The organism is Micromonospora sp. WMMD730 (assembly GCF_049178955.1).
GTDB classification, from domain to species: Bacteria; Actinomycetota; Actinomycetes; order Mycobacteriales; family Micromonosporaceae; genus Micromonospora; species Micromonospora wenchangensis.
Window position 1 is genome coordinate 6585762 of the sequence record NZ_JBMHML010000002.1, and the last position, 115343, is coordinate 6701104.

The 115343-nt window shown below is 73.1% G+C and carries 102 protein-coding genes, 1 tRNA gene and 1 riboswitch (2 of these 104 cut by a window edge); of the genes, 40 read left to right on the top strand and 63 right to left on the bottom strand.

The window, feature by feature from the left end:
* From ACN265_RS28030 to ACN265_RS28040, 3 genes are all read left to right on the top strand, one after another.
* Positions 1-84: the end of a hypothetical protein gene (locus ACN265_RS28030; protein WP_421410584.1), read on the top strand. Its footprint begins 1362 nt before the window's first position; only the last 84 of its 1446 coding nucleotides appear in the window; the start codon falls outside the window, past its left edge; its stop codon occupies positions 82-84.
* Positions 85-341: 257 nt separating this feature from the next.
* A complete protein-coding gene (locus ACN265_RS28035; RefSeq protein WP_421410585.1) occupies positions 342-2189 on the top strand; it encodes a 2-oxoacid:acceptor oxidoreductase subunit alpha in 1848 nt (615 codons plus the stop codon).
* A complete protein-coding gene (locus tag ACN265_RS28040; protein ID WP_421410586.1) occupies positions 2182-3216 on the top strand; it encodes a 2-oxoacid:ferredoxin oxidoreductase subunit beta in 1035 nt (344 codons plus the stop codon). The genes ACN265_RS28035 and ACN265_RS28040 overlap by 8 nt, the downstream gene beginning before the upstream one ends.
* A gap of 109 nt (positions 3217-3325) precedes the next feature.
* On the opposite strand, the gene ACN265_RS28045 is transcribed toward ACN265_RS28040, so the two are convergent.
* The gene (locus ACN265_RS28045; protein ID WP_357933894.1) at positions 3326-4342 is read right to left on the bottom strand and encodes a potassium channel family protein; all 1017 of its coding nucleotides are present in this window, start codon (positions 4340-4342) and stop codon (positions 3326-3328) included.
* Between the two features lie 185 nt (positions 4343-4527).
* Here ACN265_RS28045 and ACN265_RS28050 point away from each other — a divergent pair, with 185 nt between their 5' ends.
* The gene (locus ACN265_RS28050; RefSeq protein WP_421410587.1) at positions 4528-5055 is read left to right on the top strand and encodes a helix-turn-helix domain-containing protein; all 528 of its coding nucleotides are present in this window, start codon (positions 4528-4530) and stop codon (positions 5053-5055) included.
* A 141-nt stretch (positions 5056-5196) separates the two neighbouring features.
* Entirely contained in the window at positions 5197-5793 is a 597-nt protein-coding gene (locus ACN265_RS28055) for an ATP-dependent Clp protease proteolytic subunit (RefSeq protein WP_204928582.1), read from the top strand.
* A 370-nt stretch (positions 5794-6163) separates the two neighbouring features.
* Here the strand turns inward: ACN265_RS28055 and ACN265_RS28060 are convergent, their stop codons facing one another.
* Positions 6164-6259, bottom strand: a complete 96-nt coding sequence (locus ACN265_RS28060; RefSeq protein WP_377681880.1) for a zinc-binding dehydrogenase — start codon at positions 6257-6259, stop codon at positions 6164-6166.
* Between the two features lie 330 nt (positions 6260-6589).
* Here ACN265_RS28060 and ACN265_RS28065 point away from each other — a divergent pair, with 330 nt between their 5' ends.
* The 3 genes from ACN265_RS28065 to ACN265_RS28075 all read left to right on the top strand — a co-directional run bounded on the left by ACN265_RS28065 (position 6590) and on the right by ACN265_RS28075 (position 11421).
* Positions 6590-8773: a hypothetical protein gene (locus ACN265_RS28065; RefSeq protein ID WP_421410588.1), complete on the top strand. Its 2184-nt coding sequence runs from the start codon at positions 6590-6592 to the stop codon at positions 8771-8773.
* A gap of 306 nt (positions 8774-9079) precedes the next feature.
* Complete coding sequence (locus tag ACN265_RS28070; RefSeq protein ID WP_421410589.1) at positions 9080-10837, top strand: glycoside hydrolase family 3 protein; 1758 nt, start codon at positions 9080-9082, stop codon at positions 10835-10837.
* 113 nt (positions 10838-10950) lie between these two features.
* Complete coding sequence (locus tag ACN265_RS28075) at positions 10951-11421, top strand: hypothetical protein (RefSeq protein ID WP_421410590.1); 471 nt, start codon at positions 10951-10953, stop codon at positions 11419-11421.
* Here ACN265_RS28075 and ACN265_RS28080 read toward each other — a convergent pair.
* Together ACN265_RS28080 and ACN265_RS28085 are read right to left on the bottom strand one after the other, a co-directional pair.
* A complete protein-coding gene (locus ACN265_RS28080) occupies positions 11396-11887 on the bottom strand; it encodes an EVE domain-containing protein (RefSeq protein ID WP_421410591.1) in 492 nt (163 codons plus the stop codon). The genes ACN265_RS28075 and ACN265_RS28080 overlap by 26 nt on opposite strands.
* Positions 11888-11904: 17 nt before the next feature.
* Positions 11905-12531: a helix-turn-helix transcriptional regulator gene (locus ACN265_RS28085; protein ID WP_377681884.1), complete on the bottom strand. Its 627-nt coding sequence runs from the start codon at positions 12529-12531 to the stop codon at positions 11905-11907.
* Between the two features lie 480 nt (positions 12532-13011).
* On the opposite strand from ACN265_RS28085, the gene ACN265_RS28090 reads away from it, so the two are divergent.
* Positions 13012-16545 (top strand): BTAD domain-containing putative transcriptional regulator, encoded by a 3534-nt coding sequence (locus ACN265_RS28090; protein ID WP_421410592.1) that lies wholly within the window; start codon positions 13012-13014, stop codon positions 16543-16545.
* On the opposite strand, the gene ACN265_RS28095 is transcribed toward ACN265_RS28090, so the two are convergent.
* The 15 genes from ACN265_RS28095 to ACN265_RS28165 form a co-directional block, all read right to left on the bottom strand.
* Positions 16535-17959: a hypothetical protein gene (locus tag ACN265_RS28095; RefSeq protein WP_421410593.1), complete on the bottom strand. Its 1425-nt coding sequence runs from the start codon at positions 17957-17959 to the stop codon at positions 16535-16537. The genes ACN265_RS28090 and ACN265_RS28095 overlap by 11 nt on opposite strands.
* A gap of 12 nt (positions 17960-17971) precedes the next feature.
* The gene (locus ACN265_RS28100; RefSeq protein WP_421410594.1) at positions 17972-19297 is read right to left on the bottom strand and encodes a hypothetical protein; all 1326 of its coding nucleotides are present in this window, start codon (positions 19295-19297) and stop codon (positions 17972-17974) included.
* 126 nt (positions 19298-19423) lie between these two features.
* Positions 19424-20167: a hypothetical protein gene (locus ACN265_RS28105; RefSeq protein WP_421410595.1), complete on the bottom strand. Its 744-nt coding sequence runs from the start codon at positions 20165-20167 to the stop codon at positions 19424-19426.
* A gap of 14 nt (positions 20168-20181) precedes the next feature.
* Entirely contained in the window at positions 20182-21603 is a 1422-nt protein-coding gene (locus tag ACN265_RS28110) for a hypothetical protein (protein WP_204928574.1), read from the bottom strand.
* Between the two features lie 112 nt (positions 21604-21715).
* Positions 21716-23002, bottom strand: a complete 1287-nt coding sequence (locus ACN265_RS28115) for an NADase-type glycan-binding domain-containing protein (protein ID WP_421410596.1) — start codon at positions 23000-23002, stop codon at positions 21716-21718.
* Between the two features lie 613 nt (positions 23003-23615).
* A complete protein-coding gene (locus tag ACN265_RS28120) occupies positions 23616-24164 on the bottom strand; it encodes a phage tail protein (RefSeq protein WP_357933870.1) in 549 nt (182 codons plus the stop codon).
* Positions 24164-26104, bottom strand: a complete 1941-nt coding sequence (locus ACN265_RS28125; RefSeq protein WP_421410597.1) for a putative baseplate assembly protein — start codon at positions 26102-26104, stop codon at positions 24164-24166. The genes ACN265_RS28120 and ACN265_RS28125 overlap by 1 nt, the downstream gene beginning before the upstream one ends.
* A complete protein-coding gene (locus ACN265_RS28130; RefSeq protein ID WP_357933864.1) occupies positions 26104-26532 on the bottom strand; it encodes a GPW/gp25 family protein in 429 nt (142 codons plus the stop codon). Before ACN265_RS28130 ends, ACN265_RS28125 begins: the two co-directional genes overlap by 1 nt.
* Before the next feature lie 8 nt (positions 26533-26540).
* Entirely contained in the window at positions 26541-28466 is a 1926-nt protein-coding gene (locus ACN265_RS28135; protein WP_421410598.1) for a phage baseplate assembly protein V, read from the bottom strand.
* 13 nt (positions 28467-28479) lie between these two features.
* Positions 28480-29610: a phage tail protein gene (locus ACN265_RS28140; protein ID WP_204928569.1), complete on the bottom strand. Its 1131-nt coding sequence runs from the start codon at positions 29608-29610 to the stop codon at positions 28480-28482.
* Positions 29610-30095, bottom strand: coding sequence for a phage tail protein (locus ACN265_RS28145; RefSeq protein WP_088643770.1), 486 nt, complete (start codon positions 30093-30095; stop codon positions 29610-29612). The genes ACN265_RS28140 and ACN265_RS28145 overlap by 1 nt, the downstream gene beginning before the upstream one ends.
* 90 nt (positions 30096-30185) lie before the next feature.
* Positions 30186-32672 (bottom strand): eCIS core domain-containing protein, encoded by a 2487-nt coding sequence (locus ACN265_RS28150; protein ID WP_421410599.1) that lies wholly within the window; start codon positions 32670-32672, stop codon positions 30186-30188.
* 735 nt (positions 32673-33407) lie between these two features.
* On the bottom strand, positions 33408-33809 hold the full coding sequence (locus tag ACN265_RS28155) for a hypothetical protein (protein ID WP_357933854.1): 402 nt from the start codon (positions 33807-33809) through the stop codon (positions 33408-33410).
* Positions 33796-34278 carry a phage tail protein gene (locus tag ACN265_RS28160; protein WP_421410600.1) on the bottom strand — a complete coding sequence of 161 codons (483 nt, stop codon included), beginning with the start codon at positions 34276-34278 and terminating at the stop codon, positions 33796-33798. Before ACN265_RS28160 ends, ACN265_RS28155 begins: the two co-directional genes overlap by 14 nt.
* Before the next feature lie 56 nt (positions 34279-34334).
* Positions 34335-35900: a phage tail sheath family protein gene (locus ACN265_RS28165; RefSeq protein ID WP_421410601.1), complete on the bottom strand. Its 1566-nt coding sequence runs from the start codon at positions 35898-35900 to the stop codon at positions 34335-34337.
* A 179-nt stretch (positions 35901-36079) separates the two neighbouring features.
* Here ACN265_RS28165 and ACN265_RS28170 point away from each other — a divergent pair, with 179 nt between their 5' ends.
* The 4 genes from ACN265_RS28170 (at position 36080) to ACN265_RS28185 (ending at position 39316) form a co-directional block, all read left to right on the top strand.
* Positions 36080-36697 carry a Pvc16 family protein gene (locus tag ACN265_RS28170; protein ID WP_204928564.1) on the top strand — a complete coding sequence of 206 codons (618 nt, stop codon included), beginning with the start codon at positions 36080-36082 and terminating at the stop codon, positions 36695-36697.
* A gap of 112 nt (positions 36698-36809) precedes the next feature.
* A complete protein-coding gene (locus ACN265_RS28175) occupies positions 36810-38162 on the top strand; it encodes a hypothetical protein (protein ID WP_204928563.1) in 1353 nt (450 codons plus the stop codon).
* Entirely contained in the window at positions 38159-38890 is a 732-nt protein-coding gene (locus ACN265_RS28180; protein ID WP_421410602.1) for a helix-turn-helix transcriptional regulator, read from the top strand. Before ACN265_RS28175 ends, ACN265_RS28180 begins: the two co-directional genes overlap by 4 nt.
* Positions 38891-38923: 33 nt before the next feature.
* Positions 38924-39316: a PAAR domain-containing protein gene (locus tag ACN265_RS28185; protein WP_357933843.1), complete on the top strand. Its 393-nt coding sequence runs from the start codon at positions 38924-38926 to the stop codon at positions 39314-39316.
* A 96-nt stretch (positions 39317-39412) separates the two neighbouring features.
* Here the strand turns inward: ACN265_RS28185 and ACN265_RS28190 are convergent, their stop codons facing one another.
* Positions 39413-41104, bottom strand: coding sequence for a choice-of-anchor D domain-containing protein (locus tag ACN265_RS28190; RefSeq protein ID WP_421410603.1), 1692 nt, complete (start codon positions 41102-41104; stop codon positions 39413-39415).
* Positions 41105-41216: 112 nt separating this feature from the next.
* Positions 41217-42452: a hypothetical protein gene (locus tag ACN265_RS28195; protein WP_204928559.1), complete on the bottom strand. Its 1236-nt coding sequence runs from the start codon at positions 42450-42452 to the stop codon at positions 41217-41219.
* Between the two features lie 252 nt (positions 42453-42704).
* On the opposite strand from ACN265_RS28195, the gene ACN265_RS28200 reads away from it, so the two are divergent.
* On the top strand, positions 42705-43283 hold the full coding sequence (locus tag ACN265_RS28200; RefSeq protein WP_357933837.1) for a hypothetical protein: 579 nt from the start codon (positions 42705-42707) through the stop codon (positions 43281-43283).
* 41 nt (positions 43284-43324) lie between these two features.
* Here ACN265_RS28200 and ACN265_RS28205 read toward each other — a convergent pair whose 3' ends face one another.
* Genes ACN265_RS28205 through ACN265_RS28215 form a run of 3 tightly spaced genes read right to left on the bottom strand, consistent with a single transcriptional unit; the run spans position 43325 to position 45569 of the window.
* On the bottom strand, positions 43325-44287 hold the full coding sequence (locus ACN265_RS28205; protein ID WP_421410604.1) for a transporter: 963 nt from the start codon (positions 44285-44287) through the stop codon (positions 43325-43327).
* Positions 44284-45174: an ABC transporter ATP-binding protein gene (locus ACN265_RS28210; RefSeq protein WP_204928556.1), complete on the bottom strand. Its 891-nt coding sequence runs from the start codon at positions 45172-45174 to the stop codon at positions 44284-44286. Before ACN265_RS28210 ends, ACN265_RS28205 begins: the two co-directional genes overlap by 4 nt.
* Complete coding sequence (locus ACN265_RS28215; protein ID WP_421411671.1) at positions 45171-45569, bottom strand: GntR family transcriptional regulator; 399 nt, start codon at positions 45567-45569, stop codon at positions 45171-45173. Before ACN265_RS28215 ends, ACN265_RS28210 begins: the two co-directional genes overlap by 4 nt.
* Before the next feature lie 245 nt (positions 45570-45814).
* Here ACN265_RS28215 and ACN265_RS28220 point away from each other — a divergent pair, with 245 nt between their 5' ends.
* The 3 genes from ACN265_RS28220 to ACN265_RS28230 all read left to right on the top strand — a co-directional run bounded on the left by ACN265_RS28220 (position 45815) and on the right by ACN265_RS28230 (position 48364).
* Positions 45815-46816: an NAD-dependent epimerase/dehydratase family protein gene (locus ACN265_RS28220; protein ID WP_421410605.1), complete on the top strand. Its 1002-nt coding sequence runs from the start codon at positions 45815-45817 to the stop codon at positions 46814-46816.
* Positions 46817-46856: 40 nt separating this feature from the next.
* Positions 46857-47681: an enoyl-CoA hydratase/isomerase family protein gene (locus ACN265_RS28225; RefSeq protein WP_421410606.1), complete on the top strand. Its 825-nt coding sequence runs from the start codon at positions 46857-46859 to the stop codon at positions 47679-47681.
* A gap of 77 nt (positions 47682-47758) precedes the next feature.
* Complete coding sequence (locus ACN265_RS28230) at positions 47759-48364, top strand: TetR/AcrR family transcriptional regulator (protein WP_204928553.1); 606 nt, start codon at positions 47759-47761, stop codon at positions 48362-48364.
* 339 nt (positions 48365-48703) lie between these two features.
* Here ACN265_RS28230 and ACN265_RS28235 read toward each other — a convergent pair whose 3' ends face one another.
* Entirely contained in the window at positions 48704-49966 is a 1263-nt protein-coding gene (locus ACN265_RS28235) for an ATP-binding protein (protein ID WP_204928552.1), read from the bottom strand.
* A 707-nt stretch (positions 49967-50673) separates the two neighbouring features.
* Between ACN265_RS28235 and ACN265_RS28240 the strand changes: the two genes are divergently transcribed.
* Positions 50674-50749: transfer RNA gene (locus ACN265_RS28240), tRNA-Arg, on the top strand.
* A gap of 491 nt (positions 50750-51240) precedes the next feature.
* Here the strand turns inward: ACN265_RS28240 and ACN265_RS28245 are convergent.
* From ACN265_RS28245 to ACN265_RS28255, 3 genes are all read right to left on the bottom strand, one after another.
* The gene (locus ACN265_RS28245; protein WP_421410607.1) at positions 51241-51582 is read right to left on the bottom strand and encodes a hypothetical protein; all 342 of its coding nucleotides are present in this window, start codon (positions 51580-51582) and stop codon (positions 51241-51243) included.
* A 749-nt stretch (positions 51583-52331) separates the two neighbouring features.
* On the bottom strand, positions 52332-53177 hold the full coding sequence (locus ACN265_RS28250; RefSeq protein WP_421410608.1) for a hypothetical protein: 846 nt from the start codon (positions 53175-53177) through the stop codon (positions 52332-52334).
* The gene (locus ACN265_RS28255; RefSeq protein ID WP_421410609.1) at positions 53174-53755 is read right to left on the bottom strand and encodes an RNA polymerase sigma factor; all 582 of its coding nucleotides are present in this window, start codon (positions 53753-53755) and stop codon (positions 53174-53176) included. Before ACN265_RS28255 ends, ACN265_RS28250 begins: the two co-directional genes overlap by 4 nt.
* A 175-nt stretch (positions 53756-53930) precedes the next feature.
* On the opposite strand from ACN265_RS28255, the gene ACN265_RS28260 reads away from it, so the two are divergent.
* Genes ACN265_RS28260 through ACN265_RS28275 form a run of 4 tightly spaced genes read left to right on the top strand, consistent with a single transcriptional unit; the run spans position 53931 to position 57497 of the window.
* On the top strand, positions 53931-54656 hold the full coding sequence (locus tag ACN265_RS28260; protein WP_421410610.1) for an ABC transporter ATP-binding protein: 726 nt from the start codon (positions 53931-53933) through the stop codon (positions 54654-54656).
* Entirely contained in the window at positions 54653-55423 is a 771-nt protein-coding gene (locus ACN265_RS28265) for an ABC transporter permease (RefSeq protein WP_421410611.1), read from the top strand. Before ACN265_RS28260 ends, ACN265_RS28265 begins: the two co-directional genes overlap by 4 nt.
* A complete protein-coding gene (locus ACN265_RS28270) occupies positions 55416-56837 on the top strand; it encodes a sensor domain-containing protein (RefSeq protein ID WP_421410612.1) in 1422 nt (473 codons plus the stop codon). Before ACN265_RS28265 ends, ACN265_RS28270 begins: the two co-directional genes overlap by 8 nt.
* 15 nt (positions 56838-56852) lie before the next feature.
* Positions 56853-57497 carry a response regulator gene (locus tag ACN265_RS28275; protein ID WP_420116998.1) on the top strand — a complete coding sequence of 215 codons (645 nt, stop codon included), beginning with the start codon at positions 56853-56855 and terminating at the stop codon, positions 57495-57497.
* A gap of 108 nt (positions 57498-57605) precedes the next feature.
* On the opposite strand, the gene ACN265_RS28280 is transcribed toward ACN265_RS28275, so the two are convergent.
* Positions 57606-58913, bottom strand: a complete 1308-nt coding sequence (locus tag ACN265_RS28280) for an alpha/beta hydrolase family protein (protein WP_421410613.1) — start codon at positions 58911-58913, stop codon at positions 57606-57608.
* A 169-nt stretch (positions 58914-59082) separates the two neighbouring features.
* On the opposite strand from ACN265_RS28280, the gene ACN265_RS28285 reads away from it, so the two are divergent.
* Together ACN265_RS28285 and ACN265_RS28290 are read left to right on the top strand one after the other, a co-directional pair.
* Entirely contained in the window at positions 59083-59937 is an 855-nt protein-coding gene (locus tag ACN265_RS28285; protein ID WP_420116996.1) for a helix-turn-helix domain-containing protein, read from the top strand.
* A gap of 180 nt (positions 59938-60117) precedes the next feature.
* Positions 60118-61062: an NADP-dependent oxidoreductase gene (locus ACN265_RS28290; RefSeq protein WP_204925931.1), complete on the top strand. Its 945-nt coding sequence runs from the start codon at positions 60118-60120 to the stop codon at positions 61060-61062.
* 100 nt (positions 61063-61162) lie between these two features.
* On the opposite strand, the gene ACN265_RS28295 is transcribed toward ACN265_RS28290, so the two are convergent.
* From ACN265_RS28295 to ACN265_RS28315, 5 genes are all read right to left on the bottom strand, one after another.
* The gene (locus ACN265_RS28295; RefSeq protein ID WP_421410614.1) at positions 61163-61312 is read right to left on the bottom strand and encodes a hypothetical protein; all 150 of its coding nucleotides are present in this window, start codon (positions 61310-61312) and stop codon (positions 61163-61165) included.
* Between the two features lie 100 nt (positions 61313-61412).
* A complete protein-coding gene (locus ACN265_RS28300) occupies positions 61413-62759 on the bottom strand; it encodes a glycoside hydrolase family 6 protein (protein ID WP_307826221.1) in 1347 nt (448 codons plus the stop codon).
* A 233-nt stretch (positions 62760-62992) separates the two neighbouring features.
* On the bottom strand, positions 62993-63223 hold the full coding sequence (locus ACN265_RS28305; protein WP_421410615.1) for a hypothetical protein: 231 nt from the start codon (positions 63221-63223) through the stop codon (positions 62993-62995).
* A 98-nt stretch (positions 63224-63321) separates the two neighbouring features.
* A complete protein-coding gene (locus ACN265_RS28310) occupies positions 63322-64563 on the bottom strand; it encodes a hypothetical protein (RefSeq protein ID WP_421410616.1) in 1242 nt (413 codons plus the stop codon).
* The gene (locus ACN265_RS28315; RefSeq protein ID WP_357933955.1) at positions 64550-65083 is read right to left on the bottom strand and encodes a SigE family RNA polymerase sigma factor; all 534 of its coding nucleotides are present in this window, start codon (positions 65081-65083) and stop codon (positions 64550-64552) included. The genes ACN265_RS28310 and ACN265_RS28315 overlap by 14 nt, the downstream gene beginning before the upstream one ends.
* A gap of 192 nt (positions 65084-65275) precedes the next feature.
* On the opposite strand from ACN265_RS28315, the gene ACN265_RS28320 reads away from it, so the two are divergent.
* The gene (locus tag ACN265_RS28320) at positions 65276-66565 is read left to right on the top strand and encodes a sensor histidine kinase (RefSeq protein ID WP_421410617.1); all 1290 of its coding nucleotides are present in this window, start codon (positions 65276-65278) and stop codon (positions 66563-66565) included.
* On the top strand, positions 66553-67218 hold the full coding sequence (locus ACN265_RS28325; protein WP_420116168.1) for a response regulator: 666 nt from the start codon (positions 66553-66555) through the stop codon (positions 67216-67218). The genes ACN265_RS28320 and ACN265_RS28325 overlap by 13 nt, the downstream gene beginning before the upstream one ends.
* A gap of 25 nt (positions 67219-67243) precedes the next feature.
* Here ACN265_RS28325 and ACN265_RS28330 read toward each other — a convergent pair whose 3' ends face one another.
* From ACN265_RS28330 to ACN265_RS28370, 9 genes are all read right to left on the bottom strand, one after another.
* On the bottom strand, positions 67244-67957 hold the full coding sequence (locus ACN265_RS28330) for an ABC transporter ATP-binding protein (RefSeq protein ID WP_421410618.1): 714 nt from the start codon (positions 67955-67957) through the stop codon (positions 67244-67246).
* Entirely contained in the window at positions 67954-68961 is a 1008-nt protein-coding gene (locus ACN265_RS28335) for an ABC transporter ATP-binding protein (protein WP_421410619.1), read from the bottom strand. The genes ACN265_RS28330 and ACN265_RS28335 overlap by 4 nt, the downstream gene beginning before the upstream one ends.
* Positions 68958-69857, bottom strand: coding sequence for an ABC transporter permease (locus ACN265_RS28340; RefSeq protein WP_421410620.1), 900 nt, complete (start codon positions 69855-69857; stop codon positions 68958-68960). The genes ACN265_RS28335 and ACN265_RS28340 overlap by 4 nt, the downstream gene beginning before the upstream one ends.
* On the bottom strand, positions 69850-70863 hold the full coding sequence (locus ACN265_RS28345; protein WP_421410621.1) for an ABC transporter permease: 1014 nt from the start codon (positions 70861-70863) through the stop codon (positions 69850-69852). The genes ACN265_RS28340 and ACN265_RS28345 overlap by 8 nt, the downstream gene beginning before the upstream one ends.
* Positions 70860-72491: an ABC transporter substrate-binding protein gene (locus ACN265_RS28350; protein ID WP_421410622.1), complete on the bottom strand. Its 1632-nt coding sequence runs from the start codon at positions 72489-72491 to the stop codon at positions 70860-70862. The genes ACN265_RS28345 and ACN265_RS28350 overlap by 4 nt, the downstream gene beginning before the upstream one ends.
* Before the next feature lie 215 nt (positions 72492-72706).
* Positions 72707-74026 carry a cellulose binding domain-containing protein gene (locus ACN265_RS28355; RefSeq protein ID WP_357933976.1) on the bottom strand — a complete coding sequence of 440 codons (1320 nt, stop codon included), beginning with the start codon at positions 74024-74026 and terminating at the stop codon, positions 72707-72709.
* A 625-nt stretch (positions 74027-74651) separates the two neighbouring features.
* Complete coding sequence (locus ACN265_RS28360) at positions 74652-75911, bottom strand: ABC transporter permease (RefSeq protein WP_420116173.1); 1260 nt, start codon at positions 75909-75911, stop codon at positions 74652-74654.
* Positions 75908-76564 carry an ABC transporter ATP-binding protein gene (locus ACN265_RS28365; protein ID WP_088643779.1) on the bottom strand — a complete coding sequence of 219 codons (657 nt, stop codon included), beginning with the start codon at positions 76562-76564 and terminating at the stop codon, positions 75908-75910. The genes ACN265_RS28360 and ACN265_RS28365 overlap by 4 nt, the downstream gene beginning before the upstream one ends.
* Positions 76565-76590: 26 nt before the next feature.
* Complete coding sequence (locus tag ACN265_RS28370; RefSeq protein ID WP_421410623.1) at positions 76591-77838, bottom strand: hypothetical protein; 1248 nt, start codon at positions 77836-77838, stop codon at positions 76591-76593.
* Between the two features lie 88 nt (positions 77839-77926).
* Here ACN265_RS28370 and ACN265_RS28375 point away from each other — a divergent pair, with 88 nt between their 5' ends.
* From ACN265_RS28375 to ACN265_RS28390, 4 genes are all read left to right on the top strand, one after another.
* On the top strand, positions 77927-78490 hold the full coding sequence (locus ACN265_RS28375; protein WP_421410624.1) for a hypothetical protein: 564 nt from the start codon (positions 77927-77929) through the stop codon (positions 78488-78490).
* A 211-nt stretch (positions 78491-78701) separates the two neighbouring features.
* Positions 78702-79478, top strand: coding sequence for a SigB/SigF/SigG family RNA polymerase sigma factor (locus ACN265_RS28380; RefSeq protein WP_421410625.1), 777 nt, complete (start codon positions 78702-78704; stop codon positions 79476-79478).
* Between the two features lie 31 nt (positions 79479-79509).
* The gene (locus tag ACN265_RS28385; protein WP_421410626.1) at positions 79510-80061 is read left to right on the top strand and encodes a hypothetical protein; all 552 of its coding nucleotides are present in this window, start codon (positions 79510-79512) and stop codon (positions 80059-80061) included.
* A gap of 137 nt (positions 80062-80198) precedes the next feature.
* Positions 80199-81449 (top strand): PP2C family protein-serine/threonine phosphatase, encoded by a 1251-nt coding sequence (locus ACN265_RS28390; RefSeq protein ID WP_421410627.1) that lies wholly within the window; start codon positions 80199-80201, stop codon positions 81447-81449.
* 6 nt (positions 81450-81455) lie between these two features.
* Here ACN265_RS28390 and ACN265_RS28395 read toward each other — a convergent pair whose 3' ends face one another.
* Entirely contained in the window at positions 81456-81803 is a 348-nt protein-coding gene (locus ACN265_RS28395; RefSeq protein WP_421410628.1) for an STAS domain-containing protein, read from the bottom strand.
* A gap of 334 nt (positions 81804-82137) precedes the next feature.
* Between ACN265_RS28395 and ACN265_RS28400 the strand changes: the two genes are divergently transcribed.
* Positions 82138-84687 carry an FIMAH domain-containing protein gene (locus ACN265_RS28400; RefSeq protein WP_421410629.1) on the top strand — a complete coding sequence of 850 codons (2550 nt, stop codon included), beginning with the start codon at positions 82138-82140 and terminating at the stop codon, positions 84685-84687.
* Between the two features lie 179 nt (positions 84688-84866).
* Here the strand turns inward: ACN265_RS28400 and ACN265_RS28405 are convergent, their stop codons facing one another.
* Positions 84867-85538 (bottom strand): DUF305 domain-containing protein, encoded by a 672-nt coding sequence (locus tag ACN265_RS28405; RefSeq protein ID WP_421410630.1) that lies wholly within the window; start codon positions 85536-85538, stop codon positions 84867-84869.
* Positions 85539-85799: 261 nt separating this feature from the next.
* Here ACN265_RS28405 and ACN265_RS28410 point away from each other — a divergent pair, with 261 nt between their 5' ends.
* Complete coding sequence (locus tag ACN265_RS28410) at positions 85800-88793, top strand: family 16 glycoside hydrolase (RefSeq protein WP_421410631.1); 2994 nt, start codon at positions 85800-85802, stop codon at positions 88791-88793.
* A 254-nt stretch (positions 88794-89047) separates the two neighbouring features.
* Positions 89048-90187, top strand: a complete 1140-nt coding sequence (locus ACN265_RS28415; RefSeq protein WP_421410632.1) for a hypothetical protein — start codon at positions 89048-89050, stop codon at positions 90185-90187.
* Between the two features lie 51 nt (positions 90188-90238).
* Here ACN265_RS28415 and ACN265_RS28420 read toward each other — a convergent pair whose 3' ends face one another.
* On the bottom strand, positions 90239-91453 hold the full coding sequence (locus tag ACN265_RS28420) for a PP2C family protein-serine/threonine phosphatase (protein WP_421410633.1): 1215 nt from the start codon (positions 91451-91453) through the stop codon (positions 90239-90241).
* A 136-nt stretch (positions 91454-91589) separates the two neighbouring features.
* Between ACN265_RS28420 and ACN265_RS28425 the strand changes: the two genes are divergently transcribed.
* Positions 91590-91979 carry a DUF1304 domain-containing protein gene (locus ACN265_RS28425; protein ID WP_421410634.1) on the top strand — a complete coding sequence of 130 codons (390 nt, stop codon included), beginning with the start codon at positions 91590-91592 and terminating at the stop codon, positions 91977-91979.
* Positions 91980-92059: 80 nt separating this feature from the next.
* On the opposite strand, the gene ACN265_RS28430 is transcribed toward ACN265_RS28425, so the two are convergent.
* The 7 genes from ACN265_RS28430 to ACN265_RS28460 form a co-directional block, all read right to left on the bottom strand.
* A complete protein-coding gene (locus ACN265_RS28430) occupies positions 92060-92743 on the bottom strand; it encodes a response regulator (RefSeq protein ID WP_357934015.1) in 684 nt (227 codons plus the stop codon).
* Positions 92740-95280 (bottom strand): DUF4118 domain-containing protein, encoded by a 2541-nt coding sequence (locus ACN265_RS28435; protein ID WP_421410635.1) that lies wholly within the window; start codon positions 95278-95280, stop codon positions 92740-92742. Before ACN265_RS28435 ends, ACN265_RS28430 begins: the two co-directional genes overlap by 4 nt.
* A gap of 84 nt (positions 95281-95364) precedes the next feature.
* Positions 95365-96246, bottom strand: a complete 882-nt coding sequence (locus ACN265_RS28440) for a potassium-transporting ATPase subunit C (RefSeq protein WP_421410636.1) — start codon at positions 96244-96246, stop codon at positions 95365-95367.
* Positions 96246-98435: a potassium-transporting ATPase subunit KdpB gene (gene kdpB / locus ACN265_RS28445; RefSeq protein WP_421410637.1), complete on the bottom strand. Its 2190-nt coding sequence runs from the start codon at positions 98433-98435 to the stop codon at positions 96246-96248. Before kdpB ends, ACN265_RS28440 begins: the two co-directional genes overlap by 1 nt.
* A 20-nt stretch (positions 98436-98455) precedes the next feature.
* Positions 98456-100111 carry a potassium-transporting ATPase subunit KdpA gene (gene kdpA, locus ACN265_RS28450; protein ID WP_421410638.1) on the bottom strand — a complete coding sequence of 552 codons (1656 nt, stop codon included), beginning with the start codon at positions 100109-100111 and terminating at the stop codon, positions 98456-98458.
* Positions 100111-100200 (bottom strand): K(+)-transporting ATPase subunit F, encoded by a 90-nt coding sequence (kdpF, locus tag ACN265_RS28455; RefSeq protein ID WP_421410639.1) that lies wholly within the window; start codon positions 100198-100200, stop codon positions 100111-100113. Before kdpF ends, kdpA begins: the two co-directional genes overlap by 1 nt.
* Positions 100201-100488: 288 nt before the next feature.
* Positions 100489-102024: a glycosyltransferase gene (locus tag ACN265_RS28460; protein ID WP_420115234.1), complete on the bottom strand. Its 1536-nt coding sequence runs from the start codon at positions 102022-102024 to the stop codon at positions 100489-100491.
* Positions 102025-102361: 337 nt separating this feature from the next.
* Between ACN265_RS28460 and ACN265_RS28465 the strand changes: the two genes are divergently transcribed.
* Positions 102362-102790 carry an ATP-binding protein gene (locus ACN265_RS28465; protein WP_421410640.1) on the top strand — a complete coding sequence of 143 codons (429 nt, stop codon included), beginning with the start codon at positions 102362-102364 and terminating at the stop codon, positions 102788-102790.
* 168 nt (positions 102791-102958) lie between these two features.
* Here ACN265_RS28465 and ACN265_RS28470 read toward each other — a convergent pair whose 3' ends face one another.
* Positions 102959-103849, bottom strand: coding sequence for a DUF3152 domain-containing protein (locus ACN265_RS28470; protein ID WP_421410641.1), 891 nt, complete (start codon positions 103847-103849; stop codon positions 102959-102961).
* 169 nt (positions 103850-104018) lie between these two features.
* On the opposite strand from ACN265_RS28470, the gene ACN265_RS28475 reads away from it, so the two are divergent.
* Entirely contained in the window at positions 104019-105287 is a 1269-nt protein-coding gene (locus ACN265_RS28475) for a DUF2786 domain-containing protein (RefSeq protein ID WP_421410642.1), read from the top strand.
* Positions 105288-105360: 73 nt separating this feature from the next.
* Here ACN265_RS28475 and ACN265_RS28480 read toward each other — a convergent pair whose 3' ends face one another.
* The 5 genes from ACN265_RS28480 to ACN265_RS28500 form a co-directional block, all read right to left on the bottom strand.
* Positions 105361-105870: a hypothetical protein gene (locus tag ACN265_RS28480; RefSeq protein WP_421410643.1), complete on the bottom strand. Its 510-nt coding sequence runs from the start codon at positions 105868-105870 to the stop codon at positions 105361-105363.
* A 143-nt stretch (positions 105871-106013) separates the two neighbouring features.
* Positions 106014-106187, bottom strand: coding sequence for a CsbD family protein (locus tag ACN265_RS28485; protein ID WP_088643694.1), 174 nt, complete (start codon positions 106185-106187; stop codon positions 106014-106016).
* 146 nt (positions 106188-106333) lie between these two features.
* A complete protein-coding gene (locus ACN265_RS28490) occupies positions 106334-108610 on the bottom strand; it encodes a heavy metal translocating P-type ATPase (protein ID WP_421410644.1) in 2277 nt (758 codons plus the stop codon).
* 14 nt (positions 108611-108624) lie between these two features.
* On the bottom strand, positions 108625-108858 hold the full coding sequence (locus ACN265_RS28495; RefSeq protein ID WP_421410645.1) for a hypothetical protein: 234 nt from the start codon (positions 108856-108858) through the stop codon (positions 108625-108627).
* A gap of 16 nt (positions 108859-108874) precedes the next feature.
* Complete coding sequence (locus ACN265_RS28500; RefSeq protein ID WP_420116861.1) at positions 108875-109081, bottom strand: heavy-metal-associated domain-containing protein; 207 nt, start codon at positions 109079-109081, stop codon at positions 108875-108877.
* Positions 109082-109175: 94 nt separating this feature from the next.
* On the opposite strand from ACN265_RS28500, the gene ACN265_RS28505 reads away from it, so the two are divergent.
* A complete protein-coding gene (locus tag ACN265_RS28505; protein ID WP_091244878.1) occupies positions 109176-109475 on the top strand; it encodes a metal-sensitive transcriptional regulator in 300 nt (99 codons plus the stop codon).
* Positions 109476-109600: 125 nt separating this feature from the next.
* On the opposite strand, the gene ACN265_RS28510 is transcribed toward ACN265_RS28505, so the two are convergent.
* Together ACN265_RS28510 and ACN265_RS28515 are read right to left on the bottom strand one after the other, a co-directional pair.
* The gene (locus ACN265_RS28510) at positions 109601-110230 is read right to left on the bottom strand and encodes a DUF305 domain-containing protein (RefSeq protein WP_421410646.1); all 630 of its coding nucleotides are present in this window, start codon (positions 110228-110230) and stop codon (positions 109601-109603) included.
* Positions 110231-110292: 62 nt separating this feature from the next.
* Positions 110293-110823: a hypothetical protein gene (locus ACN265_RS28515; RefSeq protein WP_421410647.1), complete on the bottom strand. Its 531-nt coding sequence runs from the start codon at positions 110821-110823 to the stop codon at positions 110293-110295.
* A gap of 262 nt (positions 110824-111085) precedes the next feature.
* Here ACN265_RS28515 and ACN265_RS28520 point away from each other — a divergent pair, with 262 nt between their 5' ends.
* Positions 111086-112429 (top strand): YibE/F family protein, encoded by a 1344-nt coding sequence (locus tag ACN265_RS28520; RefSeq protein WP_421410648.1) that lies wholly within the window; start codon positions 111086-111088, stop codon positions 112427-112429.
* A gap of 166 nt (positions 112430-112595) precedes the next feature.
* Positions 112596-112727, top strand: a riboswitch (cyclic di-AMP (ydaO/yuaA leader).
* A 3-nt stretch (positions 112728-112730) separates the two neighbouring features.
* On the top strand, positions 112731-113756 hold the full coding sequence (locus ACN265_RS28525) for a coiled-coil domain-containing protein (RefSeq protein ID WP_204925897.1): 1026 nt from the start codon (positions 112731-112733) through the stop codon (positions 113754-113756).
* 105 nt (positions 113757-113861) lie between these two features.
* On the opposite strand, the gene ACN265_RS28530 is transcribed toward ACN265_RS28525, so the two are convergent.
* On the bottom strand, positions 113862-114575 hold the full coding sequence (locus tag ACN265_RS28530) for a carbonic anhydrase (protein WP_421410649.1): 714 nt from the start codon (positions 114573-114575) through the stop codon (positions 113862-113864).
* Between the two features lie 233 nt (positions 114576-114808).
* Here ACN265_RS28530 and ACN265_RS28535 point away from each other — a divergent pair, with 233 nt between their 5' ends.
* Positions 114809-115135, top strand: a complete 327-nt coding sequence (locus ACN265_RS28535; protein WP_420118800.1) for a helix-turn-helix transcriptional regulator — start codon at positions 114809-114811, stop codon at positions 115133-115135.
* A 63-nt stretch (positions 115136-115198) separates the two neighbouring features.
* Here the strand turns inward: ACN265_RS28535 and ACN265_RS28540 are convergent, their stop codons facing one another.
* On the bottom strand, positions 115199-115343 hold the final stretch of the coding sequence (locus ACN265_RS28540) for a lipocalin family protein (protein WP_420118799.1). It continues 458 nt past the right edge of the window; only the last 145 of its 603 coding nucleotides appear in the window; the start codon falls outside the window, past its right edge; it ends in the stop codon at positions 115199-115201.

Here is a 115343-nt window from a genome sequence, read left to right on the forward strand (position 1 = left end):
GCGGGGGACCTGCCGCCGACGGGGCGGCCGACCCGACCGGCCGGGGGTCGGGGCAGGAGGGGGCCGTCCGGGGGGTCGCGGTGATATCGATTACGGCGTGCACCGCAAATCGCCGCATAGCCGTACAGATTTCGCCGACCTGGTTCCCAGGTGTCGGACCTCCACCAAGGATGCCCTAAGCCCTGGACGTAGGCTCGGAGGCGAGAGATGACAGCGGTCCGGCCCGCCACGGGCGGACCGGGCGCAGCGGCGCATCAGGGAGGTCGCGTGGCCGGGCAAGGCGAGGTCACCATCATGTGCAGCCGCACGCGCGGCGGGGCCGAGCGAAGCGAGGTGCAGGCGTGACCAAGCAGATCCGTCAGTTGGACCGGGTGGTGATCCGGTTTGCTGGTGACTCGGGTGACGGGATGCAGTTGACGGGGGACAGGTTCACCTCGGAGACGGCGCAGTTGGGTAATGATATTTCGACGTTGCCGAATTTCCCGGCGGAGATTCGGGCGCCTGCGGGAACTTTGCCGGGGGTGTCGAGTTTCCAGGTGCATTTCGCCGATTATGACATTCTGACGCCGGGGGACGCGCCGAATGTGTTGGTGGCGATGAATCCGGCGGCGTTGAAGGCGAATCTGGGTGATCTGCGTCGGGGTGCGGACATCATCGTGAACACCGACGAGTTCACCCGCCGGAACCTGGTGAAGGTCGGCTATGCGGTGTCGCCGTTGGAGGATGACACGCTGGATGGGTTCGTGGTGCATCCGGTGGCGTTGACGTCGATGACCGTGGGGGCGTTGGCGGAGTTGTCGGTGTCGAAGAAGGACGCCGAGCGGGCGAAGAACATGTTCGCGTTGGGTTTGTTGTCGTGGATGTACTCGCGTCCGTACGAGTCGACGTTGCGGTTCCTGGAGCGGAAGTTCGCCAAGCGGCCGGATCTGGTCGCGGCGAACATCGCGGCGTTCAAGGCGGGTTGGAACTACGGCGAGACCACCGATTCGTTCTCGGTGCGGTACGAGGTGAAACCCGCGAAGATGGTGCCGGGCACCTACCGCAACATCACCGGTAACGCCGCCCTGTCGTTGGGGTTGGTCGCGGCGGGGGTGCGGTCGGGTCTGCCGGTGTTCCTCGGCGCGTATCCGATCACCCCGGCGTCGGACATCCTGCACGAGTTGTCGAAACACAAACGGCTCGGTGTGGTCACCATGCAGGCCGAAGACGAGATCGCCGCGGTCGGCGCCGCGCTCGGCGCGTCCTACGGCGGTGCCCTGGGAGTGACCACGACCAGCGGCCCGGGTGTCGCCCTGAAGTCCGAGACGATCTCCCTGGCCGTGGCCCTGGAGTTGCCGCTGGTCGTGGTGGACGTGCAACGCGCCGGCCCGTCGACGGGTCTGCCCACGAAAACCGAACAGGCCGACCTGAACATGGCGTTGCACGGCCGTCACGGTGAAGCCCCCGTCGCGGTGATCGCCGCGAAGTCACCGTCGGACTGTTTCCACGCCGCACTCGAAGCCGCCCGTATCGCCCTGACCTACCGCACCCCGGTGATCCTGCTGTCGGACAACTACGTCGCCAACGGCTCCGAACCCTGGCTGCTACCCGACGTCGACGCCCTGCCCGACCTACGCGTCGAGTTCACCACCGCCCCCAACGGCGACGACGGCGTCACGTTCCTGCCCTACCTACGTGACCCGGCCACCCTGGCCCGCCCCTGGGCCGTCCCGGGCACCCCCGGCCTGGAACACCGCATCGGTGGCCTGGAGAAAGCCGACAAGACCGGCGACATCTCCTACGACCCGGCCAACCACGACTACATGGTCCGCACCCGCGCCGCCCGCATCGAGGCCATCGACGTGCCCGACCTCGACGTCGACGACCCCGACGGCACCGCCCGGACCCTCGTCCTCGGCTGGGGCTCCACCTACGGCCCGATCGGCGCCGCCTGCCGCACCCTGCGCCACCGCGGCCAACCCATCGCCCAGGCCCACCTACGCCACCTCAACCCCCTCCCCGGCAACCTCGGCGACATCCTCGCCGCCTACGACCGGGTCGTCATCCCCGAGATGAACCTCGGCCAACTCGCCCAGGTCATCCGCGCCCGATACCTGATCGACGCGATCACCTACAACCAGGTCCGCGGCCTACCCTTCACCGCCGCCGAACTGGAGACGATGCTGGAAGAGGTTGTGAAGAATGCCTGAACCCGTCGCCGTGAAACTCACCACCAAAGACTTCAAATCCGACCAGGAAGTCCGCTGGTGCCCCGGCTGCGGCGACTACGCCATCCTCGCCGCCGTCCAACAATTCATGCCCGAGTTGAACATCCCCCGCGCCAACACCGTCTTCATCTCCGGCATCGGCTGCTCATCCCGCTTCCCCTACTACATGAACACCTACGGGATGCACTCCATCCACGGCCGCGCCCCCGCCATCGCCACCGGACTGTCCGTCACCCGCCCCGACCTGTCCGTCTGGGTCGTCACCGGCGACGGCGACGCCCTGTCCATCGGCGGCAACCACCTCATCCACGCCCTACGCCGCAACGTCAACCTCAAGATCCTGCTGTTCAACAACCGCATCTACGGCCTCACCAAAGGCCAGTACTCCCCCACCAGCGAAACCGGCAAAATCACCAAATCCACCCCCGCCGGATCCGCCGACTCCCCCTTCAACCCCCTCTCCCTCGCCCTCGGAGCCGAAGCCACCTTCGTCGCCCGCACCATCGACTCCGACCGCAAACACCTCCAAACCGTCCTCCGCGCCGCCGCCGAACACCACGGCACCGCCTTCGTCGAGATCTACCAAAACTGCAACATCTTCAACGACGGCGCCTTCGACCAACTCAAACAACCCGACACCCGCGACGACTATTTGATCCGCCTCGAACACGGCCAACCCATCACCTTCGGCCACAACCAACAACACTGCGTCGTACACCCACCCCACGGCTTCGGCCTCGAAATCCGCGACACCGCCACCACCCCACCCGAAGACATCGTCATCCACGACACCACCATCACCGACCCCGCCTACGCCTTCGCCCTGACCCGCCTCCCCCAACACGACCTCCGCAACACCCCCATCGGCGTCCTCCGCCAAACCCAACGCCCCACCTACGACACCCTCGTCCAACACCAAATCACCACCGCCCGAAACACCACCACCGACACCCCCGAACAACAACTCACCACCCTCCTCCACACAGGCGACACCTGGACCATCAGCTAGTCGACCGAGCAGTGCGACGTGGCCGTGCCCCGGGGTCGGGGCACGGCCACGTCGGCGTCGGCGGACCGCCGGGGGCGGTGTGCAGGCCCAGGAAGGCGGTACGGGCCGGTCAGGAGGGGGTGGTGGTGGCGGTGGGGCGGTCGTCGCGGACGTGCACCAGCATGTCGCCGGTCTCGATCACCGCGCCGGCCCGGTCCGCCAGGGTGACCACCTTGCCCCGCCGTACCAGGGCGATGACCAGGGACTCCAACTCGCGGGGGGACTTGCCGACCTCGTGCCGCTCGGCGGAACGCATCGCCAGCGCCATGCCCTGCCCGGGGGTGAGCAGGTCCTCCACCACGTCGATCAGGGGCGGCGCGGAGGTCGAGAGGCCGAGCAGCCGACCCGCGGTCGCCGAGGACACGATCACGTGGTGCGCGCCGCTCTGCCGCAGCAGCGGGGCGTTCTCGGCCTCCCGTACGGCGGCGATGATGCGTACCTGGCCGGCGGTGAGCTGCCGGGTGGTCAGCGCCACCAGCACCGAGGCGTCGTCGCTGTCGGTGGCGATGATGACCGCCTTGGCGTTGCGGACGTGCGCCTCCTCCAGCACCGACGAGCGGGTGGCGGAACCCTCGATGGCGACCAGTCCGGCCGAGGTGGCCTGCCGCAACGCCGTCCCGTTGCGCTCCACCACCACGATCCGGGACTTGTCCAACCCGTTCTCCAGCAGGGCGGAGACCGCGCTGCGACCCTTGGTGCCGTAGCCGCAGATGATGACGTGGTCCTTCACGGTTCTCCTCCACCGCCCCAGCCGACGGCCGGTCCGGTACTGCTCGGTCAGGACTTCCAGGGTGGTGCCGACCAGGATGATCAGGAAGATCACCCGGGCCGGGGTGATGAACAGGACGTTCACCAACCGGGCGGACTGGTCGTACGGGGTGATGTCGCCGTACCCGGTGGTGGAGAGGGTGACCACCGCGTAGTAGAAGCAGTCGAGCAGGGTCAGCCCGTTCTCGTCCACGTCGCGGTAGCCGCCACGGTCCAGATAGACCACGGCGACGGTGAGCAGGACCAGGCCCAGGGCGGCGGCCAGGCGGAGACTCAACGCGCTGAGCGGACCCCGCCGCTGCGCCGGGAAATGGATCACCGTCGGTCCTGCTCTCCCCGGGTCGCCTGCACGAGCACAACATAGCGGTTGACAGGCGGACCGACCGGGCGGGTCGCCGACCCTACCTGTGGTGAACGCCCTCTCACCCTCGCGGCGGGCGGTGCCGGGCCCGGGAAACCGGCATGATGGGAGGGTCCCGGGACACCGGCCACGAGGAGGCCCGCATGTCGCTGCTGCGTCGGGTGATCGGTGGCGTGCTACGCCGGGTACGACTGCGTCAGGGCCGTACCCTGCGCGAGGTGGCCGCCGCGGCCGGGGTGTCCCTGCCCTACCTCTCCGAGGTCGAGCGCGGGCGCAAGGAAGCCTCCTCCGAGGTGCTGGCGGCGATCTGCCGGGCGCTCGGGATCAACCTGTCCGACCTGCTCGAAGAGGCCCGTGACGAGCTGCGCCGGGTCGAGCGTCGGGTGCCCGTGCCGCCGGGCGGCAGCCTGGCCCGGCTGGACCGGGTGCCGACCGCCCGCCGCGACGGCACCGCCGCCCACCTGTCGGTCGGTCGGCCCATCGTCGGGTTCGGCCCTCCGGGCGGCGGCGTGTCGTCGAGGGTCGGGGGTGCCGGGTTCCCGGTGACGAGGGTCGCCACGGCCGTCCGGGTGGTCGCCGTGGCGTCGGCCGCCCGCCCCGCTGCGCGTACCCCCAGGGTGCCGGCGCGGCGGTGGGCCCGGACGGGCCGGCGGCGGCTGCGGGTCGGGTAGGCCGGCCGGATTCTGCCGACGGCGGATCTGCCGGCGGCAGAAAGGCTGCGGCGGTGACCGCCCGGCGGCGCAGGCTGGACCCGCCGGTTCCCGGGGCGGGGTGAGGTCGCCCGCCCGCCGGCGACGCGGAGGGTGGTCACCATGATCGGGTACGACGTGCGCATGCTGGACGGCGGGCAGCCGGCCTTCGGCGACCAGGTCTTCGAACGGCTGCTGCGCGAACGCATCATCTTCCTGGGCACCGAGGTCACCGACGCCTCGGCCAACCAGATCTGCGCGCAGATCCTGCTGCTCGCCGCCGAGGACAGCGAGCGGGACATCTACCTCTACATCAACTCGCCTGGTGGTTCGGTCAGCGCCGGCATGGCCGTCTACGACACCATGCGGTACGTCCGCAACGACGTGGCCACCCTGGCGTTGGGGCTGGCCGGCTCGATGGGGCAGTTCCTGCTCTGCGCGGGGGCCGCCGGGAAGCGGTTCGCCCTGCCGCACGCGCGGATCATGATGCACCAGCCGTCCGGGGGGATGGGCGGCACCGCCGCCGACATCACCATCCAGGCGGAGAACATGCTGCACGTGAAGCGGACGATGCAGGAGCTGATCGCCCGGCACAGCGGGCGCACCCTCGACGAGATCCAGGCCGACTGGGACCGGGACCGGTGGTTCACCGCCGAGCAGGCCCGGGAGTACGGCCTGATCGACGAGGTGCTCACCCGGGTCGACCAGCTTCCCGGCTGAGCGGCGCCGGTCCGGGTATCGCGTGCCGACGGCCGGTGGCGGGTGCCGCCGGCCGTCGTCCGCGCGTCGGGTCGGGGTCCCGGCGGAGGTCCGCCGGGACCCCGCGCGCTGCCGGTGGCCCGCCGGGGCGGGTGGCCGTGAGCCGACCGTGTCCACAGCCGTCGGGCCCGCCCCCTCGCTCGGGTCCGACACCCGCCGGTCGCACCGCGGCGGACGCTCGTCGATGCGGCAGAGCGTCAGCGGTACGAGACTTCCCGCACGGGCCAATACAGCAGGGCGCATTTCCCACAAATATCGTGGCATCGATGCGGCTCATCGGCCACCGCTGCCGGGAGGCAGGCCCGCGACGGCCCGGAACCACGGGAGGGGTTCAGCCGTCGACGGTCAGCACCACCTTGCCCAGAGCCCGCCGCCCCTCCAGGTCGGCGTGCGCGACGGCCGCCTGCGCCAGCGGGTACGTCGACACCAGGTTCCGAGGTGGTCTCGTAGAACGCGGTGTAGGCGCCGCAGTGGTAGCTGGGGTCGCCGGGGCACTCGCTGAAGGTGGACTTGCCGACGAGGTTGGCCGGTCCACCAACAAGCCGTACCACCTCGGACGGCGCGCACCACGCATTCCACGGCACAGACAATCAGCCTTGACAGAGTGCCCTCACCACCGAGACCGGAGCAGAGACGCCGATAGCGTCGGTCGCGAGAAACAATCGCGTCGACAATCTGCGTGCGAAAGGCGCGAAGAACCGGGCGCGGCACCGCGCACCCGAATTGACGGTCGACGCCTCCCGAACAGGAGACGACCATGGCGGACCAGGCTATCGCGCAGATCTACGACAAGCTGGTGCAGGTCCTCGGCGGGACCAACGACAACCAGTTCTTCACCATGATGATGCCCGGCTCGATGCTCAACCAGAGCGACTTCATGTACGACCCGACCGGCCCCAAGCCGGCGGCGGTCGCCGAGGCCGAGTCCCGGCTCGCCGACCAGATGTTCGACATCGTCAAGGTCGCCGGGGGAAGCAACGGTCAACGGGTGTCCTCCCAGTACCTGCAGGCGCTCAGCGTCCTCGTGCCGAGGTTCAACTCGACGATGCCGATCATGAAGAGCCGGCTGAGGGCGCTCCTGGCCACGCCGGCCCACCCGGACGCCAAGGTCGACGGCAGGCCGTTCACCGGATCACTCCAGGAGTGGTACTTCGCCCTCTACGAGTCGTGGCTGGCGAAGAAGGCCGCCTGGGACAAGCAGGTCGTCGACAACAGGCAGCGGTTGTCGAAGGAGAAGTTCCTGGAGTGGTACGAGGAGGTCGCCGAGGGGCAACTCGCCCTGATCGACGCCGCCGAGGGCCGACTCGTCTCGGTGTTCTCCCCGGCCGACATGGACGCGATCATCGGGGCGCTCAACGCCGGCCCCGGCGGCGAACTCCAGGAGGCGCGCGACCAGGTCCTCGACGCGCGGGTCCCGGCCCCCGGCGGGGGCTTCACCTACCCCGTCGAGCTGACCCCCAGCGACTGGTTCCTCGAACTGACCAGCGACCAGGACCCGGTCGACCTGCTCGACGAGCCGCAGTTCGTCGCCCTGACCCTGGCTGGCCGGCGGCGCGCCCTGCTGACGACGATCAGCCAGGTCCAGGCGCAGCTCGGTCAGATGCCGACCGGGGGCACGCTCGCCGGTGCCGCGGCGGCCCTGAGCAAGGCGGAGGCCGCACACGTGGCGGCGCAGAACGACCTCGCGAACGTGTACGCCGAGAACACCGTCACCGCCGTCGAGATGTACCTGGCGGCCGAGAGTGGTGGCCTCACCGAACTCGACGGCGACAAGCTCAACGGGCTGGTCCACAAGGCCAGCACGGCCCTGGGCGAGAATCCGGTGCAGGACAAGGCGACCAAGCGGGGCAACGGCGGCGCCCTGAACTCCGAGGATCTCGGCAAGCTCCTCGATGGGCAGAAGAAGCTGGTGGCCGCCCAGTCGAACCTGCTCACCAGCGCCACGACGCTGGCCACCGCCGGCCGGGAACTGGCGGCGGACCAGGCCCGGTCCTTCGGTGACCTGCCGGCGGTCCTCGCCCGCCTCCAGTCCCAACTCGATGAACTGACCGCCCTGCAGTCCCAGTTCGCGCTCGTCGCCCGGCGGCAGCCCGCGAGCCGGAGCGCCGGAGCACCGCCCGGGCAGACCGGTGCGACCGCCGCCCCCTCGCCCGCCGCCGACCGGTGGATGGACCTGCGGTTCTCGTTCAGCCACGACGACATGCTCTCGTCGTCGAGCCAGACGAGCAGTTCCGCCCAGGCGAGTGTGCAGGTCCACCCCTTCCTGTGGTCCGCGGGCGGCACCGCGTCGTCGTCGGGCTCGGACTACACCAGTAGCGCGCTGAGCGAGAAGGCCCACGTCGAGGTGGGGCTGAAGGCGTCCAGGGTGGAGATCTCCCGGGGCTGGTTCGACCCGGGGGTGTTCCGACTCTCCAAAGGCATGCACCGGCTGACCGACGCCCCGGTCTCGACCGGCCGCAACGACCTGGCCCAGCTCGCCGACCGGGCGAACGAGGCGATCCTGCCGTGCTTCCCGGTGGCGTTCGTGGTCGTCAAGGACGTCTCCATCCGCTTCGAGGCGGCCGAGGAGCACCTGTCGGCCGTCAAGTCGGTGATGGACAGCCGGGCCGCCGTGGGCGGCGGCAACCTCTGCTTCAGCGCGTCGGCGTCGGCCGCGGTCAAGAAGGAATCCTCGTCGCTGAGCACCAGGACCGAGGGGAACACCGTGACGATCAACATGCCGGGCGCGCAGATCCTCGGCTGGTTCTGTGAATTCGTCCCGGAGGACCGCAGCACCACCATGTCCTCTCCGCAGGAGCCGGCGGGAAACGGCATGGACATCGTCCAGTTCGCCGAAGCGCTGCTGCAACTGGAGCAGGGCACCCCGTTGCCGGTGCCACCGGCAACGGTGCCGCACCACACGGGCGGACAGGCCACCGGACCGGCCCTGCGGCGATCCTGACCGAATGCCGGGTACGCCGACCGGAGCCTTTTCCCGCCGACCGTCAGGCTTTCTTGACAGAAGCGCTTCTCCGCCGGTCGAAACAGCGCGGACGCCGATACTTTTCGGCTTCCAGCAAGGCGTCCGTCATCGATGCCGGCACCTGTCGGATGCCGCGTGTCCGGAACAGAAAGAACTGCGACAATGCGACCACACACCCATCGTCGTCCGTACCCGTCCCGGCGGGGCAGGGGGGCCGTCCGTCGGACCATCCTTCTGCTCGCCGTCACCGCTGCCGTGTTCCTCTCCGTCGGCGGGATCGTCGGCGTGGGCACCCGGTCCCACCTGCCCAGCTACCCGACCGCCGACGACACCACCGCGCACGGGACCGTCGCCCGACGGGTCGACGAGGTCATGGCACGGATGAGCCTGGCGGAGCGGGTCGGTCAGCTGTTCGTCCTCCAGGTGCACGGCGAGACCGCCACCACCACGAATCCCGCCGACGTCGCGGCCAACCAGGCCCTCTACGGCAGCGACGTGCGCAACGGCGCGGAGCTGCTGGCGAAGTTCCACCCGGGCGGCATCATCTACTTCACCAACACCAACAACATGAACAATCCGCAGCAGGTCGCCGAACTCTCCAACGGGCTGCAGCGTGCGGCGACGGCCGGCAGGGGCGGGGTGCCCGTGCAGCTCAGCACCGACCAGGAGGGCGGCTTCGTCAGCCGGGTCCCGCCACCGGCGGCGGTGACCCCGAGTGGCATGGCGGTCGGTGCGACGTTCGACCGCGACCTGGCGTACTCCACGGCGGCCTCGACCGCCCGTCAACTCCGGGCGATGGGCATCACCATGGACCACGCGCCGGTGGTAGACGTCATCACCAACCCCGACAACACCGCCGACGGCACGCGCGCGTTCAGCGACCGGGCCGACGTGGTCTCCTCGTTCGGGGCGGCGGCCGTCGCCGGTTACCAGGACAACCGGGTCGCAGCCACGGCCAAGCACTTTCCCGGCCTGGGTGCCGCCGAGGCGAACCCCGACACCGGCGTCGCCGTGGTCGACGAGAGCCGGGCGGAGATCATGCGTACCCATCTGGAGCCGTTCCGGGCGGCGATCACCGCCGGGGTCGAGTCGATCATGCCCACGGCGGTGATCGTCCCGGCGCTGGACCCCTCCCGCACGCCTGCGGTCCTCTCCGCGCCCATCGTCACCGGTCTGCTCCGCCACACCCTGGGGTACGACGGAGTCGTCGTCACCGACGCGTTGCGCGCGGACGCGCTGGCGGCCATCCCGCCGGAGCGGGTGATCCTCGACGCCGTCCGGGCCGGCAACGACGAGTTGACGCTGCCGGCCGACCCGCCCGCCGCCATCGCCACGGTGCTCGGCGCGGTACGCGACGGCACCCTCACCGAGGACCGCATCGACCAGTCGGTACGCCGGATCCTCCGCCTGAAAGCCACCCTGGGCCTCTTCGACAACCCGTACACCAGCAGCAGGGCTGTCGACTCGCTGGTCGGCACCGCCGCGGACCAGGAGACGATGGCGGAGGTCGCCCGCCGATCGGTCACCCTGCTGCGCCACGAGGCCGGTGTGCTGCCGGTGCCGTCCGGGTCCCACCGCCACGTGCTGGTCACCGGCTGGGGGGCCACCGCGGTACCGTCGCTGGCCGGCCAGCTGAGGGGCCGGGGGCTGGTCCCGACGCCGATGTACACCGGGTCGCCGGACCGGGGCACCGTCGCGCAGGTGGTGGCGGCGGCCACCAGGAGCGACGTCACAGTGGTCCTCACCAACAACGTCGGGAACGACGAGCGCCAGCGGAATCTGGTCGAGGCGCTGCTGGCGACACACCTACCGGTGGTGGTGGTCGCCGTCGGCGCCCCGTACGACATCGCCCACCTCCGGTCGGTCCGCACCTACCTGGCGACGTACGGCTACCGGGACGTCTCGCTGGCCGCGCTGGCGGACACCCTGGTCGGTGCGCAACCGACCGGCCGCCTCCCGGTCACCATCCGCACCCCCGACGGCACGCGGGTCCGGTATCCGTTCGGGTCCGGGCAGCGGCTGCCGGCCCCACGGGAGGGCTGATCCGGCGCGACGGTGGCCGGGCACTCGCCGACGCACCGAGGCGCAGCGGCGAACCCAACTTCCTCTACGACCCTGATCTGCTGATCAACCAGTCCGAACGGTCGCACGCGACGGTGCACCGGGTCGCCACCCGGGCGATGAACCACGAGCGGGTCGCCGCCCACCTGCCGGTGGTCCGGCAGGTCGCCGACGACCTCGTGGACGCGATGACCGCCGACGGCCGCCGCGCCGACGACCTCGTCGCCGGGTACACCGACCGGCTCCCGCTGCTGACGATCACCCGGCTGCTCGGTATCCCGGCCGACGACTGCGACCGCATCCGCCGCTGGTCGGGGGCGTACACCCACTCGCATCCCGGCACGCCGCAGGCGCTCCTGCCGCACCGTGACGGGCCGAAGTTCGTCGGGTTCGGCGGGGGCCGCCACTACTGCCCCGGTCGAGGGCTCGGCCGGGCGATCCTGGCCGTGGGGCTGGAGCGGCTGCGTACCCGGCTGCCCGGTCTGCGCCTCGCCACCGACGGGCCGTTCCCCATCGCGGAGCGGGAGGTGGGCGGGGTGGTCACCACGCTGCCGGTGCGCTGGTAGCGCCGGCCGCCTCGGGCAGGTGGTCGGCGAGCGCAGTGAACTGTGCCCGGGTCAGGTACGACGGGTTGGCCGCCTGCGGCTGGCGGAACACCTCCAGGCCGGCCAGCCGGGGATCGGCGCGTAACCGGTCCCGGTGCAGCCGGCGGGGTTCGGGCAGCACGGTCAGGTCCAGCGGCACCGTCCAGGGTGACCCGGGCTCCCCGCCGGGCACCGGCTCGCCGGTGAGCCGGCCGATCCCCCAGACGCCGTAGGGCAACCGCCCCCGGCTGCCGCTGGCCCAGAACACCACGGGCTGACCGGCCCGCATCAGCCGGGCCCGGTAGCCGGGGCGGACGCACCAGCCCGTCACCCGGGGGTCCCGGGCGAACCGGCCGGCGAGGTCGACCAGGTCGGCGTTGCCCTTGATCAGCCAGGCGCCCAGGTCGTCGTGGGTCACCCGCCGCCCGTCGGCGTGCCTGTCCGCCACGTCCCGCCTCCCGCGCGTCAGATCAGCCCTTCCCGGACCGCGTACGCTACCGCGTGCGTGCGGTTGCGGAGCTGGAACCGGCTGGTGATGTCGTGCAGCACGTTCTTGACGGTCCGCTCCGAGTAGCTCAACCGGGTCGCCACCTCCCGGGTGTCCATCCCGTCGGCCACCAGCCGCAGGATCTCGCTCTCCCGCACCGAGAGCCCGTTGACGTCGATGCCGCGCGGGGCGAGCACCGTCTGCTGGAGCCGGGTCACCTGCTTGACCAGCAGCCCGAGCACCTCCGGGGGCATCGCCGCGCCACCGGAGGCGGTGCTGACCACGAGCTGGGCCAGCCGGTGACCGGTCGCCTCGGTGCGCGAGGCGAGGGCGCGTACCCCCAACTCCACGGCGGGGATCAGGGCCGAGTCCGACTCGACGGCGGCTACCAGCACGAACCGCCGGCAGCCCAGCCGGCGTACGGCGCGGAGCACGTCGAGCGTGCCGTGGTCGAGGGTGTCGGCGGCGACCACGCCGACGGTCTCCCCGGTGATCATCTGCGCGGGCACGACCTCGATCTCGGCCCGGCCCCGCAGCGCCGCGGTGATGCCGGCCGTGGAGATCGGGTCGGGGGTACGGATGTAGGTCTGGGCACGTCCGTTCATGGCGGTTCCTTAGCTTCCGGGCTGAGTCGAGCGTCAGCTGCCAGGCTGCCGTTCAGCAGGGGGACAGATCGGTGGTCCGGAGGCCGGTGCCGTGCGGTTCCGTGACCGGTGCAAGTCGCTTCGCCGAGGTGGACACCGGCCGACGGGTGGTGGCGGTGTCCGTGGTCCACGGTAGAGACGGTGGTCGGCCGGGCACTGGAGGCCGACTGGACGCCGTCGAATCGACATCCTTGCCGGGCGGCAACGTTTTGAGCTGCTCAAATGCACGACCGTCCAAAAGTGAGCCGCCGGAGCACCGGCAGAACCGGCAGAACCGTTGCCCCGACGGGCGACCGCTGCTGCCCGATCGGCAGGTTTCGGCGGCGTGTCCCTCGGTGAATGAGTGTGGAAGATCATGGTCATCCGACCGGTCAACCGGCAGAATCATGTGCTGGCCGCGCTGGTGGGAAGGACGCGCAGCCATGACAGGGAGGCCGGTCGATGGCCGACGGCGGTGCTGAGATCCGACGACGACGACTGGGTGCCGGGTTGACCCAGGAGCAGCTGGCCGAACGGGCAGGAATCAGTGTCCGGGCGGTGCGCGACATCGAACAGGGCCGGGTCCGCAACCCCCGGGCCGAATCCCTCCGACGCATCGCCGACGCCGTCGGGCTGCCCCACCTGGAGCCACCCGGCCCCGCGCCACCCGCCGCGTCGGCACCCACCCTCCGCATCGACGTGCTCGGCCCGCTGCGCATCCAGGTCGGGGCCGAACCGGTCGCGCTCGGCGCCAACCGGCAACGGATGCTGCTCGGCCTGCTCGCCCTGCACCCGGACACGATCGTGTCCCGCCACGAGATCGTCGACGTGCTCTGGGGCCACGACCCGCCGGACAGCTGCCTCAACCTCGTCCACACCTACGTCGCCCGGCTGCGCCGGGTGCTGGACCGGCCCGGGAACACCGGCACCACCATCACCCACGTCGGTGGCGGCTACCGGCTCCGGGTCGGCCCCACCCAGCTCGACCTGAGCGAGTTCGCCACCGTGATCGAACGCGCCGAGGGCAGCGTCGCGGGCGACCTGGCCAGCCTGGACCGGCTGGCCGGCGCACTGGCGCTGTGGCGCGGGCCGGTCCTGGCCGACGCGGCGGCGAGCCTGGCCCAGCACCCGACCGCCGTCGCCCTGAACCGTCGCCGCATCGCCACCGCCGTCACCTACGCGACGCTCGCCGTCGACCTGGGACTGCCCGACCGGGCGGTCCGGGAGCTGCACGCGGTGGCCCGCCACGAACCACTGCACGAACAGGTGCACGCCCGGCTCATGCTCGCCCTCGCCGCCTGCGGCCAGCAGGCCCGTGCGCTGACCCTGCACCGCAAGCTGCGGGACCGCCTCGCCGAGCAGCTCGGCGTGGAACCCGGCCCGGAACTGCGCGAGGCACAGCTGCGCATCCTGCGCCAGGACCTGCCCCGGGTGGTCGCCCGCCCGGTCGCCGGTGACGCCCCGGCCGTACGTCCCGGGGCGGCACCGCACCGGCCCGAGACGTCGTCGCCGGCCCGCCCGCCCAGCCACCGCCCGCCGGCACAACTGCCTCCCGACGTCGCCTACTTCACCGGACGCGACACCCAGATGGCCGCGCTCGACGCGCTGCTGGCCGGGGAGACGGCGACCCGGGGTCCGGTGGTCATCTCCGCCATCACCGGGATGGCCGGGGTCGGCAAGACCGCCCTGGCGGTGCACTGGGCGCACCGGGTGCGTCGGCACTTCCCCGACGGGCAGCTCTACGTCAACCTGCGCGGCTACTCGACGGCCAGCCCGGTACGCGAGGAGGAGGCCCTGGCCGGGTTCCTGCACGCGCTCGGGGTGCCGGCCGAGCAGGTGCCGGTCGACGCCGGGCAGGCCGCCGCGCTGCTGCGTACCATGCTGGACGGTCGCCGGATGCTCGTGGTGCTGGACAATGCCGCCAGCGCCGACCAGGTGCGCCCGCTACTGCCCGGCAGCGCCGGCTGCCTGGCGTTGATCACCAGCCGGGACCGGCTCAGCGGGCTCGTCGCGGTCGACGGCGCGCGCCGCATCGATCTCGACGTGCTCACCGCCGCCGAGGCCGGCACCCTGCTCACCAGGATCATCCCGACCGAACGGGTCGCCCGCGCCACCGAGATCGCCGAGCTGGCGACGGTCTGCGCCCGGCTGCCGCTGGCCCTGCGGATCGCCGCCGCCAACCTGATCGACCAGCCCGACCAGTCGATCAGCGCGCACACCGCCCGGCTGACCGCCGGCAACCAGCTCGCCGACCTGCGTATCGAGGGCGACGACCAGGCGGCCGTCCGGGCGGCGTTCGACCTGTCGTACGCCGCCCTGCCCGCCCCGGCACGGCGGCTGTTCCGGCTGCTGGGCACGGCACCCGGGACGGACGTCACGGTGGCCGCCGCCGCCGCGCTGGCCGGGATCGACGAGCCGGTGGCCGCCCGCGAGCTGGACCGGCTCGCCGCCGCGCACCTCGTCGGGCAGGTGGCACCCGGCCGGTACACGTTCCACGACCTGCTGCGGCTCTACGCCCGGGAACGGGCCACCGCCGAGGACCCCGGGCCGGAGCTGCGGGCCGCCACCCGGCGTCTGTACGGCTGGTACCGGCAGCGCACCGAGGCCGCCGCCGTCGCCGTCTACCCGCACCTGGTGCGGTTGCCGCCCGACGGGACCGGACCGGCCGCCGGGGCGTCGCCGTTCCCCACCTCCGCCGGGGCGATGGCCTGGCTGGAGGAGGAACACACCAACCTGATGCGGGTGATCGCGCACGCCGCCGAACCCGACGGCGACCCGGCCGCCTGGCGGATCCCGGACGCGCTGCGCGGCTACTTCCAGTTCCGCCCGCACAGCGACGGACTGGTCGCCGCGACCAGCGCGCTGCACGCCGCGCAGCAGGCCGGCGACCACGCCGGCGAGGCCGCGAGCCGGCTCGGGCTGGCCAGCCTGCACCTGCGTCGCGGCGAGTACGCGGTGGGCCTGTCCCACGCCACCGCCATGATCGACGCGGCGCACCGGGCGGCCTGGCCGGAGGGCCTGGCGGCGGCGTACGGCACCTGCGGGTTGGTGCACCTGCGGGCCGGCCGGCTGGCCGAGGGGGCCGAGCTGACCCGGCTCGCGGTGAGCATCCACGAACGGCTCGGCGGCCCGGAACGGCTCAGCACCAGCCTCGGCAACCTCGGGGTGATCTACCGGGACATGGGACGGCTCCGCGAGGCGGCCGAGGTCTTCCGGCAGGCGTTGACGTTGACCCGCAGCACCGGGATGTGGATGAGCACCGGGATCAGCCTGAGCAACCTGGGTGAGGTGCAGCACGCCCTCGGCCAGCACGACGAGGCCCTCGACCACCTGCGGGAGGCGCTGGAGCTGAGCCGGCGCACCGGTTACCGGCCGACCGAGACGGAGAGCCTGCGCCGGCTGGCGGCGCTGCGCGCGCAGAGCGGTGACCTGGGTCCGGCGACCGAGCTGGCCGACGCCGCGCTGGCCCTCGCCGACCTGATCGGCGACCCCGCCCAGCAGGCCGCCGCCCGCAACGTGCTGGGCGCGATCCACCTGCGCAACGGTGATCCGGCTGCGACGACCGAACACCGGCGGGCGCTCGACCTCGCCCGCTCCGGCGGGGCCCGGGGTGAGGAGGTCGAGGCGCTGATCGGGCTGGCCGAGGTGCACCGGGACACCGATCCGACGGAGGCGGTCGCGCTGGCCCGGCAGGCCCGCGCGGTGGCCCGCGCCGCCGGGTACCGGGTGTGGGAGGGGCACGCGCTGATGGTGGCGGCCGAGGCGCTGCGGGCCACCGGCCCGATGACCGCCGCCCGCACCGCCGAGGAGGCGTTGGCGACCCACCGGGAGACCGGGCACCTGCTCGGCCAGGTCCGCGCGCTGCGGCTGCTGGTCGCGCTCGGCGCGGACGGCGGCGTCGACGCGGCCCAGCAGGCCACGTACCGGCGGGAGATCGCCGAGTTGTCCCGGCGGCTGCGGCCCGCCCGCGACGAGGACGTGCCGGTCAGCCCGTGACGGTGAACCGGCGGCGGCTCTCGTCGTCGAGCGGGGTCAGGGTCGGCCGGCCGGCGGAGTCCACGTCGAACGCCAGCCGGCCCTCGACCGGGACGGTGTCGTCCCCGTGCGACGCGTGCCAACCGATCCGTAGGCGCGGCGGGTGGTCGTCGCCGCCCGGTTCCCAGTCGGGGGTGAGCACCAGCCGGGTCCACGCTCCGGTGCTGTTGCGCACGGCCTGCGGACCGGGCCCGCCGTCGGCCCCGGACACCAGGAGCGCGACCTGTAGCAGGCCGGGGTGCCGCCGTCCCCGGTGCCACAGCACCGGCCACGCCTCCCGGTCGGCCGTCGGGTCGTCGCCGTAGTAGGCGTCGACGTGGGCGGTGCCGTCCTCGGGCGGCCGGTGGGCGGTGCCACGGTCGACGCCGGCCGGGGCGACCAGGTAACGGTGCATGGTGAACCGGAGCCCCAGCAGCAGCCGGACGCCACCGGCCCGCCCCGGCCCCGGGTCGGCCCGGTAGGCCAGCAGCAACGCGCCGGGTTCCGGGGTCGCCGCGTCCAGCATCGCCGTCCGCTGCCCACCTGCCGCGTCGCGGACCGTCAGCGTCTGCGGGCCGTCCAGCCCGTCGAAGCCGGTCACCACGACGGTGTCGTCGGCGTACGACGTCAGCCGGGGCGCGGCGAGCGCGGCCGGGGCGGTGGTGAGCCCGGTCGCGTGCCACACCGGGCGGGCCGCGTCGGGTCGCCGGGCGGCGGCCAGGGGCACCGGCGGCCGGTCGTGCACCCCGGCGTCGACGGGCGTGACGAGGAAGTGGGTGCGGGTCGCCAGGGACCGGTCGGCCACCTCGAACAGCCCGTCGCTGTGCACCAGGAACGACCCCACCTCGTCGTGTTCCGGGGTCAGCAGCACCCCGTCGACAGTGGTCCGCTCGTGGTGCACCCGGTAGCCGACCCGGACCGCCGGCATCGTCCCGTGGCCGGCCTCCAGCCGGGCGGTGAACACCAGCGAACCCACCTCGTTGAACTTGTTGAACGGGTTGCGGCCGGCCGTGACGGCGTGCGGCGACACGCTCAGGTCGGCGACGCCCCAGCAGGGGAAGGACGCCAACGCGGCCTGCCGGGACGACGCCGGGCCGGCCCCGACGTCGGCGGGCACGTAGTCGAACGTGGTGAACCGGACCAGCAGGTCCACGCAGACCCGCTTCGGGCCGGTCGGGCCGCCCCGCCGACGCAGGTAGCGCAGCCAGTACGAGTGCCGCCGCTGCTGCTCGCCCCGGATCATCCCGGTGCCGGCGAGGTAGGGCTGCGCCGGGGTGACCAGGTCCCGCAGGGTCGCCTGCTCGGGGAAGCCGGCACCGGCGAACCCGGTGACCGTGAAGGCGTCGCCCACCGGTGGGTCGGGCCGGTAGCCGACCAGCCGCATCCGACTCGGCACGGTGTCCTCCGCTCAGTTCGTCACGGTCAGGTGGCGGTAGGTCTGCTCGTCGCCGAAGCGGACCAGCGGCCCGCCGGAGGCGTCCACGGTGATCAGGAACGTGCCGCCGAGCGGGGTGCCGGGACCCGTGGCCGGGGCCACCGCCACCTCCGACCAGCGGACCAGCAGGCCCGGCAGGTCGCCGTCCGGGCCGTCGTACCACTCGGGGACGAACCGCAGCCGCGAGCCGACCGACCCGGGCGGGGCGGGGTCGGCGTCGTCGGGCAGCGGGCGCAGCGACACGTCGGCGAACCCGGGGTGCCGGCGGCCGTGGTGGAAGACCACGGCGTCGGCGAACTCGTTCGACTCGACCAGGTACGAGCAGGTGAGCAGGCGCAACGCGAGACGGGCCCGGACCCGGCCGGCCCGCGGGCCCTCGGCCGGGTCGCCGGGCCGGGCGTACTCCACGATCATGCCGTCGTCCCGGGTGTCGACGCCCATCGACGCGCGGTGCCGGCGCGGGTGCCCGTCGTGCCACACCTCGATCTGCGGCGGGCCGGCGACCTGCTCGAATCCCTGCACCTCGACCGCGCCCCGGCGGGCCCGGCCGGTCAGCACCCGCATGGCGGTCACCGGCGGCGGGACGGTGACGCCGGTCGCCCGGTAGACGGTGAGGCTGCGGGTGGGCGGCGGGTCGACCCCGACCAACGGCCGCCCGTGCACCGCACCGCTGACCGGGACCAGCCGCCACGACGAGGACCCGGACGCCGGTTCCAGCGTGACCGCGCCGTCGCTGTGCACGGTCAACGCCCCGGTCTCCTCGTGGCCCGGGGCGACCGCCGGACCGAGCACGGGGTTCTCCGCGTGCCGGACCCGGTACCCGATCCGGATCGCCGGCACCGGGGCACCGGTGCCGGCAGCGGGAGCGAACACCATCGTCGGCTCGAAGACGAGGTGGCCGGGGTCGTTGAACTTGTTGAACGGGTTCCGGCCGCCGGCACCCGTGTCCCGCAGCGAGATGCTCAGGTCCTCGATCCCCCACAGGCCCGGCAGCGGTGCCGCCGACCGGGGCGAGTACCTGTCGGTGCCGGGGCGGTGCCGGTAGGGGAAGGTGCCGAACCGGATCAGGAACTCCGCCGCGACCAGCTTGCGGCCCCCCGGCCCCCGGTGGCGGTAGCGCAGCCAGTAGCAGTGCCGGTGGGTCCGGGTGCCCCGGTCCAGCCACACCGCGCCGTCGAACCCGTCGGGCCACAGGTCGTCGGCGAGGAATTCCCCGACCGGCAGTCCGGCGTCCCGGAAGCCGGTCACGGCGAACCGGTTGCCGGACAGCTCCTCCGGCTCGTACTCGATGCTGGTCACGAGGTGTCGTCCCTGCTCGACCGGTCGACGGGCCCCGGGCACGACGATGGCCGGTCGGTCCATCGGGCCCGCCGGTGGCGGGCCGGGAGCCGCTGGTGGCGCGGTCCCGGCCCGGCACCGGTCGGGTCACACCAGGTCGTACTCGCGGGCCAGGTACTGGAACTTCTCGACGGTCAGCACCGTGGCCAGAACCCGCTGGTCGTCCACCGAGAGGTCGTCCACCTCGTCGTCGACCACCCGGTCGAGCACCTGCCGGGCGGCCTCCGGGTCGAGGTCGGCCAGTGGTTCCGGCGTCGGCCCGACCGACTCGACCTGGTCGGCCGGCCCGACCTGGTCGGCCGGTTCCGGTTCCCCACCGGGGTACGCCGACCCGTCCGGCCCGTGGTCCTGCTGCCCGTAGCCGTCCCGGTCGTAGCCGTGCTGTTCGTAGCCCTGCTGGTGGTCGTGGTCCGGCTGGTCGTAGGACTGCTCGGCCTGGTCGTAGCCGTGCTGCTCGTAGCCGTCCTGGTGGTAGCCGTCCTGGTCGGCGGCCTGGTGCGCGGCGGCGATCCAGTTCTGGGTCACCGAGTCGATCACCCGGGCCATCTCCGCCGCCGGCTCACCCAGCTCGTCGACGGCGAAGATCTGCACCGGCGGGAAGGCGCTGGCGTGGTGGTAGACGGTGTCGTAGAAGTCGGCCAGCCAGCCGTTGCGCTGGTACCAACCCGGGTCGCCCCAGCCCTGCCCGAGCAGGTCCGGCACCTGCTCCCAGCCGGCGTCCGGCTGCTCGGCGAGGATGCCGTGCGCGCTGACCGCCGCCCAGCAGAGGTAGGCGTACGCGTCGTCGAGGCCGGCCGGGCCGGTGGTGTCGAAGGTCTCCGGATAGTTCATCGGTCGTCTCCCCCTCAGCCCGTGACCGTGAAGTACTTGTTGCTGTCGGCGTCGAGCAGGCGGAGCACCGGGCTGCCGGACGAGTCGATCCCGAGGCGGAACTGCCCCTTGTTGCTGTGCTGGCGGCTCCGCCCGTCCGCGCCGGCGTGCTCGGCCGTCCAGTCGATGCGTAGCTGCACCCCGACCTGCCCCGGCACCTCCTCGACGTACGGCCCGAAGAACAACGTCGACTCCTCGTGGTGCCGGTTCTTGACCGCGTCGACGTCGTACTGCCGGCCCTTCTCGCCGACCACCACCGGATCGCCGTGCCCCACCTCCAGCACCCGCAGCGAGACGTTGCGGAAGGCGGTGTAGCGCACCCCGCCCACGTAGACCATCTGCCGGTGGCCGTCGTCGGGCGCGGTGACGTACGAAACCATGGTGAACCGCAGCAGCAGCAACGCCTTGATCTTGGTGCGGACCTTCCGGCCCAGTACGGCCCCGTCGCGGACGTACTCCAGTCGCAGCGACGCCTCGTGCCCCTCGTCGTCCGCCGCCGAGGCGACCACCGGCGGTTGACCGTCGTTGAGGACGGTGATGGTGTTCGGGCCGTCCATCCGCTCGAAGCCGATCACCTTCATGCCCTTGTGCTCGTGCGGGTCGAGCATCCGGCCACCGCGGTCGATCCCACCCAGCTCGATGCGCTGGGCCTTGAGCATGCCGGTCGTGACCGGCTGACCGTCCTCGTCCTCCGGCACGGCCCGGGTCGGGCGGTCGTGCACGCTGCCGCTGAGCGGGGTGATCCGGAAGTGCTTCTCGGTCCGCCCCTCCCCCGGGTTGATCTCGAAGCTGCCGTTGCTGTGCACCAGGAACGCGCCGACGTCGTTGTGGCTCAACCCGAGGGGCGCGCCGAGCAGGTTCTTCGCCTGGTGCTGCACCCGGTAGTTGATCCGCAGGTGGGGCATGCCGCCGTTGACGGCGGCCACCTCGAAGGTCAGGCTGCCGGACTCGTTGAACTTGTTGAACGGGTTACGCCCCCGGCCGGTCGCCAGCAGCGACACGCTCAGGTCGGTGATCCCCCAGAGCGGGTAGTCGCGCAGGATCTCCAGCTCCTGCTCGGTCGGGCCACCCTCACCGTCCTTCGGTACGTAGTCGAAGGTCGTGAAGCGCACCAGCAGCTCCACGCAGACCCGCTTCTTGTCGGTGATCCCGATGCCCCGGCGCACGTAGCGCAGCCAGTAGACGTGCTGCCGGGACTGGCCGCCCTGGACCATGACGAGCTGGCCGTGGGCGATCGGCACCGGTGAGATCAACTGGTTCAGCGGCAGCTCGGTCCGGAACCCGGCGTTGCTGAACCCGTTGACCTGGAACACCCCGTCCGTCAGGCCCTTGGCCTGACCCTGCGCGAACCCGATCATGTTCGCGGTGGTGTTCAGGGCGATGGCGACTTCTGTCACGGATACACCTCCGACGTGGGACCGTCGGGCCGGTCGGCCGACGGTGGTGGTGGTTGTCGGGTGCCGCCGCCGGGGCCCGGTGCCCCGACGTCACCCGCTGCCCGGCGACCGCTCACTCCCGGGCGAAGAACTCGAACTCGCTGACCGTCACGTCGGTGCCCTTCTCGGCCCGGTGCACGTCGGTGACCTGGATCTGCACGGTGGTGACCCCGTCGGCCCCGTCGAGGGTCAACGTCTGGGGCTCCCCGGTGTCCTCGACGGTGAGGGTGTCCGACCGGTTGGTGGAGTAGACCAGGTGCAGGGTCATCGGCCGGTGGGTCGCGGTGTAGTCCTCGGCCGTGCCGGCGGTCACGATCAGCCGCTCCAGGTCGACCTCCGTCGCGAAGCGCAGGGTGACCGTCGGCGGCTTCTCCTTGTCCCAGCGCACCTGCCAGTGCGTGTTGCGGTACTGGTCGACGCTCAGCTCCGGCCCGTGGTCGCGGACCGACGCGCCGCCGGTCACCTGCACCGGCCGGACCGCCACGAACCGGGGGTTGATCTTCCGGTCGGCCCAGTCCCGCGCCCCGGTCACCGGCCCGGACACCGCCCCGTTGATCCGCTCCCGCAGCGGCGGATAGATCAGGTAGGCCACCCCGATCGCGAAGAGCAGCACCGCGGCGACCGCGTTCGACCGCTGGTAGATCGCGTGCAGCACGCCACCGACCCCACCAGGTCGGCCGCCGCCGGGCGCGCCGGGACGGGTCCCGGCCGCGGTGACCCGGGGGCCACGGCGCGGCAGCAGGCGCTGCCACCAGCGTCGACGCACCACCTGGGCGGTCCGCAGCGAGTCGCCGCACCGGCTGCAGAACCGGCGGGTCGGCGCGTTGCCCTCGCCGCACTCGCCGCAGATCAGGTCACCGGGTTGCCGTCGACGGGTGGATGCCTTCGCGCCGACGGTGGCCACCCGGGGCCGGACCGCCTGCGGGCTGACCTCCTCGGGCTCGACGGTCGCGGCGGCGGTGGCCCGGGAGCCGACCCGCCCGTCGATGGCCGGCGCGCCGGGCAGCACGGAGTCGACCGACCCGTCGGCGGCGACCAGGGCGCTGGTGTGCGGCGCGGCACGCGTGTCGCGCCGGGGCGGGGAGGCCGGATTCCTCGGAGCGGTCGGCAGCTTCGCCCCGGCCACCCCCGGCGGCGGGGGCGGCAGCCGGCGCGGCGACCCGACGGCCCCGGTCGGGACGATGTCCGGCGGACCGGCCGGGGTGTCCTCGGCCGGCGACGACGTCCCGCCGGCCGCCGGGTCCACCCCGGACGGGCCGGTACGGGCACCCGGCGGCACGGTACGGGCCGCCCGGTCCGGCAGCCGGGCGGCCGGCACCCCCGGTGGCGGCGGTGGCAACCGGCGCGGCGGCGTCGACACCGGTGCCGGACCGCCGTCGGGCGCAACCGTCGCGGCCGGCCCGCCGGCAGCGGAGGACCCGGCCGGCGACGTCCCCGGCGGCGCGGACCGCACCCCGGGAGAGCCGGTGCCCGGCGGACCGGACCGGACACCCGGCGGACCGGACCCCGGCGGACCCGGCCGCGACCCGGGCGGACCGGACCGGACGCCCGGCGGCGTCGTCACCGGCGGGCCGGGACGCACACCGGGCGGCATCGCACCGGGCGGGCCCAGGCCGGGCGGACCCGGCCGCGTCCCCGGCGGACCCACCCCGGGCGGACCCGGGCGGCCCCCAGCCGGACCCGCCCCCGGCGGCCCGGGACGCAGACCCGGTGGGCCGCCGGGCAGGCCGGCCGCTCCCCGGCCCGGCCCGCTGCCGACCCGCACCACACCCTCGTCGACAGGTGAGCCGCCCGGCGCGGGCGCGATCACCCCGGCGATACGTTGCAGCAGCGTCGGCTTCTGCCGAAGCTCCTGCTCCGCATCCTGGACCGTCTCGACCGGAATCTTCGGCACGGTCTTCTCGCCGGTCCACTCCAGAAAGCTGCCGCAGGACCCGCAGAAGGTGTCCGCGTCACCGTTGTGGTTGCCGCACTCACGACAGATGATCATGGTCGAGCACCTCCAGGGTCGTCGTCACGTGCGCCGGGACGACCGCGCGGCACAGCTCGTCGAGGGCGTGCCGGGCCACCGCCGCCGGATCGTCCACCCGCACCCGGACGTGCACCCGGGCCGGTGGCAGCGAGTCCGGCAGCGGCTCCGGCCGGGTCGACCAGGACACCCCGGTCGAGTCGAGGACCTCCACCTCGCCCCCGGTCGCCAGCTCCAGGGCCATCCGCAGCCCGGCGACCGTCCCGCGCAGCCGGTGCGCGGCGACCGCGCCGGCCACCATCGCGCGCTGCCGCCCGACCGGCCAGTTCTCGTCGAGCTGGGCACCGACCCAGTGGCCGAGCCAGAGCAGGAAGTCCGGCGGGGTCAGCGCCGGGTCCAGGTACGCGTCGAGACAGTCGAGGGTGGACACCACCGGCGCGAGCACCTCGTCCAGCCCCTCGGTCCAGCGCACCAGCAGGTCGTCCTCCTGCAACAGGGCGGGCAGGAAACCGGCGATCGGGTACGGCATCGCCACGTCGACCGGGCCGCGCATCAGTGCTCCTCCACCCGGAGCTGGTGGTCGAAGGAGAAGACCAGGCTGTCCGGCTCCAGGTCGATCCGGCCCGCCTCGATGCCCCGCTCACCGGTCACCGGGTTCGCGGTGAACAGCCGCAGGTCCTCCACCAGCTCCACCCCGCGTACCCGCTGCAATACGGCGAAGAGTTCCCCGGCCTGCACCGGACGCCCGAACGGCCAGCCCCGACCGTCCGGGCCACCGCCGGTCAGCGGGCTGAGGAAGCCGTACAGGGCGGCCAGGCCCTCCTCGCGGACCCGCTCGACGACGACCCGGGGCCGGGCGACTACCCGGGCCACCACGGTCACCCCCCGGTAGCGGGGCGGCTCGACGACCACCCGGGTGCCGATCAGCCGGGTGGCGTCCAGCCGCCCGGCCACCCGGGCGAGGCTCGACTCGGCCGGGATCAGGTCCTCCAGCCGCAGCCGCCCGTCCTGCGCGGGCGCCGCCGGCACCACCAGCAGCCGCGCCACCGGTGGCCCGTCACCGTTGCTCGGCACGCAGCGGACCCGGGCCAGCTCCGGGGCGGCCTCCCGGGCCAGCACCTCGTGGTCCTCGGCGGTCACCGCGCGACTGCGGCTGCGCAAGGTCAGTGGGCCCCGGCGGCGGGCCTCGTCCAGGGTCTCGCCGTCCACCCCGCCGCTGGCCGGGTGCCGGTTCTCCACCCCGGCGACGTACGGGATCGAGGTCCGCAACGCGGTGACCGCGCCGACGCCGACGTTGCCCCGGCTGCCGCCGCCCACCGCGTAGCGGCGCAGCCGCAGCCGACCGCCCCGGGGCGGCACCGCGCCGTAGCGGCGCAACGTGCCGTCGGGTTGCCGGACGGCCGGGCCGAACACCACCTCACCGGCCACCCCGTCGAGCAGGAAGTGCCGGTCCTCGGGGCCGCTGCCGGCGAAGTGCTCGACCGGCGACCACCGCTGCCAGCCGTCGTCGGAACTGACCTCCAGCACCGGGTCGCCGAAGCCGGCCAGCACCGGCCGGCGGGTCAGCGTGAACCGCTGGCCGGGCACCCCCTCGGAGTCGCCGAGTTCCTCGTCGTCCACCAGGTCGGCGTGCACCGCCTCGGTGGTGCCGCCGACGGTGTTCGCGGCCAACCCGAGGACCACCGGGGAGGCGCTGTAGCCGGGCTGCCCCTCCTGCGGGGTGACCACCCGGGCCCGCAGCCAACCGGCCAGTTCCCCGTCGACCAGGGTCGCCTGGTGTCCGGCGGGCACGTGCAGCAGGATCGCGCCGGGACGGTTCAATGCGCCGGTCTCGTCCAGCCCGACCTCGCATTCGAGCCAGCCGTCGGTGCCACGCGCCTCCCAACGCAGCGGCGGGTGCAGCGGGTTGACCCCGACGCCGTCGACCCGGCCCTCGAACTCCAGCCGCACCGCGCAGCCGCCGACCGCCCGGTCCAGCCCGATCAGCAGCTCGTCGCCGGGCTGCGGCACCGGGGAGAACGCGGCCACCGGGCCGCCCAGTTCCAGGGCACCGGTCTGGTCGGTGATCCCGTCGGCGGTCCGGACCCGCAGCCGGGTCAACGCGCAGGGCGGCACAGCGAGGTCGGCGAGGGTGGCGAAGACCAGGGGGTCCCCGCCGTCGCCGACGGTCACCGCCCGCGTCCCCGCCGGCACGACCTGGGTGGCGCGGGCCGGGGTGGACAGCCAGAAGGTCAGCGTGGTCCTGGCTGCCGTGGGCGGCACCAGGCGTACCCCGATCAGCTCCAGGAACTTCACGTAGAGCCGGTCGGGCACCCGGTTGAGCCGGTAGATGAGCTGGTCGGTCAGGGACGCGAACGTCTCGATCAGGGTGATCCCCGGGTCGGCCGGGTGCAGGTCCGTCCACTCCGGGCAGCGGTCGGCGATCAACCGGCGGGCGTCACCGACCAGGTCGTCGAAGCCCCGGTCGTCGAGGTCGGGGGCGGGCAGCGCCATCAGCCGAGCACCCCCGTACCGGTCAGTTCCCGGTCGCCGGGGAGGGTCCGCAGGTTGAGCCCGAGGGTGCCGGGCTCGTCGGTGTCGCGTACCCGGTAGCGGACCTCGATGTGCAGCAGCCCGTCGCCGCCGGCCGGGTCCTCGGTGACGGTGACGTCGTCGATCTCGGCCCGGGTCTCCCAGCGTTCCAGGGCGGCGCGCACCTCCACCGCCACCGCCCGCCGGGTCTGCCCGGTGACCGGCTCGAAGACGAAGTCGCGCAGCCGGGAGCCGAACTCCGGGCGCATCGGGCGCTCCCCCGGGTAGGTCGCCAGGATCACGCACATCGCCTGCTCCAGCAGGGCGGTGCCGCTGATCGTGGCGAGCCGGCCGTTGGGCTGGACCCGCAGCGGAAAGGCACACCCGGTGCCGATGACGTCGGCCTGCATGGCACTCCTCAGTTGAGCTGGATGGGTTTGCCCTTGATGGCGGTCGACGCGGTGCCGCTGATGTTGACCTGCGTACCGCTGATGTCGACCGTCTTGCCCTTGAGCTTCAGGCTGGTGCCGCCGTCGAGGGTGAGGCTGCCGCCCGGACCGGCCTTGATCTCCACGGCGGTCTGTCCGGTGCACTCGATCAGCAACTTGCCGGGTTTGTCGGGCGCGCAGCGCAGGGTCACCGTGCCGGCCACCTGGTCCATCGCCAGCGAGAGCTTGTCGCCCTTGGTACCGAGGACCACGTCGGCGGCGGTCGGCTGCCCCTTGCCGCCGGGCGGCACCTCGTCGTGGAAGACCAGCCGGCTGCCCGACGGCGACAGCAGGCCCCGCCGGATCACCGAACTGGTCTGCCCCACCGACTTCACCCCGCTCGCCCCCGGCTTCGTCGACGACGTCTGCCCGCCGTCCAGGCCGTACCCGGTGTGCCGGCTGGGCAGGCTGCCGAGCACGTACGGGCGGCGTACGTCGCCGAACTCGAACGCGACGAGCACCTGGTCACCCGGCTCCGGCACGAAGAACGCGCCACCGGTCGGGCCGGCGAAGAGCTGCCCCACCGGCGCCCAGTCGGTTTCGTGGTCCGGCGACAGCCAGGGCAACGCCAGGGTGACCCGGCCCAGGTTCTGCGGGTCCTTGACGTTGCTGACCACCCCGCAGACCACCCCGTCGATCCGGGCCGGACCGCCCGGGTCACCACCGCCGGTGTCCGCCAGTCCGAGCAGCGACCGGTCCTGCGTCCCGCCGATGGTGAACTCGGTGCGGTAGCCCTCCCCAGACTCGTCGAAGACGTGCCGGGCGGCGCTGAGCGTCCAGGTGCCGGCGAACGGGGCCGGCACCCCGTCCACCCTGACCGCCTTGCCGGCGACCAGCCGGGCGTCGCCCAGCGCCTCCCCCTCCGCCTCGGCGAACCCGCCACCAACGCTGGCGGCGAGCCCCTTCGCGACCTGGGTGACCGCGCCGTCGGCCCGGCCGGGCACGGGCAGTCCCCGGCCGACCAGGACGTGCGCGCGGGGTCCGGGGGCCGGCCCGACGTCACCGACCGCGCTGTTGCCGGCCCGTGGCGGTGCCGCCGTGCTCCGGGGGACGAACGTGTCGGCGGCGGCGGTCGGCGTCCGGCCGGCCAGGCTCACCCCGTCGGCGGTGGTCGCGGTACGGCTCGCCACCGTCGTCGCCGCGACCGGGTCCCAGGCGCGGACCTCGACCTCGGGGGCGAGGTTGCCGGCGCTGACCCGGGGCAGGAAGCGGCGCAGGTTGCCCCGGAAGGTCAACGGCACCGGGCTGCCGGCCCGGCGGGCGGTGGCCGCCCGGCGGAAGTGGAACCGGTCCCCGTCGGCGCCGATCTCGTAGCCGATCTCCCGGGCGCGGGCGCTGAGGAACTCCCAGTCGGTCTGGGCGACCTGGGAGAGGTGGGCCAGCCGGCCGGTGGTGGCGTCGATCGTGCCGACCGACAGTTTCGCGGCGGTCGCCACCTGCCGGGCCACGTCGGCATCCGACTGGTTGAGGAAGGTACGGGTCCGCCGTACCCGGTGCAGCCGGTGGTCGTGGGTGTAGCCGCGCACCACCACGTGGGCGCTGACGTCCACGAAGTGCCCCTCCACGGCGGTCACCTCGCCGCTGATCAGCCGGTGCTCGGCCGAGCCGTCCCCGGTCGGGCCGAAGACCTGCACGGCGGTGCCCAGCTCCAGTCCGGCCGTGCGCAGCACGCTGCCGTCCAGGTCGGCGAAGGTCAGCTCGAACATGTCCGGCAGGGCGGCCTGGGTGTCCACCACCACCCGTACCAGCTGGTCGGCGGCGGCCGTCGGCAGCGCCCGGCCGGCGGTGCCGACGGTGACCCGGGGGCGCAGCGTCGCCGTACCCCAGAGCAGGCCGTGCCGGTCGATCGCGGTCATCGTCTCGCCCCCACTACCGCCGCGCCCCGACGGACGCGCCCCTGGCCTGCGCCCGCATCGGGTCGTCCAGGCCGCTGGCCAGCGCCCGCTGCCGCCACTGCGCCGGGTCGGTCCGCACCGACCGGGTGGGCACCGGGCCGCCGCGCTTGGGGAAGATCTCCCCCTCGATCACGATCAGGTCCAGGGTGGCCTGGGCCCGCACCGGCTGCCCGTCACCGTCGAACCGGGTCAGGTTGACGTTCAGCGTGCTCAGGTTGACGGCCATCGACAGCTTTCCCCAGGTGAAGGTCAACCGGGGCAGCTCGATGCTGGACGCGGTGCGGCTCTGCTCGTCGACGCTCGGCGGGCCGGAGAAGGCGATCAGCTTCTGCACGTCCTGGGCCACCCCCGCGCCGACCAGCAGCACCTCACCGGCCATCACCCGCAACGCGGTGTCGGAGGTGAGTTCCACCCCCCGGCCCCGGCCGACGAGCTGGGACGCCCGGGAGGAGCGGGTGATGCCCATCTTGGCCGGGTTGTAGGAGAACGCGACCCGACCGAGCGTCGGCGACGACAGGGTCGCCGTCTCCGCTTTGGCCTGCAGGTCGGGGAAGAACCCCTCGTGCACCAGCTCCAGCCGTTCCACCGCGACCTGGTTGCTGTCCGAGGAGAGGTCCGGGCCCGTCCACGACGACGGCCGTACGCCGTAGAGCAGCCAGCTGGTGACCGGTTCGCCGTCGGCGTCGAGCAGGGTGATCCGGGCGGTGGTCCGGGTGTCGTCGCCGGTGCCGTCCTGCCACGAGCGCAGCACCCCGACCAGCCACTGTTGCAGTTGCGCGGAACTCTCCCGGTGCACCGCCCGTTCCAGCACGACCGGGGCGTAGCTGACCTCGCCGGGCAGGTGGTACTGGCCGACGTAGTCGCCGGTCACCCGGACCACCTCGGGCCGGAAGTCGGCCCGCAGGCCCCGGCAGGAACGCCACAGCCCGATCGGGACGTCACCGATGGTCACCTGGAAACGCATCGCCAGGCCGAGCTTGAGGGTCCGCTTGACCCCCGGCCCGTCGCGGAACATCTGGAGCAGGCCGCCTGCGGCGAGCCCCTGCGCGGTCTGGCTCGGGTCGCCCAGCATCCCGCCGAGCTGGCCTGCGGAGACGGCGGCCATCAGAGCGAGAACTTCACGTCGTCGTGCAGGAAGCCGGTGTGCGCCAGTTCCAGCGTCTCGACCGCCACCCCGCTGTGGCTCGGGTCGAGTTCCGACACCGACCAGCCGACCGGGAAGAAGTGCTTCAGGTCCCAGCCGACGATCTTCAGGCCGACGCTGTCGACGAGCTGGATCGTGCCGCTGAGCGGGCGGTACCGGTTGGCCTGCTGGCAGAGCCACTCCTGGACGACCTGGGAGTCGAAGCAGACCGCCCGGCTGAGCCGGATCCGGCTGTAGGTCGGCTCACCCACGTACGTGAAGACGTCGTTGCTGTCCCCGGCCCGGTACTCGCAGACCTGCCAGGTCACCCCCAGCCCGGAGACCCGGGACCAGGAGCCGAGGTTGTACCGCTCGTCGTCGATGACCACGAGGTACCTGTGGTTGACGCCGGTGACCTCGAAGAAGCCGCCCATCAAGCGGGCCGCGGTGGAAAGACCGCCTGCCATCGTTTCGCCCTCCTCGTCGCCTCGTCCTGGTCCCGCGTCCGTGCGGTCGTGCGTCGTGCCGCCCGGCGTGCGTCGTGCCGCCCGGCGTGCTCAGCGGAACTGGGTCAGCCGTCCGCTGCGTTCCCGGTCGACAAGCAGCTCCTGCCGCAGCCGTCCGCGTAACCGCCCGTACAGGCGGCCAGCCAGTTCCTCCAGGTCGTCGGGGTTCTCCAGGTCTACCGGCCGGCCCGGCGACCGGTCCGGCACCCGGTCGGCCTCCTGGTCCAGCCGGGCCGCCGTGGCCCGTCCCCGGTCGGCCACCGTGCGCAGCTCGGCCCGCAGCCGCTCGACCGCGTCGCGTACCTCGGCGATCCGGCCCGCGCTGCGGTCGATCGCGGGTGCCGCCGTCGCTGCTGCCACCTCGGCCCGCAGGGCGTCCGACGGCGGCCCGGCCGGCGGATCGGCGGCCTGGTCCTGCTGCTGGTCGAGTTCGCCCCGCACCAGCGCCCGCAGGTCGTCGAGGGTGGCCGCCGGGGTGTCCATCGACGCCCGCTGGAGCGGCTGGGCGGCGGTCGGCGGGCCGGTCGGCGCTGCCGGGGGTACGCCTCCCGCACCGGGCTTCGCCTGCCAGGTCAGCCCGCCGCCGGGGGTGGTGCCCCAGGTCCCGGCGGCACCCGGGGGTGTCGGCGCGGCACCCCCGCCGGCCAGCGGTGCGACGGGTGGCAGCGGGCCTCCGGCACCCGGCCCACCGCCGTCGCCGAAGGCGTGCTCGGCGGCGAGGGCACGCGCCTCCAGGTCCCGGCCGGTGCCGGTCGACTCGGCCGGTGGTGTCGCCCCGAACGCCCGTTGCTGCACCACGTGGGCCAGCTCGTGGGCGAGCAGCGCGCGGGCGGGCGGCGCGTCCAGCGGCCCGGCCGAGGCCGGCAGCAGCACCTCACCACCCCGGGTCGCCGCCCGCGCTCCGGCCTGCTGCACCACCTCCGTGGCCGCCGCGCCCCGCCACACCGGCACCGCCGCGACGTCCACGCCGTACCGCTGCCGGAAGCCGTCCACCAGGGCCGCCGGCACCTGCTCCGGAAGCTCCGGGTCGCCCACCGCAGTAGGCGGCGGACCCGCGCGGTGCGCCAGCGGCCCGGCCCCCTGCACCGTGGTCGGTGCCGGGCCCGGCCGGTCGTCCGCCACCGTCGGCACGGCCGTGACGACCCCGACGGGGTACGCCGGGACCTGCGCGTCCATGGCTGGTACGACCGTCGGCCGGCCGACCCGCTCGGCCGACGGTACGGGTGGGTGCGGGACGCCGGACGGCACCGTTTCCGCCTGTCCCGGGCCGGCCGACGGTCCCTGCCCGGCCCGGCCGTGCTCCCGGTCCACTCCCGACTCAGGCCCGGCCGGCGTGGACCGTTCCGGACGCCGGGTGAGGAAGAAGGACGGCGGCGGGGACACCGGCTCGGGGCGGTGGGTGTCCCGCCCCACCGGTGGGGCGGTCCGATAGTCCCCGGTGTCGCGCGCTGCCGCCGGACCCGGCCGCTCCTCCGCGATGTCGCGCCCCGCCGGTCCTGGCTGGCCCTCCGACGCCAGCCGCTCCGCAGGGTCCGCGACTGGCCGGCTCCCGGACGCCGGCCACTGGTCAGGGTCCGGGAGTGGCCGCTTCCCGGACGCCGGCCGCTCGGCGGGGTCCGCGACTGGCCGGTTCCCGGACCTCGGCCAGTCGGCCGGGTCCGCGCGCCGGGTCGGTGCCGTGGCACCTGCGGTCACGCCGTCCCGGGTCCCTCCGGCCGGGTGTGCCGGCGGTGCGGCTGCCGATCCGGCCACGGCACCGGCCTCGTCGAGGGTCCCGCCCCGGTGGTCCGCCGGCCCGGTCACCCGCGCCGGGTACTCCGGGCGGTCCTGCCCGACGCCCGCCGGCCGGTCCTGCCCACCGCCCGGCGAGCCGTCCCGCCGACGGTCGGTGGGGGCGTCGCGGTCGCTGCCGGTGGCCTCGTCCGGGCCGATCCGGCTGCCCGGTTCGGGCTGGTCCCGGGTGGCGGACCCGCCTTCCCGGGTGGCGGGCCCGGCGGGCCGCTCCGGGGCGACGGCGGGCGGGGCGGTCGTGCCACCCGGATCGGCTGATCCCTGGTCCGCCGGGGAGGCCGGCTCCTGGTGCGGTCGCGCCGTCGTCGGCCGGGCGGTGCGGCCCCGACGTCCGGCGAAGGCCACCTCGACCGGGCGCACCTCACCGGTCGACGGCGGGGTCCCCTCCGGATCGCTCCGACCGTCGTGACCCGGGGCGGCGGTGGCCGTGCCCCGGCCGGTGTCCGGCAGCCCCGGCCGGGCACGCCCGCCGCCGGCCGACGCCCGGGACTCCTCGGCGGCCCGGGTGGCCTCCGCCGCCAGGTAGGCGACCTCGAATCCCGGCGGCGGCCAGACCTGCGCGGTGGGCAGACCGGCGGCGGCGAACTGCGCTGCCGCCCGGGCGGCTGCGGCATCCTCCCCGGCCCCGTCGGATCGCCCGGCGGACGGTGGTTGCTGCGCATTCTCCGGCCCACCCGTCGGACCCGGTGCCGGGAAGGCACCCTCTCCCCCGGGCCTGTTCGCCGCCCCGCTCGGGCCACGCTGCACCGTCGAACGCTGGTCTACGGCCGGACCACCGGCCACGTTCCACCCCGCGTCCGGCGACGAACCGCCGTCCCCCGCCGGACCCGGAATCGCCCCCGGTACCACCGCCGGCCCGTGGCCGAAGACCGGACCGTGGCCGGAAGTCACGCCACGACCGAGGGCCGGACCGTGGTCGGGAGCCGGACCGCCGTCGAGGGCGGGACCGTGGTCGAGGGCGGGACCGTGGCCGCCCGACCGGGTCGGATCGGGTGACGACGGCATTACGGTCGCCGGGCCGGCAACCGGTTGCGGGACTCCCGGCAGATGGCCGCCCGACCAGGGAAACGGCGAAGCGTCGTCCCCGGTCGGCGGGGCCTCGTACGCCACCGGGGCGACCGGCCACCCGGCACCCGGACCGGCCACCCCCGGCCGGACCGGAGCGGGTGACGTCCACCCGGCCGCAGCGGTAGCCGTCCAGCGCGACGGGTCGTCCGTGGCCGTCCCGGGCTGCGGGATGGTCACCATCGCCGAGGCGGGTGCCACGGTCAGCAGGGGCAGGCGGGGCAGGACCGGGTACCGGTCGGTGGACATCCACGACGCGACCGGAACAGGTGCGGGTGCGGGTGCCCCGACCGTCCGGCGGCGACGCGGCCAGAACGGCTGTCCGGGCCGTAACGACCAGGCCATGCCCACCTCCTTCAGATTCCGGTTCGGGTGTACGGCGTCGGGCCGCCCGGGGCTGGGTCAGGATTCGTCGGGTCAGCCGCCGGCCAGGTCCACCGCGAAGCGCCCCCCGCAGCGGGGGCAGGTCACCTCGGCCCCGGTGTGCCCCTGCTGGTTGATCCGCCGATAGAGGTCCTGGAGGAAGGCCAGGTCGGAGGCGAAGAGGTGCTCGATCACGTCGACGTCGACGGCCTGCACCCCGCCGATGCGGGTGACCGTCCGGGCGAGCAGCAGCACGGCGAGGAACGCCGGATTCTGGCGTACCCGGGGATCGCCCTGGGGGGTGATCTCGTCGCGGGCGGTCGCCAGTCGCATGGTGCCCTCGCGGTGCACCCCGCCCCGGTCGTCGACCAGCCCGCGCGGCAGCACGAACGGGTACTCGGTCCGCAGGCCCGCCGCCGGTGCGGCGGCGGGCTCGGCGAGGCTAGATCCGCGCATTGAAGTCGAACAGGTCGTCGCACATCAGCGTCACCGTCTGGTAGACGATGTCGGTGGCCCCGGCCTTGACCCCGCTGACCTCCACCCGCGACGGCCAGGCGTTGGTCATTATGTACGTCAACCGGGCGTCGCCGTTGAGGTCGTCACCGGGGCCGTAGAGCTTCAGGGCGCAGTCCCGGTAGGCGTCGTACATCATGTTGCGCACCTTCTGGTGCCAGAGCCACAGGTCGCCGTTGAGGTCGAGGCCCCGCTTCAGGGTGACCGTCGGCGGCTTGGTCCGACCGAAGTGCCGGGAGAAGATCGGCCCGGTCGTGCCGGCGGCCATGTACTCCGCGTTCTCCACCTCGCTGCTGATCCCGACCAGCTCGGCGAAGTTGATCGCCGACATGCCCGGCACCTCCAGCCGGAAGACGGCGGCACTGATGATCTGGGTGTTCTGCTTCGGGTCCTGGGTACCCTGACCGGCCATGCTCGTTTCTCCTGGTCTCGTCGTCGCTCAGGTCGGGTGCTCGCCGCCGGGGCCGGTCAGTCGCCGGAGCCCTGCGAGAGCTGGGAGAGTCGGAACACCACGAACTCGGCCGGCTTGACCGGGGCGATGCCGATGTCGACGGTGAGGATGCCGGCGTCGAGGTTCTCCGGCGGGTTGTTCTCGGCGTCGCACTTGACGAAGAACGCCTCGGACCAGGTGTCGCCCATGAGCGCGCCGCTGCGCCAGACCCGGCGCAGGAACATCGTGATGACCCGGCGCACCGCGTCCCAGAGGCGCGGGTCGTTGGGCTCGAAGACCACCCAGTTGGTGCCGAGCAGGATCGACTTCTCGATCCAGTTGAACAGTCGCCGGACGTTGAGGTAGCGCCACTCGGCGTCGCTGGACAGCGTCCGTGCGCCCCAGATCCGGATGCCCTGCCCGGGGAAGGCCCGGATGCAGTTGACCCCGATCGGGTTGAGCTGGTCGTGTTCGCCCTTGGTCAGCCCGCTCTCCAGGGCGAGCGCACCCCGGATGATCTCGTTGGCGGGTGCCTTGTGGACGCCCCGGGTGTCGTCGTTGCGGGCCCACACACCGGCGACGTGCCCGCTGGGCGGCATGAAGACCGCCCGGCCCTGCGCCGGGTCCATCACCTTGACCCAGGGCCAGTAGAGGGTGGCGTACTTGGAGTCGTAGCCGGCGACGTCCATCCGCCACTCCTTGAGGCGCTGCGGGTGCAGGCCGGGCGGCGGGTCGAGGATGGCCACCCGGTCACCCATCAGCTCGCAGTGCGCGATCATCGCCAACTGGACGGCCTTGAACGCCTCGTCGTCGATGGCCCCCCGCTGGTGGGCGGCGGCCAGGTCGGGGACGCAGAGCATGGTGATGTCCTCGATCGCCTCCAGCCCGGCGAAGCCGGTCCGGTCGCTGACGTCGCCCACATAGTCCTCGGCGCGTACCCGCAGGTCGCCGGTGCCGGTCGTGGTGGCCGGCAGCGCGGGCGCGGCGAGGGTGATCTCGGCGCCGCGTCGGGGCGGGGCGAGGGTCGCGCCCTTCGCCTCCTCGATCTGGATCAGCTTGGACTGCTGGCGGACGGCGGTGACCACGTTGCCCGCGCCCCGCTTGGTGGTCAGGTTGTCAAACGTCTCGACCGGTTTGCCGGCCTGTTTGACGACGAGCTTGAACGCGTCGTCGCCGCCCTCGGAGGCGTCGGCGACCTCGACCGAGAGGTCCTGGCCGGCGGGGCCGGGCAGCGCCGCCCGGACGGTGAAGGAGAGCCGGCCGTTGTCACCGGCCGCCGGTACGGCCGCAGCCGCGTACGACTCACCGGCGGCTTCGTCGGCGGTGGCGTCCGCCCCGGCACCACCGCCCACCCGGACCACGTACGCGGAGCCGCCCCCGTTGAGGAAGTAGCCGTAGACCGACAGCGGCAGGAAGCTGCCCGCCACGAAACCACCGAAGGTGCGGGTGTACTGCGTCCAGTTCGTGATGAGCGTGGGCTCGTCGACGGGCCCCTTCTCGGCGAAGCCGACGAACGCGGCGACGGCCGTCCCGACCGCCTCGATCGGCCTCGACCCGGAGGAAACCTCCTCCACGTAGACGCCCGGCGACAGATACGTCGGCATCGAACCTCCTGTACGACTGTGTGATGGGGCCGAGCCTGCCAACGCCGACCGCCCGTCAGGGCTGCCCGCCGGGACGCCACCGGGGTAGGCACCACTGCCCCCAAGGGCAACCGATCCGCCCCGACGGCCTGCCCGGCCGCCGCCCGCGCTCCCGTTCGGGCAGCCGGCAGGGTGGACGGATGATCTGGGATGTCGACCTGTCGGTCCGGGCCTGGTTGGGCCACTACCTGCCGGCGGACGTGCCGGTCGTCTTCGACCCGCCGGACCGGTGCGCGCAGCGTGCCGACGGTGACCTGGTCTCGGCGTTCCTGCTGGACGTCGAGGAGGACTCGGCGGGCGTCTCGGCGACCTGGGACGAGCTACGCGACGCCGACGGCCAGCTCGTCGGGCGTCGACCGCCGGGCCGCCGGTACCGGTTCAGCTACCTGTTGACCGCCTGGGCGGCCGACACCGAGCGGGAGCACCGGCTGCTGGGTGACCTGCTGGTGGGCTGCGCGAGCTGCACCGCCCTGCCGTCGGGGTTCCTGACCGGTGCGGTGGCCCGCGCCAACCAGCCGGTGGTGGTGCGCAGCGCGCCCCGGCGGGAGGGGGACGCCGGTTCCGCCTGGGTGGGGTACGGCGGGACCGCCCGGACCGGGTTGCACCTGCAACTGCTCGTGCCGTTCGTGCCCGAGACGCAGACCGACCTGGCTCCGCCGCCGCGCGAGGTCAGCGTGAACAGCGGTGGCGGCCGACCCGCCGGCCCCGGCGGGGTGGCGGGCCGCCGGCCGAGGGGCGGGATCAGCGAGCCGCGCTGACGGCCCGCTGCCCGATCAGGCGTTCCGCTGCCCGTTCAGGTAGCCACGGCTGCCCCTTGGTGTTCCTCGATCGTGGTTCTGCCGGCCGCACCCGCGCGGCCACACTGCCCGCATGAGTGTCGCTGTGGGACTTGTCGAGACCGACCTCACCGTCGCCGCGGGCGGCACGGTCGGCTGCACCGTCCGGGTGCGTAACACCGCCGCCGTCGTCGACCAGTTCACCCTGGACGTGGTCGGCGACGCCGCGCCGTGGGCCGAGGTCGAGCCGGCGACGATGAACCTGCTGCCCGGCACCGAGCAGGAGGCGCGGGTGACGTTCACGCCGCCGCGTGCGGCGACCGTGCCGGCCGGCAGCGTCGACTTCGGGGTACGGGTGCGGGGGCGGGAGAACCCCGAGGGTTCGGTGGTCGAGGAGGGCACCGTCACCGTGCAGCCCTTCGTGGAGCTGGCGACGGAGCTGGTGCCCCGGACCTCCCAGGCGCGTCGCGCCGCCCGGCACCAGCTGGTGATCGACAACACCGGCAACGTCGAGACCACGGTCGAGGTGCTGCCCGCCGACCCGGACCGGTTGCTGACCTTCCGGGTGCTGCCGGCCGCGCCGGTGCTGCGGCCGGGCACCGCCACGTTCGTGAAGCTGCGGGTACGCCCCCGCAAGCGGTTCCTGCTCGGCCCGGACCGCAACCTGCCGTTCCAGGTGGCGGTGACCCGTCCCGACGCCGAGCCGATCACCAGCGACGGCCTGCTGGTGCAGCGGTCCGTCCTGCCGGCCTGGTCGCCCCGGGTGGTGCTGGTGGCCGCCGCGGCGGCGGTGGCCCTGGTGGGGCTCTGGTTCGCGGTGCTCAAGCCCACCGTGCAGTCCACCGCCAAGGAGGCCGCGCAGGTGGAGACCAAGGAGTTGTCCCAGGAGGTGGCCGAGGTGAAAACCCAGGCCAGCGAGGCGGCGCAGACCGCCGAGAAGGCCGAGAAGGTGGCCATCGTCGCCGCCGGTGCCAGCCCGAAACCGAGCGCTGCCCCGAGCCCGACGACCGACACCGGAAAGGGCAACGGCAACGGGCCGGGTGCCCAGGGCGGGACGCTCGACAACGCCGACCCGGAGACCGCCGCCGACTTCCGGGTGGCGACCAGCGCGTCGCCGACCACGGCCAACGAGTTCACCCTCTCCACCTACCGGCCGGCCGAGAAGAAGGTGCTCTGGGTGACCGACATCGTGCTGCAGAATCCGCACGGCGACGCCGGCCTGCTCCAGGTGCGGCGGGGCGACACGGTGCTGCTGGAGACCGGCCTGAACAACTTCCGGGACCTGGACTACCACTTCGTCCAGCCGCTGCGGTTCTCCGCCGGCCAGCCGGTGACGGTCGCGGTGAAGTGCGCGAACCCGGGCACCACGGCGTGCACCCCGGCCGCGTACTTCGCCGGTCAGCTCGTGCCGGTCGCGCCCACCCCGAGCCCCTCCCCCAGCCGATGAGCGACCAGCACGCCGCCGCCCGGCAGGCCCCCGGCCCGCGCTCCGCCGGCCCGGCCCACACCGCCGACCCGGCCGACACCGTCCACCCGGAGCCGGTCCGCGCGGCGGTCCGCTCCCGCGACCCGATCTCCCAGGCCGGGGTGACGGCCCAGCTCGACACCGTCGGGCCGGACGAACCCGCAGGCACCCGCCCGGTCGTGGTGGCCGGCCCCGACGACGACCCGGACATCCTGGTGATCGTCGCCGACACGGTGGACGGGTGGCTGCTGGCCCAGCTCGACGCGTTGACCGGGCGGCCGTCCCCCCGACCGGTGCTGGTGGTGGGGCAGCTCGACGACACCGCCGGCCTGCAGGCGATCGAGGCGGGCGGCCTGAGCCTGGTACGCCGTTCGGAGAGCACCGCCACCCTGCTGCGCGAGGTGGTCCGGGCCGCCGCCCGGGGCGAGGCGAGGCTCCCCACCGACCTGCTCAGCTCGCTGCTGATCCGGGTGGGCCGGGCGCAACGGCAGGTGTTGGCGCCCCGGGGGTTGACCATCCTGCCGCTGTCCCCGCGTCAGCTCGCCGTGCTCCGGATGATCGCCGCCGGGGCGGACATCGCGACGATCGCCCGGGAGCTGTCCTACTCGGAGCGCAGCATCAAGAACATCGTGCACGAGATCACCACCCAGCTCGGTGTCCGTAACCGCACCCAGGCGGTCGCGCACGCCATCCGCGAGGGGCTGATCTGATCCCGTCCCGTCGCTCAGGGGGAGGTTGTCATCGTGGGCGTACCCGCGGCGAAGCTCGGTGACAAGGTGGTCGGCACCGACACGCACATCATCATGGTGCCCTCACCGGCCGGGCCGGTGCCGACACCCACCCCGATGCCGTTCGCCGGGACGATCGCCAACGGGTGCAGCACCGACGTGCTGATCGAGGGCAAGCCGGCCGCCGTCGTCGGCAGCGTCGCGGTGAACGCCCCGCCGCACGTGCCGACCGGTGGGCCGTTCCAGACGCCACCGAACAACCAGGGCACGATCATCGCCGGCAGCCCGCTGGTGCTGATCAACGGCAAGCCGGCGGCCCGGCACGGCGACAAGGTCAACACCTGCAACGATCCCGCGCCGCTGCCGGCCGGCAGCATCGTCGCCACCGGTCAGGTACTGGTCGGCTGAGCGGGCCGCGTGCCCTGGGCGACCCCGCCGGGGGTGGCCCGGGTCCAGTGCGCCCCGGCCGTGGCCCGGGCCCGTGCGCCCCGGCGGGTGGGCCGGTCAGCGGCGGCGGGTGAAGGGGCCCGGCTGGGCGGTCGCCGACTGCACCAGGAACGTACCGCTGGTCACCTGGCCGACCGCCGGCACCGAGGCGAGCGCGGTCCGGGGGCCGGCGAGCCCCTCCTCGAAGACCACCATCGGCACCGCGAACCGGCCGGACGCGTCGGCGACCGCCGTCACCGTGCCGGCGCCGTCGACCCAGCCGACCAGCACCTCGGCACCGGCCGGGAAGCCCTGGCCGAGCGCGGTGACCACCTGGCCGGGACGGCCGACGCCCGGGTTGAACTGCAACGTCGGGCTGCGACCCGAGACGCTCAGCGCCAGCGACTGGGCGGCGACCCCGCCGGTGTCGGTGGCGCTGGCGAGGCTGAGCGTCGACGTCGCCGCGCCGATCGCCCGGGGGGTGGCGGTGAGCGCCATCGTGCAGGATCTGGCGACGGCCAGCACCCCGGCGCAGGTGGAGCCGGTCACCGCGAAGACCGCCGGGAGGGGCTGTTCGGCGAGGGCGGCGGCCACGGTCAGCGGGTAGTCGCCGGTGTTGGTGAGGGTCACCGTCCGGGCCGCCGAGGGCACCCCGAGCGGAGCCTCCCCGAGGTCGAGCGTGGTGGCGTCGGAGTGCAGCACCGGTACGTCGGGTGCCGCGCCGCTGACGGTCACGGTCAGCCGTTCCGGCTCGCCCTGCACGATGCCGTCCACGGACACGACGAGCCGGCAGGCGTACTCCCCGTTGCGGGCTGCGGGGTCGACCGCGACGGCGACGGTGAGGTCGACGGTGCCGCCGCTGTCGACGGTCTGCTCGGCCGGGGTGACGGAGGCCGTGAGCTGCGGGTCGCAGTCGGTGACGTGCGCGGCGACGGTGCTCTGGATGGCACGGATGCCGGCCAGGATGGCGTTGGAGACCTCGGACGGGCCGGCGGCGTTGAGCAGCACGCCCCCGGTCTGCCTGGTGATCTCGGTGTACTGCCCGGTCTGGTCGAGGGAGTAGCTGCCCGGGTTGCCGACGTCCACGGCCACCACCCGCACCCCCCGGGTGGTCAACGCCCCGATGGTGCCGGCGAGGTCGTGGCCGACGCTCGGGTCGTGCGACGGCGCGTCCCCGAAGATCACCACGATCGGGCTGCTCTCGGTCCGCAGGCTGACCGCTCCGGTGGCGACGGCGTGCAGGGCGTTCAGGCCGGCCTCCGGGTCGTCGCCACCGCCCCCGGCGGTCCAGACGTTCACCGCGTCCTGCACCTCGGACGGCACGGCGGTCAGGTCCCGGTTGAGGCGGAAGACGAACTCGTCGCCCTCGTCCCGGAACTCGGCGACCGCGAACCGGGCGTCGGGTTGGACGCCGCTGATGTCGTCGACGATCCGCTTCGCGTTGACCCGGACGTCGTTCAGCGCCGCCTGCATGCTGCCGGTCGTGTCGGCGAGCAGCACCACGTCCGGGCGGGGCGGGATGGTCGCGGTGGTCACCGTGCGGGTGACCACCGCCGAGCCACCCGGGGTCAGCTCGAGGGTCGTCCCGGCGGGTTCGCCGACCAGGGGGGCGACGCCGTCGCCCACGCTGATCCGCAACGCCGGGCCACCGGCCGGTCGCGGTGCCGCGAACAGCCCGGCGTACGCGGCCGGCGGTGCACCGGCCACCAGGAGTGCCAGCACGGCGATCGCCGACGCGGCGCGCAGGGACCGGGACGCTGAGGCTGCCATGGTGGACAGTGAACGCGGCCCGTCCGGGTCGACCGCGACCGTACGGGAAGTCCTGCGGGCAGTCCCGCCTGCCCGTTCGGGCACCGCCCCGGCGCCCCCGCCGGCTGTCACCCTACTGCGGGCGGGCCGACAGCACCCGGACGTCCAGCCCGCCGGAGCAGCGCCGGACGACCGCCGCCACGCTCTGCTCGTGGCTGGTCCGCACCGGGTCGACGGTGAAGTGCGCCTTGCGGCCCCGGCCGTGGCGCACCACGTAGCTCTCGGCCGTGCCACCGGCCCACGGGTCCCCGAACGTCTTGAGCACGTTGTAGATCGGGGTGTCCATGTCGCTCTCGTCGGTGTAGAACATCACCAGGTCCTTGAACTGCACGTAGTGCGCGTACGCCCCGTCGTCGGTCAGGGTGGCGATGATCCCGGTGTTGTGCGCGTTGAGGGCCGAGTCGATCGTCACCGTGATGAAGACGTACTGCGGGAAGACGTGGATGGTCAGCCGGTCGTCCCGGTACATGCGGGGCATCCGCTTCATCGCCGTCCCGATCATGGTGGCGAGTTCGTCCACATCCACGCCCCACGGGCTGACCAGGGCCTGGGTCTGCGCCCAGGAGTAGTGACCGGGCAGGTTCGAGTTGGCCTCCGGGTTCAGCGTGAAGGCCACCCCGATCTTGAACTCGCCGTGCTGCCACTCCGGCGCGTCCTCCCCCTCCACCAGCGGCTGCGCGAACCGGACCGACTTCTCCGGGGCGGGGGGCACCACCAGGTCATCGTCGGACGCGATGTGACCGAACGCCCGGTCGTACCCGGAGTGGTCGTAGCTCTCCTCGTCCTCCTCGTCGCTCTCCTCCTCCTTGCCCCGGCCCTGGTACCGGAGCGCCTCCTCGGCGAGGGCCTGGCAGGACGCCACGAAGGCGGGCATCACCTCGGGGACGGACAGCGCCATGACCGCGGCCTGCTGCACCTCCTCCCGCCAGAGCGCGAACAGCTGCTCGTCGTCGCGCAGCAGCTCGGCCAGCGTGGCGAAGTCCTCGTCGTCCCGGAGTTCGACAGGCACGTCCGGGAACCGTCGGGCGGTCTCCGCCAGCGCGGTGCCCATCGCCCAGTCGTCCCACGGCCGGGGCAGTTGGCGCTCGAACGTGTCCAGCGTCGCCCGCACGTCGTCGCCGTGCCGGTAGGTGACCAGCAGGTACTCCAGGCTGCGGATCAGGTCGTGGCGGTCCGGGTGCATCTGCGCGATCCACCGGCCGAACATCCGGGTGCCGTAGTCGCCGTCGAGGACGGTGGCGAACTCGACAAGCTGGAAGTAGTCCGGGCTCTGCGTGGCATCGTCCCAGTAGTTCTCTTGCCAGGTCATGACCGCTCTTTTCGGATCGGCGACAGTCGACCCGGCCACCCTGTCCCGACCCCGGTCGCCGCGGTACGCGGGCACCGACCGTCTTAGGGGCAGTCCTCCCTGCCCCCGCGGGCAAGCCCACCCGGGGCCGGCGCGGCGGCCCGTCGTCGTCGGGGTCGAGCGCGACGACGGTGCGCCCGGCCGTGGGCACGGCCCGCACCCGGGTGTCCACCCCGGATGACGCGGAAGGTGGTGACAGGCCAACATTCGTCCATGCGAGTCGCTGTCCCACACCACCTGCACGGTCTGCTCCTCCGCGCACCCTGGTGGGAGCGGTCCGTCGCCGCGCTCGGCCTGCTGCTGCTCGTCGACAGCTTCCTCCCCTGGTACCGGTTGAGCTGGACGGTCATCCGGTACGGCAGTGGGCAGGAGACCCACCACGTCAACACGGCCACGGCATGGCACAGCTCGTCGGCCTGGTCGCTGGCCGTGCTCCTCGGCGTCACCGCGGCGGTCGGCCATCTCACCTGCGGTGCCGCCACCACCAGGTGGCGGACGCGGCTGCGCTGGCTGTTCCTGCTCACCGCGACGACGGGTCTGCTCGTGGCAACCGTCTCCTGGCTGGCGATCCCGTCGGTGGACGCGCCGGGCGGGTACGGCTTCGTCGCGGCGGACGAGGTCGCGGGTGGGGTCCGGCTCGGCGACATCGTGCGTGACCGGCTCCACGACAGGGAGGTGAACGTGGCCTGGGGCTTCTACCTCGCGGTGTTCCTCATGATGGCGCTGGTGCTGCTCATGCTCCAGGACATCGTCCGGCGGGCCGACCGCCACGCTGCCACCGTCGCCGGATAGGGCAGCCGCCCTGCGCCGGCGTTCGCCGTGGGCCCGTCCGGTCAGAACGTGGGGCGGCGGATCCGCCAGAAGACCAGTGCCAGCAACAGCACGGCCAGCCCGACGAACGTGACGGTCTCGATGGTCTGGAAGGTCCAGTAGCGTTCGATGGGCTGGTAGACAGCCCAGCGTTGGACGCCGTGGTCGTAGAGGTAGATGGTGGGGTCGCCGCCCGCCTCCCGCGCCCTCCCCTCCATGATCACGGCCTCGAGGCCGGTAATGTGGCGGCCGTCGGCGTCGACGAACCCCTGGTCGAGGATCATGTCCCGGGCGTTGGTGGTGCCGTCGGTGAGGTCGCCCGCTCCCGGCACGAACGCCTGGACGCTCGTGACCGGCGTGCGGAAGTGCGGGCGGATCCAGCCGGCGATGGTGACGCGTACGGCCAGGAACGCCACGAACGCCACGGCGGCGGCCGGCAGGCTGCGGCGCAGCACCGGTCCGGCGGCGACGCCCAGCGCGAACGCGAACAGGGTGTGCGCCATGGGCACGACCCCGGTCAGGTCGAAGCCGGTGATGTCGAACCCGCCCAGCGGGTCGAGTGGCTGCCGGTACCAGGCGACCACCGTCGACAGTCCCGCAGCGAGAAGGACGCTGACGGTGCCGAGCACCAGGATCTTGACGGTCAGCCAGCGCCTGCGGGGCACCGCCTGGGTCCAGGCCAGCTGCCAGGTGCCCGTCTCCAGTTCCCGGGCGAGCAGCGGCGCGCCGAGGAAACCGCCGATCGCGTACGGGACGAAGTTGAGCAGGATCAGCACGGTGGTGCTGTAGCCGTGGTCCTGTTGGAGCCGGGCCAGTGCGGACCGGCAGCCCTCGTCCAGCGGGGGCACCAGGCAGTGTGTCGGGCCCATCGGGAACAGGGCGTGCATCGGCCGGCCGAGGACGAACAGCGCCACGGCGATGACGCCGACGAAGACCGTCAGTGCCAGGACCTCGGTACGGTGCTGACGCCACATCATCCAGGTCATGCGGTCTGCTCCCGGTCTTCGGCGTCGGGGTCGGCGGGTCGGCGCAGGTAGGCCAGCACGAGTTCGTCCAGCCCGACGGGGTTCGCCTGCCAGCCGGGGATGACCGGCGTCGCCGCCTGGCGTACCAGCATGGTGGTGTGCCTGTCGCTGTGGCTGACCTCGATCACCGACGGGTCGCGGTGGTCCGTCCCGACCCGGGGACCGACGAGCAGCCGGTGTTCGGCCAGCAGCGACTCGATGTCGCCGGCGAGCACGACCCGGCCGTGGTTGATCACCACGAGGTGGTCGCAGACCCGTTCCAGTTCGTGGAGGGCGTGGGAGGAGAACAGCACGGTCAGCCGGCTGTCGGCGACCGCGCCCATCAGGGTCCGCTGGAACTCCTGCCGGGCCAGCGGATCCAGGCTGGACAGTGGCTCGTCCAGGACCAGCAGGTCGGGTCGCTTGGCCAGCGCCAGCGTGAGCGCCACCTGGGACTGCTGCCCGCCGGAGAGCGCACCGGCGCGGGCGTGCAGCGGGATGCCCAGCCGGGTCAGGCGTCGCGCGGCCAGCTCGTGGTCGAAGCGCACGTTGCAGGAGCGACCGAAGCGCAGCAGGTCCGCCACGGTGAACTGGCGGTAGAGCGGGTGGTCCTGCGCGAGGAAGCCGATGCGGGTCAGCGCGCGCACAGTGTTGGTGGCGGGCGACTCGCCGAGCACCTCGACCGAGCCGGTGGTGGGCGTGAGCAGCCCGACCGCCAGGCGCAGCAGCGTGGTCTTGCCGGCGCCGTTCGGGCCGACCAGGGCGCTGACGCGGCCGGGGGGCAGCTCCAGGGTGCAGTCGCGCAGGGCCCAGCCCTTGCGGTAACGCTTGCCGAGGTTCTGCGTACGCAGCGCGGGTTGGGTCGTCATGCCGACTGCGCATTCGTCTCGGTCCGGTGGTGGACGCTGGCGGACAGGCCGGCGATCGCCTGATCGTCGAGCCCTGCGGCGTACGCCCTCCGCAGCCAGGTCTGCAGGCCGCTCCGCAGGGAGGTGTAGGTGGCCGGGGGCACCGCAGCCGGCAGCGTGTCGGTGACGAACGTGCCGTGGCCCGGCCGGCCGGTGACGAGGTGCTCCTGCTCCAGTTGGTGGTGTGCCTTCGCCACCGTGTTCGGATCGATGGCCAGCGACTCGACGACCTCCCGGATCAGGGGCAGGCGGTCACCGGGGCGGAGGAAACCCAGCAGGACCGCCTGCTGGACCTGGTGGACCAGCTGCAGGTACGGCGGTACGCCGGAGCCGGTGTCGAGCCGGAAGTGGAACATCGCGCCCTCCTGCTTTACTAGGGGAATAGTAAAGCCGCAGAGCTCGCCCGCCGTCAAACCACACCTTCGCGCCCACGGGCCACCCCCTCTGATGACAAAGTCATCCCAAACCGTTGACGGCGTCATCTCAATTGCCTACGCTGACTGTGATGACGCTGTCATCTTGCAACGCCGGAGCCCTCGGCCTGCAGGAGTCGACATCCGCACCTAATCCAGGGGCGTCACGCAATCGTCGAGGAGCATCGATGAAAGTCTTTCTCACGGGTGGATCCGGCTTCGCCGGAGGAACAATCCTCCGGCGGCTGGTCGACGACGGGCACACGGTGCACGCGCTCGCGCGGTCCACGGCCGCCGCGGACGCGATCACATCGGCCGGCGGGCTCCCGGTCAGCGGTGACCTGTCGGACCTGGTCGCGTCCGGCAGCGCGCCCGGGTGGCTACCGATCCTCGGCGAGGTCGACGCCGTGGTGCACTCGGCGGCCTTCATGGCCTTCTGGGGACCCGACCAGGTCTTCGTCGACCGCAACCTGCTGCCGACCCGCGCCCTCTACGAGGCCGCCGTGGACGCACAGGTCAAGCGATTCGTCCTGGTGTCCGCGGCCAGTGTCTCCACCGGCACCAACCACAACCACACCGTCGACGAGAACTCCGACCCGGGCACGGCGAACATCGCCTACAGCCGCGTGAAGCTCCGCACCGAGCAGGAACTGCTTGCCCTGCCGCACGGGAACACGTCGCTGGTCGTCATCCGGCCGCCGTTCCTGTGGGGCCGGGGCATGACCCACACCCTGCAGGGATTCGTCGACTCCGTCGAGGCCGGCCGATTCTCCTGGATCGACGGAGGACGGCACGTGGTCGACTTCTGCCACGTCGACAACCTCGCCCACATCATCACGCTGGCCCTCGACCGTGGGGATCACGGGTTGGTCTGCTACGTCACCGACGGCAGCCCCCGCCCCGCCCGGAACTTCTTCACCCCTCTGCTGGCGACCCGTGGCATCGACGTCAGCGCGGCCAACAGCGTTCCCCGGGCAGTCGCCTCCCCTCTGGCCACGCTCATGCAGACCGCCGCGAAAGCCCGTCGCCGCACCACCGCACCACCGCTCACCCCGTGGATCGTCTCGTTCATGGGCCGCGACCGCGTCTACGACATCACCCGGGCACGACGTCGGCTTGGCTACCAGCCGGTGATCACCGTGGAAGAAGGACTCCGGCAGATGGCGCACTCCCCCACCCGGGGCCGCTGAACCTCGCGCCTACACCACCCGACCAGCGGAAGGAATCTCCATGAGGCAGTTCACCGTGGTCGACGAGACGTCGAAGGTGCGTCGAGTGACATTCGCCAGTCCACCGTTCAACCTGATCGGCGCGGACACCGTGGCAGAACTGTTCGACGTCGTCGACCGTCTGAGCGGCGAGGAACAGGTCAGCGTCGTCATCTTCGACAGCGCAACGCCGGGGTTCTTCCTCAACCACGTCGACAGCGACCAGATACCGGCCGTCGCGGCCATGGCCGGCAGCGGGCCCCTGCCCGGGTTCGTCGAACTCGGCGTGCGCCTGGCCGCCGCACCGTTCGTCAGCATCGCGTCGATCCGGGGGCGTACCCGTGGTGGCGGCGCGGAGTACACCGCCGCCTTCGACCTGCGCTACGCCAGCCGGGAACAGGCGATCTTCTGCCAGCCCGAGGTCGGCTTCGGTCTGGTCCCCGGTGCCGGCGGCACCGAACGACTGACCCACCTCCTCGGCCGCGACCGGGCCTTGGAGGTACTCCTGACCGGTCAGGACTACGACGCGGACCGCGCCGCACAGTACGGCTGGGCCACCCGGGCGATTCCCGACGCCGAACTCGACGACGTCGTCAACGCTGTGGCCCGGCGTATCGCCAGCTTCGACAGAGACGCCATCACGGCGGTCAAAACCCAGGTGAACCGCTCCACCCTGCCGCCGGAGGAGAACCTGCTGGCGTCGTTCGTCGAGTCCGCCCGATCCGCCACGGGACCTGGCGTCAAGGCTCGCGGGCGGGCCGTCGGCGCACTCGTCGCCCGGATCGGGATCGACGACCTCGAACGAAACCTGGGCCAGCACCTCGGGTCGCTTGCCGAACAGCCGTAGCAACCTCAGGAGCCGGTAGCCACAACCCCTCGCCCACGGTCGGCAAAGGCGTCCTGACCCGGCCATAGGATGAGCGGATGATCCGGGCTGAAACCGCCGCCGCGACACGCCAGGCCCTGCTCGAAGCGGCGGCCGAGCTGCTCGACCACGGCGGCCTCGAAGCCGTGACCCTCCGTGCCGTCGGGGCGCGGGCAGGAGTCACCCGCGGAGCCCCCTACCGGCACTTCCCGGACAAAGAACACCTCATGATCGCGGTCGGCAGCCAGGCCTGGGGCGAACTCGGTGAACGAATCGGCGCCGTCCATCGAGACCCCGACCTCACACCGGCCGCAAAGCTGCGGGCCCTCCTCGCCGCTTTCATCAACCTCGCCCGCCGCCAACCCCATCTCTACCGCCTGATGTTCAGCAGCCCCGCCAGCGATCCCACCGCGTTCGCCCGGGCTGCCCAGCCCACGCAGGACGAGTCCCTTCGGGTAGTCGCCGCCGTGGCCGGCGAACACCACGCCCGGCGGTACGCCGCCCTCCTCCTCGCCAGCGCCGACGGCATCGCCGGCATGGAAATCACCGGCCAGCTCGCCGGCGACAAATGGCAGACCACCGCCGAAGAGCTGATCGACACCCTCGTCACCATGGTCGCCGCGCAAACCCACGGAAGCGCCACGGAAACGGCGGGCAGTTCCTGACACGTTCTCTGCGTCTTTCCCAGGCTGACCTTGCAGGTCGGAGGGGGTGCGGCGGACCCTGAAGCGAGGCTCCAGGCGAGACAGCAGTCGACCAAGATCCGATGCCCCACCGGGGGCCTTGCCCACCTCGGACGTCGGTCGTCGCTCGCGGGGCGGCCCCGGTGGCAACACGTCCTCGTCGCGTCCGATCCTCCGGACGTTGGCCAGGATATCGCGTTCGAGGGTGTCGATCAGTGGCGCGAGACCGCCGATGCAGTCCAGGAACCATGACAGCCGCGTCCCATACGGCCCGTGGCCGTCGCTCTGGCCGGCTGGGAGCGATCTGCGGAGGGAGCGAGGTCAGTCTGCTGGCGGGGTGGAAACCTGCCACAAGGCACTGACTGGTAGAGCGCGAAGTTTGTCGCCGAACGGCAGCGTCGAGGTGCCGGTGTAGAGGACGAGACCGGCGATGAAGTCGTCGCCGAGACGTTCGGCGAGTCGGCGTAGGCCACGGAAGTCGTCGGGCCCGACGGCGGTCGCTGCTTTGACCTCGATCCCGACGACGTGGCCGGATCTGTTTTCGAGCACCGCGTCGACTTCGTACCTGCTCTGGTCGCGGTAGTGGGACAGGTCGACGAACTGTTCGGACCAGGTGAGCTGGCGGGATAGTTCGGATAGGACAAATGATTCGAGTAGTGGCCCGAACGGTGCACCGGGCCGGAGCAGCGTCCGCGCGTCGGTCGCGGTTTCGTTGGCGGCGATGCCGGAGTCGACGAAGATCAGTTTCGGTGCGGCGGTGGTGCGGGTGCCGAGGTTGCGGGACCATCCGGGGATCCGCTTGATCAGGAAGATCTCTTCCAGGGCTTGGAGGTAGCGGGCGATCGTTGGCCGGCTCAGTCCGAGTGCGGATTCGAGGGAGTTGGCGGTGATGATGGTCGCGGATCTGGCCGCGAGAAGGCGTACCAACTTGCGTAGCTCACCCTTGTGCTGGATGTCGGACAGCTGCCGGACATCGCGGTCGATGAGGGCCTGGACGTAGGCGTCGAGGAACCGTTGGCGGCGGCGCGGGTCGGTGCGGGTGGTGGCCTCGGGCAGGCCGCCGCGCACGATCCTGGCCGCGTAGTCGGCGCGGGTCACCTCCGACTCGTGTCGCAGATCCGGACCGAGCGCGAACAGGGCGTCGACGAATCCGTCCGGTGCTCCGTCGAGTTCACCCTGGGAGAACGGCCAGAGCTCGACGGTTTCCATCCGGCCGGGCAGCGCGTCCGGGGCAGCGACCATGCCGAAGAGGCGAGACGAGCCGGTGAGCAGATAACGGCCCGGGCGAGGTTCCTCGTCAACGGCTGCCTTGATGGCCAGCAGCAGCTCCGGAGCGCGTTGAATCTCGTCGATGACCAGGAGTTCGGGCGAGTCCACGAACCCGACCGGATCGGCGATCGCCGCCGCTCGGTCCTGCGCCCGGTCGAGATCACGGCGCTCGGCGAGACGATCGCCGGCGACGATGCGGACCAGCGTGCTCTTGCCTGCCTGGCGCGCTCCGCTGATCAGCACGACGCGGGTGTCGGCCAAGGCGGCGTCGACCTGCGCGGCGGCCCGACGCGGAATCAGATGCGGTGTCGGCACGCCATCATGATAGCTATGGTGGTTTCGATCTGCGATGGAAGTTGCGTTCGATCTGCGGCAAGGGCATGTTCGAATTGCGGAACCTCCGGTGTTCGGATTGCGGGCCTTACCGTCGGTGCCGACCGGTGTGGCGATCGTGGAAGTCACCCCCGACTCCGAGAACAACATCGTCCTCGCACTGTCTCCCGCCACAGAACCCACCGCGCGACAGGTACGCGACGCGCTAGGGCGACTGCACGCCCCAACCGTGCTCACCCAAGTCAATATTCAACCCGTTTACGGTCTTCGATGCCCAAGGCTCCGGGTGTGTCTCCTACGGCGTCGAGGCGTCTGAGCGCCGCTGGTTCGTCAAGACCGCCACAACCGCGCCCATCTGGCGTTCCCTGCTGGGGCCGCCCAGTTCCACGCTGCGGTCCGACACCCGGCGATCGTGCGCCCCGAGCACGTCCTCGACGGGACGACATTGGTCTACCCGCGCGCATCATGATCTTCGACGATGTGCGCGACGTGCGCTCGGCAGCAGATGCCAGCCCGGGTCAACCGGCATCAACGCAGGTGACCAGAGCCGCTCGTGGTCGCAAACGGGGGTTCGTGTGCTCGAGCTGTGGTCCTGGGCTGGGCGAACGGGGGTCCGGGTGCTGCGGGCGGACGTGGGCCACTCCCTGCCACCCCAGGTGAACCCGCAGGTCGCTAGACTAGGCGCTCGCGCCCTCGTAGCTCAGGGGATAGAGCATCGGTTTCCTAAACCGTGTGTCGCAGGTTCGAATCCTGCCGGGGGCACCAGGCCACAGCCTTGATCATCGATAGCTGTTCCGCCTTCCGGCGCTTGCGTGGGCGATCGCCTCGCCACCATCTCCCGACTCGTGTCCAGGTGCTGAGCGACCGCAGGGTCCCGGCCGTCGACGGCACGGGCGTAGTGATGCGTCGTCACACTGGCGTCGGCGTGGCCGGGCCCACGAGCCGCCACTGGGACGCCACGCGAGTCCACGTTCCAGCTCGTGCCGGGCGGCACAGCACGAGCGCTTCACCGAGCGCAGACCGCCGTAGGCCAGCAGCACCAGCGTCCGATCCGGAACCCTCGCACGCGGCGGCGAGCTTGTCGGCCTGGGCGACGGTCGGGATGGCCGGATCTGAACCCCGCATCCGAGGAAGCCGCACCTACCGGCACGGGCTCGACCCGATGATGTCGTTGTCGACGGCGGCCCGCTTGATCTGCGACAGCAACCGGCCCGCCTGCCACTTCTGCGAGGCACTCGGCATGGCTCCGGAGGCAGCTAGCCCTGCCCAGTCCTCTCATTGGCCCAGTGCACCGTCAGGTGGCCGGTGCCGTCCGCGTACTCCCGGCCGCAGGAATAGCGTGATTCCACCCCGGCGATCGCCACGGCACCATCGACCTCGATGGCGGGTCGTCCGGCCCCGTTCTGGCCGATGACAAACTGTTCATCCAGGAAGCGGACCTCAGCTGGTGTGGTGGCCTTCTGTTCCTCCAGCGCCTTCCCGATGACCTTCTGGTGGCACCATTGCACCCCATCGAGTGCGTTCGCTTCGCGGCGTGAATTGACAGCCAGCAGAGTCGCCGCCACTGTGACCGCGACCACGATCGCCAGGCCGGACATCTTCAGTACCACCGGAAGCCAACGCGGGGGTCCGGCATCGGCTGTTGCGGCATTCCCGTAAGTCACAAGAATGAAACTACGCCGTATAGGCACCATGATCAATGGCAGCTCACCGTGTCATCCACGTGCCGGCAGCCCTACCTCCTGCGGTCAACGGCGGGCACGAAGGGGTCCCACCTGCCTCACCACGTCCTTGTCGGCCGGGGCGTCAGTCCTGCCGAAATGCCGGTGCGGGGCTACGTTGATCGCACCATGGGTGATGGCGACCGCAGCCGCGGGGGCTGGAGCGAACCACACAAACCGCTGCGCGTGCAGCAACGCCGCTGGGTGTGACAACGTCCACGGCGGTCAGCTCCGGACGTGGCGGCACAGGGCGATCGAGGTCATTTCCGCGCAGGTGCTGCCCGTTTCCGTACCTCCTGAACCGCGTGTCGCAGGTTGGATCCTGCCGGGGCACCTCCAAGACCGGCAAACGACTCTCTTCCTGCGGACGGGCTCTTACCTGAGAGGTATTCGGGAGCGATGTCGACCCATCGGCCGCACGGTAGCTGAGGGACAGACCCGCAGGAACTTTACGGCGGGATAAAGCGGCGGCAGGAACCGTGTGCGGGATTCCGGGAGACGTTGTCCTTCCGGACGAACCAGCGACCATGTGTGGCATGTGGCATCCGGCGACGGGACCATCGGGCGATGGCCGGTCGTCGACGAACGGCCCGATCCTGCAGGCCGTGGTCAGATTCGCCGGAGCACTAGCCTCGCCACTTCTCGGCCGGTCGGCAACCACTGGCCGGTCTGCCGTAGATCCGCTTCCCGACCGGATCCGTATAGCAGTGCTCCAGCTCATCTTCGGCCTGGAACAGCGGACGCCTGTCGATCTCCGTTCCGGTGGCGTCGTAGCTGACCAGTTCGGGGGCGTCACCGGCGCTGAGTCGGGCGTCGCTGGTCATCAGGCCGAACGCGCCTCGCAAGAGTCGTGCTGCGGTGGTGTGGCCGTCGCCGTGGTCGAGGACGAGGCGGTGGACGCGGCTGCCGACCCGGCCGCTGACGCTGACGTCCCCGCCGTCGGCCTCGGTGGAGGTCAGCAGCAGCCGCTGCACCGGCCCGGGCAGCAGCTCACCGTGCGGCCACGGCTCGACGGTGCCCCCGCCGGACTCCCGGGCCGTACCCGCCCACTCCACGTCGCAGGTGGCGTAGCCGACGTCGTTCATGAACAACACCAGCGCGCGGCCGCCCCGCTCGATGCCCACCGCCAGGTCGGCCAGGGACACCGGGACGGGTGGTTCCTGCGGGTCCCGCTGGGTCTGTCGTTGCGGGGAGTTCCACTGCAGGCACCGTTCGGCCGCCCTCCGCAGCGACGGCGACAACTCCCCGGCTCCCATGGCGAGCACCTGCACCGTCGAGCCCTCCGGCCGGTCCGACACCACCGCCACGGCACCGGACGCCACGACCAGCAGTGCCGCCACCGCCACGGCGGCCCGCAGTCGCGGGGTACGCGCCGGAGGCGGGCTCACGGAGTCGAGGATCCGGGCCCGAATCGCGAGCGACGCCCTCGGCGGCAGATCCCGTTCCCCGGGCAGATCGAGAATGTCGTTCACCGTGTCCCCTCCTGGATCTCCTTCGGCAGCAGCCGGGCCAGCCGGCTGCGGGCACGACTGACCCGGGACCGCACCGCCACCTCGCTGATGCCCAACACCGCTGCCGCGTCCGGGTACGACACGCCCGACCACAGGCACAACGCCACCGCCTCCCGCTCGGCCGGTGGCAGCCGGCGGACCACCGCAAGGACCTCGGTCATCCGCCGCTCGTCGTCGAGCCGCGCGGAAACCTCGTCGGCGAGGTCACCATCGGTGGGCCGCTCCCCCGGTAGCCGGCGCAGCAGCGCCAGCCACCGGCGCGCCGACCGCCACTCCGAGCGCACCGCGTTGGTGGCGACGACCAGCAGCCACGGCAACGCCGATCCGTCGACCAGTCGGGCGTCACGCCGACGGCGCCACGCGACGAGGAACGTCGCCTGGGTGACGTCCTCGGCCGTCGACCACGAACCGGTCAGCCGGAACGCGTGGTTGTAGACCGGGCGGGAGTACCGGTCGAAGAGCCGACCGAATGCCCACTCGTCACCGGCGGCGATCGAGGACCACAGTTCCTCGTCCGACGGCCGTACCAGATGCCTCACAGCACACGCCGACTGTGTTGCATCGCGGCGGCGCACTGCGGATCCGGATGTGTCGTCGGGAGCGACGTCCGAGCGGCTGCCGCCGTGGGATCCGGGTCGCTGGGGGAAAACCACCAGGCCGAGCCGGGTGGTTGCCGGCTTCTGACCGCCGAGCGGGTTACCTACCGTCGATCTCGTGATCGAACTACGGGAGTTGACCAAGAGTTACGGGGGCCGGGTCGCCGTGAACGGGCTGACCGTCCGGGTCCAGCCGGGCGTGGTGACCGGGTTCCTCGGCCCGAACGGGTCCGGCAAGTCGACGACGATGCGGATGATCCTCGGGCTGGATGCTCCGGACCGCGGGGAGGCGCTGATCGGCGGGGTGCCGTACGCGAACCTGACGTGGCCGTTGCGGTCGGTCGGCGCGCTCCTCGACGCCGGGGCGTTCCATCCTGGCCGCAGCGGCTACGCGCACCTGGCCGCGCTCGCCGCCAGCAACGACATCCGGCGTTCGCGGGTCGACCGGGTGTTGCGCCTCGTGGGTCTGTCGGACGCGGCGAAGCGGCGCACCGGCACCTACTCGCTCGGCATGCGCCAGCGGCTCGGCGTCGCGGTGGCGCTGCTGGGCGACCCGGGGGTCCTGCTGCTCGACGAGCCGGTCAACGGGCTGGACCCGGAGGGCATCCGTTGGATCCGGAGCCTGCTGCGCGCCCTGGCCGCCGAGGGCCGGACGGTGTTCGTGTCCAGTCACCTGATCGCCGAGATGGCGCTGACCGCGGACCGGCTGGTGGTCATCGGCCGGGGCGAACTGCTGGCGGAGACCACCGTCGCCGAACTCGCCGGCCGCCACGACACGCTGGAGGACGCGTTCTTCCGGCTCACCTCGCAGTCCACCGACTACCGCGGCACGGAGGTGTCATGAACGGCTACGGATTCCGGCAGGTGGCCCGGATGGAGTGGATCAAGCTGAGCAGCGTCCGGTCGACGTGGTGGCTGACGGTCGCGACGGTGCTGTCGATGGCGGCGACCGGGGTGGGGGTGGGCCTCGGCTACCGGTCCCACACGCCGGTCGCCACCACCGCCCAGATCCTGAACAACAGTCTCAGCGGCGCCCTCCTGGCCCAACTGTTCCTGGGTGTGCTCGGCGTCCTGCTGGTGACCGGCGAGTACGGCACCGGGCAGATCCGGTCGACGTTCGCCGCCGTGCCGCGGCGTCGGACCGTCCTGGCGGCGAAGGCCGCCGTGTGTGGTGGCGCGGCTCTCGCCGTGGGCATGACCGGGACGTCCGCCGGCTACCTGGGCGGGCAGCTCGCGATCCGCGGCACCGCCGTCCCGACCGCTTCCCTCGGGGACCCGGCGGTCCTGCGGGCGGTCCTGCTGACCGGCGGCTATCTGGCCGCCACCGCGCTGATCGGGGTGGGTGTCGGGGCGTTGGTACGGCACTCGGGGGCCGCGATTGGGACGTTGTTCGCTCTGATGTTCGTCCCCACGATCGTGGTCGGGCTGTTCGGCGAGCACGGCGTCGTCGTCGGACGCTTCATGCCACCGCTGATGCTGCTCAACTCGGTGGCGGTGCTCTCGCCCGGGTCCGGGCTGTTCACCGGGTGGGTCAGCGTGCTGCTGATGTGCGGGTACGCGGCGGTGGCGATCGTGTGTGGTGGCGTCCTGCTCCGCTCCCGGGATGCGTGACCCACGGGCCGACGACGACAGGGCCGGCCACGACCGGGCCGGTCGCAACGGTGCAGGCAGCAGCGCGGTCATCGGCCAGAATGGGCCGATGACCGCGCTGCGCGCACCGTTCAGCGGACCGGTCCTGCGTCAGGCCGTGTTCTGCCTGTTCGGGGTGCTCAGCGCGGTCGCGGTCCTGGCCGTACCGATGCTCGTGCCCGCCGTGGGTGCCCTCGTCCTGTGGGCCACCGGGGCCATGTCCCGTGAGCCCGCCCCCACCGTCGCGCCGCTGTTCCTGGTGCTGTTCCCGCTCACCGTCGCGCTGCTGGTCGTGCTGGCCGCCCCGGCCGGGCGCGCGACGGGAGCGGTGCACCGCCGGCTCGCGTCCCGGCTGCTCGGCGTACCCGTGCAGGCTCCGCCACCCCGGCCGTCGCGGCGGCCCGGTGCGCTGGTCACCGACGGACCGGGCTGGCGGGCCTGCGGGTACGCCCTGCTCAAGGTGCCGCTGGCCGTTCCGCAGGGCTACGGCCTGTTCTGTTACGTGTTCGGGCCGGTCAACCTCAGCTACCCGCTGTGGTGGCCGCTGTTCCGCAACCATCCGCCCGGCACCCGCCTCGGGCCGGTGTGGGCGCTGACCCCGTTCGGCCCCATCGGGGCGCGGACGATCGCCGGCACGTTCCTCATCGCGGCGGCCGGTCTCGCCATGCTCCTGGTGGCACCGACGCTGCTGCGAATCGGTACCACCGCGGACCTGGCCGCGATGCGGTGGCTGCTCGGCCCGCGTCGGCTCGCCGAACGGGTGCGGCAGCTCCAGGTCAGCCGGGCCCAGGCCATCGACGACGCGGCCACGATGATGCGCCGGCTGGAACGGGACCTGCACGACGGCGCGCAGATCCGGCTGGCGACGCTGGCCATGAACCTCGGCATGGCCACCGAGAAGCTCGGTGTCGACGGCCCGCCGCCCGACCTCGTGCAGGCCCGCGAGCTGGTCGCCCTCGCCCACCGTGGCGCGAAGGACGCCCTCGCCGACCTGCGCGATCTGGTACGCGGCATCCACCCGCCGGCGCTCGACAACGGCCTCGGCGACGCGTTGGCGACCCTCGCCTCCAGCAGCGCGCTCCCGGTCACGGTGACGGTCGAGCTGCCCGACCGGCCGGCGCCGGCGATCGAGACGATCGTCTACTTCTGCGCGGCCGAACTGCTCGCCAACGCGGCGAAGCACAGCCACGCGACCCGGGTCCGGCTCGGTGTCGTCGGCACCGGTCGGAGTCTGACGCTCGGTGTCACCGACGACGGCACCGGCGGCGCGGACCCGGCCGGCCCCGGCCTGACCGGGCTGGCCCGCCGCATCACCGTCGTGGACGGCCGGATGCGGGTGCACAGCCCGGCCGGCGGGCCCACCCGGGTCGAGATCGAGCTACCCACACAGGTGTGAAACGGAGGCGACGGCATGCGGGTGGTGATCGCGGAGGACGCCGCGATGATGCGCGAGGGGTTGGTCCGGCTGCTCACCGACCGTGGCTTCGAGGTGTGCGCGGCGGTGGCCGACGCGGACTCGTTACGGTCGGCCGTCGCCGACGCCCTACCGGACGTCGCCGTGGTCGACATCCGGATGCCGCCGACGCACACCGACGAGGGGCTGCGCGCCGCGATCGACATCCGCCGCGACCATCCCGGAGTCGGGGTGCTGGTGTTCTCCCAGTACGTCGAGACCCGCTACGCGACCCGCCTGCTCACCGACCGACCCAGCGGGGTCGGCTACCTGCTCAAGGACCGGGTCGCCGACGTCGCCGACTTCGTGGAGGCGCTGACCCGGGTGGCGGCCGGCGGCACCGCGCTCGATCCGGAGGTGGTCGGTCACCTGATGCGGGCCGGGCGGGACGTGGCGGGGCTGGCGTCGCTGACCCCCCGCGAGCGTGCGGTGCTCTCGGCGATGGCCGAGGGCCGGTCCAACGCCGGTGTCGCGGCGGCGCTCGCCATCACCCCCGGGGTGGTGGAGAAGCACGTGGCGAACATCTTCGCGAAGCTCGGGCTGCCGGCCTCGGACGGCGACAACCGCCGGGTGCTGGCCGTCCTGCGTCACCTCGGCGGCTGACCCCGCCCGGTCCGACGCCGGCCGGCGTGCGTGCCCGTCGGCCGGCGACCGACACGAACGCCGGCCGGCAGACTGACACGGCTGCCGGCCGGCGGGGTGGATCGCGGGTCAGGGGATGAAGGTGACGCCGGGCAGTCGTGGCGACGGACCGTCCAGCAGGTGCCCGTCCCGGTCGCGCAGCCACCTGTCGAAGAAGGCGGTGACCAGGGTTTCCTGGGTGCGGATGGCGCGGGCCGGGTCGATGGTGCCGATGGTCCCGGTGACGAAGCTGTCGGGCAGGCCGAGTTGCCTGGCGATCTGCGGGAGCAGCGGTACGACGTCCTTGTAGGCGTCCTCGCTGGGCGCCCCGTCGAGCCGCAGGTCGACCCGCCAGCCGGTGCTGTTGTCCCACAGCATCCGCCAGGACGGCGTCTGCCGGTGGTCGGTGCCGACGTCACCGACGAGCATGAACGGCCGGTCCAGGCCGGTGCGGGTCACCGGCCACAACCGGAGGGCTTCCGGGACGATGGGTGACTCGATGCTGCCGTCCATGTCGATCGCGGCCCTGATCCGGGGGTCCCCGCTCATCACCTGCAGAGCGGTGATCCCGCCCGCCGAGACGCCGAACATGCCGGTCCGGCGCAGGTCCAGGCCGCCCGCCACGCCCCGGGGCAACGGCCGGCCCTCCGCGTCGGGGTTCACGCCCCGGTGCAGGGCCGCCAGCTGGCCGAGTACGAAGCGGGTGTCCGCGACCCGGGTGTCGAACACGCGGGCCGCGAGTCGCTGGAAGTCGTCGGGCTGCTGCGCCTGCTCGAAGAGCTGCGGCAACACGGTGGTGAGGACCCGGCCGTCGGGGAACTCCACCTCGGACGTCTCGTAGGTGTGGTCGATGGTCACCACCACGTACCCCCGGCTGGCCAGGTCCTGCACCAGGGTGGTGTTCCAGGTCCGTGGGTCGCCGGCCCCTGGGGAGTACAACACCACCGGGAACGGTCGCCCGTGCCGCGCCATCGGCGCACCCCGGTGACCGCTGGTCCGGGTGGCGGCGAAGTCCACCGCGCCGGCCGGTATGTCGTACAGGCTGACCCCGACCCCGTCGGCGCTGCCGAAGTGGGCCGCCGCGCCGGGCAGCATGTGGGGTGCCCGGGGGAAGCGGGCCACGTCGGTGGCCGGGTACCAGAGGCTGACCATCAGCTCGCGGGAGGCCGGGGTGGTCGCCCACGGGTCGGTGCGGGAGCGGTCGACCAGGTGCAGGTCGACCGTACCCACCGGATAGGGCCCGGTCGGCGTCGGCAGTCTCAGCCGGGCCGGCCCGTCGCCTCCCTTCGGGGTCGACGGCGCGACGGTGCCGAAGGCGAAGGTGGGTGCCGCGTTCGCCAGGGTCAGACAGCCGGCGACCAACGCGGCGAACAGGGCTGTGCGGATTCCTCGTGCCATGAGCGGGCTCCTCGGGAAACCGGGGCTGCGCCTGCGGCCGCCCTCGGTCGTTCCCACGCTAGGAGCGCGACGGGGCCGCTAGAAGGCGGCTTCCACCCGCACCCGTCCCGGGGATAACCCCCGGGACCACCCGCGACCTGCGGTCCGACCGGAGGGGCACACTGGGGCCGTGGATCGTCACGAGTTCGGCGTCGCGGTGCGCCAGTTGCGGGAGAGCACGACGCCGACAACGGTCGGGCTGCCGGTCGGTCGGCGGCGGGTGCGGGGGTTGCGGCGGGAGGAACTCGGCGACCTGGCGGGCATGTCGGCGGACTACGTACGCCGGCTGGAGCAGGGGCGCAGCCACCCGTCGGCCGGGGTGGTACAGGCCATCGCCCGTGCCCTGCGCGTCGGACGGGCAGAGTACGAGCGGCTCTGCGCGCTGGCCGGGTACGCCGCCGCGGACGGGCGGGTGCCGAACGAGATCGGTCCGGGCGCGATGCGGCTGCTGGAACGGTTCACCGACACCCCGATGTTCGTCTCCGACGCGGCGATGAACCTGGTCGCCGTGAACAACGCGTTCCTGGCCCTGGGGCACTGGGACCTCACCGGGGACCCGTGGGAGTGGAACGTCGCCTGGCGTACGTTCTGCGACCCGTTCCGGGGTTTCCGGCAGTCGGCGGCCGAGGCGACCGATCACGAGGCGGTCCTCGTCGCCCGCCTGCGTAGCGCGGTGTTGCGCTACCCGGCCGACGCCTCTCTCGCCGCGTTGGTGGACGAGATGCGTAGCCGCAGCGGCCTGTTCGACACCCTGTGGCGCACGCCGCGACCGGTGGTCGCCTACGAGAGCAGCGCCGCGTTCGTTCATCCGGACGGTGGCGTCGTCACGCTCGTCGGGAGCCTGCTCACCATCCCGGGCGACGATCTGTCGGCCCTGATGCTCACCGCGGCACCGCGTTCGGTCGATGCGGCGCGCCTCGCCGAGATCGTCGACGACGCCGGTGGGCCGGGCATCGTCAGGGTGGGCCAACCTGGCCCAGGCTGACCGCACCGGTTCCTGCCAGATTGGGTGACGCATCCAGCGACCGCAGATCCGGCCGGCTGCCTCCGGGCGACCCTGGTGACAGCGGACCGGATGCCCTGGCGACGTCAAGCGATGCCGCACCCGTGTTCCGCCGAACGTCCGAAACGCGTCGGCGGCGTCCACCCGAAGGTAGGTCCAGCAATGAAGGCAGTGCGTTTCCACGAGTTCGGTGGTCCCGAGGTGCTGCGTTACGAGGACGTGGAGCAGCCGACCCCCGGCGTCGGCCAGGTCCGTGTCCGCGTCGCCGCGACGTCGTTCAACGGGGTCGACGGCAACATCCGGGCGGGCTACATGCAGGGCCCGATCCCGGTCGAGCTGCCCCACACCCCCGGTCTCGACGTCGCCGGCACGGTCGACGCGGTCGGCGACGGTGTGGCCGACGTCGCGGTCGGCGACCGGGTCATCGGCTTCCTGCCGATGACGGGTACCGGTGCGGCGGCGGAGTACGTGATCGCCCCGGCGGAGATCCTGACGGGGGCGCCCAGGAACATTCCGCTGGCCGACGCGGCGGCGCTTCCGCTGGTGGGCCTGACGGCGTGGCAGGCACTGTTCGACCACGGCAGGCTGACCGCCGGCCAGCGGGTGCTGGTCAACGGGGCCGGGGGTGCGGTCGGCGGCTACGCGGTGCAGTTGGCGAAGGAGGCCGGAGCCCGGGTGATCGCCACGGCCAGCCCCCGCAGCGCCGACCGGGTCCGGGCCGCCGGGGCCGACGAGGTGATCGACCACACCGGCACCGACGTGGTGGCCGCGGTGACCGAGCCGGTCGACCTGGTGCTCAACCTCGCCCCGGTCGCCCCGGAGCGGCTCGCCGCGCTGGTCCCGCTGATCCGTGACGGCGGGGCCCTGGTCAACACCACCGTCTGGATGCCGGCCCCCTCCGACGAGGAGCGCGGCGTACGCGGCATCGACCTGTTCGTCCGCAGTGACGCCGACCAGCTCGCCGACCTGGCGGCGCGGGTCGGCACCGGCGAGTTGCGGGTCGAGGTCACCCGACGGGTGGCGCTGGCCGACCTGCCCGCGCTGCACGCCCAGGCCGGCGCGGGTGAGTTGTCCGGCAAGACCATCGTCCTCGCGCCTGCGGCCTGAGCTGCTCCCGGCAGGGTCGGTCAGGTCGTCGGCACCCGCGGTCGACGCCGCCCTCACCGGCGTCGACGCCCGGAAGCGACGCCCGGGGTGCCCGGGTGAGCTACCGACCGGCGTCGGACGGTGGTTCGGTGAAGTAGTCACGGAGCATGGCGATCTGCCCGGTGCGGAGTCGGAAGATCTGCACGAGCGACATCGTCGTCCGCTGCCCGTCCGTCCCGTCGAAGGCGACGTCGATCTCGGCGATGAACACGTCCGGGTCCCGGGTGACCGCACCGGTGTAGGGGACGCCGAACGGCGACGGCCCGACGCGGAAGGGGTTCTCCGCGTCGGGCCGTCGCCGTCGGATGGGATCAGCTGGCCGCGCAGGTGGCGGTCGCACCGGGGCCGGTGCCGTTGCCCTGGAAGCCGAAGTTGGTCGACTGCCCGGCACCGACCTGCCCGTTGTAGCTCACGTTGGTGAACCGGACGGTTCCGCTGGTGCCGCTGGACTGTGCGCTCCAGGTGCTGGTGACGCTGGCGCCGCCGGGCAGGTTGATGCTGACGTTCCAGCCGTTGAGGGCGGTGGCGCCGGCGGTGACCGTCACGCTCGCCGTGAAGCCACCGTTCCACTGGTTGACCACCACCGACGCGGTGCAGCCGTTGCCGGCCGGCGGCGGCGTGGTGGGGGGCGCCGTGGTGGGCGGCGGGGTCGTCGGCGGAGCCGTGGTGGGCGGCGGGGTGGTCGGCGGGGTCGTCACGGGCGGGTTGGGTGCGCCGTTGGCCAGGCTGAAGGCCAGGTCCGGCTGGAACGAGCCGGCGGTGTAGCGGCAGCCGTCGGCCTCACCCGGCGGCTTCACCCAGAGGTACGCGTCGATGTTGTTGTCGCCGGTGTTGGTCGTCGGGTACTGCCCGATGCGGCGGTCGGTGTTGTCGTCGCCGCACCAGTCACCGCTGGCACCGCCGTTGCGGCTGGTGTCGATGACCTGGCGCTTGCCCGAGATGCCCATGCCGTTGAGGGCGTTGATGACGTTCCGGCCGAAGTTCGCCTCGCTGGAGGTGGGGTTGAAGTTCGACACGTTGGTGAAGAAGCCGTCGGCGTACTGCACGCCCGCCGCCCGCAGGCGGTTGGCCGTCTCGCTGGGGCTGTTCCAGGTGGAGTGGCCGCCGTCGAGGTAGACCTTGGCGTTGGGGTTGGCCGCCTTGAGGGTCCGGGTGGCCGTCGAGATCGCCTGGTTACGGGCGTTGATCTCGTTGCTGTTCAGGCAGGTCAGCAGGGCGAGCGAGTCGGTCTCCAGGATGATGATGACCGTCTGGTTGCCCAGCCCACGGGCGAAGTTCGACACCCAGGTCTGGTACTGGTTGAGGTCGGGCGCACCCCCGGCGCTGGCCCCGCCGCAGTCCCGGTTGGTGATCTCGTAGATGGAGAGCACCGGGATCTGCCGCGCGGAGTTGGCGGCGCCGACGAACGACGCGGCCTCGGACTGCGCGGTCGACGGGTTGAAGTTGGCGAACCACCGGGCCTGCGGCTGGCTGGCGATCTTGTCGCGGATGACGCCGACGCGCGAGTCGCCGGGGTTGGCGGCGACCCAGCGGACGACGGCAGTGGTCGGGTCGCGGTAGAGCGGTCCGGATATCGTCCCGGCGGAGGCGGTGCCACCGGCGAGGCAGACGCCGGCGGCGGTGACGCCCGCGACGGCCGCCACACTGAAGGCCGCCACCGATCTACGGCGGAGCGAGGAGAGGGTAGCCACGACGTGTTGCCTCCTGATCACATAGATGTTTCTACATGGGAGCGTTCCCACGACGGTAGCCGAGGTGCGCGCCGCTGCCAAGACATCCGGCCCGCTCATTAAGGCATCGACCAACTTCACCGGATGCAAGGGCCGGGCGGCAGCGTACCGCCGGTGCGGTGGTCCGGCGGCGGGAACGGGAGGCGGTGGCGGTCAGCGGGTCACGGTGTGTGCACCCGGTCGACCTTCACGGTGAGCAGAACCCGCTGCTGTCCACCACCGCCGAAGCCGGGATAGGGGCGACCGAGATATCCGCGGGACAACTCGTCGATGTGCTCGCGGGCACCGGCGGTGGAGATGTCCACCACGCTGCCGCGCAACGCCCAGTACCGGGCCGGGGCGGCGGGGTCGGCGACGCGACCCGCTGGATCGGGGCGACGCCATCCACACACGGCGACAGCGGCACCGCCGTCGTGCGCGGTGCCGCTGTCGCCGGGGGCGGTCGGCCCCGACCCCTGCCGCGTGCCGACCGCCGGAGTGGACGGTCCCGTTACGGCCGCAGGGCCTGCGCGGCCGGGGTCCAGGTCGACTCGTCCCTGACGTCGGCGACCCTGATCCCCTTGGCGACCTTCTCCAGCTCGGCCAGCGGCAGCCTGTTGCCCAGGCCCATCCCGCTGACCTGGAGCACGACCGTGCCGTCGGCGTTCCAGATGTTGCAGAAGCCGCCGCCTGCGGCGTCGTCGCCCGGGACCCGCCGGTCCGAGCCGGGGTAGCACTTCGTCACGCCCGGCTCCGGGGACTGGTTCGAGCTGCCGGCCGGCGTGACGAAGATGTGGAAGCCGTCCTTGATGCCGTTCTCGGTGGCGTCGTACGGCGCGGTCAGCCCCGAGGTGGGCGCGGCCGGCCGGGTGTACGTCGCGCCGCCGAAGTCACCGGCGCGGGCCGCGGCGATGCCGCTGAGGCCGGGCATGGCGTGCGTGCCCGACTGCAACGGGCGGTAGCCGGCCGGCACGTAGCCGACGGTGAACGGCACCGGGGCCGGCTTCGGCCGGCTGGGCTTCAGACCGCCGACCAGGCCGCCGAGGTCCTGGAAGCTGGGCGAGGACACGGAACTGGAGATCGACGTGACCGCCGCCCAGGCGTCGGGCGCGTACTCCCAGGCGAGCAGCTTGTTGCCCTCGTCGACCGGCTTGCTCGGGTCGAGGCCGACCGGCAGGGTCGCCTGCACGGCCTTGTGCCCGGCCACGGTGACCTTCCGGCCGTTCTTGACCCCGGCCGGGTCGAAGACACCCGGCCGGTAGACGGTCAGGTACGCCCACAGGCTGGGCTTGCCCCCGGTGGCCCGCTTCTTGCGCTCGATGGCGTCGCCGCCCGCCTCGATCTCGTCGGCCGTGACCGGCTTGTCGTTCGAGATGTGGCCGTCGGAGTAGACCGAGGCGATCTGGTAACCGACCGACGCGACGATCGGGTCCTGCACGTGCAGCGGGCCCGCGTCGTACCCCTTGAAGGTGAAGGTGAACGGCGGGGCGTCTGACCAGCGGGCCTCGGCCGGGCCGGCGGCCGCCGCACCCGCCGGGGGCGGCGCGGCGGTGGTGTCCCGCCCGGCGCCCAGGGTCGGCAGCGCGAACGCGCCGGCGACCGCGACCACGACCAGGCCGGCCGCGCCCGCCGAGGCGAACCCGGCCCGGCGACGCCGCTGCGCCCGCCGGCCCGCCGCGACGATGTCGTCGGCGGTACGGGTCATCGGTGGCTCCTGACCGGTCACCGCGTCCACGAATTCATGCAACTGCACTGGTCCACTCCTCGATCGAATTCCCGGTGAGATTGATGCGTTCGGCGGCGAGCGACTCGCGCAGCTTCGCCAGGCCACGGGAGACCTGGCTCTTGGCGGTGCCCACCGTGCAGTCGAGGACGCCGGCCGTGTCCTCCAGGCTCAGGCCCAGGTAGTGCCGGAGCACGACGGCGGCCCGCTGCCGGGCCGGTACGGCGTCGAGCGCGGCCCGCAGGCGCATCCGCTCGTCGGTCGCGTCGGCCGGGTCCCGCAGCGCGACGTCCGGCAAGGCGTCACCGGACGACCGCTCCCGCCGCCACGGCCGCCGGGTCTCGTCGACCGCCGCCCGGTAGACCATGGTCTTGACGTAGAGATCGGGCCGCTCCAGCTTCCGCCAGCGGGGATAGAGCTTGACCAGGGCGTTGGCCACGGCGTCCTCGGCCGCGTGCCAGTCACCGCAGGTCATGTACGCCAGCTTGCGCAGCGACGCCATCTGGGACGTCACGAACTCGCGGAACGCCTGTTCGTCTTCGGCTCTCACGTCGACTGCCTCCTTGTGCCGGAGGTAGAACGGGACCACCGGCCCGGGGAGTTGCACGGCCGGGTCAAGTAGTTGCCGGATCACGCTGCGCAACGGCGTCCGTCGACGTCCCGGCCGGGTAGGGCCAGGCATACCCGCAACGCTACGACCAGTGGGCTGGGCCGGGCGGCGTCGCCCTGACAGGGTTCGACCATGACCCCGGACGTACCCCTGCACCTGGCGGCGGCGCTGCGCCGACGCGACCACCTGCTCTCCCCGTGGCCGTGGCGGGCGCTGGCCTACCTCGCCACCACCCTGCCGGTCGCCGGCCCCCTGTCGATCGGGCTGCTCGTCGTCGGTGCGCCCCTGGTGGCCGTCCTCAACACGGTGCGGCAGGACCGCCCGGTCGAGCTGCCCATCGTCGTGTTCCTCACCGTCGTCGCCCTGCTGGTGCTCGCGTCGGCCCCGGTCGTCAGCATCGCGGTGGCCGCGGTCGAGCGGTGGCGGCTGCGCCTGGTCGACCCGCGACCGCTGCACCGACCCCGGTTCACGGGTCTGGTGGCCCGCTACACCAGCGCCGCGGCCTGGCGGGAGGTCGGCCACACCTTCCTGCTGGGCGGGCTCGTGCCGCTGGCGTACTGGCTGCTGTTCATGCTCGTGCTGCTCGACGGGACGTTGATCGTGAGCCCCTGGCTGGCCAGCGGCAACGACCCGGTCATCGTGGTCTGGACCACGATCGACACCCCCCGCCAGGCGATCCCGTACGCGGCCGTGGGCGTGCTGTGTGTCCCGGCGCTGGTGTACCTGGCCGTCCTGCTCGCCGCCGGCCAGGCGACGGCGGCCCGTTGGCTGCTCGACGGGTCCGCCGACACCACGGCGCTGCGGGAGGTCACCCGCTCCCGGGCCCGGCTGGTCGACGCGTACGAGGCCGAACGTCGCCGCATCGAGCGGGACGTGCACGACGGCGCGCAGCCCCGGCTGACCAGCCTCACCCTCCAGCTCGGCCTGGCCCGGCTGGACGTACCCGACGACTCCCCCGCCGCCCGACCGTTGGCCGTCGCGCACGAGCAGGCCAAGGGGCTGATGGTCACGCTCCGGCAGATCGTGCAGGGCATCCGCCCGCAGCACCTCACCGAACTCGGCCTGGCCGGCGCCGTCCGGGAACTGGCCGGGGCGGCCACCATCCCGGTCGACGTCCACGCCGACCTCCGGCAGCCGCTGCCGGAGGTGGTCGAGACCACCGCCTACTTCGTGGTGTCCGAGTCCCTGGGCAACGTGGCCCGGCACGCCCACGCGGGCCGGGCCGAGGTGCGACTGACCCGGTCCGCCGGCGGTCTCGTCGTCGAGATCGAGGACGACGGGTGCGGCGACGCCGACCCGGCCCGGGGCAGCGGACTGACCGGGCTCGCCGACCGGGTCGCCGCCGTCGACGGCCGGTTGCTGCTGTCCAGCCCGCCCGGCGGGCCCACCCTGGTGCGGGTGGAGCTGCCGTGTCCCCGGTGACCCGGGTCGTGCTCGCCGAGGACGAGGTGCTCCTGCGGGAGGGCATGATCGGCCTGCTGACCCGGTTCGACTTCGCGGTGGTCGCCGCCGTCGGCTCCGCCCCGGAGCTGCTGGAGGCGGTCGACGCGCACGAACCGGACCTGGTGGTGACCGACATCCGGATGCCGCCGCAGCACCGCGACGACGGGCTACGGGCCGCCGTCACCGCCCGCGCCGCCCGCCCGCACCTCGCGGTGGTGGTCCTCAGCCAGCACGTGCAGGCCGAGTACGCCGCGGCACTGCTCGACAGCGGGGACCGGCGTCGGGTCGGCTACCTGCTCAAGGACCGGGTCGCCGACGTCGCCGAATTCGCCGCGACCCTGCGTCGGGTCACCGACGGCGGCACGGCCATCGACCCCGACGTGGTGCGGCACCTGCTGCACCGCCCCCGCGACCCGCTCGCCGCCCTGTCCGCCCGGGAGCGGGAGGTGTTGGTGCTGCTGGCCGAGGGGCACTCCAACGCGGCGATCGCGGCCCGGCTGCACGTCACCGAGGCGGCGATCGGCAAGCACGTCGGCAACATCCTGGCCAAGCTCGACCTGCCGCCCAGCGACGACACCAACCGCCGGGTGCTCGCCGTCCTCACCTACCTGCGGACCGGCCCCGCCCGGTAGGTGCTGCGGGGGTCGGGCGTCGCCGTCACCGGGTCACCGCCGGCACCGGCAGGTCCACCACCCGGGTCGCCCAGCGGGCCAGCAGCGCCGGATCGTGGGTGATCAACAGCACGCCCGCGCGGTGCCGGCGCTGGTAGTCGGTGACGACGGCGGCGACGTGGGCCTGGGTGGAGGCGTCGAGCATGGCGGTGGCCTCGTCGCAGAGCAGGTGGTCGGGGCGGTGCACGAGGGCGCGGGCCAGGCAGGCGCGTTGCAACTGCCCGTCGCTGACCGCGTGCGGACGCCGGGTGAGCAGGTCGGGGGTGAGCCCGACCAGGTCGGCCAGTTCGGCCGTGCGGGCGGCCACCTGCCCGGCCGGCGTCCCGGTGGCGCGCAGCGGTTCGGCGATCAGGTCGGCCAGGCTCAACCGGGGGTCGCTCGCGGCGCGAGGGCTCTGGAACAGGATCGCCACCCGGGTCCGTACGGCGGCGGGCAACCGGTGCCGGACCCCGGCGACGGGTTCGCCGTCGAGGGTGATCCGGCCGCCGTCCGGGGCGTGCAGGAAGGCCAGCACCCGGGCGAGGGTGGACTTGCCGCTGCCGGAGGGGCCGCGCAGGCCGACCGTCTCACCGGGAGCGACGTGCAGGTCGACGCGGTCGAGGACGCGCTGCCGGCCGTAGTGGACGGTGACCTGGTGCGCGGCGAGCCCGGCGGGCGCGGTCGACCGGGGGCCGGTCGGGTCGTCGACAGTGGTCGTCATACCGGTGCTCCGGGGGTATGCGGGTGGTGGCAGGCGACCTGCCCGCTGCCGTCGGCCGTCGGGCGCGGCGGGGTACGGCAGGTGTCGGTGGCCCGGGGGCAGCGCGGGGCGAACGCGCAGCCGGCGGGCAGGTCGGTGAGCATCGGCGGATGACCGGGCACCGGGGTGAACGCCCGCTCGGGCAGGGCGTCGAGCAGCCCGGCGGTGTAGGGGTGGGCGGGCCTGTCGAACAGGTCCGGGGTGGGCCGGTGTTCGACGACGCGGCTGGCGTACATGACGGCCACGGTGTCGGCGACGCGGCGGGCGGCGGCGAGGTCGTGGGTGATGAGCAGGACGGCGGACCCGGCGTCGCAGCGGCGGCGCAGCAGGTCCAGGGTGTGCTCCACCAGCGGCCGGTCGAGGCCGCTGGTGGGTTCGTCGGCGAGCAGCAGCGACGGGTCGGGGGCCAGCGCCAGCGCGGTGGCCAGCCGCTGGGCCATCCCGCCGGACAGCTCGTGCGGGTAACGGTCGAGGTCGGCGGGGTGCAGGCCGACGTCGGCGGCGGCCCGCCCGGCGGCGTCGGCGACGTCGCGGCGGGGGTGTCCGTGGGCGCGCAGGGTCTCCTCCAGCAGCCGCCGGCCGGTGCGCACCGGGGTGAGGGCGGTGGCCGGGCTCTGCGGGACGAGGCCGACGACCCGCCCCCGGACGTGCCGGGCGAGGTGCCGTTCGCCCGCCGCGACCAGGTCGACCGGGGTGCCGTCCGCCGGGTGCAGGTGGGCGTGCCCGGTGACGGTGGCGTTGCGGGGCAGCAGGCCGAGCAGGGCGTGCGCGAGGACGGACTTGCCGCAGCCCGACTCGCCGACCACGGCCAGCAGCTCGCCGGGGTGCAGGTCGAGGCGCAGGTCGGTGACGGCGTGCACGACGGCGTCGGGGAGCCGGAACCGGACGGTCAGCCCGTCGACGGTCAGCAGCGCCGGCCGGCGGTCGGCGGCGGTGGGCACGGTGCTGGGGGCGCTCGTGGTCACAGCTGCAACTCCGCCCGTACGCGGGGGTCGAGGCGGTCCCGCCAGCGGCCGGTGAGCACGGCCAGGGCGAGGGTGACGGCGACCAGGGCCAGCCCGGGGACGATGCTGGCCCACCACGCGCCGGTGAGCAGGGACCGCTGGCCGTCGTTGATCATGTTGCCGATGGAGGCGAGGTGCGGCGGCAGGCCCAGGCCGAGGAAGGACAGCGCGGTCTCGTGCCAGACGGCGTGCGGCACCATCAGCGTGGTCGCCAGCGCGAGCCGGGGCAGCACGTGCGGCAGCAGGTGCCGGGTGAGTACCCGGGCCCGGCCCGCCCCGCCGGAGATCGCGGCGTCGACGAACGGCCGGGACCGCAGGCTGAGCAGTTCGGAACGGACGATCCGGGCGGTGGACAGCCAGTGCGTCAACGCGATGGAGGCGACGACCGCGCCGAGGCTCGGCCGCAGCATCGCCACGATGAAGATGCCCAGCAGCAGGTGCGGCAGGGCGGCGACGGTGTCGACGACCCGCATCAGCACCCGGTCGACGCGCCCGCCGACACTGCCGGCGACCGCGCCGACGAGACCACCGATGACGGTGGCGACCAGCGCGGCGACCACCCCGACGAGCAGCGAGACGCGCAGCCCGTAGAGGCTGCGCAGGGCCACGTCCCGGCCCAGGTCGTCGGTGCCGGCCAGGTGCTCGGGCGAGGGCGCGAGCCGGGTCCGGGCGAGGTCGACCGCGCTCTGGTCCAGCGGCCACAGCAGGGGCGCGAGCAGGCAGGCGACGACCGCGACGACGAGCACGGCGGCGGCCACCCCCGCGCCGGGCCGACCGCCCCGCAGCAGGGTGGCCGACCGGCGCGGCGGCAGGCGTCGGGCGGGCGGGGCGGCCGGCGGTGGGGCGAGGTCAGTCATCGAGGCGTACCCGGGGGTCGGCGGCGGCGTAGCCGAGGTCGGCGGCCAGATTCGCGGCCAGCACCACGACGGTGGTGGCCAGGGTGGTGGCGGCCAGCAGCGGGAAGTCGGCGCCCAACGCCGCCTCGACGGTGACCGCACCGAGGCCCGGCAGCGAGAAGACGGTCTCCACCAGCACCGCGCCGCCGACGAGCTCGGGCAGGTGGGTGCCGACCAGGGTGAGGAAGGGCAGCAGCGCGGTCCGCAGCGCGTGGCCGAACAGGACGGTACGGCCGGGCAGCCCCCTGGCGCGGGCGGCCAGCACGTGGTCGTCGCGCAGGCTCTCGGCGACGGCGTCCCGGACGAACAGCACGAACCACGGGGCCTGGGAGATCGCCAGCACGGTCACCGGCAGCACCAGGTGCCGGGCCACGTCGGCCGGGTCGGTGCCGGTCGCGGTGATGTCGGTGAGCCCACCGGCGGGCAGCCAGCCCAGGGTGAGGGCGAACACGGCGATCGCGGCCAACCCGATCCAGAACACCGGCATCGACTGCACGGCGTACGCGACGGACCGCAGGGCGCGGTCGAAGACGCCACCGCGCCGGTACGCGGCCAGGGTGCCCAGCAGCACGCTGGCCACCAGGACGAGAGCGAGGGCCAGTCCGACGAGCAGCAGGGTCCAGCCGGCGCGGGCGGCCAGCACGGAGGTGACGGGTTCGTGGCGGCTGGTGGACCAGCCGAGGTCGCCGCGCAGCAGGTTGCCCACCCAGCGGGCGTACTGCACCGGCAGCGGGTCGTCGACTCCCCAGTTCGCGCGGAGCTGCGCGAGGTTCTCCTCGCTGGTGGTGAAGGCCGCCGCGCCCGCGTACTGCTGCGCCGGGTCGATCGGGGAGGCCGCGCCGAGGGCGAACATGCCCATGCTGGTCGCGGCGAGCACCGGTACGGCGACCAGCAGCCGGCGGCGGATCATGACCCCGGCCCCGGCCAGCCGCCGACGGCGCACCGGCGGTGGGGCCGGCGTCGTCACGACGTCTTCTCCCAGGTGTGCACGTTCCACCAGAGGCTGTTGGCGACGTCGTGCTCGTGCGGCTCGACCCGGGGCGTCACCCCGGTCACGGTGTCGCGCACCACGTAGGTGTGTTGCAGGTAGGTGAGGAACACCCACGGCACGTCGGCGGCGAGCTGCTTCTGGAAGGTGGCGTACGCGGCCCGTCGGGCGGCCGGGTCGGCGGTGTCCCGGCCGGCCTGCAGGGCGGCGTCGACGGTGGCGGACCGGTAGGAGCCGGGGTTGAAGAAGCCCTGCCCGGCGAAGGCGGAACCGAACAGCTTGAACGAGACGAAGTCCGGGTCGTACGGGGTGCCGTACCCCATGACCAGCGCGTCGGTCTTCATCCGGGGGGTGATCGCGTCCCAGGTGAGACCCTGCGGGGTGACCGCGACACCGATCTTCCTGGCGTCGGCGGTGAACGCCAGGGCCAGTTCCTTGCGCAGGCTGTCGGTGGCCGGGTACATCAGGGTGAACGCGGCCTGCCGCCCGTCCCTGGCGCGGATGCCATCCGGGCCGGGGGTCCAGCCGGCGGCGTCGAGGATCGCGGCGGCGGCGGCCCGCTCGGCGGTGGGCCGCCCGGTGACCGACGGCTCGGCGAACTCGGAGGTGGGCGGCACCGGGCCGAACGCCGGCTCCCCCGCCCCGCCGAGCACCCCGGTCACCATGGCCTGCCGGTCCACCGCCGCGTGCAACGCCCGGCGGACCGCCAGGTCGCCCAGGACGGGGTTGCCCATGGGCAGCATCACGCCCCGGTAGTCGGCGGTGGGGACCTTGCGCACCTGCTGACCGGCCTGGCCGTCGAATCCGGTCGCCAGCTTCGGCGGCAGCTCGGCCGCGTCGAACTCGCCGGCCCGCATCCGCTGCGCGCGGACGTTGTCGTCGGCGACGAACGCCACCACCACGCCCGGGTTCGCCGGTTTGCCACCCCAGTACCGCTCGTTCGCCGCCAGCACCAGCCGGTCCCCCGGCGTCCACGACGTCATCCGGTACGGGCCGGTGCCGATCGGCCTGCGGTTGAACTCCGCCTTGTTGACGTCCTGCCCCTCGAACGCCTTCGCCGGCACGATGCCCAGCGCCAACCGTTGCCGGAACGGCGCGTAGGGGTGTTTGAGGGTGAAGACCACGGTGGACGGGTCGGGAGCGGTGACGGAGGCGAGCATGTCGAGGTCCGACCGCAGCGTCGAGTCGACCTTCGGGTCCAGCACCGCCTGGTAGGTGAAGACGACGTCCCCGGCGGTGAGCGGGCTGCCGTCGTGGAACAGCACCCCCTCACGCAGGGTCGCGGTGACCGTCCGGCCGTCCGCCGACACCGTCGGCAGTTCCCGCGCCAGGGCCGGCACGAGCTGGTTGCGGGCGTCCCTGGCGACCAGCCCGTCGAAGATCAGCGACGCGCCGTCGGGGCCGTAGTTGAGCATCGGGTTGAGGGTGTCGGGCTCACCCGCCGTGGCCACCACGACCGGGCCGCCTGCGGTGCGGCCGGTCGACGACGGCGTCGGGGACGCGCAGCCGGCGACGACGGCCAGGACGATGCCGAGCAACGCCGGCAGGCGTACGGACCGGGACGTGACGTGCTCGGGGGAGATTCCGTCCGTGCGCTCGGGCCCCACCGGCAGCTCCCTCGGGTCGTGGATCGACGCAGCGGCGGGCACTCGGGCCAGGTGGGATCATCGCAGGCCCGGGTACCCGCCACTGCTGCCACTATCGCGTAATTGCCAGTCTTTGGCAATAAGGCCCGCCCCGCGGCACGGCCGCCACACCGACCGGCCCGGAACGGACGGCGGGCCCGGAGCCTGGTGGCTCCGGGCCCTGAGGGCGTCCGTGATCAGGAGATGGCGCAGGTGATGTTGCCGGGCGGCGGGGTGCCGTTGCCGGTGGCGGTGAACCCGAAGGTGGTCGAGCCGTTGGGCGCGAGCGCGCCGTTGTAGGCGGCGTTGCGGACGGTGACGTTGCCGGTGGTGCCGGTGTTGACGCCGTTCCAGACGCTGCTGATCGCCTGGCCGCTGCCCAGGCTCAGACCCACGGCCCAGCCGGTGATCGCACCGGAGCTGGTGTTGGCCACGGTGACCTCACCCTGGAAACCGCCGGGCCAGCTGTTGACCGCCTTGTAGGTGGCGGTGCAGCCGCCGGGCCCGCTGGTGGGCGGCGGGGTGGTGGGCGGAGGCGTGGTCGGCGGGGCGGTGGTGGGCGGCGGGGTCGTCGGCGGAGCGGTGGTCGGCGGGGGCGTGGTCGGCGGCGTGGTGGACTGGAACTGGCTGAAGAAGCGCCAGATCTCGCCCGAGGTCCAGGTCCGCGAGTCGTTGGGGGTGCCCGACCCGTCGACCGGGCTGGGGGTGTGGTCACCGTCGAACGCGGCCCACTGCACCGGGAAGCCGGAACGGCAGCCCGAGTAGACGGTGGTGATGTGGGTGAAGGTGTTGAGACCCGGCTCGCGCGGGCTCTGCGCGGTGCACCCGTTGTTCCGGACGAACGTGTCGCGCAGCGACCGGCCCATCGAGATGTTCAGCACGCTGTCGTGGGTGCCGTGGATGCCGAAGTACGGCACCGGCTGGGTGCCGCCGCTGCAGCCACTGAGCTGGGCACCGGACAGCACGGCGACCGCGCGGACGACGGTGGGCCGGGCGCAGGCCACCGCGTAGCTCATCGCGCCGCCGTAGCTCCAGCCCAGCACGAACCGCTGGGTGGTGTCGACGCACAGGTCGTTCTCGACCTGCCGGAGGATGTCGTCGAAGAGGGTCAGGTCCCGGCCGTTGGTGTTGGCCCAGCCGGCGTCGATGCCCTGCGGGGCGACGAAGATCGTGCTGTTGTTGGACAGCGGCAGCAGGCCGTAGTAGCCGGCCGAGGAGACGTTCTGCGCCGAGCCGTTCAACCAGTGGAAGCCGACGACCAGCCGGTACTGGCGGTTGCGGTCGTAGCCGTCCGGAATCCGCAGGATGTAGCTGCGGTTCTGCCCGCTGCTGGTGATCGTGCGCGTCCCGTTGCTCAACGTGGGGGCCTTGCCGCAGCCCGCCGTCGCCGCGAGGGTGCCGTTCGTGGCCGCCTCCGCCGTCGCGGAGAGGCCGCCGTTCAACGCGCCGCCGACGGTCGCCGCGAGCAGGACGGCCGCGGCGGCGATGGTCGGGAGTAGGTGTCTGTGTCTGACCATTGCTTGGCTCCTTGCCATGGGTCTGGTGTCCCGGTGGTGATACGCGGAGTCGACCCGGCGATGGCCGGCGGGGACGGCAGGATGCGGTGGACACCCGCACCCCGTCTCCTCGCCCGGGCGGGGCGACTCGGGTGGGCGGACGCGCCCGTTCGGCGCGGACGGCACGACGGCTCGGTGGAGCGGCCCGGATCTGGTCGTCGACCGGCAGGGCGGCGCGAGGGGATGCCCTCGTGTGCCGCTGCCAACGGACTCCGACGACGGGAAGCGTGCCCTTCGCTCCCGGCCGAAAGATAGCAGGTTATCGATAACATGCTCAACCGGACGGGCAACGTCGACTGCGGGCACATCCTCGACCGACCCGGCGAACACGGGGGCTGACCTGCGCCGGGACGGGCCGACCGTTCCCGGGACCGGCAGCCGTTGCCGAAACTATCGGAGGCACCGGCTCGTAACTTTCTGGACCTGGCCGGTCGACGGATGTGACCGTTAACGGCAGTGGACAGCCGGGCGCGGGCGACCCGGCTGTCCGCTGCGACACCCGCCGGGTCGGGAGGGACGCCCGACCGGGCGGCGGATCCGGACCGGTGGCCGGACCCCGCCGCACCGGACCCGCCGCCGGCCCGGCTCAGATGCTGGCGAGCGCCTCGGTCGGCGGCAGGGCGGCGGCCCGCATCGACGGGTAGACGCCGGCCACCACCCCCACCACCGCCGCACCGCCCAGCCCGGCCAGCGTCGAGGCGAGCGGGATCACCACCGGCCACTGGTGGTACGCGGCGTAGCCGGCGGTGACGGCCAGCCCGAGCAGCGTCCCGACGACCCCGCCCAGCGACGCCAGGGCCACCGACTCGGTGAGGAACTGGCCACGGATCTGCCCCCGGTGGGCACCGAGCGCGCGTCGCAGACCGATCTCGGCCCGCCGTTCCAGCACCGAGATGACCATCGTGTTGGCCACCCCGATCCCACCCACCAGCAGCGCCACCGCGGCCAGGGCCAGAAACAGCGACGAGAAGGCGTTCTCGGTGGCGCGCTTCGCGGCCAGCGCGTCGGAGGGGCGGCTGACCAGCACGTCGGCCGGGCTCTGCGGGTTGACCGTCTCGGGCAGCACCGCCCGGACCTGCTCCACCGCCGGCTCCAACGACCGGACGTAGAGCACCGTGGGATGCCCGTCGAAGCCCAGCTCGGACTGCGCAGCCGGCCAGCCGACCAGCACCGACCGGTCGATGTCCGGCAGCAGCGGGACGGCGGCCAGGATGCCGACCACGGTGAACCACCGGTCGCCGATCATCACCTGCTGGCCGGGCCCGCCCCCGGCGGGCACGTCGCGTACGCCCAGCCGGGCCGCCGCGACCGCGCCGAGCACCACGGTGGGGAAGCGTGCCGTCGCCGGGGTGAGCCAGCTTCCGTGCTGGACCCGGGCGTTGATGATCGGGAGCAGGTCGAGCTGGCTGGCCAGCACCGTCAGGCCGGAGCCGTCGACGGGGTCGGTACGGTCGGAGCGGCGGACCAGCCGGTGGGTGTTGGCGACCGCGCTGACGCTGGTCACCGGGCCCACCCGCCGGACCATGGCGGTCGACTCCTTCGGCAGCAGCGCCGGTGGGTCCTGGTCGGGCAGCGCCCGCACCTCCAGCATGTTGGTGCCGAGCGCGGACAGTTCCCGCATCAGCTGGGCCTGGCTGGAGGCCGGAATGCCGGTCACCACGATCATCGTGGCGATCCCGATGGCGATGCCGAGCGCCGACAGCGCGGCCCGGGTGCGCCGGGTACGGATGCCGAGCAGCCCCAGCCCGAGCAGGTCGGTCACGGCCAGCCGGACCGGCCGGGCGGCCTCGCGGGCCGTACCCGGATGCGCCCGGTGCGGCGTACCCCCGGTGGTGGGTGTGCTCATCGGGGCGTCACCACCCGGCCGGAGTCGGCGACCAGGTGGCCGTCGCGCAGCTCCACCCGGCGGGGCAGGCGGGCGGCGATGTCCCGGTCGTGGGTGATCACGGCGATGGTGGTGCCCTCGGCGTGCAACCGGTACAGCAGCTCCAGGACGGCCTGGCCGGTACGGGTGTCCAGCGCGCCGGTGGGTTCGTCGGCGAGCAGCAGCGCGGGCTGGTGGACCAGGGCGCGGGCGATCGCCACCCGCTGCCGTTCCCCGCCGGAGAGCTGGTGCGGCAGGTGGGTGACGCGGTGTGCCAGGCCGACCCGGTCCAGCGCGGCGAGGGCCAGCGGCCGGCGGTCCCGGCGGGGCACCCCGGCGTAGAGCAGTCCGGTGGCGACGTTCTCGGCGGCGGTGAGCCCGGCGGTGAGGTGGAACTGTTGGAAGACGAAGCCCAGCCAGCGCCCGCGCAGCGCGGACAGCTGCCGGTCGGAGAGCCCGGCGACGTCGAGGCCGCCGAGGTGCACCGTGCCGGAGGTCGGCCGGTCCAGCGTGCCCATGATGTGCAGCAGCGTCGACTTGCCGGAGCCGGACGGGCCGACGATGGCCAGCATCTCGCCCTCGGTGATGTCGAGCGAGACGCCGGCGAGGGCGGTGACCCCACCGGGGTAGCGCATGGCGGCGTCGCGTACGGCCAGCACGGTCACGAGGCGGTCACCACCGTGAGGTCCTCGGTGATCCCGTCGCCGGAGACCTCGACCATGCCCTTGGCGAACATGCCGGTGGTGACGGCGACGAACCGTCCACCGTCGGCCAGTTGCAGCGCGTAGCCGCCCTCGCTGAGCGCCACCAGCGCGCCGACCGGTACGGCGAGGACACCCTCCCGGGTCTCGCCGGCCAGGTCGACCTGCACGTCGGCGGCGTCGATCCCTTTCAGGTCGTCGTCCACGGTCACCGTGACGGCCCGCTTCGGCGTGCCGGTCGGTCCGGCGTTGTCATCCTGGGTGACGGCGGTGGCGACCGCCGAGACGGTGCCGTCGACGGTCTTGTCGCCCGGCAGCGTCACCGTCACCCGGTCGCCCCGCTGGATGGTGCCGGCCTCGGCCGCCTCGGCCTGGACGGTGATCACCTTCGCGGTCGGGGTGACGGTCAACAGCGGCGTCTCGGCGGGGTCCCCGCGCAGCGCGGTGACGGCGTCGACCCGGACCGCGCCGGGCAGCACCGCCACGTCGCCGACGGCGATCCGGCCGGTCACCGGCAGTTCGGCGTCCTGCTGCCAGCGCTTGATGGCCCGCATCAGCGAGCCGGTCAGCACCCCCTCGCCCTTGCGGACGACGACCCGGGCCGGGGCGGCGGCCGTCGGCGTGGGTGCCGCCGCGCCCTGCCCGGAGGTGCCCCTGTCCTGCTCCGGTGCCGCCTGCTGACCGGTGGGCGGGGCGGAGGTGGCGGGCTTCACCGGTCGGGAGACCTTCTCCCCCGGTACGGGCTGGTAGCCGATCTCGTACCCCAACGCCTTGAGGTTGGTGGCGACGACCCGCACGTCGCGGCCGACCGTGCCGGGTTCGGCCAGGTCGCGGTAGAGCGGCAGGCCGCCGTAGAACAGCGGCACCGGCCGGTCGTCGATCCGGTAGAGCTGCTTGCCCCGGGTGACCGTCGCGCCGGCCGGCGGCAGCCAGGTGACCGTCCCGCTGCGGCCGCCCTTCACCGGTTCCGCCCGCCCGTACCCGAGGGTGCCGGTCAGCGACACGGTGGTGGCGAGGTCGGTCCGTACGACGGTGGTGGTCTGCACCGGGACCGGCGGGTTCCCGCCGGCCGTGGCCGGAGCACGGTGGACGGACCAGACGACGCCACTGGCGACGACCGCCACCACCAGGGTCAGCACGGCCGGGACGACGACGCGTCGACCGGTACGGCGCGGTGGGCTCTGCGCTGGTGACTGTTCTGTTGACACACCGCGAGCATGGCGACGGTTCTTCAGAAACCTGTCAGGTCCGGGAATCCACACGGGTTCCTGACATCACGCCCCGACCGTGGGCAGCATGTCGCACACGTTCCTCACCATGGTCCGCTTCGCCGTACCGGCACTGGTGGTCGGTTGCCTGCTCGCCGGTTGTTCCGCCGCCCCGACCGACGACCGGGTCGACGGCTCACGGGTGGCCTCGGTGCAGAGCCCCACCACAGGCGCCACCGGTCGCGCCGACGTCGAGGACCGGCGTCCGCTGATCCCCCTCGACGCCACCAACGACGAGATCGAGGCCCTGCGGGCGGCCTGGGGACGGTGTGTGGCGAAGGAGGGCGGCCCCGGCTACGAGGACGGCCGCAGCGTGATCTGGAGGGAGAGCCAGAACGACCCGAAGGCGAAGCGGGTCCGGGCGGCGTGCCGGTCGACGGAGCCGGAGTTCTTCGAGGAGCGTCAGAAGCGCACGGACAACGCGGCGTTCCGCGACAACCAGCGCGAGTGGTACCAGTGCGCCAAGAAGGCCGGTTACCGGTTGACCACGCCGGACGAGGACGGCGAGTTCGGGATCACCGAGGTCGGCCCGAACGGTGACTTCCAGTCGCCCAAGATGACGGCGTGCCGGCGGGAGGCGTTCAGTAGGTGACCGGGGGCGTCGGGCGACCTACCAGCAGGATATCCACCGTTCGGCTGGTAATCGACAGCCCGTTCGGGTAGCGTCGGTCCAACAAATGGACTACATGACGCGGTGACCGTGCCCGTGATCGTGACCCTGCGACAGCGCGCAGCCCGTCCGCGTGCTCCGGCGTCAGTCGATGTGTCGCCTCCGATCAGCGGGCACCTGCGGAAGGTCCAGCATGCTCAGCACCTCCGAACCGACCCTCGACCCGACCAGCACCGCCGACGACCTGGTGGCCACGATGGCCGCCCTACCGGCCGACGATCCGCGTCGCCCGGCGCTGCGGGCCCGGGCCATCGAGGCGTGGCTGCCGCTCGCCCGGCACCTGGCCCGCCGCTACACCGGACGCGGCGTCCAGGACGACGACCTCACCCAGACCGCGGCGGTCGGGCTGATCAAGGCGGTCGACCACTTCGACCCGGCCCGGGGCGTCGCCTTCACCGGGTACGCCATCCCCACCGTCATCGGTGAGATCAAGCGGTACTTCCGGGACCGCACCTGGTCGGTGCGGGTTCCCCGCCGGCTCCAGGAGCTGCGCCTGGCGATCAGCGAGGCGAACGGCACCCTCGCCCACACGTTGGGGCGCTCGCCGACCGTCGCCGACATCGCCGGCTACCTCGACCTGTCCGAGGAGACCATCCTGGAGGGTCTGGAGGGGGCCCGCGCCTACCGGGCGACCTCGCTGTCCACCCCCATCGGCACCGACGGCGGCATGGAACTCGCCGACACCCTCGGCGCCGAGGACCACGACCTCGAACTCGTCGAGATCCACGTCGCCCTCGGCCCCGCCCTCGCCGCCCTGCCGGAACGCGAACGCCTGATCCTGACCCTGCGGTTCCACGGCAACCTGACCCAGTCGGAGATCGCCGACCGGGTCGGCATCTCCCAGATGCACGTCTCCCGGCTGATCACCCGGGCGCTGGCCACCCTGCGCGGCCGGCTCGCCGCCGGGTGAGTACGGCGGGCGACCATGGGTAATCCGCGCCATGGCGCGCTACACGAAACCCGAGCTGCGCGAGCAGCTCAAGGAGGAGATCCGGGCCGGCGACCGGGGCGGACGACCGGGGCAGTGGTCGGCGCGCAAGTCGCAACTGCTGACCCGCGAGTACCAGCAGCGCGGCGGCGGCTACCAGGGCCCGAGGGACGAGCGTCAGCAGTCCCTGCGCCGCTGGGGCGACCAGAAGTGGCGGACCAGGCAGGGCACCACCCGGGCCCGGCACGACGGTGAGACCGACAGGTACCTGCCCGACAAGGCGTGGAAGCAGCTCTCCCCGCAGCAGCAACGGGCCACCGACGCGCGCAAGCGCCGGGCGTCGACCTCCGGCCGGCAGTACGTGGCCAACACCGGCCCGGCCAGACGCGCACGCCGCAACGTCACCTCGGGTGCTTCGCTGACCGAACTGACCGTGGCCGAGGCGACGAAGCACGTCCGCGATCTCGACACCGCCCAGCTGCGGGCCGCCCTGCGGGCCGAACGCCGGGGCAAGGGCCGTAGGACGCTGATCAGTCGGCTGGAGTCCGCGCTGGCCCGCCGCTGACCGGACCGGGTGGCGTGGCCCGGCCACGTCGGTGGGGCCACCGCCCGTACGGCGGACCGGGGCGGGACCGCTACCGCCCGGTCGCCGGGCCGGTCGCTCGTGAGGCGGCCAGCACCGGGAGTGCATATGCTCGACGCGTGGAGGACAGCGAGCAGATCGTGCTGGCCGAGATGCTGCAGTCGGCCGAGGACGCCGCGCCGGTCGAGGCGGTCGAGGCGGTCACCGGGGCGATCGCCACGGCGTTGAACGCGCTCGGCGTATCCCTACTGATCGCCGACCTCAGCGGCCGGGCCCTGGTCCGGCTGACCCATCAGCCGGGTGTCGCCGGGCCGGGTCGCCTCCAGGGCGAGGAACTCGCCGAGGTGCTGCCCTTCGACGGCGGCCCCTACGAGCAGGCGGTCCGCCACCAGGTCCCCCGGGTGCTGGTCGGCGACGGCCGGTGGACGCTGCTCGCCCCGGTCACCGAACGCGGCGAGGTCATCGGTCTACTGGAGATCGACCTGCCCGACGAGCCGGACACCGAGGTGATCGACCGGGTCGCCCGTACGGCGCACGCGCTGGCGTTCGTGGTGATCGCCAACCGGCGGCACACCGACCTGTTCGAGTGGGGGCAGCGCAGCACCCCGTTCACCCTCTCCGCCGAGATCCAGCGTCGGCTGCTGCCCGCCTCGTTCACCTGCGAGGCCGGGGCGTTCGCCCTGTCCGGCTGGTTGGAACCGGCCGCCAGCATCGGCGGGGACACCTTCGACTACAGCGTGGCCCGGGACGTGCTGCACGTCAGCGTCACCGACGCGATGGGGCACGGGGTCGCCAGCGCGCTGACCGCCACCCTGGGGGTGGGCAGCCTGCGCAACACCCGCCGCCGGGGGATGGGCCTCACCGGTCAGGCCGACGAGGCCAACCGCGCCATCGCCGCACACGCCAACGTCCGTGGCGCGTACGTGACGGCGGTGCTGGGCCGCATCGAGTTGTCCACCGGGCGCTGCGAGCTGCTCAACGCCGGGCACGTCCCGCCGATGCTGGTCCGCGACGGCCGGACCACGGTGCTGGAGCTGCCCGGCAACTTTCCGCTGGGCATGTTCCCCGAGGCGGGGTTCCGCAGCGGGGAGGTCGTCCTGCGGCCCGGTGACCGGCTGGTCGTGGTGACCGACGGGATGCGCGAACGCAACGCCGCCGATCTCGACCTGCCCGCCGCACTGCACGACATCGCGTCGTTGCACCCCCGCGAGGCGGTCCGGGCGCTGTCGGACGCGGTGCTGGCCACCGCCGGCCCCGAGCTGGCCGACGACGCCACCCTGATGATCATCGACTGGTACGGCGGCCACGGGCCGCGCCGCAGCACCGCCGGTGCGGACACCGACCGGGCCAGCGCTCCGTCTTCCCGGTGAGGACGTTCACGCCGCCCGGGCCGCCGCCTCGGCGTCGCGCACCGTGTCGAAGACGGCGACGACCTGGTCGACCCCGGTGATCGACAACACCGTACGGACCGGTCGGCGTACCCCGGCCAACCCCAGCCAGCCGTTGCGTTCCCGCAGCTCACGGAAGGCGACCACCAGCGCGCCGAGGCCGCTGGAGTCCATGAAGCCGACGCCGGTCAGGTCGACCACCACCACCCGGGTGCCGCCCTCGATCACCTCGCGCAACCGTTCCCGCAGTTGGGGGGTGGTGCTCATGTCGAGGTCGCCGACGACTTCGACCACCGTGCCGGCCCCCTCCTGGCGGGTCGACAGCGTGAATTCCACCTGAGCCCCCTTCGTCACGTCCGGTGCGCGGTACGTCGTACCCACGGTGCCAGAAACCGAACCCAAGCGCTCGCAGACGTCCACCCGGTGTCCCGGTGTGTCCGGGCGCGGAGGGCGACTCGACGAGTGGCGCAAGGACCGGGGTGGCGCGTCCTACGACTGTCGTGACCTGCGTGAGCGCGCGGGAGCAATTGCGTACGGCTTGCCACGCAAACGCGTACATAACTCACATGGACGTCTTGACCAGCACCGCACGGTCGGTACGGTCCTTACTCACGCGACGCGTTTCTCCCGATGTGGACGTCGCGGCTGGTCTTCGATCGGAAGGCGACACATGACAACTCCCCCAACCACCAGGGCACGCCGGGGTCGACGGACCCTCGGCCTGATAACCGCGGGGCTGCTGCTGGCCGGTGCGCTCCCCGGCACCGCGTCGGCGGCGGACCCCGATCCGCGCGTCGGCCTCGGCGGCGGCTGGCTCGACGCACAGTCCGCGATCAGCAACCTGGAACACGTCGCGCACCGCGACAAGCCCGCCGGGTTCGTCGACCCGACGAACCCGGGCAACGGCGGGTACTACAACTCGGATCTCGCCTTCGGCGGCCGGTACGCCTTCCAGGGCAACTACAACGGGTTCACCATCGTCGACATCGCCGACCCGGCCGAGCCGACGCTGGTCACCAGCGTCGTGTGCCCCGGCGGGCAGGGTGACCTCTCGGTGCAGGGCAACCTGCTGTTCATGTCGGTCGAGGAGAGCCGGGGTCGGGTCGACTGCGGCACCAACCCCAACGTCGGCACCCGGTTCCAGGGGGTGCGGGTCTTCGACATCAGCGACGTCCGCAGCCCGGTGCAGGTGGCCGCCGTCCAGCTCTGCCGTGGCTCGCACACGCACTCCGTGGTGACCGACCCCCGCGACGCCGACAACGTCTACGTCTACGTCTCCGGCACCACCTCGGTCCGCCCGGCGACCACGATGGAGGGTTGCAACAACAACGCCGCCGACGGGGAGAACCCGTCGCGGTGGCGGATCGACGTCATCAAGGTGCCGGTGGCCGCGCCGCAGGACGCCGCCGTGGTCAACCAGCCGAGGCTGTTCCAGGACCCGGTCACCGGTCGGGTCGACGGCCTCCAGAACGGCCCGGTCACGCCCCGGCACCCGTCCGGGTCGACCTGGTCGCCGACGCCGAACACCAACGCCTGCCACGACATCACCGCGTACCCGGAGATCGGGCTCGCGGCCGGCGCGTGCCAGGGCAACGGCATTCTGATCGACATCTCGGACCCGGCGAACCCGAAGCGGATCGACGAGGTCGCCGACCCGAACTTCGCGTACTGGCACTCGGCGACGTTCAACAACGACGGCACCAAGGTGATCTTCACCGACGAGTGGGGCGGTGGCAGCGGCGCACGCTGCCGCGACACCGACCAGCCACAGTGGGGCGCCAACGCCATCTTCGACATCGTCGACAGGAAGATGACCTTCGCCAGCTACTACAAGCTGCCGGTGCCGCAGTCGCTGCAGGAGAACTGCGTCGCGCACAACGGCTCGCTGATCCCGGTGCCCGGCCGCGACGTCATGATGCAGGCCTGGTACCAGGGTGGCATCTCGGTGTTCGACTTCACCGACTCGAAGAACCCGCGCGAGATCGCGTACTTCGACCGGGGCCCGGTCAACCCGAACGCACTCGTGCTGGGCGGCTTCTGGTCGGCGTACTGGTACAACGGCAACCTGTACGGCAACGAGATCGCCCGCGGCTTCGACGTGTTCGCACTGAAGCCCAGCGCCCACCTGTCGGCGGCCGAGATCGAGGCCGCCACCCAGGTGAAGCTGGCCGGGTTCAACGCCCAGGGGCAGCCGAAGATCAGTTGGACGCCGAGCTTCGCGCTCGTCCGCGCGTACCACGACCAGGGGGTACGGGCCGGCGCGATCGACCCGGCGTTGAGCGCGGAGGTCGACACGACCCTGGGCCGGGCCAGCGGGTTCGCCGCCGAGGGCAGGCGGTTCGCCGCCGAGGCGCAACTGCGCACGCTCGCCGACCGGCTGGACGCCGCAGCGTACGGGACGCTCCGCCAGGCCGTGGTGGACCTCGCGGACACCTTCAACCCCCGGGTCTCCGCCACGGTAGGCCCGGCCGAGCCGACCGGTAACAACGGCTGGTACACCGGTGCCGTCACGCTCACCCTGACCGGCCTGATCCCCGGCATGTGGACCGGCCAGTACTCCGTCGACGACGGCGTGACCTGGGTGGACGTGCCGGCCAGCGGCGTCGCCACGATCAGTGCCGAGGTCAGGGGTTCGGTGCGGTACCGGGCGGTCGACGCGGCCGGCAACACCTCCCGGCAGGGCAGCCAGTGGCTCAAGATCGACCGGACCGCTCCCGAGGTGCAGGTGTCCGGGCTGACCGACGGCACGGCGTACGGTGACTCCGGCACGGTGACGGTGGACTGGACGGTCACCGACACCGGCTCCGGGCCCGGCATCAACCCGGACAGCGCGCTGCTGGACGGCAAGCGGGTCGCCCGGGGGGCGACGGTCACCCTGTCCGGCCTCCCGCTGGGCAGCCACACCCTGACGGTGACCGCGAAGGACAAGGCCGGTAACACCACCAACCGGTCCGTCACGTTCACCACCACGACGTCCTTCGCCGACCTGCAGGCCCTCGTCGACGGTTACCGGTCCGCCGGCACCGTCAGCGCGGGCAACGCCGACAAGCTGACCACCAGCCTCGGCAAGGCCGGCGCGGCGGCCTCCGCAGGCCAGCCGGCGGAGGCGGTCGGGTACCTGACCACCTTCCTCGACCAGGCCGGCGCGCTCAACGCCATCGGGGCGCGCAACCTGCTGGTCCGCGACGCACGCGCGCTGATCGACCAGCTCGACGGGTAACCCGACCGGTCCGACGGACCGGCGGGTCGTGCAGAACCGGGGCCTGCCCAGCGTCGCTGGGCGGGCCCCGGCCGCTCCCGGCTCCCTATGACGAGCCGACGCCGCCCATGGAGGCCGACCCCGGCCCTACGCGGGCCAGGCCGGGGGGCAGCCGGGCCTGCGCCGGGCGGGGCGGTGACTCAGCCCAGCTTGGCCAGCATCTGCTGCATGCGCTGGATCTCGATGCCCTGGTCGGCGTTGACCTCGCGGGCGAACTGGTCGCTCGCCGGTTCCAGGCCACCGCCGGCGGCGTACAACTGCTCCACCATGGTCAGTGCGCCCTGGTGGTGGCGGATCATCGCGGTGAGGAAGAGCCTGTCGAACTCCGCCCCACGTGCCTGCTTGAGCTGGTCGAACTGGGCGGCGGTGAGCATTCCCGGCATGAGCGCGTCGTGTGCCGCCCCGTCGTGGCCGCCGGCGGCCGGCACGTTGCGCTCGGCGAGCCAGGCGCGCATCCGTGCCATCTCGTCGCCCTGCGACACCTCGATCCGCTTGGCCAGCAGCGTCACGTCCGGGCTGGTGGTACGCCCGGCCAGCAGCGCGGTCATCGCCAGGGCCTGGGTGTGGTGCGGGATCATGCCCTGCACGAACCGGCTGTCGGCGGCGGTGAACCCGGGCGGTGAGACCTGCGACAGGTCGGTGCCGGACAGTTGCCGGCCCGGTTGGCCGGGTGCGCCGGGCTGCACCACCCGCGACGTCGGCGGTTGGTACGCCGGATCGTCCCGGCCGGCCCAGACGGCGACGCCCACCGCCGTGCCGAGGACGGCCGTGGCGACCACACCGGAAACGACCACGCGACGGGGCAGCGGCACGGTTCACCTACCAGTCCTGGCTTGAGCTGCGCGGATTCCATGGGCATAGTGCCTCACCCCCGACCCCGGCGACCAGCCCACGAGCCGGTGGATTCGACCCACCTCCGGTCGACTTTTGCACAACCATCGAAAAGTTTCACCGAATCGATCCAAAGTGCTAATGTCTGCGATCAATCTTCGGTGTGACGCGTTCCATACCGAACCGCCAACGGGAGAAAGTGGCGCGGTCCCCCGGCCGGGCCCACCACCACTGGAGGCACCATGACCACCCCGCACCGGCGGCGCAGATCCGCGCTCGTGGCCGCCGGCACCGCCCTGGCGACCGCGCTCGCCACCGGGTCCGTCGCCCCGGCCACCGCCGCCCCCGCCGCCGACCTGCCACCCCAGGAACCCGGCGTCACCCTGCGCACCTACGACATGGGCACCCCGCTGTCGGCGCTGTGCACCCTCAAGCCCGCCCAGACGCCTAACGTCGACAAGCTGATGCCGCAGGTCGACTGGAGCAGCACCGACGACTTCGGGCTCGCCGACCGGTTCGTCAGCCACGTCACCGGCAACCTCGCCGCGCCCGTCGACGGCGCCTACGTCTTCCGCCTCACCAGCGACGACGGCTCCCGACTGAGCATCGGCGACACGGTCGTCGTCGACCACGACGGACTGCACGGGGAAACCGCCAAGGAGGGGTCGGCCACCCTCACCGCCGGCCGGCACCCGCTGCGCATCGAGCACTTCGACGACGGCGGCGGCCAGGTGCTCCGGCTGGAATGGCGTCCGCCCGGCAGCAACGACTTCACCCTCGTGCCGAACTCCGCGCTGAGCACCGACGCCGGGGTGGTCCGGGTCACCGCGCCGGGCTGGAAGTACTGCGAGGGGGCCACCGACTCGGCCGGCGACGGCCTGCCGCTCGACCGGGTACACCCCGGCTACACCCTCACCGACCTGCGCCCCGACGGGTTCCGGCCGCAGGTCACCGGGATGGCGTTCCGGCCCGACGGCGCGCTGGTGCTGAGCACCTGGGGCGGCACCGACAACGCCACCGGCGAGGTCTGGGTGGCCACGGGCGCGACCGGCGCTACCGGCCCCGACCAGGTCACCTACCACCGGTTCGCCGACGGGCTGCGCGAGCCGCAGGGCGTCGCCGTGGTCGACGGCACCGTCTACGTCAGCCAGAAGCACGAACTGACCGCGCTGCGCGACACCGACGACGACGGCGTCGCCGACGACCGGCGTACGGTCGCCACCTGGCCGTGGGGCGGCAACTTCCACGAGTTCGCGTTCGGCCTGCTCTACCGGGACGGGTTCTTCCACCTCAACCTGTCGGTCGCGATCAACCAGGGCGGGGCCACCACCGTGCCGCAGCCCGCGCCGAACCGGGGCACCTCGATCAGGGTCAACGCCCGGACCGGCAAGATCACGTACGTGGCCGGCGGGCTGCGCACCCCGAACGGGATCGGCTGGGGGCCGCGCGGCGAGGTGCTCGTCACCGACAACCAGGGTGGCTGGCTGCCCGCGTCCAAGCTGGTCCAGATCCAGCAGGGGGCGTTCTTCAACCACTACACCACCCCCGACGGGCCGTACGACGACAAGCCGGTGACCCGGCCGATCGTCTGGCTCCCGCAGAACGAGATCGGCAACTCCCCGTCCAGCCCGGTGCTGTTGACCCAGGGCCCGTACGCCGGTCAGGTCGTCGTCGGCGACGTCACCTACGGCGGCCTGCAACGGGTGTACCTCGACGAGGTCGAGGGGCAGTACCAGGGGGCGGTGTTCCGGCACACGCAGGGCCTGGAGGCCGGCGTCAACGAGGTCACCCTCGGCCCCGACGGCGCGGTCTACACCGGTGGCGTGGGGGCCGGCGGCAACTGGGGCCAGGAGGGCAAACTCAGCTACGGCCTACAGAAACTCACCCCCAACGGCACCTCGACCTTCGAGGTCAAGCAGATGCGGGCCACCGCCAACGGGTTCGACCTGGAGTACACCGAGCCGATCTCGGCCGAGACCGCCGCCCGGCTCGCCGAGGCGTACCAGGTGACCCAGTGGCGCTACGGGGCGACCAGCCAGTACGGCGGCCCCAAGCTCGACCTGGAGAAACTCACCGTGACCCGGGCGGTGCTGGCGGCCAACGGGCGCACCGTCCGGCTGCGGATTCCGGGCCTGAAGGAGAACCGGGTGGTGCACGTCCGCTCGCCGCGCCCGTTCTCCGCCGCCGACGGTGAGCAGCTGTGGAACACCGAGGCCTGGTACACGCTCAACGAGATCCCCGGCCGGGTGGCCCAGCCGCAGACCTTCTTCGAGGCCGAAGAGGGTCGTACCGTCGGCGTCGGCATGGCCACCGACCACGCCGCCTACTCCGGTGCCGGCTTCGCCGCCGGGTTCGCCGACGACGGCGCGTCGACCCGGATCTCCGTCGACGTCCCCGAGGCCGGCAACCACGACCTGGCGATGCGCTACAGCAACGGCCCCAACCCGTTCTCCGGCCCGAAACAGCTCAGCCTGTATGTCAACGGCAAGCGGATCGGGCAGACCGTCTTCCCGTCCACCGTCACCTGGGAGGAGTGGGGCACCGTCACCAGCAAGGTGCACCTGCGGCGTGGACGCAACATCGTCGAGTATCGCAAGGAGAGCGCCGACTCCGGGCACGTCAACCTCGACGTGCTCGCCGTCCGGCCGCGCGGGGAACGGATCACCCTGTTCGACGGCGGTGACCTCACCGAGTGGCAGCACACCGACGGGCGCGAACCGGAGTGGACACTCGCCGGCAACACCATGACCGTACGCGGCGGCGACCTGCGTACCGTGCAGGCGTTCGGCGACTTCCGGCTGCACGTCGAGTTCAACCTGCCGCTCTACCCGCCGGAGGTGACCGGCCAGCAGCGGGCCAACAGCGGCGTCTACCTCCAGGACCGCTACGAGATCCAGGTGCTCGACTCGTTCGGCATCGACCCGCCGCAGAACAACGACGCCGCCGCCATCTACACCCAGAAGGCGCCCGACGTGAACGCCGCCCGCCCGCCACAGACCTGGCAGACGTACGACATCGAGTACCGCCAGGCCCGCTACGACGCGGCCGGCGTCAAGGTGGCGAACCCCCGGGTCACCGTGGTGTGGAACGGCGTCACCGTGCACGACGACGTGGAGATCCTCGGCCCGACCGGCGGCAGCCGGCCCGAGGGCCCGGCGGCCGGCGCGATCCGGCTCCAGGACCACGGCAACCCGGTCCAGTACCGCAACATCTGGATCAAGCCGCTGGACGGGTGATCCCGCCGCCGGCAGGGATACGGCCGGGACCGCCGTGGCGGTCCCGGCCGCTTCGCGTCGCGGGTCGGCCGGCCGTCACCGTGCGTGGACCGCCCGAAGCTGCCGGGAGCCCCGCGTCGACGGTACCGTCCTGATCGGACAGTAGGAGAGGACGACCGAAGGGGCGAGCCATGACGTCGGCGTGGCCACCCGCTCCCATCGGGATCGATGCCGACCGCTGGGTGACCCGGTCGGGCTGCCACACGGTGCTCGTCGTGACCCACACCCTCGCGAGCTGCCACCGGTTGCTCGACGTCATCGGGTACGTCGAGAGCGACCCCCGGGTGCAGGTGGTCTTCACCATCGCCCCGGACGTCTTCAACCACCGGGTGGAACAGCTCCTCGACGGGCTCGGCGCGCTCGTCCTGCCCTGGCAGCAGGCCGTCCGGGAACGCTTCGACCTCGGCCTCGCCGCCGCCCACGGCGGACTGCACCAACTCCACGCGCCCCTGCTGCTGCTGGCCCACGGAGCCGGGCGCAGCAAGCGGGTGCGTTCCGGCCCGACCGCTGGACCGGCACCCGCCGACCGCCCCGTCTACGGTCTCGACGCGCAACGGCTCACCCACGACGGACGGGTGCTCCCGGCGGCTCTCGCCCTCTCCCACGATTACGAGGTGGAGGTGCTGCGACGGCAGTGCCCGCAGGCGCTCGGGACGGCGGTGGTCGTCGGTGACCCCTGCGTCGACCGGCTCGTCGCCAGCCTGCCCCGCCGCCCGGACTACCGGCGGGCCATGGGGCTGGACGAAAACCAGGAACTCGTGGTGGTCGCCTCCACCTGGGGCCCGGACGGCAGCTTCGGACGTTGGCCCGACCTGCTACCGCAGGTGATGGCACAGCTCCCGGCCGAGCGCTACCGGGTCGCCGCGCTGCTGCACCCGGCGATCTGGGCCGCCCACGGGCACCGCCAGATCCGCGCCTGGCTCCGGAGCTGCCTCGACGCCGGGCTGCTGCTGCCCGGACCGAGCGAGGACTGGCGGGCCCCGGTGGTCGCCGCCGACCACGTCATCGGTGACCACGGCTCCGTCACCGCCTACGCCGCCGCCGTCGGACGTCGGACCCTGGTGCTCCCCGCCCCGGGGCCGACGCCCGCCCCCGGTACGCCGCAACATCTGCTCGCCCTCCACGCGCCCCGGCTGGACCCGCACCGGCCGCTGCTGCCCCAGCTCGCTCTCACCGGCGGGATCGACCCGGCAGCGGTGCTGGGCGCATTGACCGCCCGCCCGGGCGACGCCGCGGTGCTGCTACGGCGCACCATGTACCGTCTGCTCCAGCTCACCGAGCCCGACCGGCCCCAGCGGACCGACCCGGTGCCGGTGCCCCGCCCGAGCGACCGGGACACCGACCCGGCCGGGTGACCCCGTCGTCCGGTGCCGGGCCAGCCGGCCACCGCCCCGCGCCACGGCCGCTCACCCCTCCCGCGTCGGGTCCCCGGGCAGGTGGGGCAGTGGGGTACGCGGCGGACGCCACTCCAGCAGCAGCGACGTCGCGTCGTCGTCGAGCTGCCCCTCCTGGTAGGCAACCACCGCGCGCACCAACCGGCGCATCGTCTCCGGGGTGGCCAACTGGTCGTTGAGGGCCCGGTTGACGAAGTCGACGAGCCGCTTCAACCCGAACCGCTCCCCGTCGCCGCCCCGCGCGTCGGTGATGCCGTCGGTGTAGGCGAGGATGCGGTCCCCGGGGTGCAGCTCCTCCTCGTACACCTCGGGGCGCTGGGTCGTCAGGTGGCCCAGGCCGAGCGGGAGGGCGGTCGGGCCCGGCAGCTCCCGGATCGCCTTGCCGTCGCGCAGCAGCAGTGCGCCCGGGTGACCGGCGTTGATCACCCGGAGCCGGCCGGTGCTCGGCTCCAGCTCGATGAGGAGCGCCGTGGCGAACATGTGCGGGTGCTCGGAGCGCACCCACTTGTCGATGCTGAGGGCCGTGTCGACCAGGTCGAGGCCGCACCGGCGGGCGTTGCGGTAGGCGCTGACCACCAGTGAGGCCAGGGTGCTCGCCCGGATGCCGTGCCCGCAGGTGTCGAACAGCCCGACGCTGAGCACATCGCCGTTGAGCGCGTAGTCGAAGATGTCGCCGCCGACGTCGTAGCACGGTTCGAGGATGGTGGTGAGCACCATCTCGTCGGTGGCGAAGGTCAACGGCGGCAGCAGACCCCAGACGATCTCGGCGGCGACCTGCATCGGCAGCCGCCGCCGCAGCCGCTCGACGACGTCGCCGTACGGCCGGCGGTTCACCACCAGTTGACCGACGCAGGTCGCCAGCTCCCAGGCCGGCCCCTCGATGGCATGCTCCCCGGCAGCCGGCGAGACGATCTCCAGCACGCCCATCCGCTCGCACCCGACGAGCAGCGGCACCCAGACCCGGTCCGGGCTGTCGGCGGCGCGTTGCACGTCGAGAGCGGTGAAGGCCCGGCCGGCCAGGGTCGTCTCGATCGACAACTCACCCCGGTCGAGACCGGCACCGAGCAACGGTACGAGACTGGCCTGCTGGTAGTCCGCCAGGTAGATCACGATCTCGGTGGCGTCCATGGCTGGCGCGACCTGGTTCACCAGCATCGGCAGGTCGTCCGGCCCACCGCGGGGTGCGGCGAGTTGGAGCCAACGCACCGCGTCACCCGCGTCGAGCAACCTGAACCTCCCCCACGTCTCCCCCACCGTAGGAGGCGCACGGGAAACCCGCCACCACCTGATTCGGGGGCACGGCGGACAGGAAGAATGACGGTGGCGGACATCTCCGTTCCGCGCGAACCGAGGAGGCAGGGTCGTGGTCGTCGCAGGGCTCGTCCTGGCCGGCATCGCCGGCCTCATCCACGTCTACATCTTCTACCTGGAGTCGGTCGTCTGGACCACCGCCCGCGCCCGCGCGGTCTTCGGCACCAGCCGCGAGGAGGCGGAGGCGACCCGGCAGCTCGCCTTCAACCAGGGCTTCTACAACCTCTTCCTGGCGGTCGCGATCGTCGTCGGCATCGTCGCCTACGCCGTCGGCGCGCACACCGTCGGCGCGACCCTGGTCTTCGTCGGCGCCGGGTCGATGGTCGCCGCCGGGCTGGTGCTGCTGGTCTCGGCACCGTCGAAGGCCAGCGCCGCACTCAAGCAGCTCGTCCCCCCGCTCCTCGCCGTCGTCGCCCTGGCGATCGGCCTCGTCGCCGGATAGGGCACGACGCCCGGTGACGGAGGCGGGGCGTCGCCGACCCGGTGACCGCCGGGGCACGGCCTGAGACAGGGCCGCCCCGGTCAGGGGCGGTAGCGGTAGCCCATGCCCGGCTCGGTGATCAGGTGCCGGGGCCGGGCCGGGTCGTCCTCCAGCTTGCGCCGCAACTGCGCCAGGTACTGCCGCAGGTAGTTGGTCTCCTGCTGGTATTCCGGCCCCCACACCTCGTGCAGGAGCTGGCGTTGGCTGATCAGCTTCCCGGGGTGGCGCAGCAGCCGTTCCAGCACCGCCCACTGGGTGGGGGTGAGCCGGATCTCGGTGCCGTCGTCCCGGGTGACGGTGCGGGTGGCGAGGTCGACGGTGTGCCGGCCCACCCGGGCGGTGGCCGTCGCGTCGACGGGTGAGGAGGCGAGGCGGCGGGTGACGGCGCGGATGCGGGCGAGGAGTTCGTCCACCCCGAACGGCTTGGTGACGTAGTCGTCGGCACCGGCGTCGAGGGCGGCGACCTTGTCCGCGCTGCCGGCCCGCCCGGAGAGCACGATGACCGGGATCGTGGTCCAGCCACGCAGACCCCGGATGACCTCCACGCCGTCGAGGTCGGGCAGGCCGAGGTCGAGCACCACCAGGTCCGGCGGGTGGCCGGCGGCGGCCTTCAGCGCGGCCGTGCCGGTTTCGGCGACCTCGACGTCGTACCCCCGGGCACGCAGGTTGATCCGCAGCGCGCGGAGGATCTGTGGTTCGTCGTCGACGACCAGGATGCGGGTCACCGGTCCGGCCTCTCGTCGGCGGCGGGTAGCCGCAGCACCATGGTCAGCCCCCCACCGGGGGTGGTCTCCGGGGTGATGCTGCCACCCATCGCCTCGGCCAGCCCCCGGGACAGGGCCAGTCCGAGCCCCACCCCGGTCTGGTTGTCCCGGTCGCCGAGGCGCTGGAACGGCAGGAAGACGTGCTCCCAGCGGTCCTCGGGGATACCGGGCCCGGTGTCGATGACCCGCAGCTCCACCTGCCCGGCGTGGGCGCTGGCGGTGATCGTGGGGGGCCGGCCGACCGGGCTGTGCCGCAGCGCGTTGGCGACGACGTTGACCAGCACCCGTTCCAGCAGGCCCGGGTCGGCGTCGACCGCCGGGAGGTCGGCCGGGATGTCGGTGCGCACCCCGGCGGCGGCCGGCCCCAGCTCGTCCAGGGCCAGCGGTACGGCGTCCTCCAGGCCGATCGCGGTGCGGGTGACGCCCAGCGCGCCGGCCTGCAACCGGCTCATGTCGAGCAGGTTCGCCACCAGCCGGCCGAGCCGGTCCAGTGACTCGTCGGCGGTGGCGAGCAGTTCGGCCCGGTCCTCCGGGTCGAACTCGACGTCCGGGCTGCGCAGGCTGCTCACCGCCGCCTTCGCCGACGCCAGCGGCGTACGCAGGTCGTGGCTGACGGCGGCGAGCAGCGCGGTGCGCAACCGGTCGGCCTCGGCGAGCGGCCGGGCGGTGGCCGCCTCCTCGGCGAGCCGTTCCTGACGCAGCGCGACGGCGGCCTGCGCGGCGAACGCCTCGACGATGCGCCGGTCGGCGGCCTCCAGCCGACGGCCGCTGAGCACCACGGTCAGCCGCTCGTCGACCGGCACCGTGGTCTCCCCCGCGCCGGGGCTGCCGGCGGGGTCCACCCCGACGCTGGCGACCCGACGCCACACGTCCTCCTCGTGGGCCCGGCCGGGCCGCCCCTGGGCGTCGGGGGCGAGTTCGAGCACGCTGACCGCGCGCAGCGCGAAGGTCTCCCGCAGCCGGTCCAGCAGCGCCGGCAGCGGTCGCTCGCCGCGCAGCACGCTGCCGGCGACGGTGGCCAGGGTCTGCGCGTCGGCGGCGGCGCGGGCCGCTTCCCGGGTACGCCGGGCCGCCACGTCTACCACCCCGCTCACCGCGACCGCCACCGCGACGAAGACGCCCAGCGCGAGCAGGTTGTCCGCCTCGGCGATGGTCAGCGTGCGGTACGGCGGGGTGAAGAACCAGTTCAGCAGCAGCGATCCGCCCAGCGCGGCGACCAGCGCCGGCCACAGGCCACCGACCAGCGCCACCCCGACCACCCCGGCCAGGAAGATCAGGATGTCGTTGGTCAGGGTGAGGTCCGGCAACACCGACAGCAGCAGGGTGAGCAGCGGCAGGCCCAGCCCGGCGAGCGCGAACCCGAGCAGCCGACGCCGCCGGGACAGCGCCGCCGGCACCGCCGCCCCGCGCCGGCCCCGCCCGGCCTGCGGGTGGGTCACCAGGTGCACGTCGATCGCCCCGGAGCGGGCCGTGGTGGTGACGCCGACGCCCCGGGCGAACAGGTGGGCGAACCGGCCGCGCCGGCTCGCGCCGAGCACCAGTTGGGTGGCGTTGACCCCCCGGGCGAAGTCGAGCAGGGCGGCCGGGACGTCCGCGCCGAGCACCTGGTGGTAGCTGCCGCCGAGGCTCTCCACCAGGACCCGCTGCCGGGCGAGCTGGGCCGGGTCCGCCCCGGCCAGCCCGTCGTTGCGGGCCACGTGCACGGCGAGCAGGTCGGCGCCCTTGCTCCGGGCGGCGATCCGGGCCGCCCGGCGGATCAGCGTCTCCCCCTCCGGGCCGCCGGTGAGGGCGACGACGACCCGTTCCCGGGCCTCCCAGGTGGCGGAGATGCCCTGCTGGGCCCGGTACCGGTCGAGCTGGTCGTCGACCTTGTCGGCCAGCCAGAGCAGGGCCAGCTCACGCAGTGCGGTGAGGTTGCCGACCCGGAAGTAGTTGCCCAGCGCGGCGTCGATCCGGTCGGGCCGGTAGATGTTGCCGTGCGCCATCCGCCGGCGCAGCGCCTCCGGGGTCATGTCGACCAGTTCGACCTGCTCGGCGGCGCGGACCACGGCGTCCGGGACGGTCTCCCGCTGGGTGGTGCCGGTGATCCGGGCGACCACGTCGTTGAGCGACTCCAGGTGCTGCACGTTGACCGTCGACAGCACCGAGATGCCCGCATCGAGCAGTTCCTGGACGTCCTGCCAGCGCTTCTGGTGCCGGGAGCCGGGCACGTTGGTGTGGGCCAGTTCGTCGACCACGACCAGCTCCGGGCGGCGGGCCAGCACGGCGTCGAGGTCCAGCTCGGTGAGGTCGGTTCCCCGGTAGCGCAGCGGGCGGCGGGGCAGCACCTCCAGGTCGCCGATCATCGCGGCGGTCTGCGGCCGGCCGTGCGTCTCCACCAGGCCGACCACCACGTCGGTGCCCCGCCCGGCCCGCCGCCGGGCCTCCTCCAGCATCGCGTACGTCTTGCCGACGCCGGGGGCGGCACCCAGGTAGATGCGCAGTTCACCTCGTGGCACGCGTCCATCCTCCCGCTGTGCGTACCGCCCCGGGGCGCGACCGCCGGGCCGGCACCCCGGGCAGGGGTGCCGGCCCGGCGGGGGTCAACGGGCGGGCAGGTTCCGGTCGAGGGCAAGGTTGAGTGCCAGCACGTTCACCGCGGGGGCGCCCATGAAGCCGAGCGCCCGTCCGGTGGTGTTTTCGGCGACCAGCCGCCGCACCACCGCCGGGTCCGCGCCCCGCTCCCGCGCCACCCGCGCCACCTGGATCGCGGCGTACGCGGGGCTGATGTGCGGGTCGAGGCCGCTGCCGCTGGCGGTGACCGCATCGGCGGGGACGGCTGGGTGCTCCGGCGCGTCCCCCCGGACCGGGGTGACCAGCCCACCGGCGGCCCGATAGTTCTCCCCGGGCTGCGCCAGCTCCACCGGCACCCCGTGCCAGGAGGGGACGAACGGGGTGGCCGGGGCGGTCTGGTTGACGCTGACCACCCGGGTGATCCGGCCGGTCAGCCCGTCGGCGCGGAACACGGCCAGCACCGCGCCCACCCCGTCGGCCGTGCAGTACGGTCGCCGCCCGTCGACGCCGTCGAGCAGTCCGACCGCCCGGCTGCGTGCGCAGACCTGGCTGAGCAGGCTCCGGGTCGACTGTCGCGGGTCGCCGGCGAGGGTGTCCACCACGCTCTCCGGGCCGAGGTTCGAGGCGGCGGAGGCGGTCGGGTCGTAGCCGTCGCCGGCCGCCGACGGGCGGGACTGGAAGTAGCGCGGGACGGGATTGCCGTCGGCGTCGGTGAAGGACTGGCCGATCAGGGCGCTGCCGACGGCCCGGCCGTCCACGGTCAGCAGCGATCCGTCGGCCTTCGCGTCGAGGCCGGGGAGCCGGCCGGCGGCGACCAGGGCGAGCGGGTAGGCGACGCCGAGCAGCGCGGTGAACACGAGCAGGGCACGCAGGGCGGCGAGGTGTCGGGCGAGCCAGGCGGGTAGACGCATCACGAGATCCCCGGGACGTACTGGACGAGCAGGTCGATGAGCTTGATACCGACGAACGGCGCGACGAGGCCGCCGACGCCGTAGAGCAACAGGTTGCGGCCGAGCAGTGTCGACGCGGCGGCCGGCCGGTACCGCACGCCGCGCAGCGCCAGCGGGATGAGCGCGACGATGACCAGGGCGTTGAAGATCACCGCGGCGAGGATCGCCGACTCGGGGCTGCCCAGCCGCATCACGTTGAGCCGGTCCAGGCCCGGGTAGAGGCCGGCGAACATGGCCGGGATGATCGCGAAGTACTTCGCCACGTCGTTGGCGATGCTGAACGTGGTCAGCGCGCCCCGGGTGATCAGCAACTGCTTGCCGATCTCGACGATCTCGATCAGCTTCGTCGGGTCGGAGTCCAGGTCGACCATGTTGCCGGCCTCCTTCGCCGCCGACGTGCCGGTGTTCATCGCGACGCCGACATCGGCCTGGGCCAGGGCGGGGGCGTCGTTGGTGCCGTCCCCGGTCATCGCGACCAGCCGGCCGCCCTCCTGCTCCCGGCGGATCAGGGCGAGCTTGTCCTCCGGGGTGGCCTCGGCGAGGAAGTCGTCCACCCCGGCCTCGTCGGCGATCGCCTGCGCGGTACGCGGGTTGTCGCCGGTGATCATCACGGTCCGGATGCCCATCCGGCGCAGCTCGGCGAACCGCTCCCGCATCCCGGCCTTCACCACGTCCTTGAGGTGGATGACGCCGAGCACGCGGGCCGGCTCCCCGGCGACGTGTTCGGCCACCACCAGCGGGGTGCCGCCGTGTCCGCTGATCCCGTCGACGATCCCGTCGATCCCGCTGCCCGGCGCGCCGCCGTGCTCCCGTACCCAGGCCAGCACCGCCGTCGCCGCGCCCTTGCGGACCTGGCGGGCCGGTGCGTCCGGGGGCGTCAGGTCGACGCCGCTCATCCGGGTCTGCGCGGTGAACGGCACGAAGTCGGCGTACGGCAGCGGGTCCGGTTCCGGCGCACCCGGGTCGAACCCCCGCGTGGCCAGCGACACCACCGACCGCCCCTCGGGCGTCTCGTCGGCGAGGCTGGACAGCCGCGCGGCGGCGGCCACCTCGTCGGCGGTGACCCCCTCGACCGGCAGGAACTCGGTGGCCTGCCGGTCACCCAGGGTGATCGTGCCGGTCTTGTCGAGCAGCAGGGTGCTGACGTCCCCCGCCGCCTCCACCGCCCGGCCGCTCATCGCGAGCACGTTGCGCTGCACGAGGCGGTCCATCCCGGCGATGCCGATCGCCGACAGCAGCGCCCCGATGGTGGTGGGGATCAGGCAGACCAGCAGGGACACCAGCACCACCCCGGTCACCCCGGTGCCGGTGACCGCCCCGGTGTCGGGGGCGGCGGCCTGCCAGCCCTTGGCGAAGATCGCCAACGGTTGGAGGGTGACAACGGCCAGCAGGAAGATCAGGGTGAGTGCGGCGAGCAGGATGTTCAGCGCGATCTCGTTCGGGGTCTTCTGCCGGTCGGCCCCCTCGACCAGGGCGATCATCCGGTCGATGAAGCTCTCCCCCGGCCGCTGGGTGATCCGCACGACGATCCGGTCCGACAGCACCCGGGTGCCGCCGGTGACGGCGCTGCGGTCGCCGCCGGACTCGCGGATCACCGGGGCGGACTCGCCGGTGATCGCGGACTCGTCGACGCTGGCGATGCCCTCGACGACGTCGCCGTCGCCGGGGATGATCCCGCCGGCGCTCACCAGGACGACGTCCCCCTGCCGCAGTTGCGGTGCGGGCACCGCCTCGTCGGTGTAGGTGTCGGCGCGGGCACCCGGTGCCCAGCCGACCAGGCGGGTGGCGATGGTGTCCCGCTTGGCCTGCCGCAGCGAGGCGGCCTGCGCCTTGCCCCGGCCCTCGGCGACCGCCTCGGCGAGGTTGGCGAAGATCACGGTGAGCCAGAGCCAGCCGGTGATCGCCCAGCCGAACACCGACGGGTCGGCGACCGCCAGGACGGTGGTGAAGGCCGCGCCGATCGCCACGATCAGCAGCACCGGGCTGCGCCACAGGGTGCGCGGGTCGAGTTTGCGCAGCGCCCCGGGCAGGGACCCGGCCAGTTGCCGGGGGTCGAGCAGGCCGCCACCGGCCCGGCGGGCCGGGGTGTCGACGGCCGGGGTGTCGACGGCCGGCCGGTCGTCGTCGGTGGTCACGGACGCGACGGACATGTCCTCGTTCCTCATCCGGGTCACAGCCCTTCGGCCAGCGGGCCGAGCGCGAGCGCGGGTAGGTAGGTGAGCGCCACCAGGATCACCGTGACGCCGACGACCATCCCGACGAAGAGCGGTCGGTGCGTCGGCAGGGTGCCCTCGGAGGCGGGAACGGGCGCCTGGCGGGCGAGCGAGCCGGCCAGGGCGAGCACGAAGATGATCGGCAGGAACCGGCCGAGCAGCATGCACAGGCCCAGCGCGGTGTTCCACCACGCGGTGTTCACGGTGATCCCGGCGAACGCCGAGCCGTTGTTGTTGCTCGCCGAGGTGAACGCGTAGAGCACCTCGGTCAGGCCGTGCGGGCCGGTGTTCAGCGCGGTCGCGTCGTTGCCGGTGGCGAAGGCGGTGGCGGTGCCGATCAGCACCAGGGCCGGGGTGACCAGGAAGTACAGCGAGGCGAAGGTGATCTCCCGGGTGCCGATCTTCTTACCCAGGTACTCCGGGGTCCGGCCGACCATCAGCCCGGCGACGAACACCGTGATCACCGCGAGCACCAGCAGCCCGTACAGGCCGGCGCCGACACCGCCGGGGGCGACCTCGCCGAGCATCATGTTGCCCAGCGTCATCATCCCGCCCAGCGCGGTGTACGAGTCGTGGAACGAGTTCACCGCACCGGTCGAGGTCAGCGTGGTGACCGCCCCGAACGTCGCGGAGTCCGACACGTCGAAGCGGACCTCCTTACCCTCCAGCGCCGCGCCGACCGCCTGCGGCACGGTGCCGTGCCCGGCCAGCTCGAACCCGGTGGTGAGGGCGACGCTGCCGAGCGCCAGGACGGCCATCACCGCGACAACGGCGTAGCCCTGCCGCTGCTGGCCGACCATCCGGCCGAGGACCCGGGGCAGGCTGAACGGGATCAGCAGGATCAGGAACAGCTCGACCCAGTTCGTCCAGGCGGTGGGGTTCTCGAACGGGTGGGCGCTGTTGGCGTTGTAGAAGCCACCGCCGTTGGTGCCCAGCTCCTTGATCACCTCCTGGCTGGCCACCGGGCCGCCGGGGAGGCGCTGGCCACCGCCGGTCAGGGTGGTCACGTCGGTGCCGGCGGAGAGGTTCTGCACCACGCCGCCGAGCATCAGCACCAGCGCGCCGAGCACCGCGACCGGCAGCAGCACCCGCAGCACGATCCGCACCAGGTCGACCCAGAAGTTGCCCACCTCGCCGGTGCGGCTGCGGGCGAAGCCCCGGATCAGGGCCACCGCCACGGCGATGCCCACCGCGGCGGAGACGAAGTTCTGCACCGCCAGGCCGGCCATCTGCACCAGGTGCCCCATGGTCGACTCGCCCGAATACCACTGCCAGTTCGTGTTGGTCACGAAGGACACCGCGGTGTTCCAGGCCCCGTGCGGGACCACCGGGTCGAAGCCCAGCGACAACCACAGGTGGTTCTGCCACCGTTGGAGGGCGTAGAGGAACAGGACCGAGACGGCGGAGAAGGCGAGCACGCTGCGGGCGTAGACGCCCCACGACTGTTCGGCGGCCGGATTCACCCCGACCAGCCGGAACACCCCACGCTCCAGCCGGGACCGGCGGGTTCCGGTGACCGACCGGTACAGGTGGTCACCGACCGGGCGGTACGCGACGACGAGCGCCACCACCAGGGACGACACGAAGACGACGCCGGCTGTCCCCGTGGTCATCAGAAACGCTCCGGGAACAGCAGCGCGACGACCATGAACACACCCAGACCGGTCGCCAGCACCAGGCCGACGACGTTGACGGCGTTCACCGCTTCTCCACGCCCCTCACCACGAGGGTGAGCGCCGCGAACAGCACCACCGTCACCAGCACGAACACCACGTCAGACACGCGGACTCCCCCAACCGGACGGGTACGCGTGACCGCCTCCCGGCCACGCCGGGCAATCACAACGCGCCGCCGCCCGTGGGGGCAGGGTCCATAACGCGACCGTGACGGGGGGCCACGGTTTCTTGACGGGTTCTTCACGCCGGCCACCGTCGCGGTGACGGGGGTCACGGTAGGGCCGGTCCGCGCCCCGCCACGGGGCCGGGCCGGGTCAGCGGCGGATGGCCCGCCGGATCGACTCGGGCACCCGGCGGGCCACCGCCCGCCGCAGCCGGAAGCGCAGGCTGCCCAGGTGCGGCACGGCGACCGGCCGCGCCCCGTCGGTCGCGCAGCGGAACGCCACCGGGAGTACGGCGTCCTCGGTCCAGCCGCAGCAGGTGACCCGGGCCTTGAGGTCCCAGGTGCCCCTGCTCCGGCCGCCGTTGAGGGCACCGACGTCGAGGCGGGCGGTGCCCCGCTGGACCAGCCGCAGCTCGCCGTCGGCCGTCGGGACCAGCTCGACCGTGCCGGTGACCGGCACGAAGAACTCCTCCCGGGTTTCGCGCTGCCGGGCGATCACGTCGAGCTTGGACTGCTTGATCCGGGCGGTGGCGTCCCGCAGGTCGGCCGGGACGTCGTCCACCGGCACCACCAGCAGCCGCTGCTCGCCGTCGGCGGTGAGGGTGAGCGGCCGGTCGCCGAAGGACAGCTCGGCGGTGAGGGTGACGGTCAGGGTGGTGGCGTCCCGCTCGATCCGCTGCACGGTGGGCACCGCCCGGACGGCCGCCTCCCACTCGGCGAGCCGGCGCAGGTCCGGGGTGCGTCCCTGCTCGATGAGCCGGGTGATGATCCGTTGCAGCGGCGGCAGCCCGGCCGCGACGCCCGGGGCGAACCGGTCCCGGATCGTCCGCTGCGCCTCGCCGACCAGCTGGTCCACCCAGTCGGCGGGGGCGTCGAGCAGCCGCCGGCCGCGCACCCGGGACACCATCTCGTTGCGCAGCCAGCGCCGGTGCAGCCGGTCGCGCAGCGGGCCGGGCTCGGTGTGCGCGTCGACGATGTCGAGCGCCTCGCGCAGGTTGACGAAGTAGCCGGCCGGCTCCAGCGCGGTGGCCGTGACGTTGCCGGCGTCGACCCGCCGCTGGTGGTGGTAGCAGACGTAGTCGGCCAGCACGCAGGTGCGCCGGGACAGGAAGTACGCCCGGGTGACGAAGACGTGGTCCTCCAGCCGACGCTTGCCCTCGGGGAACCGCAGGCCGTGCTCGACGAGGAAGGAGCGTCGGAACAGCTTGTGCGCGGTGAGGCTGTCGATCAGGGGCGCGTTCTCCAGCGTGGCGTCGAACCGGTTGCGCCGGAACAGCTCACGCGGCACCGAACGGCGGTGCCCGGCCATCTTGCCGACCACCAGGTCCGCGTCGTGCTCGGTGGCGCAGGCGTGGAGGCGTTCCAGGGCCTGCTCGCCGAACCAGTCGTCGTCGTCGGCGAAGAAGACGTACTCGCCCCGGGCGTGTTCGACGCCGAGGTTGCGGGGGCGCGACGGCCAGCCGGAGTTGTCGATGTGCAGCACCCGGAAGTGCGGGTGGGCGGCGGCCAGCTCGTCGAGGCGGGGGCCGGTCGAGTCGGTCGAGCCGTCGTCGACGAACATGACCTCGAACTCGTCGGCAGACAACGACTGGCCCAGCAACGAGGTGACGAGCTTCTCGATGTGCGGCCCGGAGTTGTACGCCGGGACCACGACGGTCACCTTGGGGGTCTTCGTACTGGCGGTCATGGCTCTTCCTGAGGCGGTCCGTGAGCCGGCGCGGGGATGCGCCCAACCGTGCGGACGGGCGCCCGTTCCGGGGCGTTCCGTCGCCGACATGGCCCGTTCAGTTTGCGGACTTTACGCGACCGCAGGGGCGGATGCAGACCCCGAATCGGATGATTTCTTCGATCCCCGACGGGACGCCGGGACCCCACCCGCTTCTGCCTGGCAGACCACCCTCGACAGTGGCCCGAAGCACACCCGGCACACCGCTGGCGGTGTGCGGGGCGTGGCGTGGCGTGACGACGAATCCCCGACACCGGGAGCGGGCATAGCGGGCCGCTACGCAGGGTAAACCGGGATCATGGCACAGCTTCTCACCTCGCCGCCCCCGCCGCAGGCCGCCGAGTTGCGCCGGTGGGAACTGGCCGACCCCGCCGACCTGCGTACCCTGCGCGCCTCCCTGCACGAGGCCCTCACCGGTGAGCGACTCCTCGACGGTCAACGGATGGACGAGGTCCCCGAGTTGATCACCTTGGTAGCCACCGAACTCGCCACAAATGCCCTCAAACACGGCATTCCGCCGACCATTATCCGGTTGCTGGCCGTCGACGACTCGCTCATCCTCGACGTGGCCGACCACGACCTCAGCAGCATCCCCGAACTGGCCGACACCCGCCCGATGGGCGCCGGAGGCCGGGGGCTCCAGATCGCCATGGCCGTCTCGCTCAAGGTCGGCTGGTACGCCACCGACCGCACCAAGAACATCTGGGCGTCCTTCCCCCGCCGGTGACCGGGGGGCGCGACGGGGCGACGCCCGCTTGATCGACTCAACGGGGCCGATGATGCGCCTTTGCCCGCCCGGGACAGCGCATCATCGGCCCACCCGGGGTCGGTCAACGCCCACCCGGGGTCGGTCAACGCCCACCCGGGGTCGGTCAACGCCCGCCCGGCGGCCGGGTCAGTCGTCGGAGGGGATCGGGTCGTCGTACTCGCCGGCCGGGCCGGTCAGCAGGGTGCCGCCCACCATCGGCCAGGCGTTCGGCCGGCAACCGTGCAGGCCGAGGGTCTGCTGCTGCATCACCGGGGCCGGCCCGCCCGCCGCCGGACACCGTTCGTGCCCCCGGCCCAGCCGGTGCCCCACCTCGTGGTTGAGCACGTACGCCCGGTAGGTGCCGAGGTCACCCCGGAAGTCGGGAACGCCCCGAGCCCAGCGCGCCACGTTGATCACCACCCGGTCGCCGTTGCGGCAGGAGGTGTACCGGTCGGAGGTGTCCCCGCACAACTCACCCCGGGTGACCGGGGTGGTCAGCAGCACGGTGAAGTCGGCCGGGGTATCGCCGCCGACCCGTTGCAGCCGCCACCGGCCGTCGGCGGTCCAGCCCCGGCGGTCGGCGAGCACCACCGCCACCTCCCGCCCGAACCGCTCCGGGTCGACGTCGTCGATGCCGCCCTCCACCGCCACCCGGTAGCGCAGGAGCTGCCCCCCGCTCCCGGCCACCGCACCCTGCGCGGTCGCCGTCCGCCAGGTGCCGGTCCCCCGCTGCGGGTAGCGCAGCGCCGCCGGGGCGGGCTTGGCGGTGGGGGGCACGGCGGAGGAGAGCGGGGCGGGCACCTGCTCCCCGGGCGGCGCCGGCGGCACCGCCGCGTTGGCCGGCCGGAGCGGTTCCCGCCGTACGTCGCCGACGAGGGCACCCAGGTCGACGCCCTGCCGCTGGGCCACCACCGCACCACCGGCGGCCAGCGCGGCCACCACCAGCACCGCCGTCAGGACGCCGGCCGGGGTCACGCCCCGCCGTCGTCCCCGGTGCCGGCCGCGGTCGACGGACTCGCTCACCGTCAGGGTGCTCACCGTTCGCCTCCTGTGTCCACCCGGGTCCACTCCGGGCAGGAGTACGGGCGCGGGCGACGAACGGATGAGTGGCCGGCAGGGGCAATCCGGGCCCGGGTACCGTTGCCGGGCAGACACTCCCGACGATCCGGACACCACCCGGGCCGTCGTCCCCCAGGAAGGACCACAGGTGCCGGACGCCGACGCCCTCATCACCGCCGCGGTCGCGGCGGTGCGCGGCACCGACGTACGCGACGCGGAGCGGAACCTGGACCGGCTGGTGGTCGGCAGCGCCCCGGCGCGGGCCGGCGACGACGGCGGCCGGGACGTCCCCGCCGGGCCGGCGGCGGTGGACGCCGCGCTGCTGCGCCGGCTCGTCGCCGCCGTGCACCGGCTCTGGCCCCGGGGCTGGCAGCCGGTCGACGTGGCCCGGATCGTGGCCCGCCGGCTCGGCGCACGCCCCGGCCGGCTGGTCGTCGACGCGCTCGCCGCCGACCGGGCGGCCCGGCCCGGCCCGGTGCCGCAGTGGTGGGACGACCAGTTGACCGACCTGGACGCCCGGGTCCGTTGGGACGACGACGCGGGCTGGCTGGGCGGGTGGGCGGCCCGCGAGGGCACGGACCGGATCGCCGCCCTGCGTGACGCGGTCGAGGTGCTGGCACTGCTGGCCGGCCTGCCGCCGGTCGCGGTGCTGCGCCCACCGCCCGGCGGTGTCGGTGCCACGGCCGTGACCGGGCCGTCCGGGCCGTCCGGCTCCCGCGTCCTCGACCGGGTACGCGCGCTGCTGGCCAAGGCGGAGTCCACCACCTTCCCCGCCGAGGCGGAGGCGTTCACCGGGAAGGCGCAGGAGTTGATCGCCCGGCACAGCCTGGAACGGGCGCTGGTCGAGTCGACGGCCGCCCACCCGGACCAGCCCGGCGGGATCCGGATCAGCACCGACGCCCCGTACGCGGGCGCGAAGGCGCTGCTGGTGCAGGAGGTGGCGGCGGCGAACCGGTGCGAGTCGGTATGGTCCGACGATCTCGGCTTCGCCACCGTGCTCGGCTTCCCCGCCGACCTGGAGGCGGTCGAACTGCTGCACACCTCGCTACTGGTGCAGGCCACCGCCGCGATGCTGCGCGGCCGGCGGGAACGGCGCGGCGGCGGCCGGCGGACCAGGGCGTACGACGAGGCTTTCCTGCACGCCTTCGCCCGGCGCATCGGTGAGCGGCTGCGGGCCGCGACCGACGCGGCGGACCGGCAGGCGGCCCAGGACACCGGGGCGGACCGCCTGCTGCCGGTGCTCGCGGCCCGCTCCGGCGCGGTACGGGAGCGGATGGACACCCTCTTCCCCGGTGTCACCCGGGCCCGGCTGACCGTGCGGGACGCCGAGGGCTGGCAGTCCGGCACCTCGGCCGCCGACCGGGCCTCGCTCGCCGGCGGCACGTCGCCGTCGCGCCCGCTGCCCGGTCGACGCTGAGCTGCCCGGTCGACCGAGCTGCCCGGTCGACGCTGAGCCGTCGCGGTAGGGCCCCGACGGCCGTGACGCCGGCTCAGACGTGGCAGTCGCGGGTGAGCCGGGGCGGGATGCCGACGAAGTCGGTGCCCATCCAGCTCGCCGGGCTCTTGGCCGCCGCCCCAGAGTCAATCTTCGTGGCGATCTCCTGGACCAGCTTCTTGATCCGGTCGTCCTGCGCCTTGCGGGCCTGCGCACGGACGTCGTCGGCGAGCCGGCTCAGCCGCCCCTTGAGCTTGCCGTTGAGCTGTTCCGGGGTGAGTTCCTCGCGGGTGGCGTCGACCGAGTCGGCGGCGATCTGCCGGCTGCCATCGATGATCAACTGATCGACGGCGCGGCAGACCTGCGCGGTGTTCGCGGCGGTGCCGGCGCTCGGTCCGGTGCTCTCCGGGGCGGTGGTGGTCGACGCCTCCGGTGTGGGTTCCCCGGTGGTGGCGGTGGCCGACGGGCCGGGTGCGGCGTCGGTGCCGGCCTCCTCGTCCGAGCAGCCGGTGGCGAGGACGGCGAGGACGGCGAGGGTGAGTGCGGTGGTGGAGCGGCGATGCATCGACTTTCCCCGTTCGGTGTGACGGCCGTACCGCGACACGATGCCGCACGGGTGGGCGGGAAATCGAATCGGCGGGCACCGGCGGGCCCGGACACGCGTCACGCCGGCCCGACGGGGTCGGTCCGGCGTGACGGTGGTGCGGTTCAGCTCTTGAAGGCGTCCTTGACCTTCTCGGCGGCCTGCTTGAGGCTGGACTTGGCCTGGTCGTTGCGGCCCTCGGCCTCAAGGCGCTCGTTGTCGGTCGCCCGGCCAACGCCTTCCTTGATCTTGCCGGCGGTGTTCTCGGTCGTGTTGCCGATCTTGTCGTCGAACCCCATGAGAGCCTCCCGATGTGAGCATGTCGTTCCAACGACCTTCAACTACCCCCGCCCCCCGTCCCCAAAACACCCCCGCCACCGGCCCCAGCCCGATGACCAAGAGGTTCGCGTCACCCGGGAGCCGGCCGGTGACGCGAACCTCTTGATCAACTCGGCTGTGCGGGGTGGACGGTGATGGTGGAGAAGCGGCGCAGGCGGAGGCTGTTGGCCACCACGAAGACCGACGAGAAGGCCATCGCCGCGCCCGCGATCATCGGGTTGAGCAGGCCGGCGGCGGCCAGCGGGAGGGCGGCCACGTTGTAGGCGAACGCCCAGAACAGGTTCCCCTTGATCACGGCGAGGGTGCGCCGGGAGAGCCGGATCGCGTCCACCGCGGCGGTCAGGTCGCCCCGGACCAGGGTCAGGTCGGACGCCTCGATCGCCACGTCGGTGCCGGTGCCCATGGCCAACCCCAGGTCGGCCTGGGCCAGGGCGGCGGCGTCGTTGATCCCGTCACCGACCATCGCGACCGTGTGGCCCTGCTCCTGGAGCCGGCGTACCACGTCGACCTTGTCGGTCGGCAGCACCTCGGCGGTGACCCGGTCGATGCCGACCTCGGCGGCCACCGCCTGCGCGACCGTCGCGTTGTCCCCGGTGAGCAGCACCGGGGTCAGGCCCAGGGCCCGCAGCCCGGCGACCGCCTCCCGGCTGGTGGGTCGGACCACGTCGGCCACCGCGAGGACCCCCCGCGCCCGCCCGGACCAGCCCGCCACCACCGCCGTACGCCCGGCGGCCTCCGCCTCGGCCATCGCCCGGACCACCTCCCCGGGTACGTCCAGACCTCGCTCGCGCAGCAGCCCCGGTCGCCCGACGACGAGGTCGTGGCCGTCGACGGTGCCGGTGACGCCGAGCCCCTCGGTGGCGGCGAACCCGGTGACCGGGGGCAGTTCCCCGGCCTCGGCGGCACCGGCGGCCACGGCGCGGGCGATCGGGTGCTCGGAGCCGGCCTCCACCGCCCCGGCGAGCCGGAGCAGTTCGGCCCGGTCCTGCCCCTCGGCGGGGCGGACGTCGACCAGGGTCATCCGGCCGGTGGTGACCGTGCCGGTCTTGTCCAGCACCACCGTGTCGACCTGCCGGGTGGACTCCAGCACCTCCGGCCCCTTGATCAGGATGCCGAGCTGGGCGCCCCGTCCGGTGCCGACCAGCAGCGCCGTCGGGGTGGCCAGGCCGAGCGCGCACGGGCAGGCGATGATCAGCACGGCCACGGCGGCGGTGAAGGCGGCGGTGGGGCCGGCCCCGGACCCCAGCCACCAGCCCAGGGTGCCGACGGCCAGCACGATGACGACCGGCACGAACACCCCGGAGATCCGGTCGGCGAGCCGCTGCACGGCGGCCTTGCCCGTCTGCGCCGCCTCCACCAGCCGGGCCATCTGGGCGAGCTGGGTGTCCGCACCGACCCGGGTGGCGGTGACGACCAGCCGGCCGCCCGCGTTGACGGTGGCACCGGCCACCGTGTCGCCGGGCCCCACCTCGACCGGCACCGACTCGCCGGTGAGCATGCTGGCGTCGACCGCCGAGGTGCCCTCGTCGACCCGCCCGTCGGTGGCGATCTTCTCGCCGGGCCGGACCACGAACCGGTCGCCCACCACGAGCTGGTCGACCGGAACCCGGGTCTCCGTGCCGCCGCGCAGCACGGCGACGTCCCGCGCGCCGAGTTCGAGCAGGGCGCGCAGGGCCGCCCCGGCGGTCCGCTTGGAGCGGGCCTCGAAGTAGCGGCCGGCCAGCAGGAACACGGTCACCCCGGCGGCGGCCTCCAGGTAGATGTTGCCGGCACCGTCGGTACGGACGATGTCCAGCCGGAACGGGTGGGTCATCCCGGGCATCCCGGCGTCACCGAGGAAGAGCGCCCAGAGCGACCAGCCGAACGCGGCCAGGGTGCCGAGCGACACCAGGGTGTCCATGGTCGCCGCGCCGTGCCGCAGGTTGGTCCAGGCGGCCCGGTGGAACGGCAGCCCGCCGTACGCGACCACCGGGGCGGCCAGGGTCAGTGACAGCCACTGCCAGTAGGTGAACTGCCAGGCCGGCACCATCGCCAGCACGATCACCGGCAGGGTGAGCACGGCCGACACCCGCAGCCGGGTCCGCAGGGCGTCCAGCTCGTCGGCCGGTGCACCGGCCGGTTCCGTGCCGGCGGGGGCGGGCGGCGGGGGGACGACGGCGGTGTAGCCGGTCTTCTCCACGGTGGCGATCAGGTCGTCGGGGGTGACGCCGTCGGCGTACCGGACGGTGGCCTTCTCGGTGGCGTAGTTGACGCTCGCCTCGACGCCGTCGAGCCGGTTGAGCTTCTTCTCGATCCGGGCGGCGCAGGAGGCGCAGGTCATCCCGCCGATGGCCAGCTCGATCTGGTGGGGCGCGGTGGGCAGGTTCTGGGCGGTCGGGGTCATCGCGGCACCTCCGGTCAACCGTGGGTGTGACCGGCCCCGCCGGTGCCGGTGACGGTCACGCTCGGCGTCGGGTCGGTGGTGGGCTCGGGGCTGACGGGACTGGGGACGGATTGCGGGGTGTGCGCGGGGTCGTGGCGGGTCCCGGCGGGCGGGGTGACGGGGCCGGTCAGCTGGCCGACCCCGTACGCCGCGCCGAACACCACCGCGAGGGCGAGGGCGAAACCGCCCAGCCTGGTCGGCGTGTTCATCGGTCGCCCCGGACCGTCACGCCTCGACGAGGTCGTAGCCGGCCTCGTCGACGGCGGCCCGCACGGATGCGGTGTCCAGCGGGCGGTCGCTGGTGACGGCGACCCGGCCGGAGGCCAGGTCGACCTGGACGTCGGTGACGCCGTCGAGGGCACCCACCTCGGCACTCACCGCGCTGACGCAGTGCCCGCAGGTCATGCCCGTCACCTGGTAGTTCGTGATCATGCGACTCTCCCCTCCACTCGTCCAACATACCCCCCAGGGGTACGCTGCCCTGCGACCGTAGCATACCCCCCGGGGGTACGCTATCCTGGTCACCATGACCACACCGAGCACCCCGGTCCGGGGCTACACCGCCAGCAAGGACCAACTGCTCGCGCGGCTGCGCCGCGTGGAGGGGCAGGTCCGGGGCATCGAGAAGATGGTCGACGACGACCGGTACTGCATCGACGTGCTCACCCAGATCTCCGCCGTGCAGGCCGCCCTGGACAAGGTCGCCCTCGGGCTGCTCGACGGCCACGCCCGGCACTGCATGCACGAGGGGGCCGCCGAGGGCCGGGCCGACGAGATGGCCGCCGAGATGATGGCCGCCGTCGGCCGCCTGATGAAACGCGGCTGACCCGGCCCGCCCGTCGGCGACCTGCGGTCAGCGGGGCACCGGACGGGCGGACCGGTCGGGAGCCCGGCCCGCCCGGCGTCGCGGGGCCGGTGGGATCCGGCCCCGCGACGCCTCACGGGTGGAGGTCAGAGCCGGGCGAGGATCTTCCGCATGGTGTCGATCTCGCCCTGCTGGGTGGCGACGATCTGCTGCGCCATGGCCCGCGCCCCGGCGTGCCGGCCGTCCGCCACCTCCTGCCGGGCCATGGTGATCGCACCCTCGTGGTGGGCGATCATCAGGCTGAGGAAGAGCCGGTCGAAGTCCCGACCGGTCGCCCCCTCCAGCCGGGCCAGGTCGGCGTCGGACATCATCCCCGGCATGCCGTGGTCCATCCCCGGCAGGTGACCGCCGGCCGGGCTGTCGGACGGGACGGGCCGGCCCCAGGCGGTGAGCCAGCCGGTCAGGGTGGCGATCTCCGGGGCCTGGGCGGCCCGGATCCGTTCGGCCAGCCGGGTGACCTCCGGATCGGCGGCCCGGTTCCCGGCCAGCTCCGACATCCGTACCGCCTGCCGGTGGTGCGGGATCATCATCTGGGCGAACATCACGTCGGCCGGGGCGACCCCGGCGGACTCGGAGGCGGCCGGGGCGGCACCCACGGCCGGGCGGCCGTGGCCGCCGTCGGTGGAGTGGTCGCCGCCGCAGGCGGACAGGGCGACGACGGTGCTGAGCGCGACGCCGGCCAGGGCGGCACGGCACGCGCGACGACGAGTGGACACGGGCAGACCTTTCAGTACGACGGAGACGGACGCGGGACGCGGCGGAGCCACGTCGGGGCGTCCTATCTGCGCAGTACCGACACCGAGGCGAGGCGGAGCCCGAGCGGACGGGGTGGCGGGGCGCGCGGCTCCCGGGGCCGCGACGGCGGACGGGACACCCCGGCCGGCCTGGACCGCACCGCGAAGAGCAGCACCAGTACCGTCACGGTGAGCGCCCCGAGCACCGCCAGGCAGACGCTCCACGCCGTCGCGGGTGTGCCGGGTGGGCCGGCGGGCAGCGCCACCGCGCACCCGTCCCCGCACCCCCGCAGGGTCGGGTCCGCCACCGCGACGCCCCACCCCGGACCGACCGGGACATCCCACACCGCAGGCGTCAGGTGCATCAGGTCCGCCGCCGGCACGGGGACGGACGACCTGTCGGCGGCGGGCCGGTGCGGGTCGTCGGTCGACGTGCCGTGGCCGGTGGGGTGGCCGCCGCCCGGGTGCGCGTCGTGGCCGAGGGTGTGCATCGCGGAGAGCCCCAGCAGCGTGCCGACGAGCAGGAGCAGCCGCAGCCACCGCCCGGTCGTCGTCGCCGTACCCGCCCGCCGCACGGCTCCACGCTAGCGTGCCCGGGCCGCCCGGCGGGCCGGTACGGGTGGGTCGGCGCGCGCCGGGGCCCGGCCCGTCGGGGCCGGGTGCGGGGTGGCTGCCGGGACCGGCCGCCGCCGGCGCCCCTCGACCTACCGTGGGCAGGGCGAACCGGGCGGGCCTGGGTGGTGGCTACCATCGTCCGACGATGACCCGCCGTCCGTGGTGAACCGGCTGGCCGGCTGACACGTATCCCGTCCCGGATCGTTGGGAGAACTCGCACACATGGGCGCCGACCACACCCGTCCCGCTCCGTCCACCCCGCCACGGGTGCGGCGGCTCCTCGTCATGACGGTGGTGCCGCTCATCGTGGTCACGGTGATCGCCACGCTGGTGCTCTGGCCCGGTGCGACCCCGAAGATCGACCAGGGTGAGCAGGTGCCCCGCCACCACGGCACGGTGACCCGGGTGGTGACCGAACCGTGCCCGCCCGCCCCGCAGACCCCCGACGGCCCTCCCGGGGTGGCCGACGGACCGTGCGGGACGGTGACGGTCGCCGTCGAGCAGGGGCCGGACGCGGGCCGTGAGGTGCAGACGCCGGTGCCGTCCGGGCCGGGAGCGCCGACGGTGGCGGTCGGCGACGAGGTGGTGCTCGTCGCGTTGGCCGACCCGAGCGATCCGTCGGCGAGCAGCTACCACATCGCCGAGCACCAGCGGGGCATGCCGTTGCTCTGGCTGGTCGCCCTGTTCGCGGCGGCGATCGTGGCGTTCGGCCGGCTGCGCGGACTGGCCGCCCTGGCCGGCCTCGGGGCCAGCTTCGCCATCCTGTTGACCTTCGTGGTGCCGGGCATCTCCGCCGGGGGTGCGCCGCTGCCGATCGCGGTCACCGGCGCCGCCTTGATCATGTTCGTGGTGCTGTACCTGACCCACGGGATCACCGCGCAGACCTCGGTGGCGGTGCTGGGCACGTTGGGCAGCCTGGTGCTGACCGGCGTGCTGGGCACGCTGGCCACCGCCGCCACCCACCTGACCGGGTTCGGCAGCGAGGAGGCCACCACGCTGTCGATGTACCAGCGTGACGTGGACCTGCACGGCCTGCTGCTGGCCGGGATCATCATCGGGTCGCTCGGCGTGCTCGACGACGTCACGGTCACCCAGGCGGCCACCGTAACCGAGCTGGCGCACGCCAACCCGGGGCTGTCCCGGTTGCAGCTCTACCGGGCGGCGACCCGGGTCGGCCGGGCGCACATCGCGTCCACGGTCAACACGATCGTGCTGGCGTACGCGGGCGCGTCACTGCCGTTGCTGCTCCTGCTCACCGCCGACAGCCGCCCGGTGAGCCAGATCCTCACCAGCGAGTTCCTGGCCCAGGAGATCGTCCGCAGCGCGGTGGCGACCCTCGGCCTGGTGGCGGCGGTGCCGCTGACCACCGGGTTGGCCGCGCTGGTCGTGACCGCCGGGCGGGGACCGGCCGACGCCGGTACGACCGGGTCGCCGCCCACCCCACGTCCCGCCCCCGACCGTGCCGAGGCGCTGGAGGCGTTGAGCGCCCCCCGGCACGGCGAACCGTCCACCCCGGCCCCCGCACGATGGCCAGACCCGGAAAGGAGCACGGACACCGCATGGTGACACTGCGCTGCGTGACCGGAGGCGAGGTCACGCCTGTCGGTCGCGTCACTGATTACCCCTCGCTATCGGGAAAATACTCATTTGGTCGGGTTGCGGGCGTAGATCCCCGGTACGACTCTCGGGTAACCTCGCTGCCGGTCACCGCCGAAGGCGCCCACCGGCGCCAGCGGTGCCACCGCCCAATCGCCGTACGGCGAGCCGGGGAACCGAGCACCTGGGGTGAATCCGCGCCAGCGGTAGGGGCCACTTCCGTCCCGAACCCGTCAGCTAACCCGGTCGGCGGTCGACGGAAGGGAAAACTGTGACGGCACCCCTACGCCGCTGGTTGACGCCGGCAGTGGCCGTACTCGCCGCCCTGGCGATCGTCGCCGGACCGGCCGCCGCCCCCGCGACGGCCGCGCCCAACGCGCCCACCCCCTCGGGGCACGAGGAGGACGACGAGCCGAAGCTGCTCACCGACGTCATCGAGGCCACCAACCGGGAGTATTCGGCGGCGAAGACCCGGCTGGAGAAGTCCAAGAAGCGCCAGCTCGAATACGCCATCGAGGTGGAGAAGGCGGAGCAGGAGCTGGCGGCGCTGGCCCCGCAGGTCACCGAGATCGCCGCCCAGTCGTACCGGACGGGTCGGGTCGGCGCGGTCGCCGCGCTGCTGGAGAGCGACGCGCCGGACGCCTTCGTCCGCCGGGCCGCCGCCCTGGACGAGCTGAACATGGTCAACGCCGGCAAGCTGGCCGAGGTCAACAAGGTCAAGACCCGGGCCGAGCAGGCCAAGCTCGCCGTCGACGCCGAGGTCCGGGAGCAGCAGAAGCAGGCCAACCTGATGGCCAAGAAGAAGACCGAGGCCGACAAGGCACTGGCCCTGGTCGGCGGCCGGGGCTTCACCGGCGGCCTGGTCGACGCGACGTCCCCGGTGGCCCGCGTCGCACCCGGCCAGACCGCCAACGGCGACTGGCGCGGGGAGTCGTGCAGCGAGAACGACCCGACCACGTCCGGCTGCATCACCCCGCGCACGCTGCACATGTACAAGGAGGTCAAGCGGGCCGGGTTCAACCGGTTCGTCGGCTGCTACCGCCCCGGCGGGCCGTGGGAGCACCCCAAGGGCAGGGCGTGCGACTGGTCGTTGCAGAACAGCGGGTTCAGCCCGTGGCACAACAACGACACCCGGATGTACGGCAACAACCTCGCCGCGTTCCTGATCCGCAACTCGGACCGGCTGGGCATCTACTACGTGATCTGGAACCGGCAGATCTGGTTCCCGGCCAACGGCTGGAGTTCGTACTCGGGGCCGTCCAACCACACCGACCACGTCCACGTGTCACTGCTGTAGCGACCGTGTTCGGCACCGCACCACCGGCCCCGATGAGTTGTTCGGGCCACGCATGACGAAGGCCGCCCGGCTGAGCCGGGCGGCCTTCGTCGTGACCGGTGCGGGTCAGGAGGCGACGGGTTCCGGCGCCGCACCGGCCGGCACGGTCGGTGCGGGCACCACGGCGGCGGGCTCGGGCAGCGCGGCGGCGGGCTCGGGCAGCGCGGCGGCGGGCTCGGGGGCCGGGGCGACCTGGTGGACCTCGCCGGCGGCGAGCCGGTAGGACATGCCGACCACCGCGCACCGACCGGCGGCCACCTCGGCGGCGATCACCGGAGAGTTGCCGAGCAGCACCTCGACGGTCTGCGCGATGTGGATGTCGACGATCCCGTCGATGTCGTGCACCCCCTGCTGGGCCGCGCGGCGCAGGCTCGGCCCGACGGCGGCGACCACCGAGTAGAGGTGCCCCGGGGGCTGGGTGCCGGTGCGGGCCGTGTCCCGGGCCGCCTGCACCGCACCGCAGGAGTCGTGCCCGAGGACCACCACCAGCGGGGTGCCGAGCACCGTGACCGCGTACTCGACGCTGCCGAGCACCTCGGGCCCGGCGGTGTGGCCGGCGGTCCGGACCACGAACAGGTCGCCGAGACCCCGGTCGAAGATGATCTCGGCGGCGAGCCGGGAGTCGGAGCAGCCGACGATGACGGCGAAGGGATGCTGACCGTCGGCGACGGCGGTGCGGTGCCCGGCGTCCTGGTTGGGATGACGGGGCGCACCGGCGACGAACCGCCGGTTGCCGGCCTGCAACTCGGCCAACGCCTGGGTCGGAGTGATCGGGGCCATTGCCTCACCTCGGTCCGGAATCGCACCTGGTCACGCCGGCCGGCGGCGACGACGGCCGTGTCCCCACGGTCACACGCAGCTAAAGGTACGTCAAGATTTCGTGATACACGTTTCAGGCGTCGGTCGGCGCGGTGTCGACGGCGTGTCGGACCCGGGGCGCGTACCGCATCGGCGGGCGACCCCGGGACCCGTCGGGGCGGCCGACGACGGGTCTCCCAGGTACGGGCCATACCATGACCGGCATGGCGACAGACGGCACGGGGAGCACCCGGAACTGGACGTTCCTCACCAACCACGGCCATGTGCTGCTCGCCATCGCCCGCAACCCCACCGCCCGCCTCCGCGACGTCGCCGACGAGGTCGGGGTGACCGAACGGGCCGCCCAGGCGATCGTCGCCGACCTGGAGGCCGGCGGCTACCTGCGGCGTACCCGGGTCGGCCGGCGCAACGAGTACACGCTCAACCCGAGCGGCCATTTCCGGCACCCGGCCGAGGCCGACCGCCAGGTCGGCGCCCTGCTCGCCCTCTTCAGCCCCGACCCGGCCGACGCCGGGTCCTGAGCCGCCGGACCGGCACACGACGACGGCCCGCCCCGGCGGGGACGGGCCGTCGCGGATGGAGGGTCAGCAGAAGCTGCCGGCTCCGCCGCCACCGTCCTGCCGGGTGGTGCGGAAGTCGCACAGGTCGTAGCCGTTGGCGGTGAGCGCCGCCTTCGCCGCCGCCGTCTGCGCCCCGGTCAGCGCCGGCTCCCGGGAGAGGACGAAACCG

Bases quoted from the DNA above. Each gene is read 5' to 3' on its own strand.
- ACN265_RS28190 (WP_421410603.1), bottom strand. From the start codon at position 41,104: ATGGCAGCCTCAGCGTCCCGGTCCCTGCGCGCCGCGTCGGCGATCGCC.
- ACN265_RS28340 (WP_421410620.1), bottom strand. From the start codon at position 69,857: ATGACTGACCTCGCCCCACCGCCGGCCGCCCCGCCCGCCCGACGCCTG.
- ACN265_RS28040 (WP_421410586.1), top strand. From the start codon at position 2,182: ATGCCTGAACCCGTCGCCGTGAAACTCACCACCAAAGACTTCAAATCC.
- ACN265_RS28090 (WP_421410592.1), top strand. From the start codon at position 13,012: ATGGCCGACGGCGGTGCTGAGATCCGACGACGACGACTGGGTGCCGGG.
- ACN265_RS28085 (WP_377681884.1), bottom strand. From the start codon at position 12,531: ATGAACGGACGTGCCCAGACCTACATCCGTACCCCCGACCCGATCTCC.
- ACN265_RS28165 (WP_421410601.1), bottom strand. From the start codon at position 35,900: ATGCCGACGTATCTGTCGCCGGGCGTCTACGTGGAGGAGGTTTCCTCC.
- kdpA (WP_421410638.1), bottom strand. From the start codon at position 100,111: ATGACCACGGGGACAGCCGGCGTCGTCTTCGTGTCGTCCCTGGTGGTG.
- ACN265_RS28520 (WP_421410648.1), top strand. From the start codon at position 111,086: ATGGGCGCCGACCACACCCGTCCCGCTCCGTCCACCCCGCCACGGGTG.
- ACN265_RS28125 (WP_421410597.1), bottom strand. From the start codon at position 26,104: ATGGCGCTGCCCGCCCCCGACCTCGACGACCGGGGCTTCGACGACCTG.
- ACN265_RS28220 (WP_421410605.1), top strand. From the start codon at position 45,815: ATGAAAGTCTTTCTCACGGGTGGATCCGGCTTCGCCGGAGGAACAATC.
- ACN265_RS28360 (WP_420116173.1), bottom strand. From the start codon at position 75,911: ATGAGCACACCCACCACCGGGGGTACGCCGCACCGGGCGCATCCGGGT.
- ACN265_RS28120 (WP_357933870.1), bottom strand. From the start codon at position 24,164: ATGCGCGGCCCGGTCGACGTGGCGATGCCGTACCCGATCGCCGGTTTC.
- ACN265_RS28530 (WP_421410649.1), bottom strand. From the start codon at position 114,575: ATGGCCCCGATCACTCCGACCCAGGCGTTGGCCGAGTTGCAGGCCGGC.
- ACN265_RS28275 (WP_420116998.1), top strand. From the start codon at position 56,853: ATGCGGGTGGTGATCGCGGAGGACGCCGCGATGATGCGCGAGGGGTTG.
- ACN265_RS28280 (WP_421410613.1), bottom strand. From the start codon at position 58,913: ATGGCACGAGGAATCCGCACAGCCCTGTTCGCCGCGTTGGTCGCCGGC.
- ACN265_RS28440 (WP_421410636.1), bottom strand. From the start codon at position 96,246: ATGCGTCTACCCGCCTGGCTCGCCCGACACCTCGCCGCCCTGCGTGCC.
- ACN265_RS28375 (WP_421410624.1), top strand. From the start codon at position 77,927: ATGTCGCACACGTTCCTCACCATGGTCCGCTTCGCCGTACCGGCACTG.
- ACN265_RS28055 (WP_204928582.1), top strand. From the start codon at position 5,197: ATGATCGGGTACGACGTGCGCATGCTGGACGGCGGGCAGCCGGCCTTC.
- ACN265_RS28380 (WP_421410625.1), top strand. From the start codon at position 78,702: ATGCTCAGCACCTCCGAACCGACCCTCGACCCGACCAGCACCGCCGAC.
- ACN265_RS28505 (WP_091244878.1), top strand. From the start codon at position 109,176: ATGACCACACCGAGCACCCCGGTCCGGGGCTACACCGCCAGCAAGGAC.
- ACN265_RS28180 (WP_421410602.1), top strand. From the start codon at position 38,159: ATGAGCGACCAGCACGCCGCCGCCCGGCAGGCCCCCGGCCCGCGCTCC.
- ACN265_RS28495 (WP_421410645.1), bottom strand. From the start codon at position 108,858: ATGAACACGCCGACCAGGCTGGGCGGTTTCGCCCTCGCCCTCGCGGTG.
- ACN265_RS28330 (WP_421410618.1), bottom strand. From the start codon at position 67,957: ATGACGACCACTGTCGACGACCCGACCGGCCCCCGGTCGACCGCGCCC.
- ACN265_RS28205 (WP_421410604.1), bottom strand. From the start codon at position 44,287: ATGACCTGGATGATGTGGCGTCAGCACCGTACCGAGGTCCTGGCACTG.
- ACN265_RS28145 (WP_088643770.1), bottom strand. From the start codon at position 30,095: ATGGCAGGCGGTCTTTCCACCGCGGCCCGCTTGATGGGCGGCTTCTTC.
- ACN265_RS28400 (WP_421410629.1), top strand. From the start codon at position 82,138: ATGACAACTCCCCCAACCACCAGGGCACGCCGGGGTCGACGGACCCTC.
- ACN265_RS28270 (WP_421410612.1), top strand. From the start codon at position 55,416: ATGCGTGACCCACGGGCCGACGACGACAGGGCCGGCCACGACCGGGCC.
- ACN265_RS28230 (WP_204928553.1), top strand. From the start codon at position 47,759: ATGATCCGGGCTGAAACCGCCGCCGCGACACGCCAGGCCCTGCTCGAA.
- ACN265_RS28140 (WP_204928569.1), bottom strand. From the start codon at position 29,610: ATGGCCGCCGTCTCCGCAGGCCAGCTCGGCGGGATGCTGGGCGACCCG.
- ACN265_RS28195 (WP_204928559.1), bottom strand. From the start codon at position 42,452: ATGACCTGGCAAGAGAACTACTGGGACGATGCCACGCAGAGCCCGGAC.
- ACN265_RS28485 (WP_088643694.1), bottom strand. From the start codon at position 106,187: ATGGGGTTCGACGACAAGATCGGCAACACGACCGAGAACACCGCCGGC.
- ACN265_RS28160 (WP_421410600.1), bottom strand. From the start codon at position 34,278: ATGGCCGGTCAGGGTACCCAGGACCCGAAGCAGAACACCCAGATCATC.
- ACN265_RS28480 (WP_421410643.1), bottom strand. From the start codon at position 105,870: ATGCATCGCCGCTCCACCACCGCACTCACCCTCGCCGTCCTCGCCGTC.
- ACN265_RS28215 (WP_421411671.1), bottom strand. From the start codon at position 45,569: ATGTTCCACTTCCGGCTCGACACCGGCTCCGGCGTACCGCCGTACCTG.
- ACN265_RS28050 (WP_421410587.1), top strand. From the start codon at position 4,528: ATGTCGCTGCTGCGTCGGGTGATCGGTGGCGTGCTACGCCGGGTACGA.
- ACN265_RS28105 (WP_421410595.1), bottom strand. From the start codon at position 20,167: ATGAACTATCCGGAGACCTTCGACACCACCGGCCCGGCCGGCCTCGAC.
- ACN265_RS28385 (WP_421410626.1), top strand. From the start codon at position 79,510: ATGGCGCGCTACACGAAACCCGAGCTGCGCGAGCAGCTCAAGGAGGAG.
- ACN265_RS28210 (WP_204928556.1), bottom strand. From the start codon at position 45,174: ATGACGACCCAACCCGCGCTGCGTACGCAGAACCTCGGCAAGCGTTAC.
- ACN265_RS28155 (WP_357933854.1), bottom strand. From the start codon at position 33,809: ATGCGCGGATCTAGCCTCGCCGAGCCCGCCGCCGCACCGGCGGCGGGC.
- ACN265_RS28130 (WP_357933864.1), bottom strand. From the start codon at position 26,532: ATGCAGGCCGACGTCATCGGCACCGGGTGTGCCTTTCCGCTGCGGGTC.
- ACN265_RS28410 (WP_421410631.1), top strand. From the start codon at position 85,800: ATGACCACCCCGCACCGGCGGCGCAGATCCGCGCTCGTGGCCGCCGGC.
- ACN265_RS28225 (WP_421410606.1), top strand. From the start codon at position 46,857: ATGAGGCAGTTCACCGTGGTCGACGAGACGTCGAAGGTGCGTCGAGTG.
- ACN265_RS28170 (WP_204928564.1), top strand. From the start codon at position 36,080: ATGATCTGGGATGTCGACCTGTCGGTCCGGGCCTGGTTGGGCCACTAC.
- ACN265_RS28290 (WP_204925931.1), top strand. From the start codon at position 60,118: ATGAAGGCAGTGCGTTTCCACGAGTTCGGTGGTCCCGAGGTGCTGCGT.
- ACN265_RS28135 (WP_421410598.1), bottom strand. From the start codon at position 28,466: ATGACCGCGATCGACCGGCACGGCCTGCTCTGGGGTACGGCGACGCTG.
- ACN265_RS28320 (WP_421410617.1), top strand. From the start codon at position 65,276: ATGACCCCGGACGTACCCCTGCACCTGGCGGCGGCGCTGCGCCGACGC.
- ACN265_RS28175 (WP_204928563.1), top strand. From the start codon at position 36,810: ATGAGTGTCGCTGTGGGACTTGTCGAGACCGACCTCACCGTCGCCGCG.
- ACN265_RS28535 (WP_420118800.1), top strand. From the start codon at position 114,809: ATGACCGGCATGGCGACAGACGGCACGGGGAGCACCCGGAACTGGACG.
- kdpB (WP_421410637.1), bottom strand. From the start codon at position 98,435: ATGTCCGTCGCGTCCGTGACCACCGACGACGACCGGCCGGCCGTCGAC.
- ACN265_RS28490 (WP_421410644.1), bottom strand. From the start codon at position 108,610: ATGACCCCGACCGCCCAGAACCTGCCCACCGCGCCCCACCAGATCGAG.
- ACN265_RS28500 (WP_420116861.1), bottom strand. From the start codon at position 109,081: ATGATCACGAACTACCAGGTGACGGGCATGACCTGCGGGCACTGCGTC.
- ACN265_RS28365 (WP_088643779.1), bottom strand. From the start codon at position 76,564: ATGCGCTACCCCGGTGGGGTCACCGCCCTCGCCGGCGTCTCGCTCGAC.
- ACN265_RS28200 (WP_357933837.1), top strand. From the start codon at position 42,705: ATGCGAGTCGCTGTCCCACACCACCTGCACGGTCTGCTCCTCCGCGCA.
- ACN265_RS28245 (WP_421410607.1), bottom strand. From the start codon at position 51,582: ATGTCCGGCCTGGCGATCGTGGTCGCGGTCACAGTGGCGGCGACTCTG.
- ACN265_RS28355 (WP_357933976.1), bottom strand. From the start codon at position 74,026: ATGGTCAGACACAGACACCTACTCCCGACCATCGCCGCCGCGGCCGTC.
- ACN265_RS28265 (WP_421410611.1), top strand. From the start codon at position 54,653: ATGAACGGCTACGGATTCCGGCAGGTGGCCCGGATGGAGTGGATCAAG.
- ACN265_RS28465 (WP_421410640.1), top strand. From the start codon at position 102,362: ATGGCACAGCTTCTCACCTCGCCGCCCCCGCCGCAGGCCGCCGAGTTG.
- ACN265_RS28460 (WP_420115234.1), bottom strand. From the start codon at position 102,024: ATGACCGCCAGTACGAAGACCCCCAAGGTGACCGTCGTGGTCCCGGCG.
- ACN265_RS28065 (WP_421410588.1), top strand. From the start codon at position 6,590: ATGGCGGACCAGGCTATCGCGCAGATCTACGACAAGCTGGTGCAGGTC.